This window comes from Streptomyces sp. NBC_01317, assembly GCF_035961655.1.
Taxonomy (GTDB): Bacteria; Actinomycetota; Actinomycetes; order Streptomycetales; family Streptomycetaceae; genus Streptomyces.
In genome coordinates this window covers 6,804,895-6,918,551 of record NZ_CP108393.1, presented here as the reverse complement: position 1 = coordinate 6,918,551, position 113,657 = coordinate 6,804,895, and the positions used below count along the sequence as shown (strand labels likewise).

The 113,657-nt window shown below is 71.7% G+C and carries 104 protein-coding genes, 3 tRNA genes and 1 riboswitch (1 of these 108 running past the window's edge); of the genes, 18 read left to right on the top strand and 89 right to left on the bottom strand.

From position 1 onward, the window contains the following. Nucleotides 1-108: 108 nt before the first annotated feature. From fxsA to OG349_RS30190, 4 genes are all read right to left on the bottom strand, one after another. The gene (gene fxsA, locus OG349_RS30205; RefSeq protein ID WP_327237593.1) at nt 109-714 is read right to left on the bottom strand and encodes an FxsA family membrane protein; all 606 of its coding nucleotides are present in this window, start codon (nt 712-714) and stop codon (nt 109-111) included. Nucleotides 715-828: 114 nt separating this feature from the next. Further along, nucleotides 829-1,596, bottom strand: a complete 768-nt coding sequence (locus OG349_RS30200; RefSeq protein WP_327237592.1) for a polyprenol monophosphomannose synthase — start codon at nt 1,594-1,596, stop codon at nt 829-831. Nucleotides 1,597-2,078: 482 nt separating this feature from the next. Continuing rightward, on the bottom strand, nt 2,079-3,704 hold the full coding sequence (locus tag OG349_RS30195) for an amidohydrolase (RefSeq protein ID WP_327237591.1): 1,626 nt from the start codon (nt 3,702-3,704) through the stop codon (nt 2,079-2,081). Between the two features lie 80 nt (nt 3,705-3,784). Further along, nucleotides 3,785-4,225 carry an Lrp/AsnC family transcriptional regulator gene (locus OG349_RS30190; protein WP_167034295.1) on the bottom strand — a complete coding sequence of 147 codons (441 nt, stop codon included), beginning with the start codon at nt 4,223-4,225 and terminating at the stop codon, nt 3,785-3,787. Between the two features lie 228 nt (nt 4,226-4,453). On the opposite strand from OG349_RS30190, the gene OG349_RS30185 reads away from it, so the two are divergent. Then, nucleotides 4,454-4,879, top strand: coding sequence for a hypothetical protein (locus tag OG349_RS30185; RefSeq protein ID WP_327237590.1), 426 nt, complete (start codon nt 4,454-4,456; stop codon nt 4,877-4,879). Nucleotides 4,880-4,969: 90 nt separating this feature from the next. Here the strand turns inward: OG349_RS30185 and OG349_RS30180 are convergent, their stop codons facing one another. Beyond that, entirely contained in the window at nt 4,970-6,142 is a 1,173-nt protein-coding gene (locus OG349_RS30180; protein ID WP_327237589.1) for an acyl-CoA dehydrogenase family protein, read from the bottom strand. A gap of 432 nt (nt 6,143-6,574) precedes the next feature. On the opposite strand from OG349_RS30180, the gene OG349_RS30175 reads away from it, so the two are divergent. Next, nucleotides 6,575-7,855 (top strand): glycoside hydrolase family 18 protein, encoded by a 1,281-nt coding sequence (locus tag OG349_RS30175; protein WP_327237588.1) that lies wholly within the window; start codon nt 6,575-6,577, stop codon nt 7,853-7,855. Between the two features lie 12 nt (nt 7,856-7,867). Here OG349_RS30175 and OG349_RS30170 read toward each other — a convergent pair whose 3' ends face one another. Next, on the bottom strand, nt 7,868-8,608 hold the full coding sequence (locus tag OG349_RS30170; RefSeq protein ID WP_327237587.1) for a TetR/AcrR family transcriptional regulator: 741 nt from the start codon (nt 8,606-8,608) through the stop codon (nt 7,868-7,870). Nucleotides 8,609-8,709: 101 nt separating this feature from the next. Next, entirely contained in the window at nt 8,710-10,059 is a 1,350-nt protein-coding gene (locus tag OG349_RS30165; RefSeq protein ID WP_327237586.1) for a peptidase C39 family protein, read from the bottom strand. Nucleotides 10,060-10,270: 211 nt separating this feature from the next. Between OG349_RS30165 and OG349_RS30160 the strand changes: the two genes are divergently transcribed. After that, nucleotides 10,271-10,879: a uridine kinase family protein gene (locus OG349_RS30160; RefSeq protein WP_327237585.1), complete on the top strand. Its 609-nt coding sequence runs from the start codon at nt 10,271-10,273 to the stop codon at nt 10,877-10,879. A gap of 382 nt (nt 10,880-11,261) precedes the next feature. Beyond that, nucleotides 11,262-13,166 (top strand): AAA family ATPase, encoded by a 1,905-nt coding sequence (locus OG349_RS30155; RefSeq protein WP_327237584.1) that lies wholly within the window; start codon nt 11,262-11,264, stop codon nt 13,164-13,166. A 73-nt stretch (nt 13,167-13,239) separates the two neighbouring features. Here the strand turns inward: OG349_RS30155 and OG349_RS30150 are convergent, their stop codons facing one another. The 11 genes from OG349_RS30150 to OG349_RS30100 form a co-directional block, all read right to left on the bottom strand. Then, nucleotides 13,240-14,295, bottom strand: coding sequence for a hemolysin family protein (locus OG349_RS30150; protein WP_327237583.1), 1,056 nt, complete (start codon nt 14,293-14,295; stop codon nt 13,240-13,242). Further along, the gene (locus OG349_RS30145; protein ID WP_327237582.1) at nt 14,292-15,860 is read right to left on the bottom strand and encodes a hemolysin family protein; all 1,569 of its coding nucleotides are present in this window, start codon (nt 15,858-15,860) and stop codon (nt 14,292-14,294) included. The genes OG349_RS30150 and OG349_RS30145 overlap by 4 nt, the downstream gene beginning before the upstream one ends. 185 nt (nt 15,861-16,045) lie before the next feature. Next, entirely contained in the window at nt 16,046-16,564 is a 519-nt protein-coding gene (locus OG349_RS30140) for a PH domain-containing protein (protein WP_327237581.1), read from the bottom strand. Between the two features lie 51 nt (nt 16,565-16,615). Next, entirely contained in the window at nt 16,616-17,464 is an 849-nt protein-coding gene (gene hisG, locus OG349_RS30135) for an ATP phosphoribosyltransferase (RefSeq protein WP_327237580.1), read from the bottom strand. An 88-nt stretch (nt 17,465-17,552) separates the two neighbouring features. Beyond that, nucleotides 17,553-17,825, bottom strand: coding sequence for a phosphoribosyl-ATP diphosphatase (locus OG349_RS30130; RefSeq protein WP_161310382.1), 273 nt, complete (start codon nt 17,823-17,825; stop codon nt 17,553-17,555). Between the two features lie 34 nt (nt 17,826-17,859). After that, nucleotides 17,860-18,345, bottom strand: coding sequence for a 6,7-dimethyl-8-ribityllumazine synthase (ribH, locus tag OG349_RS30125; RefSeq protein WP_327237579.1), 486 nt, complete (start codon nt 18,343-18,345; stop codon nt 17,860-17,862). A gap of 73 nt (nt 18,346-18,418) precedes the next feature. Further along, nucleotides 18,419-19,717 (bottom strand): bifunctional 3,4-dihydroxy-2-butanone-4-phosphate synthase/GTP cyclohydrolase II, encoded by a 1,299-nt coding sequence (locus OG349_RS30120; RefSeq protein ID WP_327237578.1) that lies wholly within the window; start codon nt 19,715-19,717, stop codon nt 18,419-18,421. Continuing rightward, nucleotides 19,714-20,373, bottom strand: a complete 660-nt coding sequence (locus OG349_RS30115; RefSeq protein ID WP_327237577.1) for a nicotinamide mononucleotide transporter family protein — start codon at nt 20,371-20,373, stop codon at nt 19,714-19,716. The genes OG349_RS30120 and OG349_RS30115 overlap by 4 nt, the downstream gene beginning before the upstream one ends. After that, a complete protein-coding gene (locus OG349_RS30110; RefSeq protein ID WP_327237576.1) occupies nt 20,370-20,978 on the bottom strand; it encodes a riboflavin synthase in 609 nt (202 codons plus the stop codon). Before OG349_RS30110 ends, OG349_RS30115 begins: the two co-directional genes overlap by 4 nt. After that, nucleotides 20,979-22,148, bottom strand: coding sequence for a bifunctional diaminohydroxyphosphoribosylaminopyrimidine deaminase/5-amino-6-(5-phosphoribosylamino)uracil reductase RibD (ribD, locus tag OG349_RS30105; RefSeq protein ID WP_327238783.1), 1,170 nt, complete (start codon nt 22,146-22,148; stop codon nt 20,979-20,981). A gap of 181 nt (nt 22,149-22,329) precedes the next feature. Next, nucleotides 22,330-22,460: riboswitch (FMN riboswitch) on the bottom strand. Between the two features lie 133 nt (nt 22,461-22,593). Then, on the bottom strand, nt 22,594-23,781 hold the full coding sequence (locus tag OG349_RS30100) for an ROK family transcriptional regulator (protein ID WP_327237575.1): 1,188 nt from the start codon (nt 23,779-23,781) through the stop codon (nt 22,594-22,596). Between the two features lie 139 nt (nt 23,782-23,920). Here OG349_RS30100 and OG349_RS30095 point away from each other — a divergent pair, with 139 nt between their 5' ends. Further along, on the top strand, nt 23,921-25,141 hold the full coding sequence (locus tag OG349_RS30095) for an MFS transporter (protein ID WP_327237574.1): 1,221 nt from the start codon (nt 23,921-23,923) through the stop codon (nt 25,139-25,141). Here the strand turns inward: OG349_RS30095 and OG349_RS30090 are convergent. From OG349_RS30090 to fmt, 11 genes are all read right to left on the bottom strand, one after another. Next, nucleotides 25,095-25,562: an acyl-CoA thioesterase gene (locus OG349_RS30090; protein ID WP_327237573.1), complete on the bottom strand. Its 468-nt coding sequence runs from the start codon at nt 25,560-25,562 to the stop codon at nt 25,095-25,097. The two genes, OG349_RS30095 and OG349_RS30090, sit on opposite strands and share 47 nt — an antisense overlap. A gap of 149 nt (nt 25,563-25,711) precedes the next feature. Then, nucleotides 25,712-26,983, bottom strand: a complete 1,272-nt coding sequence (locus tag OG349_RS30085; protein ID WP_327237572.1) for an alginate lyase family protein — start codon at nt 26,981-26,983, stop codon at nt 25,712-25,714. A 150-nt stretch (nt 26,984-27,133) separates the two neighbouring features. Further along, the gene (locus OG349_RS30080; RefSeq protein WP_327238782.1) at nt 27,134-28,783 is read right to left on the bottom strand and encodes a flavin monoamine oxidase family protein; all 1,650 of its coding nucleotides are present in this window, start codon (nt 28,781-28,783) and stop codon (nt 27,134-27,136) included. A gap of 112 nt (nt 28,784-28,895) precedes the next feature. Next, entirely contained in the window at nt 28,896-29,693 is a 798-nt protein-coding gene (locus OG349_RS30075; RefSeq protein ID WP_327237571.1) for a carbon-nitrogen hydrolase family protein, read from the bottom strand. Between the two features lie 175 nt (nt 29,694-29,868). Continuing rightward, complete coding sequence (locus OG349_RS30070) at nt 29,869-30,351, bottom strand: Lrp/AsnC family transcriptional regulator (protein ID WP_327237570.1); 483 nt, start codon at nt 30,349-30,351, stop codon at nt 29,869-29,871. Nucleotides 30,352-30,506: 155 nt separating this feature from the next. Beyond that, the gene (locus tag OG349_RS30065) at nt 30,507-31,382 is read right to left on the bottom strand and encodes a SigB/SigF/SigG family RNA polymerase sigma factor (protein ID WP_327237569.1); all 876 of its coding nucleotides are present in this window, start codon (nt 31,380-31,382) and stop codon (nt 30,507-30,509) included. 123 nt (nt 31,383-31,505) lie between these two features. After that, on the bottom strand, nt 31,506-32,948 hold the full coding sequence (locus tag OG349_RS30060) for a GuaB1 family IMP dehydrogenase-related protein (protein ID WP_327237568.1): 1,443 nt from the start codon (nt 32,946-32,948) through the stop codon (nt 31,506-31,508). Nucleotides 32,949-33,335: 387 nt separating this feature from the next. After that, nucleotides 33,336-34,352: a sugar-binding transcriptional regulator gene (locus OG349_RS30055; protein WP_442806434.1), complete on the bottom strand. Its 1,017-nt coding sequence runs from the start codon at nt 34,350-34,352 to the stop codon at nt 33,336-33,338. A gap of 221 nt (nt 34,353-34,573) precedes the next feature. Beyond that, the gene (gene rpe / locus OG349_RS30050; RefSeq protein WP_161307336.1) at nt 34,574-35,257 is read right to left on the bottom strand and encodes a ribulose-phosphate 3-epimerase; all 684 of its coding nucleotides are present in this window, start codon (nt 35,255-35,257) and stop codon (nt 34,574-34,576) included. A gap of 453 nt (nt 35,258-35,710) precedes the next feature. Further along, nucleotides 35,711-37,144 (bottom strand): RsmB/NOP family class I SAM-dependent RNA methyltransferase, encoded by a 1,434-nt coding sequence (locus OG349_RS30045; protein ID WP_327237565.1) that lies wholly within the window; start codon nt 37,142-37,144, stop codon nt 35,711-35,713. A 33-nt stretch (nt 37,145-37,177) separates the two neighbouring features. After that, nucleotides 37,178-38,122, bottom strand: a complete 945-nt coding sequence (gene fmt / locus OG349_RS30040) for a methionyl-tRNA formyltransferase (protein ID WP_327237564.1) — start codon at nt 38,120-38,122, stop codon at nt 37,178-37,180. Nucleotides 38,123-38,389: 267 nt separating this feature from the next. On the opposite strand from fmt, the gene OG349_RS30035 reads away from it, so the two are divergent. Continuing rightward, nucleotides 38,390-38,947, top strand: a complete 558-nt coding sequence (locus tag OG349_RS30035) for a hypothetical protein (RefSeq protein ID WP_327237563.1) — start codon at nt 38,390-38,392, stop codon at nt 38,945-38,947. A 220-nt stretch (nt 38,948-39,167) separates the two neighbouring features. Here OG349_RS30035 and OG349_RS30030 read toward each other — a convergent pair whose 3' ends face one another. The 14 genes from OG349_RS30030 to pyrR all read right to left on the bottom strand — a co-directional run bounded on the left by OG349_RS30030 (nt 39,168) and on the right by pyrR (nt 56,021). Next, nucleotides 39,168-41,321 (bottom strand): primosomal protein N', encoded by a 2,154-nt coding sequence (locus OG349_RS30030; RefSeq protein ID WP_327237562.1) that lies wholly within the window; start codon nt 41,319-41,321, stop codon nt 39,168-39,170. A gap of 146 nt (nt 41,322-41,467) precedes the next feature. After that, nucleotides 41,468-42,691, bottom strand: coding sequence for a methionine adenosyltransferase (gene metK / locus OG349_RS30025; RefSeq protein WP_327237561.1), 1,224 nt, complete (start codon nt 42,689-42,691; stop codon nt 41,468-41,470). Nucleotides 42,692-42,980: 289 nt separating this feature from the next. After that, nucleotides 42,981-44,219 carry a bifunctional phosphopantothenoylcysteine decarboxylase/phosphopantothenate--cysteine ligase CoaBC gene (gene coaBC, locus OG349_RS30020; RefSeq protein WP_327237560.1) on the bottom strand — a complete coding sequence of 413 codons (1,239 nt, stop codon included), beginning with the start codon at nt 44,217-44,219 and terminating at the stop codon, nt 42,981-42,983. Between the two features lie 99 nt (nt 44,220-44,318). Beyond that, nucleotides 44,319-44,591 (bottom strand): DNA-directed RNA polymerase subunit omega, encoded by a 273-nt coding sequence (gene rpoZ / locus OG349_RS30015; protein WP_023542989.1) that lies wholly within the window; start codon nt 44,589-44,591, stop codon nt 44,319-44,321. A gap of 65 nt (nt 44,592-44,656) precedes the next feature. Beyond that, entirely contained in the window at nt 44,657-45,220 is a 564-nt protein-coding gene (gmk, locus tag OG349_RS30010; RefSeq protein ID WP_327237559.1) for a guanylate kinase, read from the bottom strand. Nucleotides 45,221-45,258: 38 nt separating this feature from the next. Further along, nucleotides 45,259-45,582 carry an integration host factor gene (locus OG349_RS30005; RefSeq protein WP_161310959.1) on the bottom strand — a complete coding sequence of 108 codons (324 nt, stop codon included), beginning with the start codon at nt 45,580-45,582 and terminating at the stop codon, nt 45,259-45,261. 311 nt (nt 45,583-45,893) lie between these two features. Further along, a complete protein-coding gene (gene pyrF, locus OG349_RS30000) occupies nt 45,894-46,781 on the bottom strand; it encodes an orotidine-5'-phosphate decarboxylase (RefSeq protein ID WP_327237558.1) in 888 nt (295 codons plus the stop codon). Next, on the bottom strand, nt 46,778-47,887 hold the full coding sequence (locus tag OG349_RS29995; RefSeq protein WP_327237557.1) for a quinone-dependent dihydroorotate dehydrogenase: 1,110 nt from the start codon (nt 47,885-47,887) through the stop codon (nt 46,778-46,780). Before OG349_RS29995 ends, pyrF begins: the two co-directional genes overlap by 4 nt. Nucleotides 47,888-47,983: 96 nt before the next feature. Next, a complete protein-coding gene (gene carB / locus OG349_RS29990) occupies nt 47,984-51,298 on the bottom strand; it encodes a carbamoyl-phosphate synthase large subunit (RefSeq protein WP_327237556.1) in 3,315 nt (1,104 codons plus the stop codon). Further along, nucleotides 51,291-52,460 carry a carbamoyl phosphate synthase small subunit gene (locus OG349_RS29985; protein WP_327237555.1) on the bottom strand — a complete coding sequence of 390 codons (1,170 nt, stop codon included), beginning with the start codon at nt 52,458-52,460 and terminating at the stop codon, nt 51,291-51,293. Before OG349_RS29985 ends, carB begins: the two co-directional genes overlap by 8 nt. Further along, entirely contained in the window at nt 52,457-53,053 is a 597-nt protein-coding gene (locus OG349_RS29980) for a PH-like domain-containing protein (RefSeq protein ID WP_327237554.1), read from the bottom strand. Before OG349_RS29980 ends, OG349_RS29985 begins: the two co-directional genes overlap by 4 nt. Nucleotides 53,054-53,058: 5 nt before the next feature. After that, entirely contained in the window at nt 53,059-54,345 is a 1,287-nt protein-coding gene (locus OG349_RS29975; protein ID WP_327237553.1) for a dihydroorotase, read from the bottom strand. Nucleotides 54,346-54,347: 2 nt separating this feature from the next. Further along, on the bottom strand, nt 54,348-55,358 hold the full coding sequence (locus OG349_RS29970; RefSeq protein ID WP_327237552.1) for an aspartate carbamoyltransferase catalytic subunit: 1,011 nt from the start codon (nt 55,356-55,358) through the stop codon (nt 54,348-54,350). A gap of 84 nt (nt 55,359-55,442) precedes the next feature. Continuing rightward, complete coding sequence (pyrR, locus tag OG349_RS29965; RefSeq protein WP_327237551.1) at nt 55,443-56,021, bottom strand: bifunctional pyr operon transcriptional regulator/uracil phosphoribosyltransferase PyrR; 579 nt, start codon at nt 56,019-56,021, stop codon at nt 55,443-55,445. A 220-nt stretch (nt 56,022-56,241) separates the two neighbouring features. Here pyrR and bldD point away from each other — a divergent pair, with 220 nt between their 5' ends. Beyond that, nucleotides 56,242-56,742, top strand: a complete 501-nt coding sequence (bldD, locus tag OG349_RS29960) for a transcriptional regulator BldD (protein ID WP_161310967.1) — start codon at nt 56,242-56,244, stop codon at nt 56,740-56,742. Between the two features lie 366 nt (nt 56,743-57,108). Here bldD and nusB read toward each other — a convergent pair whose 3' ends face one another. The 15 genes from nusB to rpsD form a co-directional block, all read right to left on the bottom strand. Beyond that, entirely contained in the window at nt 57,109-57,549 is a 441-nt protein-coding gene (gene nusB, locus OG349_RS29955; protein ID WP_161310968.1) for a transcription antitermination factor NusB, read from the bottom strand. 2 nt (nt 57,550-57,551) lie between these two features. Next, nucleotides 57,552-58,118, bottom strand: coding sequence for an elongation factor P (efp, locus tag OG349_RS29950; RefSeq protein WP_161310969.1), 567 nt, complete (start codon nt 58,116-58,118; stop codon nt 57,552-57,554). A gap of 53 nt (nt 58,119-58,171) precedes the next feature. After that, the gene (locus tag OG349_RS29945) at nt 58,172-59,278 is read right to left on the bottom strand and encodes an aminopeptidase P family protein (RefSeq protein WP_327237549.1); all 1,107 of its coding nucleotides are present in this window, start codon (nt 59,276-59,278) and stop codon (nt 58,172-58,174) included. Nucleotides 59,279-60,086: 808 nt separating this feature from the next. Next, nucleotides 60,087-61,046, bottom strand: a complete 960-nt coding sequence (locus OG349_RS29940; RefSeq protein ID WP_327237548.1) for an AAA family ATPase — start codon at nt 61,044-61,046, stop codon at nt 60,087-60,089. A 187-nt stretch (nt 61,047-61,233) separates the two neighbouring features. Next, a complete protein-coding gene (aroQ, locus tag OG349_RS29935; RefSeq protein ID WP_327237547.1) occupies nt 61,234-61,674 on the bottom strand; it encodes a type II 3-dehydroquinate dehydratase in 441 nt (146 codons plus the stop codon). Continuing rightward, complete coding sequence (gene aroB / locus OG349_RS29930) at nt 61,671-62,765, bottom strand: 3-dehydroquinate synthase (RefSeq protein ID WP_327237546.1); 1,095 nt, start codon at nt 62,763-62,765, stop codon at nt 61,671-61,673. The genes aroQ and aroB overlap by 4 nt, the downstream gene beginning before the upstream one ends. Continuing rightward, nucleotides 62,762-63,319, bottom strand: a complete 558-nt coding sequence (locus OG349_RS29925) for a shikimate kinase (protein ID WP_327237545.1) — start codon at nt 63,317-63,319, stop codon at nt 62,762-62,764. Before OG349_RS29925 ends, aroB begins: the two co-directional genes overlap by 4 nt. Next, entirely contained in the window at nt 63,316-64,500 is a 1,185-nt protein-coding gene (gene aroC, locus OG349_RS29920) for a chorismate synthase (protein WP_327237544.1), read from the bottom strand. Before aroC ends, OG349_RS29925 begins: the two co-directional genes overlap by 4 nt. A gap of 173 nt (nt 64,501-64,673) precedes the next feature. Further along, a complete protein-coding gene (locus OG349_RS29915; protein ID WP_327237543.1) occupies nt 64,674-65,519 on the bottom strand; it encodes a shikimate dehydrogenase in 846 nt (281 codons plus the stop codon). Further along, on the bottom strand, nt 65,500-67,491 hold the full coding sequence (mltG, locus tag OG349_RS29910; RefSeq protein ID WP_327237542.1) for an endolytic transglycosylase MltG: 1,992 nt from the start codon (nt 67,489-67,491) through the stop codon (nt 65,500-65,502). Before mltG ends, OG349_RS29915 begins: the two co-directional genes overlap by 20 nt. 121 nt (nt 67,492-67,612) lie before the next feature. Further along, nucleotides 67,613-68,077 (bottom strand): Holliday junction resolvase RuvX, encoded by a 465-nt coding sequence (ruvX, locus tag OG349_RS29905; protein ID WP_327237541.1) that lies wholly within the window; start codon nt 68,075-68,077, stop codon nt 67,613-67,615. Between the two features lie 41 nt (nt 68,078-68,118). Then, the gene (gene alaS / locus OG349_RS29900) at nt 68,119-70,788 is read right to left on the bottom strand and encodes an alanine--tRNA ligase (protein ID WP_327237540.1); all 2,670 of its coding nucleotides are present in this window, start codon (nt 70,786-70,788) and stop codon (nt 68,119-68,121) included. Then, complete coding sequence (locus OG349_RS29895) at nt 70,788-71,144, bottom strand: DUF6167 family protein (RefSeq protein ID WP_327237539.1); 357 nt, start codon at nt 71,142-71,144, stop codon at nt 70,788-70,790. The genes alaS and OG349_RS29895 overlap by 1 nt, the downstream gene beginning before the upstream one ends. Before the next feature lie 7 nt (nt 71,145-71,151). Then, nucleotides 71,152-71,595, bottom strand: a complete 444-nt coding sequence (locus OG349_RS29890) for a DUF948 domain-containing protein (RefSeq protein ID WP_327237538.1) — start codon at nt 71,593-71,595, stop codon at nt 71,152-71,154. 226 nt (nt 71,596-71,821) lie between these two features. Further along, nucleotides 71,822-72,436 carry a 30S ribosomal protein S4 gene (gene rpsD / locus OG349_RS29885; RefSeq protein WP_161311511.1) on the bottom strand — a complete coding sequence of 205 codons (615 nt, stop codon included), beginning with the start codon at nt 72,434-72,436 and terminating at the stop codon, nt 71,822-71,824. 182 nt (nt 72,437-72,618) lie between these two features. Between rpsD and OG349_RS29880 the strand changes: the two genes are divergently transcribed. Next, on the top strand, nt 72,619-73,329 hold the full coding sequence (locus tag OG349_RS29880) for a DUF2470 domain-containing protein (RefSeq protein ID WP_327237537.1): 711 nt from the start codon (nt 72,619-72,621) through the stop codon (nt 73,327-73,329). Nucleotides 73,330-73,347: 18 nt separating this feature from the next. Here the strand turns inward: OG349_RS29880 and OG349_RS29875 are convergent, their stop codons facing one another. The 4 genes from OG349_RS29875 to OG349_RS29860 all read right to left on the bottom strand — a co-directional run bounded on the left by OG349_RS29875 (nt 73,348) and on the right by OG349_RS29860 (nt 77,542). Continuing rightward, nucleotides 73,348-74,703, bottom strand: a complete 1,356-nt coding sequence (locus tag OG349_RS29875; protein WP_327237536.1) for a replication-associated recombination protein A — start codon at nt 74,701-74,703, stop codon at nt 73,348-73,350. A 90-nt stretch (nt 74,704-74,793) separates the two neighbouring features. Continuing rightward, complete coding sequence (locus OG349_RS29870) at nt 74,794-75,432, bottom strand: vitamin K epoxide reductase family protein (RefSeq protein WP_327237535.1); 639 nt, start codon at nt 75,430-75,432, stop codon at nt 74,794-74,796. A gap of 111 nt (nt 75,433-75,543) precedes the next feature. Next, complete coding sequence (gene hisS, locus OG349_RS29865) at nt 75,544-76,806, bottom strand: histidine--tRNA ligase (protein ID WP_327237534.1); 1,263 nt, start codon at nt 76,804-76,806, stop codon at nt 75,544-75,546. Nucleotides 76,807-76,819: 13 nt separating this feature from the next. Continuing rightward, on the bottom strand, nt 76,820-77,542 hold the full coding sequence (locus OG349_RS29860; RefSeq protein WP_327237533.1) for an MBL fold metallo-hydrolase: 723 nt from the start codon (nt 77,540-77,542) through the stop codon (nt 76,820-76,822). 220 nt (nt 77,543-77,762) lie between these two features. On the opposite strand from OG349_RS29860, the gene OG349_RS29855 reads away from it, so the two are divergent. Next, on the top strand, nt 77,763-78,560 hold the full coding sequence (locus tag OG349_RS29855; protein WP_327237532.1) for a peptidylprolyl isomerase: 798 nt from the start codon (nt 77,763-77,765) through the stop codon (nt 78,558-78,560). Between the two features lie 150 nt (nt 78,561-78,710). After that, on the top strand, nt 78,711-79,940 hold the full coding sequence (locus tag OG349_RS29850; protein ID WP_327237531.1) for a DUF349 domain-containing protein: 1,230 nt from the start codon (nt 78,711-78,713) through the stop codon (nt 79,938-79,940). Nucleotides 79,941-80,022: 82 nt separating this feature from the next. On the opposite strand, the gene OG349_RS29845 is transcribed toward OG349_RS29850, so the two are convergent. The 15 genes from OG349_RS29845 to pgsA form a co-directional block, all read right to left on the bottom strand. Next, nucleotides 80,023-82,593, bottom strand: coding sequence for a RelA/SpoT family protein (locus OG349_RS29845; protein WP_327237530.1), 2,571 nt, complete (start codon nt 82,591-82,593; stop codon nt 80,023-80,025). 268 nt (nt 82,594-82,861) lie between these two features. After that, complete coding sequence (locus tag OG349_RS29840) at nt 82,862-83,407, bottom strand: adenine phosphoribosyltransferase (RefSeq protein WP_327237529.1); 546 nt, start codon at nt 83,405-83,407, stop codon at nt 82,862-82,864. After that, the gene (secF, locus tag OG349_RS29835; RefSeq protein ID WP_327237528.1) at nt 83,404-84,528 is read right to left on the bottom strand and encodes a protein translocase subunit SecF; all 1,125 of its coding nucleotides are present in this window, start codon (nt 84,526-84,528) and stop codon (nt 83,404-83,406) included. The genes OG349_RS29840 and secF overlap by 4 nt, the downstream gene beginning before the upstream one ends. Before the next feature lies 1 nt (nt 84,529). Further along, nucleotides 84,530-86,350: a protein translocase subunit SecD gene (gene secD, locus OG349_RS29830; RefSeq protein WP_327237527.1), complete on the bottom strand. Its 1,821-nt coding sequence runs from the start codon at nt 86,348-86,350 to the stop codon at nt 84,530-84,532. Nucleotides 86,351-86,493: 143 nt separating this feature from the next. Beyond that, a complete protein-coding gene (gene yajC, locus OG349_RS29825; protein ID WP_327237526.1) occupies nt 86,494-87,018 on the bottom strand; it encodes a preprotein translocase subunit YajC in 525 nt (174 codons plus the stop codon). Nucleotides 87,019-87,183: 165 nt separating this feature from the next. After that, complete coding sequence (gene ruvB, locus OG349_RS29820) at nt 87,184-88,269, bottom strand: Holliday junction branch migration DNA helicase RuvB (RefSeq protein WP_327237525.1); 1,086 nt, start codon at nt 88,267-88,269, stop codon at nt 87,184-87,186. Nucleotides 88,270-88,363: 94 nt separating this feature from the next. Further along, nucleotides 88,364-88,987 carry a Holliday junction branch migration protein RuvA gene (gene ruvA, locus OG349_RS29815; protein ID WP_327237524.1) on the bottom strand — a complete coding sequence of 208 codons (624 nt, stop codon included), beginning with the start codon at nt 88,985-88,987 and terminating at the stop codon, nt 88,364-88,366. Then, the gene (gene ruvC / locus OG349_RS29810; protein WP_327237523.1) at nt 88,984-89,553 is read right to left on the bottom strand and encodes a crossover junction endodeoxyribonuclease RuvC; all 570 of its coding nucleotides are present in this window, start codon (nt 89,551-89,553) and stop codon (nt 88,984-88,986) included. The genes ruvA and ruvC overlap by 4 nt, the downstream gene beginning before the upstream one ends. A 151-nt stretch (nt 89,554-89,704) precedes the next feature. After that, complete coding sequence (locus OG349_RS29805; protein ID WP_327237522.1) at nt 89,705-90,457, bottom strand: YebC/PmpR family DNA-binding transcriptional regulator; 753 nt, start codon at nt 90,455-90,457, stop codon at nt 89,705-89,707. A 62-nt stretch (nt 90,458-90,519) separates the two neighbouring features. Then, nucleotides 90,520-91,149: a pyridoxal 5'-phosphate synthase glutaminase subunit PdxT gene (gene pdxT, locus OG349_RS29800; protein ID WP_327237521.1), complete on the bottom strand. Its 630-nt coding sequence runs from the start codon at nt 91,147-91,149 to the stop codon at nt 90,520-90,522. Nucleotides 91,150-91,155: 6 nt separating this feature from the next. Beyond that, on the bottom strand, nt 91,156-92,067 hold the full coding sequence (gene pdxS / locus OG349_RS29795; RefSeq protein ID WP_327237520.1) for a pyridoxal 5'-phosphate synthase lyase subunit PdxS: 912 nt from the start codon (nt 92,065-92,067) through the stop codon (nt 91,156-91,158). 177 nt (nt 92,068-92,244) lie between these two features. Continuing rightward, nucleotides 92,245-92,793 carry a hypothetical protein gene (locus OG349_RS29790; RefSeq protein WP_327237519.1) on the bottom strand — a complete coding sequence of 183 codons (549 nt, stop codon included), beginning with the start codon at nt 92,791-92,793 and terminating at the stop codon, nt 92,245-92,247. Between the two features lie 218 nt (nt 92,794-93,011). Further along, on the bottom strand, nt 93,012-94,181 hold the full coding sequence (locus OG349_RS29785) for a glycosyltransferase family 4 protein (RefSeq protein ID WP_327237518.1): 1,170 nt from the start codon (nt 94,179-94,181) through the stop codon (nt 93,012-93,014). Then, nucleotides 94,178-95,098 carry a phosphatidylinositol mannoside acyltransferase gene (locus tag OG349_RS29780; RefSeq protein WP_327237517.1) on the bottom strand — a complete coding sequence of 307 codons (921 nt, stop codon included), beginning with the start codon at nt 95,096-95,098 and terminating at the stop codon, nt 94,178-94,180. The genes OG349_RS29785 and OG349_RS29780 overlap by 4 nt, the downstream gene beginning before the upstream one ends. Next, nucleotides 95,095-95,805 carry a phosphatidylinositol phosphate synthase gene (gene pgsA / locus OG349_RS29775; protein ID WP_327237516.1) on the bottom strand — a complete coding sequence of 237 codons (711 nt, stop codon included), beginning with the start codon at nt 95,803-95,805 and terminating at the stop codon, nt 95,095-95,097. Before pgsA ends, OG349_RS29780 begins: the two co-directional genes overlap by 4 nt. Nucleotides 95,806-96,065: 260 nt before the next feature. On the opposite strand from pgsA, the gene OG349_RS29770 reads away from it, so the two are divergent. Continuing rightward, the gene (locus OG349_RS29770) at nt 96,066-97,721 is read left to right on the top strand and encodes a hypothetical protein (protein WP_327237515.1); all 1,656 of its coding nucleotides are present in this window, start codon (nt 96,066-96,068) and stop codon (nt 97,719-97,721) included. Between the two features lie 71 nt (nt 97,722-97,792). Here OG349_RS29770 and OG349_RS29765 read toward each other — a convergent pair whose 3' ends face one another. Continuing rightward, complete coding sequence (locus OG349_RS29765; protein ID WP_327237514.1) at nt 97,793-98,356, bottom strand: HIT family protein; 564 nt, start codon at nt 98,354-98,356, stop codon at nt 97,793-97,795. Between the two features lie 66 nt (nt 98,357-98,422). Here OG349_RS29765 and OG349_RS29760 point away from each other — a divergent pair, with 66 nt between their 5' ends. Then, nucleotides 98,423-99,088, top strand: coding sequence for a potassium channel family protein (locus OG349_RS29760; protein WP_327237513.1), 666 nt, complete (start codon nt 98,423-98,425; stop codon nt 99,086-99,088). 45 nt (nt 99,089-99,133) lie between these two features. On the opposite strand, the gene thrS is transcribed toward OG349_RS29760, so the two are convergent. From thrS to OG349_RS29745, 3 genes are all read right to left on the bottom strand, one after another. Further along, nucleotides 99,134-101,110, bottom strand: a complete 1,977-nt coding sequence (gene thrS, locus OG349_RS29755; RefSeq protein ID WP_327237512.1) for a threonine--tRNA ligase — start codon at nt 101,108-101,110, stop codon at nt 99,134-99,136. An 82-nt stretch (nt 101,111-101,192) separates the two neighbouring features. Then, a complete protein-coding gene (locus OG349_RS29750; protein WP_327237511.1) occupies nt 101,193-102,479 on the bottom strand; it encodes a hypothetical protein in 1,287 nt (428 codons plus the stop codon). Further along, on the bottom strand, nt 102,479-103,045 hold the full coding sequence (locus tag OG349_RS29745; protein ID WP_327237510.1) for a DUF4365 domain-containing protein: 567 nt from the start codon (nt 103,043-103,045) through the stop codon (nt 102,479-102,481). Before OG349_RS29745 ends, OG349_RS29750 begins: the two co-directional genes overlap by 1 nt. 188 nt (nt 103,046-103,233) lie before the next feature. Here OG349_RS29745 and OG349_RS29740 point away from each other — a divergent pair, with 188 nt between their 5' ends. Next, nucleotides 103,234-103,962: a 3'-5' exonuclease gene (locus OG349_RS29740; RefSeq protein WP_327237509.1), complete on the top strand. Its 729-nt coding sequence runs from the start codon at nt 103,234-103,236 to the stop codon at nt 103,960-103,962. Nucleotides 103,963-104,045: 83 nt separating this feature from the next. Here the strand turns inward: OG349_RS29740 and OG349_RS29735 are convergent. Continuing rightward, nucleotides 104,046-104,117, bottom strand: a tRNA-Val gene (locus tag OG349_RS29735). Nucleotides 104,118-104,240: 123 nt separating this feature from the next. Here OG349_RS29735 and OG349_RS29730 point away from each other — a divergent pair. After that, the gene (locus tag OG349_RS29730) at nt 104,241-106,805 is read left to right on the top strand and encodes an SCO7613 C-terminal domain-containing membrane protein (protein WP_327237508.1); all 2,565 of its coding nucleotides are present in this window, start codon (nt 104,241-104,243) and stop codon (nt 106,803-106,805) included. A 78-nt stretch (nt 106,806-106,883) separates the two neighbouring features. Here the strand turns inward: OG349_RS29730 and OG349_RS29725 are convergent. After that, nucleotides 106,884-106,955, bottom strand: a tRNA-Val gene (locus OG349_RS29725). Nucleotides 106,956-107,033: 78 nt separating this feature from the next. Next, nucleotides 107,034-107,555 (bottom strand): TIGR02611 family protein, encoded by a 522-nt coding sequence (locus OG349_RS29720; protein WP_327237507.1) that lies wholly within the window; start codon nt 107,553-107,555, stop codon nt 107,034-107,036. 190 nt (nt 107,556-107,745) lie between these two features. Here OG349_RS29720 and OG349_RS29715 point away from each other — a divergent pair, with 190 nt between their 5' ends. Beyond that, on the top strand, nt 107,746-108,159 hold the full coding sequence (locus OG349_RS29715) for an SsgA family sporulation/cell division regulator (protein ID WP_003959770.1): 414 nt from the start codon (nt 107,746-107,748) through the stop codon (nt 108,157-108,159). A 258-nt stretch (nt 108,160-108,417) separates the two neighbouring features. Continuing rightward, nucleotides 108,418-108,987, top strand: a complete 570-nt coding sequence (locus tag OG349_RS29710; RefSeq protein WP_327237506.1) for a CGNR zinc finger domain-containing protein — start codon at nt 108,418-108,420, stop codon at nt 108,985-108,987. Nucleotides 108,988-109,014: 27 nt separating this feature from the next. Here OG349_RS29710 and OG349_RS29705 read toward each other — a convergent pair whose 3' ends face one another. After that, on the bottom strand, nt 109,015-109,167 hold the full coding sequence (locus tag OG349_RS29705; RefSeq protein WP_167034211.1) for a hypothetical protein: 153 nt from the start codon (nt 109,165-109,167) through the stop codon (nt 109,015-109,017). 174 nt (nt 109,168-109,341) lie between these two features. Beyond that, nucleotides 109,342-109,791: a hypothetical protein gene (locus OG349_RS29700; RefSeq protein ID WP_327237505.1), complete on the bottom strand. Its 450-nt coding sequence runs from the start codon at nt 109,789-109,791 to the stop codon at nt 109,342-109,344. A 228-nt stretch (nt 109,792-110,019) separates the two neighbouring features. On the opposite strand from OG349_RS29700, the gene OG349_RS29695 reads away from it, so the two are divergent. Then, on the top strand, nt 110,020-110,538 hold the full coding sequence (locus OG349_RS29695) for a DsbA family protein (RefSeq protein WP_327237504.1): 519 nt from the start codon (nt 110,020-110,022) through the stop codon (nt 110,536-110,538). A 62-nt stretch (nt 110,539-110,600) separates the two neighbouring features. On the opposite strand, the gene OG349_RS29690 is transcribed toward OG349_RS29695, so the two are convergent. From OG349_RS29690 to OG349_RS29680, 3 genes are read right to left on the bottom strand one after another with little or no spacing between them, the layout of a single operon-like run. Beyond that, nucleotides 110,601-111,464 carry a GNAT family N-acetyltransferase gene (locus OG349_RS29690; RefSeq protein WP_327237503.1) on the bottom strand — a complete coding sequence of 288 codons (864 nt, stop codon included), beginning with the start codon at nt 111,462-111,464 and terminating at the stop codon, nt 110,601-110,603. A 59-nt stretch (nt 111,465-111,523) separates the two neighbouring features. Beyond that, nucleotides 111,524-112,345 carry an aminotransferase class IV gene (locus OG349_RS29685; protein WP_327237502.1) on the bottom strand — a complete coding sequence of 274 codons (822 nt, stop codon included), beginning with the start codon at nt 112,343-112,345 and terminating at the stop codon, nt 111,524-111,526. Then, the gene (locus OG349_RS29680; RefSeq protein ID WP_327237501.1) at nt 112,342-113,439 is read right to left on the bottom strand and encodes a chorismate-binding protein; all 1,098 of its coding nucleotides are present in this window, start codon (nt 113,437-113,439) and stop codon (nt 112,342-112,344) included. Before OG349_RS29680 ends, OG349_RS29685 begins: the two co-directional genes overlap by 4 nt. Nucleotides 113,440-113,629: 190 nt before the next feature. On the opposite strand from OG349_RS29680, the gene OG349_RS29675 reads away from it, so the two are divergent. Next, a tRNA-Cys gene (locus OG349_RS29675) sits at nt 113,630-113,657 on the top strand (it continues 46 nt past the right edge of the window).

Here is a 113,657-nt window from a genome sequence, read left to right as displayed (position 1 = left end):
GCGCATAACGCAGTAGAGCCACAGAACAGCCGATGGGCCCGACACACACCGTGTGCCGGGCCCATCGGCTGTTCTGTGGAGTCTGTCCTGTGGACCCTGTCGGCCTCGCTACTTCGAGAGCGGCGGCCGGGGGCCGTTGTCCTCCGGCGGGCGCGGCGGCTCGTCGTGCCGGATGACCTCGCCCTGGACGACCTTGCCGTCCGGCTGCCGCATCCGGGCCTGCTGGAAGGCGTCGCCCAGGCTGCCGGGCGCCGCCACGGCGCTCATCCGGCGCTCCAGCGACCGCTCCGCGTACCGGCCCAGGGCCTTCCGTACGAACGGGATGAGCAGGAGCAGGCCCAGGACGTCCGTGATCAGCCCGGGGATCATGATCAGCAGGCCGCCCAGCATCAGGAACCCGTTGCCGGTGGACCCGTGCCCCTCCGGCGGCGCCACGGCCTGCGGACCGGCGGCCTGCTGCGCCTGCTGCTGGCGCTGGAGGGTCGCGGTCAGGTTGGCGAAGGCCCGCCGGCCGGCGCTCTTGATGACCACCGCGCCGACCACGGCCCCGCCGATGAGCAGGGCGAGGATCGTGAGGCCGCCGGAGACCCCGGCGACGAAGATCAGCAGCCAGATCTCCAGCACCACCCACAGAGCGAGGCCCAGCGGGATCAGCGTGCGGGCACGGGAGCGCGTGGGCGGGGTCCGAGGAGGCCCAGGATGTCCGGTCGTCATGGTTCCAGTGTGCCTGGGCGGGGGTCGGTCCGGCGTATGGGAGCAATCAAAAGAGCCGGGAGGAAGGGCCGGGCGGGGCCGGGCGGAAGAGCCGGGCCGACGACCTCAGGCAGCTCAGGAGGGCTTGCGGCCGAGGAAGCGGTTCGCCCGGGACTCGACGCCCCAGGCGGTGACCTTCCAGAGCGCTTCCACGACGATGTCCTTGCTCATCTTGGAGTCGCCCACCTCACGCTCCACGAACGTGATCGGCACCTCCACGACCGTGAATCCGGCCTCGACCGCGCGCCGTGCGAGGTCGATCTGGAAGCAGTAGCCCTGGGAGGAGACGGCGGCGAGGCCGAGTCCTTCCAGGGTCTCGGCCCGGAAGGCGCGGAAGCCGCCGGTGACGTCCCGGATGGGGACACCGAGCAGGAGCCGCGAGTAGGTGCTGGCGCCCCGGGAGAGGAACTCCCGGTTCTTGGGCCAGTTGACGATGCGCCCGCCCGGCATCCAGCGGGAGCCGAGGACGAGGTCCGCGCTCTTGAGCGCGGTCAGCAGCCGGGGCAGTTCCTCGGGCTGGTGGGAGCCGTCGGCGTCCATCTCGACCAGGACGCCGTAGCCGTGCTCCATGCCCCATCGGAAGCCCGCCAGATAGGCCGCTCCCAGCCCTTCCTTGCCCTTGCGGTGCAGGACCCGGACCTGGCCGTCCTCGGCCGCGAGCTCGTCCGCGAGCTTGCCGGTGCCGTCCGGGCTGTTGTCGTCGGCGATCAGGATGTCGGCCTCGGGCACCGCCGCGCGGACCCGGGAGACGATCGGCTTGATGTTCTCGGCCTCGTTGTAGGTCGGGATGATCACCAAGGCTTTACCGAGCGGGCCGTACCGCCTCTGACCACCGTCGTTCACTGCTGCCCCTCAATCGCGCCGTACGCCGAGGCACCACCTTAGCGAGCACGTGAGGGTGGGTGGTCACCGCATCGCGGACCTACGGATCGGGACCCGGCGTCCTTCGGGCCGACCTGGGACCCGCTGGCTGCGGGTCGACCGAAAGCCGTTGTCTACTGAACGCCGGGACCCCGCCCGGGTCGCACCTGCCGGCCGGCCGAAACTTCCCTCGCCCCCGAGACGCGGGTGCTGGACCTGGCTCCCAGTGGAGGTGCGCCGGTGCGGCACACCGCCCCGTGGCCCAGCGGCGTTCGACGACTGCGCGGAGGTTGCCGGACGGACGTCCTGTGGTGGACTCGGCCGAACCTACCCGCCGGTGACTGCTTACTGTCAACAGTCGTTTGACCTGCGGTGTTGACCCAAATCAGCAGGTCAGTGGGGAAGATCCGCAGGTCGCGGCGGAGGCCGGGAAGCATCGGTCGGCGGTACGAAATGTCCGTACGTCACTCTTTCGGTCCCACAAACACCGTTTGTCCGGCGACAACGGTCCGCAGGCATTCCGGCAGCGGTCCGCCCGGCGTGAGATCGGGCAGTCCCGGGGTGCCCGAGCGGGGATCGGTGGACCAGCGGGACACCCGGTCGTCCGGGGCCTGGACGACCAGGGCGCCGGTGCGCCAGACGGCGTAGTCGGCGGGGGCACCCGGCACGAGCGTACCGGCGTCGTCGCGTCCGAGGACCCGCCAGCCGCCCCGGGTGTGGGCGGTGAAGGCGGCCCGGACGGAGATCCGGTGTGCGGGCGTGCGGTGGAAGGCCGCCGCGCGGACCGTGCCCCAGGGGTCGAGCGGGGTGACCGGGCTGTCGGACCCGAAGGCGAGCGGGACGCCGGCGCGCAGCAGGGCCGCGTACGGATTCAGTGTCCGGGCCCGCTCGATGCCCAGCCGTTCGGCGTACATGCCGTCCTCGCCGCCCCAGGCCGCGTCGAAGGCGGGCTGGACGGAGGCGGTGAGCCCCAGCTCGGCGAAGGCGGCGATCGTCTCGGGGATGAGCATCTCGGCGTGTTCGACGCGGTGCCTGGCGGCCCTGACGCGGGCCAGGCCCAGCCGCTCGGCGGCGGCGCGCACGCCGTCCACGACGGCACCGACGGCGGCGTCCCCGATGGCGTGGAAACCGGCCTGGAGACCGGCCTCGGTGCACGCCGTGACGTGGGCCGCGACGGCGGCCGCGTCGAGGTGGGCGGTGCCGGTGTGGGGGGCGTCGGCGTACGGCTCGCGCAGGTGGGCCGTGTGGGAGCCGAGGGAGCCGTCCACGAAGAGGTCACCGGCCGCGCCGGCGGCGCCCAGGTCGCGCACGCGCGCGGCGCCCTTCCCGTCCGTGATCGCCTCGGCCCAGTAGCCGTGGACCCGGGGTCCCGGTTCGCCGGCGGCCAGGGCCAGCAGCGCGGTGAAGTCGTCCTCGTCGGAGATGTCGGGTCCCGCGCATTCGTGCAGGGTCCCGATGCCGAGCGAGGCGGCGTGGTGCCGGGCCGCGCGCTGGGCCTCGGCGCGCTGGTGGGGCGAGACGGCGGCGTGGGCGGCCGCCCGGACGGCGTGGTGCGCCGCGGCCGTCAACGGGCCCTCCTGGTCGTAGCCGGTGAGGGAGGTGACGCCGGGGACCAGGTCGAGCAGGGCGGTGGTCGCGACGGCGGAGTGCACGTCGATACGGGTCAGGTAGAGGGGCCGCCCGCCCGTCGCCTCGTCCAGTTCGGCGCGGGACGGTGCACGCCGCTCGGGCCAGCGGGCGGAGTCCCAGCCGTGGCCGAGGAGGATCCGTACGCCGGGGTGCGCGGTGGCGTGGGCCCGTACGCGCCCGAGCGCGTCCCGCAGGCTCCGCGCGCCGGACAGGTCGAGGCCGGTGAGCGCGAGACCCGTCGCGGTGGTGTGGACGTGGGCGTCGGTGAAGGCGGGGGTGACCAGCGCGCCGTCGAGGTCGACGACCTCGTCCACCCCGGTGGCGAAGGCGTCGGCCGCCCCTTCCGAGCCCACCCAGGCGACATGGCCGCGTTCGACCACCATGGCGGTGGCGAAGGGGTCGGCGGGGCTGTGGACTTCTCCGCCGCGCAGGAGCACGGTGCGGGTTTCGCTCTCGGTCATGCCGACCAGTGTCCCTTTTCCGGCCGGGCGCCCCGCCGCCGGGGACCCGGTACGACATCCCTGTGAGACACGGCAGGCGCTCACATGCGCGGTGGGCGGGCCTCGTACGGCGTGGAGAGGACCACCGTCGTCCTGGTGGAGACGCCGGCCAGGCCGCGGATGCGGGTCAGCAGGTGCTCCAGCTCCAGCGGGGTGGCGACCCGGACCTTGAGGATGTAGTTCTCGTCCCCGGCGACGCTGTGGCACGCCTCGATCTCGGGGACCGAGGCCAGACGGTCCGCGATGTCGTCGGGGGCGCTGGGGTCGAAGGGTTTCACGGAGATGAAGGCGGTCAGCGGCAGGCCGACGGCCTCGGGGTCGACCACGGCCGCGTACCCGCGGATGACACCGCGCTGCTCCAGCCGGCGGACCCGCTGATGCACCGCCGAGGTGGACAGGCCGGTGGCCTTGCCCAGGTCGGTGTAGCTCATCCGGCCGTCCTTGACGAGCAACTCCACGATCTGACGATCCAGCTCCTCCATACGGATCAACCTATTGCCCCGGGCCCCCTCCGGCACAGTCGGCCGGAGGTCTCTTGTGGAAGGCCTCCCCGTGCCTCGCGGACACGTGCGGCGGGCATGTGACGAACGCCACAGATCTGTGGGGCGGTCCATCGGGACCTCACGGTTACCGGACGCGCACGGAGGGAATTGCTTGCTGTGGTCGAGACCACAAGTGCCTGGTCGGCCCACCCGAGGGGGAATGTCTCCATGCAGAGCCTGAAGCGCGCAGGACGCGGCGAACCGGAATCCGTCGAGCTTGTCGAGGCGGACGATTCCGATGAGTTCGACGAGTCCGATCTCTACGACACGTTCGAGATGTACCGGGTCGTCTGCCCGGACTGCGCCCGGCCGATCGCGCTCCTGGCGGACGAGGACGTCCTGCCCGAGCACGCGCTGTGCCCGTCTCCGTGGAACCCGTTCGTGCTCACGGTGTGCGCGGGTACGGGACGCCGGGCGTCGGAGGCCGGGGCCGCCGACGAGTCGCCTGAGGCCCAGGAGCAGCACACCGCGCTGCTCCTGACGCTTCCTCAGGGACTCGACTGGCGGACGCAACCCTTCTCGCACGTCGGCGGCCCGGGCTCGCGGCCGTTCAAGTCGTTCCCGGCGGCGCGTCAGGCCTCACGCGCCGCGTGAGCGCGGAGCCGTACCGTACGTGAGCCAACCCCCGCACCATGACGACGTGTTCGGCATGGTGCGGGTCCGCGCCCCGGCCCAGGGCGCGCCCTAGCGGCTTTCCGGGCCCAGCAGTTGACGGGCGATCACCATCCGCTGGATCTGGTTGGTGCCCTCCACGATCTGGAGCACCTTCGCCTCGCGCATATAGCGCTCGACGGGGAAGTCCGTCGTGTAGCCGTAGCCGCCGAGGACCTGTACGGCGTCGGTGGTGACGCGCATGGCCGCGTCCGTGCAGAACAGCTTCGCCATGGCGGCCTGCCGGGAGAACGGCAGGCCGGCGTCGCGCAGGCGCGCGGCGGCGAGGTAGAGCGCCCGGCCCGCCTCGATCTGTGTCGCCATGTCCGCGAGCAGGAAGCGCAGTCCCTGGAAGTCCGCGATGGGGCGGCCGAACTGCCGCCTGCCCGTCGCGTACGCCGCGGCCTCGTCCAGGGCCGCCTGCGCGAGGCCGACGGCGCACGCGGCGATCCCGAGGCGTCCCGAGTCGAGCGAGGCGAGCGCGATCGCGAAGCCCTGCCCCTCCTCCCCGATGCGCCGGTCGTCCGCCACCCGCACGCCGTCGAAGTGGAGTTGGGCGGTGGGCGAGCCCTTCATGCCCATCTTCTTCTCCGGGACGGCGGCGTGCAGGCCGGGGGCGTCGCCCGGCACGAGGAACGCGGTGATGCCCCGCGCGCCGTCGCCGCCCGTCCTCGCCAGGACCGTGCAGAAGTCCGCGATCCCGCCGTGGGTGATCCAGGCCTTGGTGCCGGTGATGACCCAGTCGTCGCCGTCCCTGACCGCGCGCGTCCGCAGCGAGGCGGCGTCGGAGCCCGAGGCGGGCTCGGAGAGGCAGTAGGCGCCCAGCAGACCGCCGCCCAGCATCGCGGGGAGGTGTTCCGCCTGCTGCTCCTTGCTGCCGAACCCGGCGAGCGCGTAGGAGGCCAGGGAGTGGACGCTGACGCCGAGGCCGACGGTGAGGCGGGCGGCGGCGAGTTCTTCGAGGACCTGGAGGTAGACCTCGTACGGCTGGTCCCCGCCGCCGAGGGCGGAGTCGTACGGCAGGCCGAGCAGGCCCGACTCGGAGAGCAGGGTGAAGAGCGGGCGCGGGAAGTGTCCCGCTTCCTCCTCCTCGGCCGCCGCGGGAACGATCTCCCGCTGGGCGATGTCGCGTACGAGCGCGAGAAGGTCCTCGGACTCTTCGGTGGGCAGGTGACGTTCCACCGGCTGCGGGGCGCGGTCGGGCATGGCGGCGCTCTCCTCCCTGTCGGGACACTGCGGCGGTCGCGCGCGGGGTGGGGCGGCGCCGCCGGCTGAGGTCCGGGGTGCCCCCGGACGCGTACTGCCCAACCGATGCTGCCTTCCCGGATCGCGGAAGGGGCTGACCAGCGGTTGTGGCGCGTTGAGTATGCCCGATCGGCGGCCCCCCGTCACCGGGGCGGATCCGCCCGCTCCGCGCGCCTCCGCGCGTGCCCGGGCGCCCGGCCCGTCCCGTTCGTCCCCTTACGGTGCGGCCGAGTTGGTCCGCACCATTGACCGCAGTGGTCTAGTCCTTCTAACGTCCACCCGGAACGGGTTCGGTGTTCATGTCACATCCGGACCGTGGCCGGCCGTCCTTCCACCGCTCCGTCCCGTCCGGCCATTCCCCCACCCGTACGTCCTCCCCCACGAGGAGACTTCGTGCTCACACTTCACCGTCCTCGCGCCCGGCTCCGGGCGCTCGTCGCCGCCGCGTGTACCGCCGCTCTCGGTGTCAGCCTCCTCGCCGGGGCCGGCAGCGCCTCCGCGGGTGCGCCGACGTCGCCGGCGGCCGCGCAGCAGGCGGCCCAGCGGGCCGCCGCGCCGGCAGCGGCCGCAGCCGGCAGCAAGGTGGTCGGCTACTTCACCAACTGGGGTGTGTACGACCGGAATTACCACGTCAAGAACATCGAGACGTCCGGTTCCGCCGCCAAGCTCACGCACATCAACTACGCCTTCGGCAACGTCACGGGCGGCAAGTGTGTGATCGGCGACTCGTACGCCGACTACGAGAAGGCGTACACCGCCGACCAGAGCGTGGACGGCAAGGCCGACGCCTGGGACGCGCCGCTGCGCGGCAACTTCAACCAGCTGCGCAAGCTCAAGGCGAAGCACCCCGGCCTGAAGGTCATCTGGTCGTTCGGCGGCTGGTCCTGGTCCGGTGGCTTCACCGAGGCCGCGCGGAACCCGGCCGCCTTCGCGAAGTCCTGCTACGACCTGGTGGAGGACCCGCGCTGGGCCGATGTCTTCGACGGCATCGACATCGACTGGGAGTACCCCAACTCCTGCGGTCTGAGCTGTGACACGAGCGGTCGCGCCGCCTTCAAGAACCTCGCCTCCGCGCTGCGGACGCAGTTCAAGGCCCCGAACCTGGTCACCGCCGCCATCACGGCCGACGGCACCCCCGGCGGCAAGATCGACGCCGCCGACTACGCGGGCGCCGCGCAGTACCTCGACTGGTACAACCCGATGACGTACGACTTCTTCGGTGCCTTCGCGGCGCAGGGCCCCACGGCCCCGCACTCCCCGCTCACGAACTACGCGGGCATCCCGACCCAGGGCTTCACCACCGACACCGCCATCGCCAAGCTCAAGAGCCTCGGCGTCCCGGCCTCGAAGCTGCTGCTCGGCATCGGCTTCTACGGGCGCGGCTGGACCGGTGTGACCCAGAAGGCGCCGGGCGGGTCCGCGACGGGCGCGGCGGCCGGCAAGTACGAGGCGGGCATCGAGGACTACAAGGTCCTCAAGACCAGCTGCCCGGCCAACGGTACGGTCGGTGGCACCGCGTACGCCTTCTGCGGCAACAACTGGTGGAGCTACGACACCCCCGCCACCATCGCCGGGAAGATGGCCTACAAGAACCAGCAGGGTCTTGGCGGCACGTTCTTCTGGGAGCTGAGCGGCGACACCACCAACGGTGAGCTGATCAAGGCGATCAACTAGGCAGGACGGTTCTCACTCCTCGCCGGGCGGGCGGGCATCCGGCCCGCCCGGCGCGGGACCGTCCGGCGAGTCGAGCAGGCTCTCCGCCTGCCGGTCGTCGAGGCCCGTGAACGGCCGCCACTCCAGGTCGGGTGGCGGCGCCGGGCATTCCGGCGCGAACTCCTCGATCGTGTTGAGGGTGTGACGCAGCATCCGCACCAGCAGGTCGCGCGGGATCTCCCGGGGCAGCGTGTCGCGGTGCGCCAGCCATTCGAGCGTGAGCCACTCGACACTGCTCAGCCAGCCCAGCAGCGCGAGCCGGGCGATCGGCGGGATGTCGTGGTGTCCGTAGGCGCCGTCGGCGACCGTGGAGACCAGTCCCGTACGCACGGCGTCCCGGATGGACTGCACCTGGGTGTCGAAGCCCACACCGCCGTTGATGACGGTGCGGTAGGCCGCCTCGTTGTACTGGGCGAAGCGCAGATAGGCCTCGACGGTCCGCTGCACGCGCTGGGTGCGCGGGAGTTCGGCGCCGCCCGCGGCGAGCGTGACGAGTTCGGTGACGGCGTCCTCGACGATCGCGAGGTAGTAGCCGCGCTTGTTCTCGAAGTAGTAGTAGATCAGCCCCTTGGCCACCCCGGCGTGCGAGGCGATGTCGTCCATCGACAGCGCGTCGTACGAGGTGTCGGCGAACAACTTCCTTCCGGTGGCGATGAGTTCGGAGCGTCGCACCTGTGATCGGGCGGACGCGCCCCGCTGCTGACTACGATTCACGTTCGCGTCCTGGTCTCCGGCTGCCTCAGAATGCCCGCAGTATTGCAGAGACACCGGTGGCGGCCGGAGACCGGTTCGATCAGAGCGGTCCGGGCTTCCGGTCAGAGCAGACCCACCGCGCGCAGGGCGTGCCGCTGGGCGGTGCTGGGGTCGGCGGGCCAGTAGACGTAACAGACGCCGCCGGTCCCCGAGGTGATGTTCCCCGCCGCGTTGTAGCGCTTGGTGCGCAGCCAGATGGTCTCCCACTCGGCCCGCCGGTACACCCGCCGTACCGCGTTGTTGTCGGGCGAGGCGGGGTCGTTGGCGATCACGTCCCCGGACTCGGTGAAGCCGATCACGGTCATCAGGTGCCCCGCCGTGCCGTAACCCGCCCCGGTCAGCTCCTTCTGGAGGAACGACTGCGACGTGATGACGGGGATGCCGGCGCGGACCAGGTTCTCCACGTCGGTCAGCGAACCGAGCCGGGTGACCGCCGAGTTCAGGTCCCGGTACGTGGCGGCGTACGCGGCGTTGAAGGGCCAGTTTCCGCACCCGTCGTACTGGTAGTCGAACGCGTACCGGGCCGCGTGGCAGACCTGCGGGTCCGCGTAGGACGGGTCGACCCAGGCGAGATCCTCGGTGGTGGGCCTACGCCCCCAGTACTCGATGATCATCTGCGAGGAGGTGGGGCTGCACCAGGCCTCGCCGCCGTTGTCGTACTCCGGGTACTGCCCGGCATGGGTGTTCTGCGAGTAGCGCGGCACGGTCAGCTCCCGCGCCAGGCCGGGCGCGGAGGCCGGCACGGTGAACCGGTCGGGGATGTCGGACGCCATCGCGCCGAGCCGGTGCACGGTCGGGGTGAGCCGGGTGCCCGGCTTGCGGTACAGGGTGAGCCGCAGCTGGTACGAGGCCAGGCGCAGCCCGCTCGCCGCGTCGTCCACGGCGAACGTGTCGGTCCAGATGCTGCTGCGCCCGTCCGTCTGGTCGTCGACGGAGGTACGCCGGATGTCGTCGGGGCCGTCACCGGAGGTCCAGCGGCCGAGGACGTACCACGGGGTCCGGGTCTTGTCGGAGTAGTCGCCCCGCAGCTCGATCTGGATCCAGGTACCGGCCGGCGTCGTGGCGTTCCAGGAGGCGACGAGTTCGGTGGCGGGGACGGCCGAACGGTGGACCGGCGAGGTCCACGTCCCGTACTCCCAGGCGGTGGTCAGCCCGGTGTGCGGATCGGCGTAGTCGGTGCGGCCCGTGGGGGAGCCGATCGCCAGGGAGGGCCGGGCGCCCGCCACGGCGCGGGTGCCCCGGGCCTCGCCCGCGCGCCAGTCGGAGTACGAGGTCCAGAAGGAGTTGTCCACCAGTGGCTCGGTTCGGGGGGCGGACAGGGCGGCCGCGGGGACGGCGGAGACCACGGCGGCGGACGCGGCGGACGCGAACACGGCGGCCAGTACGGTTCTGCGGGAGGTGGGACGGGTCACAGGGGGGACCTCCGGTCGAGGCAGAAAGGGGGGAAGGGCGAGAGGGGGGAAGGGGCGGCTGCCCGGCAGTCGTCAACTATCCAGGCTCCCGGCGGCCTCCTGCCAGCGATTCGGCCCGCGTGGCGCGAGCAATATTGGTCTCGACCAGTGGCATGACCTGCGGGACCACCGGGCGCCGGACCACCGCCCCCACCCCTCGTAGGCTGGGCGGATGGACGATCTGACGGATGTGGCCGCAGCCCTGCGCGCCCTGCCGCCCTCCTGCGGTCCCGTACGGCTGGTGGCGGTCGACGGCCACGCGGGCTCCGGGAAGAGCACCTTCGCCACCCGCCTGGCGGACGCGCTCGGCGGCGCGCCCGTCCTGCGTCTCGACGACCTGGCGACACACGAGGAGCTGTTCGCGTGGCTGCCCCGGCTGCTCGATCAGGTGATCGAACCCCTCGCGCGCGGGACGAGCGCGCGCTACGCGCCGTACGACTGGACCCTGCGCCGCTTCGGTACGCCCCTCCTCCTGGAGCCCGCCCCCGTCGTCCTGATCGAGGGGGTCGGGGCCGGACGGCGGGGCCTGCGGCCGTACCTCGCCCGGCTGCTGTGGATGGACCGGGGCGCCGAGGAGTCCTGGCGCCGGGGGCGCCGGCGCGACGGACCGGCGCAGACCGGGTTCTGGGACGGCTGGACGATGGCGGAGACCAGCCATTTCACAGCGGATCCCTCGTGGCCGTTCGCCGACGCGCTGGTACGGGAGGTGCGGGAGGGGTACGTGGTGTCTCCTGCGCCGCCCGCGACAGCGGGAACCGAACCGGCCCCTCACCCAACGTGATCAGTTCCGGTCTCCCTGCCGAGCAGTCGGCATCCGGCCCGGCGTGTCTCCAACTCCGCTTGACCGACGGGTGGGACAGGTCTTACGTTCTTAATGTGCGGCTTTTCGGAGCCGCCGCAGACGCGAAGCCCCCGGTTGTTCCCCCGTGATCGGGGGCTTCGTTCTGCCCCTTTCACCCCTTCCCGGCCCCCGCGCCGCACCCCGCGCTCACCGTCGGTCACCGCGCCCTCCCGACGCACGGCACCCTTAGTCCCGTACCCCCTGCGCAGGTACGATGCATCTCGGTGCGGTCAATTCCCGTCCGCGACAAGGTGGTTCGGCACGCTGCCGACGGGCTCCCGCCCGGCGGGACATCATGGGTGCACGGTTTGTGGGGGACCTGATGGATTTCGGCACGCAGGGCACGCACGCCCCGGCCGACCTCGCCTGGGTGCGTGGCGTGGACGCGTACACCATGGGCGCGTATCCGCAGGCGGAGGAGGAGTTCAGGACCGCCGTACGGCTGGATCCCGGGATGGCCGACGGCTGGCTGGGGCTGCACGCGCTGCGCGTCGACACCACGACGGCCCTGCTCCGGATGTACCGCCACCGCGACCGCTTCGGCGAGCAGCGCGCCCACCACCGCCGTACGCTCAACTCCTGGTACTGGCTGGGCTGGTGGGTGCAACCGGTGCTGGAGAGCGGCCGGGACCTGCTGCTCGCGCACGCCTCGCACTGGCTGGACGGCCGGCACGTACCGGAACTCGACCGGGCGCTCGCCGCGCTGCCGCCGGTGAACGCCGATACGCAGGTGCGGTTCCTGCACGCGTGCCGCGCGTACCTGGTCAAGGACTGGGACGAGCTGGTACGCCACACCGAACCGCTCGTCGACGACACCCTCCTGGGCATCGAGGCGGGCCTCTTCGGCGGCATGGCCCGGGTCAGGCTGGAGATGTTCACCCAGGCGGAGCCGCTGCTGGCCACGGCGCTGATGCGCTGCCGCAGCGAGCAGCCGCAGCGCAAGGAGCTGCGCTACTGGCTGGCGCGCGCCCACGAGGGCACCGGCCGCAGCGCCGCCGCCTTACCGCTCTACCGCGCCGTGCACCGGCTCGACCCGTCGTTCATGGACACGGCCGCCCGGCTCGCGGCGATCACGGACCTGGACGGGTACGAGGGCGCCGACGACCCGGGCGGGCTCGCCTCGGTGGCCCTGGCGGGCTTCGGCCAGGAGGCGGTGGACGCGCAGGGCGATCCGGAGGCCCCGCCCGCCCCCGACGCGCACCTCGGCGGCGAACCGCAGCCGCTGATGGGCAGCGGCCCGGCGGACCCGCCGCCCGACAATTTCGACGGGGTACGGGAGAAGGTCCCGCTGCCCGTGCAGCCCGCTCCCCCGCGCTTCCCGGCGGGCCCCACCGATCCGGTCCTGCTGGCGAGCGCCCTGGCCGAGCTGGAGCGGATGGTCGGCCTGGAACCGGTCAAGCGGCAGGTCAAGGCGCTCTCGGCGCAGCTCAACATGGCGCGGCTGCGGGCCGGTGAGGGACTGCCCGTCCAGCCGCCGAAACGTCACTTTGTCTTCTCGGGCCCCTCCGGCACCGGCAAGACCACCGTCGCCCGCATCCTGGGCCGGGTCTTCTACGCGCTCGGACTGCTCGGCGGGGATCATCTCGTGGAGGCCCAGCGGGCCGATCTGGTGGGTGAGTTCCTCGGCCAGACGGCGGTCAAGGCGAACGATCTGATCGACTCGGCGATCGGCGGGGTGCTGTTCGTGGACGAGGCGTACAGCCTCGCCAACACCGGCTACAGCAAGGGTGACGCCTACGGCGACGAGGCCCTCCAGGTGCTGCTCAAGCGCGCCGAGGACAGCCGCGACCATCTGGTGGTGATCCTGGCGGGCTACCCGGAGGGCATGGACCGGCTGCTCGCCACCAATCCCGGCCTCTCCTCGCGCTTCACCAGCCGGGTCGACTTCCCCAGCTACCGGCCACTGGAGCTGACCGCCATCGGCCAGGTCCTGGCCGCGGAGAACGGCGACGCCTGGGACGAGGAGTCGGTGGACGAGCTGCGCTCGATCAGCGCGCACGTCGTCGCCCAGGGCTGGATCGACGAGCTGGGCAACGGGCGCTTCCTCAGGACGCTGTACGAGAAGAGCTGCGCGTACCGCGATCTGCGGCTGTCCGGGTACAGCGGCACCCCGGGACGCGACGACCTGGCGACACTGCGGCTGCCCGACCTGATGCAGGCGTACGGAGAGGTGCTATCGGGCCGGGGTCCGGTGAACCGGGGCCAGCAGGAGCCGCCGGGGCCCTGAGCAGGGCGCGAAGCCGAACGACAGAGGGCCGGCCCCGCGGGGGTCGGCCCTCTGTCACGTCACAGCTCGCGCGTCAGAGTGCCAACGCCTGGTTGTTCTCCCGGTGGGACGGGTCCCGTACCTCACCGACCAGCATCTCCAGCACGTCCTCCAGCGCCACCAGCCCGAGCACCCGCCCGGACGCGTCCGCGACCTGGGCGAGGTGCGTGGCCGCACGGCGCATCACGGTGAGCGCGTCGTCCAGCGGCAGTTCCGCCCGCAGGGTCGCCATCGGCCGCCACACGTGCTGCGGTACGGCCCGTTCGTCCGCCTCCAGGTCGAGGACGTCCTTGACGTGGAGGTAGCCCATGAAGGCCGCGTTGCCCTCCGCGCACACCGGGAAGCGCGAGAAGCCGGTCCGTACGGTCAGCTCCTCGATCTCGCGCGGGGTGACGGCGGGCGTCACCGTCACCAGCGACGCGCGCGCGAGCAGGACGTCGGTGACCGGGCGGCTGCCCAGCTCCAGCGCGTCCTCCAGGCGCTCCTGCGCCTCCGCGTCGAGCAGCCCGGCCTGGCCCGAGTCCTCGACGAGGCGGTTGAGCTGCTCACTGGTGAAGACCGCCTCCACCTCGTCCTTGGGCTCGACCCGGAACGCCCGCAGGACCAGCCGGGCGCAGGCGCCCAGCGCGGCCGTGACCGGGCGGCAGAGCCGGGCGAAGCCGACCAGGCCGGGGCTGAGCCAGAGCGCGGTCTTCTCCGGGGCCGCCATGGCGAGGTTCTTCGGGAGCATCTCCCCGATGACCAGGTGCAGGAAGACCACCAGCGCCAGGGCGATGACGAAGCCCAGCGGATGGATCAGCCCCTCGGGCACCCGGACCGCGTGGAACAGCGGCTCCAGCAGACGCGCCACCGTCGGCTCGGCCACCGCGCCGAGCGTCAGGGAGCAGACGGTGATGCCGAACTGCGCGGCCGCCATCATCTGCGGCAGATTCTCCAGGCCGTGCAGCACCTGCCGGGCCCGGGCGGAGCCGAGGGCGGCGTGCGGCTCGATCTGGCTGCGGCGTACGGAGACGAGGGCGAACTCGGCGCCGACGAAGAACCCGTTGGCCAGGACGAGAAGCACGGCGAGGCCGAGTTGCAGCACGCTCATCGGGAGCCCTCCGCCATCGCGGGGGCGTCCGTGGAGGCGTCCTGGGCGGCACGGCCGGCGTCCTGGTGGGCCACGCGGCCCGCGTCCTGGGCGGCCAGGCCCGGCAGGTCGTCGTGCGCGCCGCCGGACGGACCGTCACCGGCCACGCCCACCGGGACCTTCGCGGGACCTCCGGCGCGGGATCCGGCGGGACGGGAGGCGGGAGCGTCGGCGGCGAGGTCCTCTGAGCTGTCCTGGTACGCCTCCGCCGGTACGTCGCCGGTACGGACCAGCCGTACCCGCTCCGCCCGGTAGCGGTCCACCCGCCGGACGGAGAGCCGCCAGCCGGGCAGCTCCGCCCGGTCCCCGGGAGCGGGGATACGGCCCAGCAGATCGGCGACGAGGCCCGCCAGCGTCTCGTACGGGCCGTCGGGCACGTCCAGGCCGATGCGCCGCAGGGTGAGGACGCGGGCGCTGCCGTCGGCCTCCCAGGCGGGCCTGCCGTCCTCGGCGGCGACAGGGGCCAGTTCCGGCCGCCCGTCGCCCTCGGCGTCGTGCTCGTCCCGGACCTCGCCGACAAGCTCCTCGATGATGTCCTCCAGGGTGACGACCCCGGCCGTACCGCCGTACTCGTCGACCACGACGGCTATGGGCTGTTCGCTGCGCAGCCGCTCCAGCAGCTGCTGGACGGGCAGGGTCTCGGGGACCAGCAGCGCCGGGACGGCGATGCGCCCGGCCTCCGTACGCGTCCGCTCGTCGCGGGGCACGGCCAGCGCGTCCTTGAGATGCACCATGCCGACGATCTCGTCGATGCGCTCCCGGTAGACGGGGAAGCGCGACAGACCGGTGGCCCGGGTCAGGTTGAGGACGTCCGCGGCGGTCGCGTCCGACTGGAGGGCGCTGACCTTCACGCGGGGTGTCATCACGTGCTGCGCGGTGAGCCGGCCGAGGGACAGGGTCCGTACGAACAGGTCGGCGGTGTCCTGTTCGAGCGTGCCCGCCTGGGCCGAGTGCCGGGCCAGGGAGACCAGCTCGCCGGGGGTACGGGCCGAGGCGAGCTCGTCCGTCGGTTCCACGCCCAGCATCCGGACGAGGCGGTTGGCGACGGTGTTGAGCAGGGTGATCACCGGCCGGAACGCGGTGGAGAAGAGATGCTGCGGTCCGGCGACGAACCGGGCCACCTGGAGCGGCCGGGACACCGCCCAGTTCTTGGGGACGAGTTCGCCGATCACCATCTGGACGGCGGAGGCGAGCAGCATGCCCACCACCACCGAGATCCCGGAGACGGCGCCGTCGGGCAGCCCGGTCGCGGTCAGCGGCCCGTCGAGCAGGTGGGCGAGGGCCGGTTCGGCGAGCATGCCGACGACCAGCGAGGTGATGGTGATGCCCAGCTGGGTGCCGGAGAGCTGGAACGACAGCTCGCCGAGTGCCTTGACGACGGTACGGGCCCGCCGGTCGCCCGCGGCGGCGGCGCGCTCGGCGTCCGGCCGGTCCACGGTGACGAGGCCGAACTCGGCCGCCACGAAGAAGCCGTTGGCGAGGATGAGAAGGAATGCCGCGGCGAGCAGCAGAAGGGAGAGGGTCATGCCGCCGCCTCGTCGAAGGGGGCGGCGCAGGTACTACCGGATGATCCGTCCATTGCTGGAGGGAGTCACTCCTCGGGTCGCAGGATGCCCCACGGGCCGGACACGGCCGTCGGACGCGGGGCGCGGCGCACTTCGGCGCCGCCACCCACCAGAGTAATCAAGACAGGGGCGTGGAGGGCAGGGGCTCAGCCGTTGTGGCTTCCGGCGTCACCGGAACCGGCGCCCCGGGGATCGGTCCCGGGGCCCCGCGGTGCGGTGTCCCGGGAGTCGGTGCCGGTGCCGTGGGACTCCGCGAGGGCCCGCAGGGCGCGCGCGTCACGGATGGCGTGTTCCTTGGCGACACCGGGCTGGATGGCCAGGACGGGCAGGCTGCTGCCGTCGCTGAGGTCGAGGAAGACCCAGGGGTCGCCGGTGCGCAGATTGACCCGCAGGATCTCCGCCCAGGCCAGCCGGCGGGTCCGGGTGAGATTGACCACGGTCACCCCGTCGGCGTCGGCGACGACCTTCGGGCGGCTCAGGAGCGCGAGCACCCCGAAGAACAGCGCGGCGGTGACGATGAAGCTCAGCCGCTCCCCCGGGTTCAGCTGCTCCAGCGTCATACCGATGACGGAGATGACCGCGAACATCACCGCGCCGACAGTGAGGAGCACGATCCGGGTACGGGTGGCCCGGAAGGTGACGGGGAGCACGGGCAGCACTGACATGGCGTTTTGGTCTTCCAGAGGTGGCGTCGGGGCCGGGGGAACGGGCCGGTCTCAGAGGCGGCAGGCGTGGATGGCGGTGGTGAGGATCGCGCGGGCGCCCAGCTCGTACAGATCGTCCATGATCCGCTGCGCCTCCTTGGCGGGGACCATGGCGCGGACCGCGACCCAGCCCTCGTTGTGCAGCGGGGAGATGGTGGGCGACTCCAGGCCGGGCGTGAGAGCGACGGCGCGCTCCAGGTGCTCGGCGCGGCAGTCGTAGTCCATCATCACGTAGCTGCGGGCCACCAGGACGCCCTGGAGGCGGCGCAGGAACTGCTGCACCTTGGGCGTCTCGGAGTCCGCGCCGGTGCGGCGGATGACAATCGCCTCGGAGGTCATGATCGGCTCGCCGATGACCTCCAGGCCCGCGTTGCGCAGGGACGTACCGGTCTCGACCACGTCCGCGATGATCTGGGCGACGCCCAGTTCGATCGCGGTCTCGACCGCGCCGTCCAGGTGGACGACGGAGGCGTCGACGCCGTTGTCCGCGAGGTGCTTGGCGACGATGCCCTCGTAGGAGGTGGCGACGGTCATGCCGCCGAACTCCGCGACCCCGTTGGCCGTACCGGGCTTGGTGGCGTAGCGGAACGTGGAGCGGGCGAAGCCGAGCGGCAGGATCTCCTCCGCGCTGGCGCCGGAGTCCAGCAGCAGGTCACGGCCGGTGATGCCGATGTCGAGCCGGCCCGAGCTGACGTAGATCGCGATGTCGCGGGGGCGGAGGTAGAAGAACTCGACGGCGTTCTCGGGGTCGACCAGGACCAGTTCCTTGGACTCCTTGCGCTGCTGGTAGCCGGCCTCATGGAGCATCGCCGACGCAGGTCCGGAGAGGGAGCCTTTGTTCGGGATGGCGATGCGCAGCATGGGGTCCGATTCCTTTGTGCGGAGGGGCGGGTGGTACAGGACCCGACCGGGGCCTGGCGGGCCGGCCGGGGGCGTGCGGCGGTACGGCTCAGAGATGGGCGTACACGTCGTCGAGGGAGATGCCGCGCGCCACCATCATCACCTGGACGTGGTAGAGGAGTTGGGAGATCTCCTCGGCGGCGGCTTCCTTGCCCTCGTACTCCGCGGCCATCCACACCTCGGCCGCCTCTTCGACGACCTTCTTCCCGATGGCGTGCACGCCTTTTTCCACCAGCTCGGCGGTGCGTGAGGTGGCGGGGTCGCCGTTGGCGGCCTTCTGCTGGAGCTCGGTGAACAGCTCCTCGAACGTCTTCTTCGACATGGTGGCGCCCACTTTACGCGGCCCGTCCCGTCTCTCAACGCCAGGGTTCGGCCACCGTACGGAGGACGGTCGCGGTGGCGACGGCGGCTGTCACCGCCTCGTGGCCCTTGTCCTCGTTCGACTCCGGCAGGCCCGCGCGGTCCAGGGCCTGGTCCTCGGTGTCGCAGGTCAGCACCCCGAAACCGATGGGGACGCCGGTGTCGATGGAGACCTGGGTGAGGCCCTGCGTGACGCCCTGGCACACGTACTCGAAGTGGGGGGTGCCGCCCCGGATGACGACGCCGAGCGCGACCACGGCGTCGTAGCCGCGGCCGGCCAGGACCTTGGCCACGACGGGCAGTTCGAAGCTGCCGGGCACGCGCAGCAGGGTCGGCTCGTCGATGCCCAGTTCCCGCAGGGCGCGCAGGGCGCCGTCGACCAGACCGTCCATGACCTTCTGGTGCCACTGCGCCGCGATCACGGCGACCCTGAGGTCACCGCAGTTCTTCACACTCAGTTCGGGTGCGCCCTTGCCGCTCACGTCTCTCCTCGAAGCTCGTTCTGTGCGTTGTCACGGGTGTGTGTACGGGTGTGCGTGTACGGGTCTACGCGTCCTACTGGTTGCCGCAGGCGGACACGGCGACGGCCGGATCCAGCCACGGCAGGTCGTGCCCCATCCGGTCCCGCTTGGTGCGCAGGTAGCGGAGGTTGTGCTCGCCGGCCTGGACGGGCATCGGCTCGCGGCCGGTGACGGTGAGTCCGTGCCGTACCAGCGCGGACGTCTTGTCGGGGTTGTTGGTCATCAGCCGCAGGCTGTGCACGCCGAGGTCGTCCAGGATGCGCGCGCCGGCCGCGTAGTCCCGCGCGTCGGCGGGCAGGCCCAGTTCCAGGTTGGCGTCGAGGGTGTCCCGGCCGCGCTCCTGGAGTTCGTACGCGCGCAGCTTGGAGAGCAGGCCGATCCCCCGGCCCTCGTGGCCGCGCAGGTAGACGACAACTCCGCGCCCCGCCTCGGTGATCCGGTCCATGGAGGCCTGGAGCTGGGGGCCGCAGTCGCAGCGCAGCGAGCCGAAGATGTCGCCGGTGAGGCATTCGGAGTGGACGCGCACGAGCACGTCCTCGCCGTCGCCGATCTCGCCGTGGACGAGGGCGAGGTGCTCGACGCCGTCGGCGACCGAGCGGTAGCCGTACGCCGTGAAGTCGCCGGAGGCGGTGGGCAGATGGACCTTCGCCTCGCGGCGGACGGTCGGCTCGGTCGTCCGGCGGTACGCGATCAGGTCCTCGATGGAGATGATCGTCAGGCCGTGCTTGCGGGCGAACGGCACGAGGTCGGGCAGGCGCAGCATCACGCCGTCCTCGCCCGCGATCTCCACGATGGCCCCGGCGGGGCGCAGTCCGGCCAGCCGGGCCAGGTCGACGGCGGCCTCGGTGTGACCGTTGCGTACCAGCACCCCGCCTTCCTTGGCGCGCAGCGGGAAGACGTGTCCGGGCCGTACGAAGTCGGCGGGGCCCGCCGTGCCGCCCGCGAGCAGCTGGAGCGTGGTGGCCCGGTCGGCGGCGGAGATGCCGGTGGTGACGCCGTGGGCGGGGCCCGCGTCCACGGAGACGGTGAACGCGGTGCCCATCATCTCGGTGTTGTGGTCGACCATCTGCGGCAGCGCGAGGCGGTCCAGTTCGTCCCCCTCCATGGGGGCGCAGATCAGGCCGCGGCACTCGCTCATCATGAAGGCGATGATCTCCGGGGTGGCCTTCTCGGCCGCGATGACGAGGTCGCCCTCGTTCTCCCGGTCCTCGTCGTCCACGACGACGACGGGCCGTCCGGCGGCGATGTCGCGGATGGCCTGTTCGACCGGGTCGAGGGCAAAGTCCTCGACGTTGTCGGTCGAGTACCAGGTGGGCAGTGCGGTGGTAGTCATGCTGCTGCTCCTTCCAGAGAGACGGCGCCGGCCCTGGAGCGCAGCCACCAGTCGCGCATCCCCCACAGGACGAGGGCGAGGTAGATCACGTACACGAGACCGGAGAAGGCGAGCCCGCTGCTGAACGCGAGGGGGACGCCGACGAGGTCGACCAGGAGCCAGGCGAACCAGAACTCCACCAGGCCGCGCGCCTGCGCGACCATCGCGGCGAGCGTGCCGACGAAGATGTACGCGTCGGGCCAGGGGTTCCAAGAGAGGTCGGGGAAGGCGGTGAAGAGGCCGCCGACGGCGAGCGTGCCCACGGCGGTGCCGCCCACCAGCGCGGCGCGCTCGCGCCAGGTGGCGAAGCGGACGGCGATGGTGCCGTCGGGGTTGTCGCCGCTCCGCTGCGTTCCGCGCTGCCAGAGCCGCCAGCCCCACAACGCCACGCCGATGACGAGGAGTTGTTTGCCCACTCCGCCGCTGAGGTCGGCGGAGGCGTAGGCGCCGACCAGGACGACGCCCGAGAGGAACTGGGCGGGCCAGGTCCAGATCGAGCGCCGCCAGCCGAGCGCGAGGGCGCCCAGGCCGATGATGTTGCCGATCATGTCGGACCACAGGATGTGCTGCCCGACGGCGGTGAAGGCCTCGCCGTTCAGCCAGGTCAGGGCGCTCACTGGACGGGCTCCCCGGATCCGGCGCCGAGCAGGCGCTCCACGTACTTCGCGATGACGTCGACCTCCAGGTTGACCGGGTCGCCGGGTCCCTTGTGGCCGAGGGTGGTCAGCGCGAGGGTGGTGGGGATGAGGCTGATGGTGAAGTAGTCGGGTCCCGCGTCCACGACGGTGAGGCTGACGCCGTCCACGGTGATGGAGCCCTTCTCGACCACGTACTTGGTGAGATGGGCGGGCAGCGCGACCTTGACGATCTCCCAGTGCTCGGAGACCTCGCGTTCGACGACCGTGCCGGTGCCGTCCACATGGCCCTGGACGATGTGCCCGCCGAGCCGGCCGCCCACGGCCATGGGGCGTTCCAGGTTCACCGGGGAGCCGACGGCGAGCGCGCCGAGGCTGGAGCGGTCGAGGGTCTCGGCCATCACGTCGGCGGTGAACGCGCCCCCGTCCAGGTCGACCACGGTCAGACAGACACCGTTCACGGCGATGGAGTCGCCGTGCTTGGCCCCGTCGGTGACGACGGGGCCGCGCAGCGTGAAGCGGGAGGCGTCGCCGAGATTCTCGACGGCGGTGACCTCACCCAGTTCTTCGACGATTCCGGTGAACACTCAGTGCTCCTTCGTGGCGGTGCCCGGGGTGGCGGGCACGGAGGTGTCGGCGACGGCGCTGTCGTGGACGGCTGTTGGGGGTGCGTCGGTGTCGCGGCCCGCGGTGTCGGGGTCGTCCCTGTCGGGGACGGCGGTGACGCGCAGGTCCGCGCCGATCCGGGTGCTCTCCGTCATGCGGAGTCGCAACGCCCCGGCGAGCGTGGTGATTCCGGCGTCCCCGAGGGCCGTGGGGCCGGCGCCCAGGAGGACCGGGGCGAGATAGCCGACGACCTGGTCGACGGCGCCCGCGGCGACGAACGAACCGGCCAGCGCCGGGCCGCCTTCGAGGAGGACGGAACGGACCCCGCGCTCGTACAGCGCGGCGAGCAGGGCGGGGATGTCCAGGCCGCGGGCGGCGCGGGGCAGCCGTACGACGTCCTTGAGATGCCCCCGCCCGCCCAGGTCGGCGTCCTCGGCGACGGCGATCAGGGTGGGCGCGGCGGAGTCCAGGACCCGCGCGCCCGGCCGTACGGCGGTGGCTTCGGTGTCGACCACGACCCGCAGCGGCTGTACGGCGCCCTCGATGCCCCGCACCGCGAGGTGCGGGTCGTCGGTGCGGGCGGTGCCCGAGCCGACCACGACGGCGTCGGCCTCGGCGCGCAGCCGGTGGACGTCGGCGCGGGCCTCGGGGGAGGTGATCCAGCGGCTGGTGGAGTCGGCGGCGGCGATCCGGCCGTCGAGGGTGGCCGCGTACTTCCACAGGACGTGGGGGCGACCGAGGCGTACGGAGGTCAGCCAGGCGGTGTTGCCCGCCTCGGCCTCCTCTTCGAGCGGCCCCCGCTCGACCGTGACACCGGCCGCGCGCAGGGTGTCGGCGCCGCCCCCGGCCCGGGGGTCGGGGTCGGCGACCGCGTAGAGGACCCGGGCGACGCCCGCGTCGACGAGCGCCTGGGAGCAGGGCCCCGTACGGCCGGTGTGGTCGCACGGTTCGAGGGTGACGTAGGCCGTGCCTCCCCGGGCGCGCCCGCCGGCCGCGCGCAGGGCGTGGATCTCGGCGTGCGGGCCGCCGGCCCGCCGGTGGAACCCCTCGCCCGCGAGCTGTCCCGAGGCGTCGAGGATGACGCATCCGACGACCGGGTTCGGGCTGGTGGAGCCGAGTCCGAGGGCGGCGAGCGTGAGGGCACGACGCATCGCGTCCGCGTCGGTCACCGCTTCGGCTTCCGTTGCCACCGGGTCCTCCTGCCTCTGGGGCACGGACTCCGGGGCCTGTCGATGACGACAGAGAAACGGGACATATTCGGGGGCGCCCGGTCCGGCGAACCGGCTCGTCCGAGGACGAACCGCCGACGGCGGCATACCCGATCATGGCCCGCCGCGCACTGCCTCCCATCCGGACTTTCACCGTCGGTCCAGGAATCTCACCTGGTCAACCGGCCGCTGGCTGCGGACGGGTCGCGGACTATAACCGCCGGTTCGGAATTACACCGACCCCGGAGTGCGCTGCTTCTGGTACAGAAACAGTGTGCCACGCCTGATCGTCGGCCAACCGGGTGACCCCTGTGGGCTGACTCACAGACGGTCAGTGCATGGTCACCGTGCCGGTCGGGGCAGAGTCATCGGATCGGTCGGCGCACGGTCACCGGATCTCCGCCCCCGGCGCGAACAACGCGTCCTGCGCGGCGTCCCGTGCGGTCAGCAGCGCCCCGCGCAGGACCGCCGCACCGCCCAGGGTCCCGGCCCTGACCTCCGTACGCAGCGGGGTCATGGCCGCGAGCCGTTCCTCGACCCGGGCGGCCAGGGCGGCGCCGCCCGCGTGCCCGACCTCGCCCGCCAGGACCACCCGGCCGGGGTCGAGGACCGCGCTGACCGCCGCCGCCCCGATGGCCAGCCGCTCGGCGAGCGTGGCGAGGAACGGTTCGCCCTTCTCCCCCGCCGCCAAGGCGGCGCGCACATAGGCCGCGGCGGGCACTTCCTGGGGCCCGGGGTCGGGTGTCAGGCCGTGCTGCTCGCCCAGTTCGCAGACGGCCGCCGAGCCCGCCAGGGTGTGGAAGCCGCCGTCGCAGGCGAGCGCGGAAGGCAGCTGCGAGGTGCCGGGCACGGGCAGGAAGCCGATCTCCCCCGCGCCGCCGGAGGCGCCTCTGCGGAGTCTGCCGTCGAGCATGACGGCCGCGCCCACGCCGTGGCCGAGCCAGAGCAGGACGAAGGTGTCCTGCCCCTGGGCCGCGCCGAGGCGCTGTTCGGCGAGGGCGGCGAGGTTGGTCTCGTTCTCCACCAGGACGGTGGCGGGGAGCCGTTCGTGCAGAGCCGTGACGAGCAGCCGGTGCCAGGCGGGCAGCCCGCTGGTCTCGCGCAGTTCGCCGCTGACCGGGTCGACCAGTCCTGGCGCGCCGATGCCGACGCTGTGCAGGCGTACGGCCCCGGCCTCACGGGCGGTGCGTTCCAGCAGGGCGGCGGCCTGCTCGACGGCCGGTTCGCTGGCGGTGTCGCTGCCGATGGGCAGGGTGGCCTCGGCGAGGGTGACGCCCAGCAGGTCGGCGACGACGACGGAGACGCTGTGGGTCCGTACGTCGAGCGCGGCGAGATGGGCGCGGTCGGCGACGATCCCGTACACCCGCGCGTTGGGCCCGCGCCGGCGGTCGCCGGTCTCCCCGACGACGTGGACGAGCCCGGATCCCTGGAGCCGTTCGACCAGATCGGCGACGGAGGGGCGGGAGAGCCCGGTCATCGTCTTCAGCTGTCCGGCGGTCAACGGGCCTTCCTGCTGGAGGAGTCGGAGCGCGAGCCGGTCGTTGATGGCACGGGCGGTGCTGGGGGATGCGGCCATGCGGGGATCCTTCCAGATCGCCGGCGGGTGTTTTCGCTCGGTGGTCCGCTATCTATCAGGCAGGGTTCCTGATAATTTACTCCCCGCATCGACGGCACGGGTAGCCATACACACGACCGGCAGGGGAGGACTGGACGCGATGACGACCGAAGCGGTCTACGACGGGGCGAGGTTGCGGCAGGCGCGGAGGGCCGTGATGGCGGTCTTCTGCGTGCACGGCGCCGTGACCGGCAGCTTCGCCACCCGAATCCCCTGGATCCAGGACCACGCGGGGATCAGCGCGGGCCAGCTCGGCCTGGCGCTCGCCTTCCCCGCGATCGGCGCGTCGCTCGCGATGCCGCTGGCCGGCGCGATCAGCCACCGGCTCGGCGCGCGGCAGGCACTGCGCATGTTGCTCGCGCTGTGGACGCTCTCCCTCATCCTGCCGTCCCTGATGCCCAATCTGTACGTGCTGTGCCTGGCGCTGTTCGTGTACGGCGCGACGTCGGGCATGGCGGACGTCGCGATGAACGCGCTCGGCGTGGAGGTGGAGAACCGCCTCGACAAGTCGATCATGTCCGGCCTGCACGGCATGTGGTCCCTGGGGGCGCTGATCGGCTCCGCCGCCGGCACCGTGGCCGCGCACCTGGGCACGGACGCGCGGCTGCACCACCTCATCGCGGCCCTGGTACTGACAGCGCTCGGCCTGCTGGCCTGCCAACGGGTCCTGGACCTGCGCAGCGCGCCCGACGAGGAGCCGCCGCCGCACTTCGCGCTGCCCCCGAGGTCGGCGCTGCTGATCGGGGCGGTCGGGTTCTGCGCGGTCTTCGCGGAGGGCGCGAGTCTCGACTGGTCCGCCGTCTACCTCCGGGACGTGCTGGACACCTCGGCCGGGGTCGCCGCCGCGTCGACCACGGCTTTCGCCCTCACCATGACGGTGGCACGGCTCGCGGGCGACCGGGTGGTGGACCGGTTCGGGGCCGTACGGACGGTCAGGACGGGCGGGACACTCGCCCTGGCGGGCGGGCTCCTGGTGGTCGTGGCGCCTCATCCGCTGATCGCGATGGCCGGTTTCGGCCTGCTGGGGCTGGGCGTGGCGGTGGTCGTACCGCTCGCCTTCGCGGCGGCCGGACGCAGCGGGCCCAACCCGAGCCAGGCCATCGCGGGCGTCGCGACGATCACGTACACCTCGGGGCTGATCGCCCCCTCGGCGATCGGCGCGGTCGCCGACGCGACCTCGCTGGTGGTCTCCTTCGGGGTGGTGACCGTGCTGGCCTTCGGCCTGATCGTCGGCGCCGGGGTGCTGCGGACGGGCGACCGGCGGCCGGCCGGGGTCAGCGGTCCGGCTCCGGACGGAGCATCGACGAAGACAGCGACCTGACGTGGTCGCTCCAGGCGACGGGCCGCAGGGTCCCGGGGTCGAGGCGGACCACCGTACGGGTGCCGTGGGCGTACGTCACCGAGGCGTCGGCGGAGCAGACGCGGAAGCCGGCGGTGGCCGACGTACGGCCGAGGGGTTCGAGCCACAGGTGTACGGCGTACTCCCCCGCCCGGTCCAGGGCCAGGTCGAAGACGATGTGCAGATCCTTGACGACGTTGAACTCGTCGCCCTCGGCGGCGGCGAACTTCCGGCCGCCGAATCCCTGGCTCTCCCAATAGGCGATCCAGGCGCGCTCGACCAGCACCGCGTAGCGGCTGTTGTGGAGCAGGCCCATCGGGTCGAAGTCGTCGAAGTACACGGTCAGCGGGACCAGGACGCCGAAGTCGACGTGGCGGGTGGTGGGCTGGATGCCAGCGGTCACGAGGGGACTCCCGGGCGGTGCGAGACGGCCGAGACGGCCGGTATGGGCGGTTTTATCCTATCCGCCCCTCGCATCCGCGCAGGAGTCCCGCCGCGGCGGCTCGGGGCAGGGCCTGGGCCGCCCAGCCCCGCCTGGCCCGTCTAGCCCGTCTAGCCGGCGATGGAGTCGAGCTGCTCCGCCGCGGGCCGCAGCGCCCAGACGTCGCCGTTGGGCGGCGCCTGGAGCAGCGGGACGGCCGCGCGCGCCTTGCTGTCACCGGCGTCGGCCGCCGCGTGGACGATGTCGCTCGCCGCGTACCGGTAGAACTCCAGCTCCGGATGCGGCCAGGCGGCCGCCCCGGTCGCGGCGGGCAGCAGATAGTCGACGGCCTTGAACAGGCTCTGCCCCTGCGGGCCTTGGTAGGCCCAGAGGTCCACCCCCACCTGCTTGCCGATGGCGGCGAGGCGGGTGTACGCGACCAGGTCGAAGGTGGAGTAGTGCCAGCTGCGGGTACGGGTGAGCTCCTGCGGCTGGCGGCCGTCGGCCGCGATCTGCGGATCGATCCGCTTGGCCCGCGCGTCGAGGACGATCTTGCGCGCGAGCGCCTTGTCGCCGGTGGCCAGCGCGAGGGAGGCCACCTGGAGGTCCATGAAGGTGCCGTGGTTGTTCTTGGCCGCCGACTCCTCCTTGCCGAAGGGCGAGTTGACCAGCCAGCCGAGGAAGTCCTTGTTCCAGGCGCGCATTCCGTCCCGGTCGCTCTTCGTCCAGCCGGGCGCGCCGGTGTCGAGGATCGCGAGGGCGTCCAACACGCTGCTGTACTGCTGGCTGAAATCGATGATCCCGATCGCCCTCCCATCCGTCTTGCAGGGGATGAACTGCCCGTGGTTCAGGTTGGGGTTCATCCGGGTCGCGGGGTCGACGAACCAGGTGCGCAGGACCTTCGCCGCCTGCTCCGCGTACTTCTTCTGGCCCGTGTGGTACCAGGCCAGGCTGAGCGTGGTGGTCGAGTTGAAGACCTTGCCGATGTCGGGGCGGTCGGTGCCCGTGTCGACCTCGGGATTGCGCTCGCCGTCGCGCTGCACGTACGGGCAACCCCAAGGATTCTCCGGGGTCTTGGGCTGCGACGCCCAGTAGTACGGGGCCTGGCTGAGGTAGTCGTGGGGATCGCCGCTGGGCGCCGGCTTGGGCTTGTCGACCACGGTCCAGGGCCCCTTGCCGAGCCATGAATCGGCCTGCGCGATCAGGGACGTGAGGGCCTTCTTGAGGGCGGGGTCGCCCTTGTCCAGGGCGACACGGGCCTGCTGGAGCCGCTTGCCGTCGATCACCGGGGTCGCGGGGACGGCCGGGGCCGCGGCGGAGGAGGCGGCGGGGACCAGGACGGCCGCGGCGGTGAACGCGGCGGCGATCAGGGTCCTCAGGCGCCTTCGGGGGGTTCCGCTCATCGAGCGCTCCCATCATGTATGTGAATGACATTCACGAACGAGACCGTTGGAGCGTAGAGGCGCCCACTCGCAACTGACAATGGTGCGCACACGATTCACGGATGGGACCGTCTGTAGATATACGTGTCCGACGGGAGCGCCCGCCCCCGCTCAGTCCTCCGGCAGCTCGACCGGCGCGATCTCGTCGAACACGTCCCCGGGCCCCGGGTTCGACGGGTCCGTACCACCGCCGAAGTGGGTCATCACTCCCCACACCGCGTTCAGCGCGGTCTGGACGGCGCCCTCGGCCCACCCCGCCGTCCACGAGATGTCGTCCCCGGCCAGGAAGATCCCCCGCTTGTCGGCGGGCAGCCGGTCCTGCATGAAATGCGTGAACAGCCGCCGCTGGTAGCGGTAGTGACCGGGCAGGTTCGCCTTGAACGCGCCCATGAAATACGGCTCGTTCTCCCAGGACACCGTCACCGGACTGCCGATGATGTGCCGCCGTATGTCGACCCGCGGATAGATCTCGCGCAGCGAGGTGAGCATGACCTCCATGCGCTCCTCGGCCGACAACGGCAGCCACTTGAGGCTGTCGTCGCACCAGGTGTACGAGAGACAGATGACGGCCGGCTCGTCAGGACCGTTCTCCAGCAGGTACGTCCCCCGCGTCATCCGGTCCGTGAGCGTCATCGACATGACGTCCCGCCCGGTCGGCCGCCCCTGGTCGTCGCGTGCCTCGTCCCGCCAGAACGGCCGGTCGACCGGCACGAACAGCTTGGACGACTCCATGTAGTGGGTCCGCTCCATCGCCGTCCAGTGGTCGATCGGGAAGAGCGAGTCGTCACAGGCGATCTTGGAGAGCAGCAGCCAGGACTGGGCGGTGAAGATCGCGGCACGGTACGTACGGATCCGGCCCGACGCGTCCGTGACCGTGACCCGGTTGCCCGCGGTCCGGTGCAGCCGGGTCACGGCGGGGCGCGGCTCGCCGTCGTGCAGCGACTTGAGCGAGGTCCCGGCCGGCCAGTACGTCATCTTCTCCGGCGCGCGCGACCACAGCCGTAGCGGCAGCTGCTCGCTGCCGCCGACGATGCCGTGGTGGTGGTCGTCCGCCTCGGTGTAGACGACCCGCAGGATCTCCAGGATCGAGTTGGGGAAGTCGGTGTCCCAGCCGCCGGTGCCGAAGCCCACCTGGCCGAAGATCTCCCGGTGGCGGAAGGACTTGAAGGCGGGCGAGTCGCACAGGAAGCCGTAGAAGGTCTGGTTGTCGAGCTTCTCCACCAGCCGGGCCCAGATCTCCCGGATCCGTGGCACGTCACGCTCCCGCAGGGCCCGGTTCATGCCGGAGAAGTCCGCGCCCTCCTCCAGGCAGGTGTTCCAGGCGGCCATCACGTCGCGGTAGACCTGCGGGAGGTCGTCGATGGTCCTGGCGTAGTGGGACTCGCCCTTGAGGTCGACGACGGTCGAAGGGGTGCCCGCGGCCAGCGGGTTGGGGAAGGGCCGCGTCTCCAGGCCCACCAGGTCGATGTAGTGCTGGAGCGCGGTGGACGACGGCGGGAAGCGCATCGCGCCCATCTCGGCGGTCAGCCCGGGGTCGCAGCCCTCGAAGCCGACGGTACGGAGCCGGCCGCCGAGGCGGTCGGCCTCGTACACCACCGGTCTGAGCCCCATCCTCATCAGTTCGTACGCGGCGACGAGGCCGGAGACCCCGCCGCCGATGACGGCGACCTCCGCGCCGTGCGCGGTCGCCGGTATCTGGCCGAGGCCGACCGGGTCCCGGAGGAAATCGTCGTACGCGAAGGGGAAATCGGGTCCGAACATGGTGATCGGCGGCAGCGCCGGCTCGATGTGCTCGACAGCGGTGGGCACCGTCACGGGGTACGGACTCCTTGCGGGTACGACTGGCGCGGGGGTGGGAAGGGCGGGCCGGGTCTCAGTTGAGTGACGTGTACAGCCCGGGGCGGCGGTCCAGCAGATACGGATTGGCCTCACGGGAGTCGCTCAGCAACCCGGGGTCGACCTCACCGAGGACCAGCTCCTCCCCGCGCCCGGCACGCGCCCGGGTCGCGCCGTCGGGTCCCGCCAGGCAGCTCAGTCCGACGAACTCGAACTCCCCTTCCTGGCCGGCCCTGTTCACGTACGCCACGTACATCTGGTTCTCGAAGGCCCTGACCGGTACGACGGATTCGGCGACGAACTCGAAGGGGTGCATCACCGCCGTGGGCACGAGCAGCAGGTCGGTCCCGGCGAGGGCGTGGGCCCGGACGTTCTCCGGGAACTCGACGTCGTAGCAGATCAGCAGTCCGAGCCGCAGGCCGCCCAGCTCGGCCTGGACCACGGGCCGGTCACCGGGGCTGAAGTGCGCACGCTCGAACGGACCGAAGAGATGGGTCTTGCGATAGTTCGCGAGCCGCGCCCCGTCGGGGCCGATGACCTGGGCGGCGTTGAAAACCCGCTCGCCGTCGCGCTCGGGGTAGCCGTACACCACCGCGACCCCGTGCCGGGCGGCGATCGCGGCCACGTCCTGCGCGCCGGCGCCGCCGGCGGGTTCGGCCAGCCGGGCCACGTCGTCGCCGATCGCGTACCCGGTCAGGAACATCTCGGGGCACACCAGCAGCCCGGCCCCGGCCCCGGCGGCGCGGCCCGCCGCCGCGTCGAGCACCGCGAGATTGTCCGGCACGGAACCGGGTCGGCCGGAGCTCTGGAGCAGGGCGGTGCGGAGCGACGGCATGGCGGCACCTCGGACGGTACGAAAGGGGTTCTGGGGGACGTCCCGACCGTACGGGCCGCCGCCCGGCCGGGACAAGACATGTCCGTTGCGCGCCGACCACCGATCTGTTGCGCGGGGGCGGGTGGACGCGGCGATTTGTTGCGCGGGGTGCGTCGCCGCGTGCGCGAGGGGGGTCTCAGCCCTGCCGGGCGGGTGAACCCGGGGCGCCGGGCGACCCCGACGAATAGCGCCTGAGCAGGGGCGACAGCACCAGCACCGATTTCGTCCGCTCGACGTAGGGCTCGCCCGCGATGCGTTCGAGCACCTGCTCGAAGTGACGCATGTCGGCGGCGAAGACCTGGACGATCGCGTCGGCGTCCCCGGTGACGGTCGAGGCGGACGCGATCTCCGGGTAGCGCTCCAGGCCCCGGTGGATGGCCTCGGGCGAGGTGTTGCGGCTGCAATAGATCTCGATGAACCCCTCGGTCTGCCAGCCGAGCGCGGCGGGGTCCACCCGTACGGTGAACCCGGTGATCGCCCCCTCGGCCCGCAACCGGTCGACCCGCCGCTTGACGGCCGGCGCGGACAGCCCGACGAGCGCCCCGATGTCCGCGAAGGAACGGCGGGCGTCCTCGGCGAGGGCGTGGACGATGCGTTCGTCGAGATCGTTGAGTCGCACTGCTGGTGGTTCACTTCTCTGCGGTGGCGGGTCGGCGGAGGCCGTCACCGAAGTAGAACACGACGCCCCGTACGACGGAGGAGAGGCACCCACACACGTGGGATGCCTCTCCTCCGTGAGATCCACCGGAACCGGTCCGGTGCGACGCCCGCCGTCTACTCCACCACGAGCAGTCCGTCCCGCAGCCGTCCGGTGATCCGGGACAGCAGCCGGGACACGTGCATCTGGGTGACGCCCAGTTCGGCGCCGATCTCCGCCTGCGTCATCTCGTCGCCGAAGCGCATCTGGAGGATCTGGCGCTCCCGGTCGTCCAGCTCCTGGAGGAGCGGCTTGAGCGCCTGGACGTTCTCCGCCGTCTCCAGGCCCGCGTCGGGGGCGCCGAGGCGGTCGGAGAGCGGGGCGGAGGAGTCCGAGGAGTCGTCGGAAGGGAAGTCGATCGATCCGGCCGTGTAGCCGTTGCCGGCGACGACGCCCTCGATGACCTCCTCCTCGTCCAGCCCGAGGTGTTCGGCCAGCTCGGCCGTCGTCGGCGCGCGGTCCAGCCGCTGGGACAGCTCGTCGGACGCCCGCGCGAGGTCGATGCGCAGCTCCTGGAGGCGGCGCGGCACGTGCACCGCCCAACTGGTGTCCCGGAAGAACCGCTTGATCTCGCCGACGATGTACGGGACGGCGAAGGTCGCGAACTCCACCTCGCGGGTGAGCTCGAAGCGGTCGATCGCCTTGATCAGGCCGATGGTGCCGACCTGGACGATGTCCTCCATCTGGTCCGCGCGGTTACGGAACCGGCCCGCGGCGTACCGCACCAGCGAAAGGTTCAGCTCGATGAGGGTGTTGCGCGCGTACTGGTACTCGCGCGTGCCCTCTTCCAGCTCCGTGAGCCGGGCGAAGAAGAGCTTCGAGATCTCCCGTGCGTCCTTGGGTGCCACGTCCGCCGGGCGCTCCAGATACGGAAGGGCGTGCTCCGTGGACGCGGCGTCCTGCCGCGTCCCGTAGCGGATGCTCGTCACCGGCACCGCGTTCGCCGTGGACACATCGGCCTCCCTTGCTCCGTGGACAGTGCGGGGAGGCGCTTACCCGGTCCTCACACATCCATGTCCACAAACTTCAGAAATTTTTCGCGGACTTCAGGAGACCGCCCCGCAGCCCGCGCCGGCTCAGCCCCAACTGGCGTGCAGCGGCTTGCCCTCGGCGTATCCGGCGGCACTCTGGACCCCGACGACGGCCTTGTCCGTGAACTCCGCCAGCGAGCCCGCCCCCGCGTAGGTGCACGCCGAGCGCACGCCCGCGACGATCGAGTCGATCAGGTCCTCGACGCCGGGCCTGGCCGGGTCGAGGAACATCCGGGAGGTCGAGATGCCCTCCTCGAACACCGCCTTGCGCGCCCGGTCGTACGCCGACTCCTCGCTCGTACGGTTGCGTACGGCGCGGGCGGACGCCATCCCGAAGGACTCCTTGTACAGCCGCCCGTCGGACGCCTCCTGGAGGTCGCCGGGCGACTCGTACGTCCCCGCGAACCACGAGCCGATCATCACGTTCGAGGCACCGGCGGCGAGCGCCATGGCGACGTCGCGCGGGTGCCGTACGCCACCGTCGGCCCAGACGTGCTTGCCGTGCTTCCTGGCCTCGGCGGCGCACTCCAGGACGGCCGAGAACTGCGGCCTGCCCACGCCGGTCATCATGCGGGTGGTGCACATGGCGCCGGGTCCGACCCCGACCTTGACGATGTCCGCGCCCGCCTCGACCAGGTCCCGTACCCCGTCGGCGGAGACGACGTTGCCCGCGACGACCGGCACATCGGGGCGGAGCGCGCGGACGGCCCTGACGGCGGCGAGCATCGACTCCTGGTGGCCGTGCGCGGTGTCGACCACCAGCGTGTCGACCCCGGCGTCGAGCAACTGCCCGGCCTTGCCCGCCACATCCCCGTTGATCCCGACGGCGGCGGCGATCCGCAGCCGGCCCCGGCCGTCGACGGCGGGGGTGTAGAGGGTGGCGCGCAGGGCGCCCTTGCGGGTGAGGATCCCGGCGAGCCGTCCGTCCGCGTCCACGGCCGGGGCGAGCTTGCGGTTGGCGCCGTCGAGCGCGTTGAACGCCTCGCGCGGGTCCCTGTCCGCGGCGATCGCCAGCACGTCCTTGGACATGACCTCGGAGAGCTGGGTGAAGCGGTCCACGCCGGTGAGGTCGTGCTCGGTGACGATCCCGACGGGACGGCGGTCGGCGTCGACCACCACCCCCGCGCCGTGGGCCCGCTTGGGCAGCAGGGACAGGGCGTCGCCGACGGTCTGGGAGGGCGACAGCACGATCGGGGTGTCCAGCACGAGGTGCCGTGACTTGACCCAGCCGACGACGTCGGCGACGACCTCGATGGGGATGTCCTGGGGGATGACGACGAGCCCGCCGCGCCGGGCGACCGTCTCGGCCATCCGGCGGCCGGCGATCGCGGTCATGTTCGCGACGACGAGCGGGATGGTGGTGCCGGTGCCGTCGGGGGCGGAGAGGTCGACGTCCTGACGGGAGGCGACGGCCGACCGGCCGGGGACCATGAACACATCGTCGTACGTCAGGTCGTAGGACGGTGTCTGGCCGTTGAGGAAACGCATGCTGACCCTGTCACCTGGAGTTCTACGGAAGGGGTGGGCGGGGAGTCAGCACCGGGCCGGGGCGGACCGGGGCGACGGCTCCTCCGTCATCATCGCCGATCACCCGGTCCCGGGGCGAACACCGGGACCCGGTTCTGTGGCTTCCTCCGGACCCCGGGCGCCGATCTTGGGCGTTCGTCCGTCGCGCGCGCGTGACGGGGAACACACCGATCCGTCGGGGCGCCCAGGGCCTGTCCGGCGGGTCTTCGTGGATCGGTCTGCGGCGTCCGGCGCCGCGCATCGCAAGGCGGAGGGAGACCCGAGTACTGGATGTACTCGGGTCTCCCGACAACGCGGCGAGGTGCGGTGCCGGACGCCGCAGGCCCACGAAGATCCGCCGGACAGGCCCTAGTCGCCGTCCGGGTCCGACCGCTCCAGCGCGGGGCGCGGCGCCGGGGTGAACTCCGTCAGCAGGAAGTCCGCCGCCGCCGTGTCCGTGACCAGGCTCGTGACCAGACCCGAGCGCAGCACCGCCCCGATCGCCTCGGCCTTGCGCAGCCCGCCGGCGATCGCCACGACCTCCGGGATACGCCGCAGCCGGTCGGCCTCGACCGTGATGCACCGCTCCCCCAGGTCACGGCCGACCCGGCGGCCCTCCGCGTCGAAGAGGTGCGCGGACATCTCGGCGGCCACGCCGAGCGAGGCGTAGTGGGACCGTTCCTCGTCGCTCAGCATGTCGTGGACCGTGGAGATCCCGGCCTCCCACGAGCCGATGGAGACGGCCGCGACCGTCACCTTGTCGAAGTACTCGAAGGCGCGGGCGATGCCCGGCTGGCTGCGCAGCGCGGCGGCCGTCGCCGGGTCGGGGAGCAGCATGGGCGCGTAGATGGGGTGCGCCTCGCCGCCGGAGACCTGGGCGGCGCGCCGTACGGCCTCGACCGAGCCGCGCTCGGCCGTGCCCGCGTCGTACACCCCGGTCAGCTGGACGACCGTGCAGGGCGGCAGCCGGTCGAGCGCGGCGGCCATGTGGATCGTCGAGCGGCCCCAGGCCAGCCCCAGCACGTCACCCTCCGCGACCAGTTCGCCGAGCAGGTCGGCGGCCACCTCGCCGAGGTTCTCCGGGTCGGGCGACTCGTCGGCGGCCTCCGCGGGGGATTCCACGACCACGGCGTGCCGCAGGCCGTAGCGGGCCCGCAGGGCGTCGGAGCGCTCCGCGTCCAGCTCGGCGGGTACGCGGATCTCGATCCGTACGAGATCGCGCTCCAGGGCGGTCTCCAAAACCCGGGCCACCTTGAAGCGGCTGACGCCGAACTCCTCCGCGATCTGGATCTTGGACTTGCCCTCGAGGTAGAAACGGCGTGCCATGGCCGCCGCCTGCACCAGCTCCGCGGGTCCCATCCGCAGGGCCGGCCGACCCGCCGACATACCAGACACCGCGATCTCCTCACTGCTCTTCACACTCTGGGCTCTTCGCACTCCGGATCCGCTCTTCATCCTGTCAGATCCAGCCGTTCTTGATCAGCCCTGTTGGGCCCCGTTCACTTACGTGTGGCTCAGTGGTCGATTCGGTGCGCACCCCGGTCAGTGGGTGCGCTCCCGAGACTCCCGGTGCCGCCGATGCTCCCGGCGCGTGAGCCCACGCCGGGTCAGTGCGCGCACGCCCAGGACGCTGCCGCGGTCGCCTCGGTCGCCTGGTTGCGGAGCATCCGTACGGCGGCGGCCGGATCGTCCGTCCCGTACACCGCGGAACCGGCGACGAAGACGTCCGCGCCGGCCTCCGCGCAGCGCTCGATGGTGGTGGCGGAGACCCCGCCGTCGACCTGGAGCCACAGCTCCAGGCCGTGCTTGGAGATCAGCTGCCGGGTGCGGCGGATCTTCGGCAGCATGATGTCCAGGAACGCCTGGCCGCCGAAGCCCGGCTCGACCGTCATGATCAGCAGCATGTCGAGTTCGGGGAGGAGGTCCTCGTACGGCTCGATCGGCGTCGCCGGCTTGAGCGCCATGGACGCCCTGGCCCCCTTGGCGCGGATCTCACGGGCCAGCCGTACGGGCGCGGCGGCGGCCTCCACGTGGAAGGTCACCGAGCCCGCCCCCGCCTCGACGTACTGCGGGGCCCAGCGGTCCGGGTCCGCGATCATCAGGTGGCAGTCCAGCGGGGTGTCCGTCGCCCGTCCGAGCGCCTCGACCACCGGCACGCCGAGGGTCAGGTTCGGTACGAAGTGGTTGTCCATGACGTCGACATGGAGCCAGTCGGCGCCCTCGACGGCCTTCGCCTCCTCGGCGAGCCGCGAGAAGTCGGCGGACAGGATGCTGGGGTTGATCTGAGCCATGTGCCAAGCCTGCCATGCTCCGGGCCGCTTCCCGACCGTCCGGGGGACGCCGGATCGACCCGATGTCCGCCACGGACAGTCACACTCCGCGCAATCCTCGCGTATCGCGCGGACGGGTGACGCGGCGGGCGCGGGCACATCAAGCCCGTCCGGCGACCGGTCATGCCGGGACGCGCTCACGGGTGGGCGTTCCGGAACGCCGGACCGGCCGGCATCGGTTCGTCCGGCGTCGCGGGCACTACAGCCCGTCCGGCGATTGAGGCAGTCACACCCCGCGAGCCGACCGGTCATGCCGTACGCGCCCACGGGTGGGCGCTCCGGAACGCCGCACCGGCCGGCATCCGTTCGTCCGGCGTCGGGGGCACATCAAGCCCGTCCGGCGATTGAGGACACCGCCGCGTCAGCGGCGTTCACACCCCGCGAGCCGACCGGTCGTGCCGTACGCGCCGAAGGTCACGCGGTACGGCGCAGCAGGGCCAGGTACATCGCGTCCGTGCCGTGCAGATGCGGCCAGAGCTGGACGTCCGGGCCGTCCCCCAGCGCGGGCACGCCCGGCATCAGCGGCCTGGCGTCGACCCATTCCGCGGCAAGGGCCGGGCCCCCGGGTCCGCCGAGGACGTCCTCGACCACGATCCGGGTCTCGGCGAGGTGCGGCGAGCACGTCGCGTATCCGACGATCCCACCGATCCGTACGGCGCCCAGCGCCTCGCGCAGCAGGCCGCGCTGGAGCGGGGCGAAGCCCTCCAGGTCCTCCGGGCGGCGCCGCCAGCGCGACTCGGGGCGGCGGCGCAGCGCGCCGAGACCCGAGCACGGTACGTCGACCAGCACCCGGTCGAAGGAACCGGGGACCCACGGCGGGCGGGTGCCGTCGGCGGTGATCACCTGGTACGGGCCCGGGTTCCCGGCGAGCGCGCGGGCCACGAGGCGGGCGCGGTGGGGCTGTTTCTCGGCGGCCAGCAGGAAGGCACCGCGTCCGGCGGCGAGGGCCGCCATCAGGGCCGCCTTCCCGCCGGGGCCCGCGCAGCCGTCGAGCCAGCGGGCGTCCGGGCCGTCGATCGGGGCGTTGGCCACCGCCGCCGCGACCAACTGGCTGCCCTCGTCCTGGACCCCGGCCCGCCCGTCCCGTACCACGTCCAGCGCACCGGGCTCGCCGCCCTCGGCCAGCCGTACCGCGTAGGGCGACCAGCGGCCCGGCAGCGCGGAGTCCTCGCCGACCGCTTCGAGCAGTTCGGCGGTGGTGGAGCGGCCGGGGCGGGCGACGAGCGTCACCTCGGGGCGTTCGTTGTCCGCTTCGAGCAGGTCCTCGATGCCGGCGCGGCCACCGCCCAGCGCGTCCCACAGCGCGGACACCACCCAGCGCGGGTGGGAGTGGACCACCGCGAGATGGTCCTCGGGGTCCTGGTCGTACGACGGGGCGACCTGCTGGAGCCAGGAGTCCAGGTCGTGCTGCGAGATCTTCCGTAGGACGGCGTTGACGAACCGCGCGCGACCGTCGCCGAGCACCACCCTGGCCAGCTCGACACTGGCCGAGACGGCGGCGTGCGTGGGGATGCGGGTGCCGAGAAGCTGGTGGGCACCGAGCGCCAGCACGTCCAGGACGGGCGGGTCGACCTCGCGCAGCGGCCGGTCGATGCACGCGGAGATGATCGCGTCGTACGTGCCCTGGCGGCGCAGCGTCCCGTACACCAGCTCGGTGGCGAGGGCCGCGTCGCGGGTCTCGAACTCCTTGTTCTCCCTGGCCTTCTTGAGAAGGGGCGGCAGGACGAGGTTCGCGTACGCGTCCCGTTCGTCCACCGCCCGCAGCGCCTCGAAGGCGAGCATCCGCACGGGATCCTTCTTGGGGCGGCGGTACGGGGTGGCGGGACGGCGACGGGCCTGCTCGTTCAAAGGTGCTCCGCGGTGAGAAAGAGTCGATCCCTCTCAGCGTACGTCGGCGGCGCCCAGCCGTTCGCCCGGGGCGATCCGTACCCCGCGGGCCCAGTCGGCGGCGCGCATCGGCTTCTTGCCCTGCGGCTGGACCCAGAGCAGCTCGACGTCGTGCGAACCGGTCCCCGCGTGCACGGTGTTCTTGCCCACGGCCAGTTCGCCGGGGGCCAGTTCCGTACGGCCCGGGAACAGCCCCAGCTGGATCAGCTTGAGCCGCTCGCCCCGGAAGACCGTCCAGGCGCCGGGGGCGGGGGTGCAGGCGCGGACGACCCGGTCGACGCGCAGCGCGGGCGCCCCCCAGTCGACGCGCGCGTCCTCGACGGTCAGCTTCGGGGCGAGCGTGATGCCTTCGGCGGGCTGCGCGCGGGGCTTGAGGGTGCCGTCCTCGATGCCGTCCATGGTCGCGGCGAGCAGTCCCGAGCCCGCGAAGGCGAGGCGCGTCAGCAGGTCGCCGCTGGTGTCGGTGGGCCGTACCGCCTCGGTGATCACCCCGTAGACCGGCCCCGAGTCCAGCCCCTCCTCGATCTGGAAGGTGGCCGCGCCGGTCATCTCGTCACCGGCCATGACCGCGTGCTGTACGGGCGCCGCGCCACGCCACGCGGGCAGCAGCGAGAAGTGGAGGTTCACCCACCCGTGGGCGGGGATGTCGAGGGCGACGCGGGGCAGCAGCGCGCCGTAGGCGACCACCGGGCAGCAGTCGGGGGCGATCTCCCGCAGCCGGGCGAGGAAGTCCTCGTCACGGGGTCTCGCGGGCTTGAGCACCTCGATGCCGGCCTCCTCCGCGCGCTCGGCGACCGGGCTGGCGACCAGCCTGCGCCCGCGTCCCGCCGGGGCGTCGGGCCGGGTCACGACGGCGGCGACCTCGTGCCTGCCCGAGGCGAGGAGTGCGTCCAGGGCGGGTACGGCGACCTCGGGGGTGCCGGCGAAGACGAGCTTCATCGGTGGCTGACTGCCTCTCGGACGGGTGCGGTGGGTCGCTCTCGCGGCGACAGCTGGTACGGGGCGCGAGCGACGCACCAGTCTATGCGGCGGCGGGGGCGGGGACCTGAGGGGGCGTACGTCGTGGCGCGCGCCCCGCGCGTATGCGGATACGCCCCCGCAGCGTGACCACAACGGCTGGTTACGCGTTGTCAAGGGAGATTGACCTACACGGGCCGCACCGGTGCGGCCCGGATCCTTTTCAACGCCGGTTCGAGAGGCTTGTTCATGGCCGACCACACAACCCACGACGCACAAGCCCGGGCAAGTCTGCACCTCCTGGTGCGGGACATCGAGCGGGTCAGGCGTCAGGTGGACGCGCTGCGCACCCTCACCGCCCAGCTGGGGAACGTCTACCGCCCGCGCCGCTCCGGCCCGTCGACGGGCTTCGTCGTCTACGGCAGAGCCCCCGCGCCGACCGTCCGCCTCGCGCAGGAGCTGCGCGACAGCGTCGAGACCCTGGTGACGGCGGCCGTGGACTTCGACCGCTCGCTGGGTTTCTCCTGGGACGCGGTGGGGTCGGCGCTGGGGGTCACCAAGCAGGCGGTGCACCGCCGTTACGGCGCACGTCGGGCGACGCCGCAGCCGGGCGCGGCGGAGGCGGACCACGCCGCCGCCCAGGACCCCGCCGCGCCACCTGCGTCCCGTCCGTCCCTGCCGGCTGTCCCGGGCCCGCTGCCGGCGGTCCCGGCGGCGCGCTCGATGCCACCGCAGCCGACGGCGAGCACGCAGTCGCTCCGCGAGGAGACCCGCCCGACGGCGTTCCCGGGCCCTCGGGGCGGCTGAGGGGTGTCCTCAATCGCCGGACGGGCTTGAAAACGCCCGTCCGGCACCCTTCACAGCCGCCGCGCGCGTACTCATCCGGCCCGGGCAACCAACCAAGCCCGTCCGGCGATTGAGGACACAGCGCGGCCGAAGGCAGCGCAACGCCCCAGCGCACCCGCAACCGCAACCGCAACGCCCCCGTCGCCCCCCTCACCGACACCGTGGCGCCCGCCGCCACCCCTCACCCGATGTCGGGCGGATCGATCCTGACGCGCACCGGGGGCTCCGCCCCGCCCCGTGCCAACCGCCCCGCCTGCGCCGCCTTGAGCGCCCCCGCCAACGCCGCCCCACTCCCCGGCGGCACCCGCAGCAGCGCCCGCTCCCAGACCTCCCCCGGCGGCGGATCGCCGGGCCTGCGCGGCCGGCCCGGTTCCGCCACCGGCAGCGGTACGGGCCCCAGGACCTCCACGTCGGGCGGCAGCGCGGCGGAGCCCAGGAACGCGCCGACCGTCTCCGCCCGCCCCGTCACCGCCGCCATCCGGGACACCGGCGGGAATCCCAGCTCGGCCCGCTCCGCCAGCTCGCGCTGCGCGTGCCCCACCGGGTCCCAGCGGACCAGCGCCTGCACCGGCCGCTGGGTCGGCTCGGCGACGATCACGACCGTGCCGCCCTCCCCCTGCCCGCGCACCAGCGACGCCGCCTGTATCCAGCGCCGCAACGCCTCCTCGCCCGCCCGCAGATCGGGCCGCCCGAGCATCGCCCAGCCGTCCAGCAGCAGCGCGGCCGCGTACCCGCCGCCCTCCGCGACCGGCTCGGCCCCCGGCGTACTGACCACAAGGGCGGGACGCCCCGGTACGGAGTCGAGGACATGGTCCCGGCCCGACGTACGGACCGGGACGGCCGGGAAGGCCCGTCCCAGCTCCTCAGCCGTCCGCCGCGCCCCCACGATCCGCGCGCGCAGCCGCGTACTGCCGCACTCCACGCAGCGCCAGTCCGGCTCGCCCCTTCCGCACCACGTGCAGTGCAACTCCCGCTGCTCCGGTGCCTCCAGCGGCCCCGCGCAGTGCCGGCAGCGGGCGGGCGTACGGCACCGTTCGCAGGCCAGCCGGGGCACATAACCGCGCCGGGGCACCTGCACCAGCACCGGGCCCGTCCTGAGCCCCTCCCTGACGGCCTGCCAGGCCAGACTGGGCAGCCGGGCCACCCGCGCGGCCTCGTCCCTGGCCAGCTCGCCGTCCCCGACGGTACGGACCAGCGGAGCCGCCTTCCGTACCTGCTCGCGGTCGGCGGCCAGGGGCAGCGCCCAGCCGGTCCCGACCAGCTGGGCCGCCTCCACCGTGCAACTCGTACTGCCGAGCAGGAAGCCGCACTTGTCGTGGGCCGCGCGCAGCAGCAGGACCTCACGCGCGTGCGGCTGCGGCGCGTGCTGCTCGCTGTGGCTGCCGTCGCCGTCGTCCCAGAGGGCCACCAGGCCCAGGTTCCGTACGGGCGCGAACATCGCCGCGCGGGTCCCGACCACCGCGCGCACCGCACCGCGCCGCACGGCCAGCCACTCCCGGTACCGCTTCTCGGGACCGGCCTCGGCCGTCAGCAGCGCGTGGTGCCCGGCCCCCAGCAGCTCCGTGAGCGCCGCGTCGACCCGGCCCGCGACCCGCCCGTCCGGTACGACGACGAGGGCGCCCCGGTCGGAGGCCAGCGTGGCCGCCACGGCCCGCGCCAGCTCGTCCGCCCAGTGCGGCCCCGGGAGCGCGGTCCACACGGCACGCGGCGCCCCGCCCCCGGCGAGCGCGTCCAGGAACGCCGCGCCCTTCCCGTACCGCTCCCAGGTCCCCGGCCCCGGCGCGGCGGGCGCCGGCAGCGGATCGGGCGACGGCCTGCTCTCCGCGCGCGCGTTCCTGGGCGGGACGGCCAGCTGCAACACGTCCGCCAGGCTCCCCGCATACCGGTCGGCGACCGCCCGCGCGAGCCCCAGCAGCTCCGCACCGAGCACGGGCTCGGGCGACACCACCCCGGCCAGCGCGGCCAGCGGCCCGGCGTAGTCGGACTCGGCCCGGCGCTCCACGACGAACCCGTCGATCAGCCGCCCGCCCTCACGCCGCCCGCCCCGCACCTGACGCGCCCCTGCCCCGAACCGCACCCGCACCCGCACCCCCGGCTGCGCGTCCCGGTCCAGCTCCTCGGGCACCGCGTAGTCGAAGAACTGATCAAGGTGCAGCACCCCCTTGTTCACCACCACCCGCGCCACCGGCAACTCCCCCGCCAACGCGGCCCCCCGCCACGTCCGAGGCTTCGCCCGCGGCACCTTGGCCTTCCGCACGGTCTCCCGAATGAACGCAAGCTGCTCAGGCCCGCCCCCCTCACCGGACCCCTCAGACCGCTCGTCGTCGCTGCTCACAGCTTCATACCTACCAGACACCACCGACACCGGCGGACCTGCCGCCGACCGGGGGGACAGCGCGGGGCCGAGCGGGCCGGGACGCAGCGGACCCCGGTCACCACCAAAGGTGGTGACCGGGGTCCGTCGTGCGGTGCTGGGGGGTGCTACAGGCCCGCCGCCTCGCGGAGGGCGTCCACGCGGTCCGTGCGCTCCCAGGTGAATTCGGGGAGCTCGCGGCCGAAGTGGCCGTAGGCCGCCGTCTGGGCGTAGATCGGGCGGAGCAGGTCCAGGTCGCGGATGATCGCGGCCGGGCGGAGGTCGAAGACGTGGGCGATGGCCTGCTCGATCTTCTCCGGGTCGACCGTGTGCGTGCCGAAGGTCTCCACGAAGAGGCCGACCGGCTCCGCCTTGCCGATCGCGTACGCGACCTGGACCTCGCAGCGGGAGGCCAGGCCGGCCGCGACGACGTTCTTCGCGACCCAGCGCATCGCGTACGCCGCCGAGCGGTCGACCTTCGACGGGTCCTTGCCCGAGAAGGCGCCGCCGCCGTGGCGGGCCATGCCGCCGTACGTGTCGATGATGATCTTGCGGCCGGTCAGGCCGGCGTCGCCCATCGGGCCGCCGATCTCGAAGCGGCCGGTCGGGTTGACCAGCAGGCGGTAGCCCTCGGTGTCGAGCTTGATGCCGTCCTCGACCAGCTGGTTCAGGACGTGCTCCACGACGAACTCGCGGACGTCGGGCGCCAGCAGCGAGTCCAGGTCGATGTCCGAGGCGTGCTGGGAGGAGACGACGACCGTGTCGAGGCGGACGGCCTTGTCGCCGTCGTACTCGATGGTGACCTGCGTCTTGCCGTCCGGGCGCAGGTAAGGGATCGTCCCGTTCTTGCGGACCTCGGACAGGCGCCGGGAGAGCCGGTGCGCCAGGTGGATCGGGAGGGGCATCAGCTCGGGCGTCTCGTCGCACGCGTAGCCGAACATCAGGCCCTGGTCGCCCGCGCCCTGCTTGTCGAGCTCGTCACCCTCGTCACCGGCGGCGGACCCCTCGACACGCTTCTCGTACGCGGTGTCGACACCCTGCGCGATGTCGGGCGACTGGGCGCCGATGGACACCGACACGCCGCAGGAGGCGCCGTCGAAGCCCTTCTTCGAGGAGTCGTAACCGATGTCCAGGATCTTGTCGCGGACCAGCTGGGCGATCGGCGCGTACGCCTTCGTGGTCACCTCGCCGGCCACATGGACCTGGCCCGTGGTGATCAAGGTCTCCACGGCGACCCGGGAGGTCGGGTCCTCCCGCAGGAGCGCGTCGAGAATGGTGTCGCTGATCTGGTCAGCGATCTTGTCGGGGTGACCTTCGGTCACTGACTCCGAGGTGAAGAGACGACGGGACACAACGCTCCCTGGGGTTGCAGCGGCTGCTGGCTCAAACATGGGTGGTTCCGGAACGGCGGGGGGCTGCGCCCCGCGACACTCCTCGACCACTTTATCGGTCAGATGCGGACACCGGGCCACGTTTCTCGATCCATGAAGGTTTCATGGTGCGCATCGGCGTGGCGCCGGATCCGCCGACCGGGCCCCGTCCGGGGGCAATATGCGGCCTATCCTGCTGTTTTCCCGGGTTCTCGGCTGCGGGAGGAGCGGGCTCCGGCGAAACGCCGTCCGACACTCCGCCACAGAGAATTCATGCGTTTCTGGATCGGGGGTCGAGTCCGGCCGGGCCCAGGCGCGGGACGACCAGGTCCCAGACGACGTCCGCGAGCGCTTCCTTGGGACCGTACGGCACCGGTGTCTCGCCCCCGTCGGCCGCGAGCACCACCGCCTCGTTCTCCTCCGCGCCGAAGGTCCTGCGCTCCCCCACCTCGTTGACGACCAGCAGGTCGCAGCCCTTGCGGAGCAGCTTGCGGCGGCCGTTGGCGAGGACGTCGTCCGTCTCCGCCGCGAAGCCGACGACCACCTGTTCGGGCCGGGCGCGCTCGCCCGCGATCTCGGCGAGGATGTCCGGGTTGCGGACCAGTGTGACGGGAGCGGGCTCCTCGCCGTCCTTCTTCTTGATCTTCCCCGGCGCGTAGGCGGCGGGCCGGAAGTCGGCGACGGCCGCCGCCATCACCACCGCGTCCGCGTCCGCCGCGGCTTTCAGCACGGCCTCGCGCAGCTGCACCGCCGTCCCCACATGGACGACGTCGACGCCCGCCGGGTCGGTCATCCCCGTGTTGGCCTCGATCAGCGTCACGCGGGCGCCCCGGGCCGCCGCCGTACGGGCCAGGGCGTATCCCTGCTTCCCCGACGAGCGGTTCCCCAGGTAGCGGACGGGGTCCAGCGGTTCGCGCGTCCCGCCCGCGCTGACCACCACATGGCGCCCGGCCAGGTCGGGCGCGGTCACCCCACGGGCCAGCACCCGGCGGCAGACCTCGAAGATCTCGCCCGGGTCCGGCAGCCGCCCCTTGCCGGTGTCGGCGCCGGTGAGCCGCCCCACCGCCGGTTCGACGACAATCGCGCCCCGCCGGCGGAGCGTCGCCACGTTCTCCTGGGTCGCGGGGTGTTCCCACATCTCGGTGTGCATGGCGGGGGCGAAGACGACGGGACAGCGGGCGGTGAGGAGCGTGTTGGTGAGCAGGTCGTCGGCGAGGCCGTGGGCCGCCTTCGCGAGGAGGTCGGCGGTGGCGGGTGCCACCACGACCAGGTCGGCGCTCTGCCCGATGCGTACGTGCGGCACCTCGTGCACGTCGTTCCAGACCTCGGTGGAGACCGGGTTCCCGGAGAGCGCGGACCAGGTGGCCGCCCCCACGAAGTGCAGCGCGGCCTCGGTCGGCACGACCCGTACGTCATGGCCCGACTCGGTCAGCCGCCGCAGCAGCTCGCACGCCTTGTACGCGGCGATCCCGCCCGCGACTCCCAGAACAACCTTCGGCCTGCCGTCCACCGTGCCTCCTCCTAGGAAATGACACACCACAGGCCCGGCAGTCGTACTGCCGGGCCTGGGTGAAAGTGCGTGTACGCGACTGGGCGAGCGTGTACGTGCCTACTGGGCCGGGCCGTCGATGGCCTCGGAGGTCAGCAGACCGGCGTTGATCTCGCGCAGGGCGATCGAGAGCGGCTTCTCGTGGACGTGGGTGTCCACCAGCGGGCCGACGTACTCCAGCAGGCCCTCGCCGAGCTGCGAGTAGTACGCGTTGATCTGGCGCGCGCGCTTGGCCGCGTAGATCACGAGGCTGTACTTCGAGTCCGTGGCCTCAAGCAACTCGTCGATCGGCGGGTTGATGATGCCCTCGGGCGTGGAAATGGAAGAGGACACTCTCTGGCCTTCCGAAGAAAATTCAGGGAACCGCAAAGGACACTAGGAAAAACGAACACTAAAGATCATGCAACTGCCATCAAGGCTAGCAGCTCACGCGCGACGTCCTCGACGGACGTGTTGACAAGGGTCGTGTCGAACTCCGGCTCGGCGGCCAGCTCGATCGTGGCGGCCGCGAGCCGTCGCTCGATGACAGGCGCGGATTCGGTGCCCCGGCCGGTGAGCCGGCGCACCAGCTCGTCCCAGCTCGGCGGAGCCAGGAAGACCAGCTGGGAGTCGGGCATCGACTCCTTGACCTGCCGTGCGCCCTGGAGGTCGATCTCCAGCAGTACGGGATCGCCCGACTCCAGGCGGTCGAGGACCGCACGGCGCGGGGTGCCGTAGCGGTTGCCCGCGAACTCGGCCCATTCCAGCAGCTCGCCGTTGGCGACCAGCTTGTCGAACTCCTCGTCCGAGACGAAGAAGTACTGGACGCCGTGGCGCTCGCCGGGGCGCGGCTTTCTTGTGGTGGCCGACACCGAGAGCCATACCTCGGGGTGGACCTTGCGCATATGCGCGACGACCGTGCTCTTGCCGACCCCGGAGGGGCCGGAGAGCACGGTCAGCCGCGGTCGTACCTCTGCTGCCATGCAGCGATTATCCAGGTTCCCGGGAGTGCCCGGGAACGTCAGGAAGCCGCGCCGCCGAACTCGCGTTCCAGGGACGCGATCTGGTTGGAGCCAAGACCGCGCACGCGGCGGCTCTCGGAGATCCCGAGCCGCTCCATGATCTGCTTGGCGCGGACCTTGCCCACGCCGGGCAGGGACTCAAGGAGGGCGGAGACCTTCATCTTCCCGATGACGTCGTTCTCCTGGCCCTGCTTGATGACGTCATGGAGGGAAGCACCGGAGTGCTTGAGTCGATTCTTGACCTCGGCCCGCTCCCGGCGAGCCGCGGCGGCCTTTTCGAGCGCGGCTGCGCGCTGTTCAGGGGTAAGGGGCGGAAGAGCCACGCCTACGTCACCTCGGATGTCGAACTGTCGGATACGGACCGGCGCGGGACCTGATCGCCCCGCACCAGGGCGAGCAACGGGCAACGCACTGCACGTTGGCTCTCGACGGAGACTAGCGGCCAAGGCCGCCGGAGTCAGCGAGAACAGACGAAAAGTCCTGGTCAGCATTGATCGGGGGCGACATTCCGGTCATTTTGCCCCACATTTTGGTCAAGAGAGCTTCCGTCGCGTCGCCGCCAGGTCCCCGCGCGGTCTCCGGAAGGTCCCCGCAACGTCCCCGCGAAGCCGTCGTCCGGCCGGCCGTCCGGTCATCAGGGGGTCTCCCGGGGCGCCGCGACGGCCTTCCTGACCTCCGCCGTGACGCGCTCGGCCGCCTCGCGCAGGGCCGCGACGCCAGGACCGTGCCGCAGGACGCCCCGGCTGACGCTCGGGACGACGTTCCCGACCGACGCGCCGAAGACGCCCGGGAGATCCGCCGGGGTCGCGCCCTGCGCCCCGATGCCGGGAGCGAGCAGCGGTCCGTTGACGGCGAGATCGACCCCCGCGTCGCCGAGCGTGGCGCCGACGACCGCGCCCACCGAGCCGAGGACGGGGGCGCCCCGGTTCTCGGCGGCGATGTGGTCGAGCACGACCTGCGCCAGCGCCCGGCCGTCGGCGGCGGTGGCCCGCTGGACCTCCGCGCCCTCCGGGTTGGAGGTGAGCGCCAGGACGAAGACACCGGCCCCGGAGACGGCGGCGGCGTCGAGGGCGGGGCGCAGCGAGCCGAAGCCGAGGTACGGGGAGAGGGTCACCGCGTCCGAGAACAGCGGCGAGTCCTGGTCCAGGTAGGTCTGCGCGTACGCCTCCATCGTCGAGCCGATGTCGCCGCGCTTGGCGTCCATCAGGACCAGGGCGCCGGCCGCCCGCGCCTCCTCGACGGCCTTTTCCAGTACGGCGATGCCTCGGGAGCCGAAGCGCTCGAAGAACGCGGACTGCGGCTTGAGGACGGCGACCCGGTCGGCCAGCGCCTCCACCGTCGTCCGGGTGAAGCGCTCCAGACCCGCGAGGTCGTCGCCCAGGCCCCAGGCCGTGAGCAGCGATCCGTGCGGGTCGATGCCGACGCAGAGCGGGCCCCGGGTGTCCATGGCCCGGCGCAGCCTGACGCCGAAGGGCTCGCCCGGCGGGCGGCCGGGCGCCGGGTTCTCCTGTCGCGCGGTCATGCGGTCACCTTCCGGGTCTCGGCGCCGACGGCGTCGGCGAGGGTGGCGTACGGGCTCGTGCGCAGCCGCGCCGCGAGCCCCTTGTGGACCGCGCGGCTCCAGAACGGCCCCCGGTAGACGAACGCGCTGTAGCCCTGGACGAGCGTCGCGCCCGCCAGGATCCGCTGCCAGGCGTCCTCGGCGTCCTCGACGCCCCCGACGCCGACCAGGGTGATCCGGTCGCCCACGCGGGCGTACAACCGGCTCAGGACGGCCAGGGAGCGGGCCTTGAGGGGCGCGCCGGACAGCCCGCCGGTCTCCGCGACCAGGCCGGCGGGCGAGCGGAGGCCCAGGCTGTCCCTGGCGATGGTGGTGTTCGTCGCGATGATGCCGTCCAGGCCCAGCTCGACGGCCAGGTCGGCGACGGCGTCGACGTCCTCGTCCGCGAGGTCGGGGGCGATCTTGACGAGGAGCGGGACGCGGCGGTCGGTGACCGTACGGTCGGCGGCCTCCCGCACGGCGGTGAGCAGCGGCCGGAGCTGGTCGACGGCCTGGAGGCTGCGCAGTCCCGGGGTGTTGGGCGAGCTGACATTGACCACCAGGTAGTCGGCGTGGACGGCCAGCCGCTCCGTCGACAGGACGTAGTCGGCGGTCGCCTCACCCTCAGGGACGACCTTGGTCTTGCCGATGTTGACGCCGACGGTGGTACGGAAGACCTCGCGCCGCGCGCCGAGGCGGGCGGCCACGGCCTCGGAACCCTCGTTGTTGAAGCCCATCCGGTTGATCAGCGCGCGGTCGGCGACGAGCCGGAAGAGCCGCTTCCTCGGGTTGCCCGGCTGGGGCTGCCCGGTAACGGTCCCGATCTCGATGTGGTCGAAGCCGAGCATCGCCAGGCCGTCCACGGCGACGGCGTTCTTGTCGAAGCCGGCGGCCAGCCCGAAGGGGCCGTGCATCCGCAGGCCGAGGGCTTCGGTGCGCAGCTCCGGGTGGCGGGGGGCGAGGACGGCCGCGGCGAAGGTGCGCAGGACGGGGACGCGGGCGGCGAGGCGGATCCACCGGAAGGCCAGGTGATGGGCGCGTTCGGCGTCCATCCGGCGGAAGACCAGCTGGAAGAAGAGTCGGTACATGGGTGGGTGCTTTCCTCAGGAGGTCGTACGACAGGTCGCGCGAGAGGTCATGCACGAGGGGGGACACCGGGTCCGGTGTCCCCCCTCGTGTGCGGGCTACTGGTCCTCGCGGGCCGCGATCAGGTGTCGCGCGTGTTCCTGGAGGGAACGGACGCCGATGTCGCCGTGGGTGAGCGCGTCGATGCCCTGGACGGCGGCGGCCAGCGCCTGGACCGTCGTCAGGCACGGGACTCCGCGCGCCACGGCGGCCGTACGGATGTCGTAGCCGTCGAGCCGCCCGCCGGTGCCGTACGGGGTGTTGACGATGAGGTCGACCTCGCCCGCGTGGATGAGCTGGACGATGGTCTGCTCGCCGTTGGGGCCCTCGCCCTCGAACTGCTTGCGTACGACCCTGGCCTTGATGCCGTTGCGCTTGAGGACCTCGGCCGTCCCGGAGGTGGCGAGCAGCTCGAAGCCGTGGGCCACCAGCTCGCGCGCCGGGAAGATCATCGAACGCTTGTCGCGGTTGGCGACGGAGATAAAGGCGCGGCCCTTGGTCGGCAGCGGCCCGTACGCGCCCGCCTGGGACTTCGCGTACGCCGTGCCGAAGGCGGAGTCGATGCCCATGACCTCGCCGGTGGAGCGCATCTCCGGGCCGAGGACGGTGTCGACACCGCGTCCGTGGACGTCGCGGAAACGCGACCACGGCATCACGGCCTCCTTGACGGAGATCGGCCCGTCCAGCGGCAGCGTGCCGCCGTCGCCGTGCGCCGGGAGCAGGCCCTCCGCGCGCAGTCCCGCGACGGTGGCGCCGAGCGAGATGCGGGCGGCCGCCTTGGCGAGCGGTACGGCGGTCGCCTTGGAGGTGAAGGGGACCGTACGGGAGGCGCGCGGGTTGGCCTCCAGGACGTACAGGATGTCCCCCGCGAGGGCGAACTGGATGTTGATCAGACCGCGCACCCCGACGCCCTTGGCGATGGCCTCCGTGGATGTGCGCAGCCGCTTGATGTCGTAGCCGCCGAGCGTGATGGGCGGCAGGGCGCACGCCGAGTCGCCGGAGTGGATCCCGGCCTCCTCGATGTGCTCCATGACGCCGCCCAGGTACAGCTCGGTGCCGTCGTAGAGCGCGTCCACGTCGATCTCGATGGCGTCGTCGAGGAAGCGGTCGACGAGGACCGGGCGGGTGGGGCTGATCTCCGTGGACTCGGCGATGTACGAGGACAGGCGCGTCTCGTCGTACACGATCTCCATGCCACGCCCGCCGAGCACGTACGACGGGCGGACGAGCACCGGGTAGCCGATCTCGTCGGCGATGGCCTTGGCGCCGGCGAAGGTGGTCGCGGTGCCGTGCTTGGGCGCGGGCAGGCCGGCCTCGGCGAGGACCCGGCCGAACGCGCCGCGGTCCTCGGCGGCGTGGATCGCCTCGGGAGGTGTGCCGACGACCGGGACGCCGTTGTCCTTGAGGGCCTGGGCGAGGCCCAGCGGGGTCTGGCCGCCGAGCTGGACGATGACGCCCGCGATCGGCCCGGCGAGCGACTCGACGTGCACGATCTCCAGTACGTCCTCCAGGGTGAGCGGCTCGAAGTAGAGCCGGTCGGAGGTGTCGTAGTCGGTGGAGACGGTCTCGGGGTTGCAGTTGACCATCACGGTCTCGTAGCCCGCGTCGCTGAGCGCGAAGGACGCGTGCACGCACGAGTAGTCGAACTCGATGCCCTGGCCGATCCGGTTGGGCCCCGAGCCGAGGATGATCACGGCGGGCTTCTCGCGGGGCGCGACCTCGTTCTCCTCGTCGTACGAGGAGTAGAAGTACGGGGTCTTCGCGGCGAACTCGGCCGCGCAGGTGTCGACCGTCTTGTAGACCGGGCGGACTCCCAGCGAGTGCCTGACCTCCCGGACGACGTCCTCGCGCAGCCCGCGGATCTCGCCGATCTGGGCGTCGGAGAAGCCGTGCCGCTTGACCTCGGCGAGCAGCTCGGGGAAGAGCCGTTCGGCGGCGGTCAGTTCGTCCGCGTACTCCTTGATCAGGAACAGCTGGTCCACGAACCACGGGTCGATCTTCGTCGCGTCGAAGACCTCCTCCTGGGTGGCCCCGGCCCTGATGGCCTGCATGACGGTGTTGATCCGGCCGTCGGTGGGGACCTTGGCGGTCTCCAGCAGCGCGTCCTTGTCGCCGGGCGGGCCGGTGAAGCGGAACTGGCTGCCGGCCTTCTCCAGGGAGCGCAGGGCCTTCTGGAGCGCCTCGGTGAAGTTACGGCCGATGGCCATCGCCTCGCCCACCGACTTCATGGTGGTGGTCAGCGTGGCGTCGGCGAGCGGGAACTTCTCGAAGGCGAAGCGCGGAACCTTCACGACGACGTAGTCGAGGGTGGGCTCGAAGGACGCCGGGGTCTTCTCGGTGATGTCGTTCGGGATCTCGTCCAGCGTGTAGCCGACGGCGAGCCGGGCGGCGATCTTGGCGATCGGGAAGCCGGTGGCCTTGGAGGCGAGCGCGGAGGACCGGGACACCCGGGGGTTCATCTCGATGACGATGATGCGGCCGTCGTCGGGGTTGACGGCGAACTGGATGTTGCAGCCGCCGGTGTCCACCCCGACCTCGCGGATGATCGCGATGCCGACGTCCCGGAGGGTCTGGTACTCACGGTCGGTCAGCGTCATCGCGGGCGCGACGGTGATCGAGTCACCGGTGTGCACGCCCATCGGGTCGAAGTTCTCGATGGAACAGACGACGACGACGTTGTCCTTCTTGTCGCGCATCAGCTCCAGTTCGTACTCCTTCCAGCCAAGGATGGACTCCTCCAGGAGCACCTCGGTGGTCGGCGAGAGCATGAGCCCCTGGCCGGCGATCCGGCGCAGCTCCTCCTCGTCGTGGGCGAAGCCGGAGCCGGCGCCGCCCATGGTGAAGGAGGGGCGGACGACGACGGGGTAGCCGCCGAGCGTCTCCACGCCGGCGAGGATGTCGTCCATCGTGTGGCAGATCACCGAGCGGGCGGACTCGCCGTGGCCGATCTTGGCGCGGACGGCCTCGACCACGCCCTTGAACAGCTCGCGGTCCTCGCCCTTGTTGATCGCCTCGACGTTGGCGCCGATCAGCTCGACGCCGTACTTCTCCAGGACACCCTGTTCGTGCATGGAGATGGCGGTGTTGAGCGCCGTCTGGCCGCCGAGGGTGGGCAGCAGCGCGTCGGGGCGCTCCTTGGCGATGATCTTCTCGACGAACTCGGGGGTGATCGGCTCGACGTACGTGGCGTCGGCGATCTCCGGGTCCGTCATGATCGTGGCGGGGTTGGAGTTGACCAGGATGACGCGCAGGCCCTCGGACTTGAGGACCCGGCAGGCCTGGGTGCCGGAGTAGTCGAACTCAGCGGCCTGGCCGATGACGATCGGTCCCGATCCGATGACCAGGACGGACTGGATATCGGTGCGCTTAGGCACGCTGGTCCTCCATCAGGGATGTGAAGCGGTCGAAGAGGTACGCGGCGTCGTGCGGGCCCGCGGCCGCCTCCGGGTGGTACTGGACGCTGAACACCGGCCGGTCGAGCAGCCGCAGCCCCTCCACCACGTTGTCGTTGAGGCAGACATGGCTGACCTCGGCGCGGCCGTAGGGGGTCTCGGAGACCTGGTCGAGCGGGGCGTCGACGGCGAACCCGTGGTTGTGCGCCGTGACCTCGACCTTCCCGGTCGTCCTGTCCTGCACGGGCTGGTTGATGCCCCGGTGCCCGTACTTGAGCTTGTACGTGCCGAAGCCCAGCGCCCGGCCGAGGAGCTGGTTGCCGAAGCAGATGCCGAAGAGCGGGGTGCCGCGCTCCAGGACGCCCTTGACGACGGTGAGGTCGGCGGTGGCGGGGTCGCCGGGGCCGTTGGAGAGGAAGACCCCGTCGGGGGCGGTCGCGTAGACGTCGTCCAGGGTGGCGGTGGCGGGCAGGACGTGGACCTCTATGCCGCGTTCGGCCAGCCGGTGCGGGGTCATGCCCTTGATGCCGAGGTCGAGGGCGGCGACGGTGAACCGCTTGGTGCCGATCGCGGGCACGACGTACGGCTCGGCGGTGGTGACCTCCGAGGACAGCTCGGCGCCGCTCATCTCGGGGGCCCGCAGGACGCGGGCGAGAAGCGCCGCGCCGTCCGCGACGCCCTTGCCCGAGGCGCTGTTGAGCGCGTCCCCGGAGAAGATGCCGACGCGCATCGCGCCCCGCTCGCGCAGGTGGCGGGTGAGCGCGCGGGTGTCGATCCCGCTGATGCCGACGACGCCCTGCGCGGTCAGTTCGTCGTCCAGCGAGCGCCGTGAGCGCCAGTTGGACGGGACGCGCGCGGGGTCCCGTACGACATAGCCGGACACCCAGATGCGGCGCGACTCCTGGTCCTCGTCGTTGATCCCGGTGTTGCCGACGTGCGGGGCGGTCATCACGACGACCTGGCGGTGGTACGAGGGGTCGGTGAGGGTCTCCTGGTAGCCGGTCATGCCGGTGGAGAACACCGCCTCGCCGAACGTCTCCCCCACGGCCCCGTAGGCGCGGCCGCGGAAACTGCGGCCGTCCTCCAGGACGAGCACGGCGGGAGACGCCTTGTCACGGGCGGATCCCCGGGGGGAGGTGGTCATGATGCGCCTTCCGTCGTGGTGAGGGATGTGTTCGCGGTGGTCGTGCCGGTGATCGCGCCGATCGCGCCGACCCATTCCGCCTGCTCGGCCGACCGGTCGGACCGGAAGCCGGAGTCGATCAGCCGGTCGCCGTGCTGCCAGGTGACGATCAGCAGGCCGCCCTCGGCGAGGACCTTCCCGGCGATGCCCTTGTCGAGCCGGGCCTCCCGCAGTTGGGCGGCCGGGACGAAGAAGTCGGTGGCGCCGGGGCGTACCACGTCGAGGCCCGCGTCGGTCAGGGTCAGTTCGACGCGGCTGCGGGTACCGAGCCCGTGGGCCACGATCCGGTCGAGCCACTGCCCGGCGGTGGTGGAGCCGTGGTAGCGGCCGGTCAGGGTCAGCCGGGGCTCGCCCGGGGTCTCCGGCGCCGTGGGCAGGTCCGGTACGTCGGACTGGAGGCTGCCGCGCCATTTCCAGCCCTGCCGCATCAGCCAGTAGACGAGCACGACGAAGAGCAGCAGGCCGGCCACCCAGCCGATCCTGGCGGCCCAGTCGGTCACCTCCGCCGACTTCTGCTCGGCGGCCAGGGGGATGAAGAGGTTCGCAGTTGTCACGCTTGTCACGCCAGATTCCCGTCGACGACCGTGGCGCGGCCCCGCAGGAAGGTGTGGGTCACGCGTCCCGGCAGTTCATGCCCCTCGTAGGGGGTGTTGCGGCTGCGGGAGGCGAAACCCGCGGGGTCCACGACACCACGGTAAGCCGGATCGACCAGGGTGAGGTTGGCGGGCTCGCCTGCCGAGACGGGGCGGCCGTGTCCCTCCAGCCGGCCGATCCTGGCCGGGCGGAACGACATGCGGTCCGCGACCCCGGCCCAGTCGAGCAGCCCGGTGTCGACCATCGTCTGCTGGACGACGGAGAGCGCCGTCTCCAGGCCGACCATGCCCATGGCCGCCGCGGCCCACTCGCAGTCCTTGTCCTCGTGCGGGTGCGGGGCGTGGTCGGTGGCGACGCAGTCGATCGTGCCGTCGGCGAGGGCCTCGCGCAGGGCCAGCACGTCGGCCTCCGTACGAAGGGGCGGGTTCACCTTGTAGACCGGGTTGTATGACCGTACGAGCTCGTCCGTGAGGAGCAGGTGGTGCGGGGTGACCTCGGCGGTGACGTTCCAGCCCTTGGACTTGGCCCAGCGGACCAGCTCGACGGAACCGGCCGTGGAGAGGTGGCAGATGTGCACCCGCGAGCCGACGTGCGCGGCGAGCAGGACGTCGCGGGCGATGATCGACTCCTCGGCGACGGCGGGCCAGCCGCCGAGACCCAGTTCGGCGGAGACGACGCCCTCGTTCATCTGCGCGCCCTCGGTGAGCCGGGGCTCCTGGGCGTGCTGGGCGATGACGCCGTCGAAGGCCTTCACGTACTCCAGCGCGCGGCGCATGATCACGGCGTCGTCCACGCACTTGCCGTCGTCGGAGAAGACCCGGACGCCGGCCGCCGAGTCGTGCATGGCGCCCAGCTCGGCGAGCTGCTTGCCCGCCAGGCCGACGGTGACCGCGCCGATGGGCTGCACGTCGCAGTAGCCGGACTCGCGGCCCAGGCGCCAGACCTGCTCGACCACTCCGGCGGTGTCGGCGACGGGGAAGGTGTTGGCCATGGCGTGGACGGCCGTGAAGCCGCCGACCGCCGCCGCCTTCGTACCGGTGAGGACCGTCTCGGAGTCCTCGCGGCCCGGCTCGCGCAGGTGGGTGTGGAGGTCGACCAGACCGGGCAGCAGGACCAGCCCGTCCGCCTCGATCACGGTGGCGTCACCGGCGTCGAGGCCGGCGCCGACCTCCGCGACCGTCTCGCCGTCGATCAGGACGTCCCGCACCGCGCCACCGAGCACCCGTGCGCCCCGGACAAGGATCTTGGTCATGGTTACTTGTTCTCCTCGGTACGGGCGTGGCTGACGGCGGGCTCGTTGCCGCCCAGCAGCAGGTAGAGCACGGCCATGCGGATGGACACACCGTTGGCGACCTGCTCGACGGCGGTGCAGCGGCCGGAGTCGGCGACCTCGGCGGTGATCTCCATGCCGCGGTTCATCGGGCCCGGGTGCATCACGACGGAGTGCCCGGGCATCCGGGCCATCCGGTCGCCGTTCAGGCCGTAACGGCGGGAGTACTCCCGCTCGGTGGGGAAGAAGGCGGCGTTCATCCGCTCGCGCTGCACGCGCAGCATCATGACAGCGTCGGAGGCGGGCAGCACCTGGTCCAGGTCGTAGCTGACCTCGCAGGGCCACTGCTCGACGCCGATGGGCACGAGGGTGGGCGGGGCGACCACGGTGACCTGGGCGCCCAGGGTGTGGAGCAGCAGGATGTTGGAGCGGGCGACCCGGCTGTGCAGGACGTCGCCGACGATCGTGACCCGGCGCCCTTCCAGGTCGCGGCCGACGCCCTGGTCGGCGCCGACGAGGCGGCGGCGCAGGGTGAACGCGTCGAGGAGGGCCTGGGTGGGGTGTTCGTGGGTGCCGTCGCCCGCGTTGACGACGACCCCTTCGATCCAGCCCGAGGTGGCGAGCCGGTAGGGGGCGCCGGAGGCGCCGTGCCGGATGACGACGGCGTCCGCGCCCATCGCCTCCAGGGTCAGCGCGGTGTCCTTGAGCGACTCGCCCTTGGAGACGGACGAGCCCTTCGCGGAGAAGTTGATGACGTCCGCGGAGAGGCGCTTGGCGGCGGCCTCGAAGGAGATCCGGGTCCTGGTCGAGTCCTCGAAGAAGAGGTTGACGACGGTACGGCCGCGGAGGGTGGGCAGTTTTTTGATGGGCCGGTCGGCGACCCTGGCCATCTCCTCGGCGGTGTCGAGGATGTGGACGGCTTCGTCGCGGGTGAGATCGCCGGCGGAGATGAGGTGGCCGGGCGTGCGGGGGCTTGTCCCTGGGAGACGCAGCATCGGGTGTCTGCTCCGGAGGTGGTGGCGGTGTGCGGGCGCGCGAGCGCTGCCGTACGGGTGGGTCGGAGGCGTACGGGGCTTCGGCTAGGGCGTGTCCGGCCCGCGCAGGCCGAGCAGGACCGTGTCGCGCCCGTCCTCCTCGGCGAGCTGGACCTTGACCGTCTCCCGCAGCGACGTGGGGAGGTTCTTGCCGACGTAGTCGGCGCGGATCGGCAGTTCGCGGTGGCCGCGGTCGACGAGGACCGCGAGCTGGACGGCCCTGGGGCGGCCGATGTCGCCGAGCGCGTCGAGCGCCGCGCGGATCGTACGGCCGGAGAAGAGCACGTCGTCCACGAGGACCACGAGGCGTCCGTCGACCCCGTCGGCGGGGATGTCGGTACGGCCCAGCGCGCGGGCGGGCCGCATGCGCAGGTCGTCGCGGTACATGGTGATGTCCAGGGAGCCGACCGGGATCACGCGGCCGGTGATCTCCGCGAGCCGGTCCGCGAGCCGGCGGGCGAGGTAGACACCGCGGGTCGGGATGCCGAGCAGCACCACGTCGTCGGCGCCCCTGGCGCGTTCGACGATCTCGTGGGCGATGCGGGTGAGGACCCGGGCGATGTCGGGGGCCTCCAGCACGGGGCGGGCGGCCTCGGAGCTGTGGGCAGGGCTGTGCGAGTCCATTGGAAACGGACCTCCTTCTCCGCCTCACGGGACGGATCTTAAAGGACGTCGAAATTGCGCCACCCACGTTAGCAGGGCACGGTGGAGTGCCTGGTGGCGCCCCTGCGGGGGACGAGCCGCGAGGCTGTGCGGAAGGGCGGTACGGACCATTCGGCTTGACGCATCCAAGTAACGCTGCGTAACCTCACAGTGAGTTACCAGACTTCGTCCGGGGAGCTATATGTCCAGCGAATACGCAAAGCAGCTCGGGGCCAAACTCCGCGCCATCCGCACCCAGCAGGGCCTCTCGCTCCATGGCGTGGAGGAGAAGTCCCAGGGCCGCTGGAAGGCCGTCGTGGTCGGTTCGTACGAGCGCGGCGACCGTGCCGTCACGGTGCAGCGCCTCGCCGAGCTGGCGGATTTCTACGGGGTCCCGGTGCAGGAGCTCCTGCCCGGTACGACGCCCGGCGGCGCCGCCGAGCCGCCGCCGAAGCTGGTCCTCCAGCTGGAGCGCCTGGCCCATGTCCCGCAGGAGAAGGCAGGCCCTCTCCAGCGTTACGCGGCGACGATCCAGAGCCAGCGCGGGGATTACAACGGCAAGGTGCTGTCGATCCGCCAGGACGACCTGCGCACCCTCGCGGTCATCTACGACCAGTCGCCGTCGGTCCTGACCGAGCAGCTGATCAGCTGGGGAGTCCTGGACGCGGACGCCCGCCGTGCCGTCGCGCACGACGAGGGCTGATCTCCCGCCTCACGCATAACAGCAGAAACGTCACCTCGGGAGGACGGACCCGCGCACGCCGGATCCGTCCTTCCGGCGTGCCTGGACGTGCGGCGGTGTACTCCCGGAGCGTGGGAGGGCGGCGTGAAACCGCCCCACGGCACCGCCACCGGCCTTTGGGCGGGTGGCCGGGCATCCGGGCGCGGGAGTGTCCCAGGGGGGCGCACACGGGCGCCAAGGGGCTCGGAGCCGGTTTCTCCGCACGCCCCCGGTTCTCGCCGCGCCCAGGAGCACACGCGCTCCCGCAACGGACGTCGCCGGGAAGGCTGTCGATCAGCCTGCCCGGCGACGGGAAGCACGGGAGCACCGGCGCGCCCGCGGACACGCTCAGGGCGTGTCAGCGGGGCGGCGCAGGCTCGGCTTCAGCTCCTTGAAACGGCCCAGGAGGCCGTTCACGAAGGACGGGGAGTCGTCGGTCGAGAACTCCTTGGCGAGCTGGACCGCCTCGTCGATCACCACGGCGTCCGGGGTGTCGTCCACCCAGACCAGCTCGTACGCCGCGAGCCGCACGATGTTCCGGTCGACGACCGGCATGCGGTCGAGCGTCCAGCCGACCGCGTAGGTGGAGATGAGGTCGTCGATCCGGTCCGCGTACACCGCGTACCCCTCGACCAGCTCCATGGTGTACTCACCGACCGGCGGCTGGCGCTCGTCGGTCCTGGCGTGCCGTATCCAGTCCGCGAGGACCGTCTGCACGGGCGCCCCGCGCTGGTCGGCCTCGAAGAGGATCTGGAAGGCCCGCTTGCGGGCCTTGTTCCGGGCAGCCACGGTTAGCTGTTCACCCGGCCGAGGTAGTCGCCGGTGCGGGTGTCGACCTTGATCTTCTCACCGGTCGTGATGAAGAGCGGGACGCCGATCTCGTAGCCCGTCTCCAGCGTGGCCGGCTTGGTGCCGCCGGTGGAGCGGTCGCCCTGGAGGCCCGGGTCGGTGTGCTGGATGACCAGCTCGACGGCGGCGGGCAGCTCCACGTAGAGCACCTCGCCCTCGTGCTGGGCGACGCTGGCGGTGAAGCCCTCGATCAGGTAGTTCGCGGCGTTGCCGACGGACTTGCGGTCGACCATGAGCTGGTCGTACGTGTCCATGTCCATGAAGACGTAGTACTCGCCGTCCATGTACGAGAACTGCATGTCGCGGCGGTCAACGGTGGCCGTCTCGACCTTCACGCCGGCGTTGAAGGTCTTGTCGACCACCTTGCCGGAGAGCACGTTCTTCAGCTTGGTGCGCACGAAGGCCGGGCCCTTGCCGGGCTTGACGTGCTGGAACTCGACGACGGACCAGAGCTGGCCCCCGTCGAGCTTGAGGACCAGGCCGTTCTTGAGGTCGTTCGTGGAAGCCACGGTTGCGGAATCTCCTGGACTGAAAGCTGGCGGACGACCAGGGGTACGCCGCGCTAGAGCGCGAGCAGCTCCTTGGTCGTAATGGTGAGTAGCTCGGGTCCGCCGTCCGCCTCGGGGCGGACGACGAGCGTGTCATCGATCCGGACACCGCCCCGGCCCGGAAGGTGGACCCCCGGTCCGACGGTGACCGGCACACAAGCGTCCAGTTTACCCATGGCGGCGGGGGCGATCTGCGGGTCCTCGTCGATTTCGAGCCCGACGCCGTGCCCCGTACGGGGAGCGAGCCCCTCCGAGTGGCCCGCGGCCTCCAGCGGCTGCCGGGCCGCGCGGTCCACGTCGCGGTATCCCGTGCCGGGCACAAGGACCTCCCGACCTGCCCGTTGTGCCCCGAAGACCAGCTCGTACAACTCGATCTGCCAGTCGGCCGGGGACGTCCCGATGACAAACGTACGGCCGATCAGACAGCGGTAGCCGCGGTAGTCGGCCCCAAGGGTGACGGACAGGAAATCACCCTCCTCGACCCGCCGGTCCGTCGGCCGGTGCCGCGGGCGGCCCGAGTGGGGGCCGGTGGCGATCGCGGTGGGGAAGGCGGGTCCGTCGGCGCCGTGGTCGACCAGCCTGCGCTCCAGCTCCAGCGCGAGGTGGCGTTCGGTACGGCCGACGAGGATCGACTCCAGCAGTTCGCCCAGCGCCTGGTCGGCGATCTCGGCGGCGATCCGCAGGCAGGCGATCTCCTCCTCGTCCTTGACGATCCGCTGGTGCTCGACAGCGGCGCCCAGGTCGGTGAGGCACAGTCCCGGCACGACGGAGGCGATCGCCCGGTGCCGGGTGACGGTGAGGTGGTGCTCCTCGACGGCCAGCGAGTCCACGGCGGACCTCGCGAGCACCCCGGCCGCCGCGACCGCCGGGTCGCCGTCGGCGGTGGGCAGGACGGTGAGCCGCAGTTCCTCGTCCACGTGGCCCTCGGTGGACTCGGGCACGGGGGTACGGGGGCACAGGAGCAGGTCCTCGTCGGGGCCGACGAGCAGCACCGCGCCCGGTGGGGCGCCGCCGGCGAGATAGCGGACGTTGGCGGGCCGCGAGACCAGAGCCGCGGTGTCGCCTGCGGCGGAGCAGCGGTCGCGGAGCCGCGCGCGGCGGGCCGCGTGCACCTGTGACATGGTCTGAGCGTAGGAGCGGTGCGGTGGTTCTGCTGGTTCTGGGCGGCCGACTGGGGGGATGGGGGGGCCTCGTCACGGCGACCGCGTTGCGGTTCCTGTTGTCCTCAATCGCCGGACGGGCTTGTTTGTGCGTCTGCCCGGTGCGGGCGGGTGCGGCTTACTGATTGTCCTCAATCGCCGGACGGGCTTGGTTGTGCCCGCTGCGGGCCGGTGGTTTGGGTGCGGGTCGGTTGCCGGGGGCCGGGCAGGGGTCGTGTCCTGCACTGCATGTTTTACGTCGCGTTCGGGGACTTCGGACATTCACGGTAGTCACGCGACACAAAACACGCTCTACGTTCCGGACACGACCCCTGCCCGTCCCCCTCCCAGGCCCGCGCCAAAACAAAACCGGGTCCGTCCGGCGTTGGAGGGCCCGGGGGCACCATCCAGCCCGTCCGGCGCTTGAGGACATCAGTAAGCCGCGCCCGAGCACCGGGCAGGGCCACACTCCAGCCCGTCCGGCGATTGAGGACATCAGTAAGCGGCACCGTCCACCGGGCAGGGGCCAGACGCCCCCGGGCCGGCGGGGTCGTTCAGCTCACCCCCGGCGTGAGGGGGGTGGGGTCGGAGGAGGTGCGTGTGTCCGGACGTAAAGCGTGTTTTGTGGCGCATGGCTACCGGTGAACTGGACGAGTTCCTGAGGCGCCGTAAAACATGCAGTCCGGACATACGTACCTCCGCAGGCCCCACCCCCCGTCACCACGACAAACCCAGCCCGTCCGGCGATTGAGGACAAGCAGTAAGCGCAACCGGTCACCGGGCGAAACGGCTACCAGCTCGGCGGACTCGCAAGCGCGCGGGCCAGGACCTCGTCCAAGACCCTCGCCGTCGTCTCCACGTCGTACTTCGAATTGTCGATGATCGGCAGGCCCGAGCCGTACCACCCCGCCATCCGCCCATGGATCCCCGCCACCTCCTCGTCCGCCAGGCGGCGATTCCCGCTGCGCTCCGCGTTGCGCTCCAGGACGATCTCCAGCCCGGGCAGCAGGACCACCGGCAGCAGGCCGGGGCCGACGTGGCGCTTCCAGCCGCCGAGGCCGACGACCGGGCGGTCGGGGAAGACCGCGTCGTCCAGGATGCAGGAGATCCCGTTGGCGAGGAAGTTGCGGGCGGCGAAGCCGCAGGTGCGGCGCGCCAGGCGGTACTGGGCCTCGGAGTGGTCGTTCCAGCCCGACTGCGGGTCGGCGAAGCCGGAGCAGACCCACTCGCGGACGTCGTCCAGGCTGATGTGCGCGGTGGGCACACGGCGGCTCTGCGCCCAGTGGCGCGCCACCGTCGTCTTGCCCGCGCCGGCCGGGCCGATGAGCAGCACGGCGAGCGTCGCCACGCCCGTACCGCTGTCGCCGTGAAGCGGCGCGGGGATGGGCACGGGGCCGCCGGGCGGCAGCTGGACGTGCCCGGTGACATCGGAGGGCGGCGGGCCCGAGGGCCGGCCGGGGGGTGGTACCGGGGCCTGCCGGGGCGCGTGGGCGGGCGGCGGTACGGCCCCGGGGGGCGGCGGGCGGTACTGCGGGTGGTGCGGCGGCGGGCCCTGCGGCGGCTGCGGCGGGCCTTGGGGCGGCGGCCCCTGCGGGGGCCCCGGCGGCCGGGGCGGCCCCTGCGGCGGGTGCCAGCCCGGCGCGGGCGGCTGCCCCTGCGCGCCGGGGGGAGGTGCCTGGTGCGCCCAACCGCCGGGTCCGTGCGCCGACCCCTGGTGAGGCGGCAGCGGAGCCCCCACTGCGTGCTGCATCCGGTGCCACTCCGTCTCGTGCGACTGACTCAACTCGTCCGGCCGACTCGTTCGACCGGCCGGTTCGTACGCCTGGCTGGTGCGTCTGACGCCGGGCCCCGGTCGCATGGTTCCCGCGCTGCGACACGGTACCGCCCCCGGCCGTCCCTCTGGGAACGGCCGGGGGCGCCCGTGAGTGCCCGGTCTGTCAGCCGGTCAGTTCGTCCGCGAGCGCCCGCAGTGCCAGCCGGTACGAGCCGATCCCGAAGCCCGCGACCGTACCGCTGGCGACGGCCGCGACGACCGACGTGTGGCGGAACTCCTCGCGTGCGTACGGATTCGAGAGGTGCACCTCGATGAGCGGCGCGGTGCGCTGCGCCGCCGCGTCCCGCATGGCGTACGAGTAGTGCGTGAACGCCCCGGGGTTGAGGACGACCGGGACCGAACCGTCGGCGGCCTCGTGGAGCCAGCGGATCAGCTCGCCCTCGTCGTTCGTCTCGCGGACGTCCACCTCGAAGCCCAGCTCCTTGCCGAGCGCCTGGCAGACCTCCACCAGACCTGCGTAGGACGTCGACCCGTACACGTCGGGCTCCCGTGAGCCCAGCCGCCCCAGGTTCGGGCCGTTGAGGACGAGCACGGGCCGGCTCATGCCGACACCTCGCCGTACGCGGCGAGCAGGACGGCCGGGTCGGGACCCTCCAGCACGGTCGGCTTGGCGAGCCCGTCGAGCACGATGAACCGCAGCAGGTTCCCCCGCGACTTCTTGTCGATCTTCATGTTCTCCAGCAGCTTGGGCCACTGGTCGGCGCGGTACGTGAGCGGCAGGCCGACGGACTCCAGGACGGCGCGGTGCCGGTCGGCGGTCGCGTCGTCCAACCGCCCGGCCAGGCGGCCCAGTTCGGCGGCGAAGACCATGCCGACGGAGACGGCCGCGCCGTGCCGCCACTTGTACCGCTCGTTCTTCTCGATGGCGTGCGCCAGCGTGTGGCCGTAGTTGAGGATCTCCCGCAGCCCGGACTCCTTGAGGTCGTTGGAGACGACCTCGGCCTTGACGCGGATCGAGCGCTCGATCAGCTCGGCGGTGTGCGGTCCCGCGGGCGTACGGGCGCCCTGCGGGTCGGCCTCCACCAGGTCGAGGATCGCGGGGTCGGCGATGAAGCCGGCCTTGATGATCTCGGCCATGCCGCTGACGTAGTCGTGCACGCCCAGCGAGTCCAGCGCGGCGAGGTCGCAGAGCACCCCGGCGGGCGGGTGGAAGGCCCCGACCAGGTTCTTGCCCTCGGCGGTGTTGATGCCGGTCTTGCCGCCGACGGCCGCGTCGACCATGGCCAGCACGGTCGTCGGCAGGGCGATCCAGCGCACCCCGCGCAGCCAGGTGGCGGCGACGAAGCCGGCGAGGTCGGTCGTGGCGCCGCCGCCGACCCCGATGATCACGTCGGTACGGGTGAAGCCGGTCTGCCCGAGCGCCTTCCAGCAGTACGCCGCGACCTCGATGGTCTTGGCCTCCTCGGCGTTCGGCACCTGCACGGCGACGACGTCGTACCCCTGGTCCGTGAGGTCCTGGCGCAGCGTCTCGCCGGTCTCGGCCAGCGCCTCGGGGTGGATGACGGCGACGCGCCGGGCCTGGGGGCCGATGAGCGCGGGCAGTTCACCGAGCAGCCGCCGGCCGACCAGCACCTCGTACGGCGCGTGGCCCGCGGTGCCGCCGACCTGGATGCGGGTGGACTCCTGGTCTGTCATACGAGCTTCTCCTTGCCGGGAGTCCGGGGGGCCGTACCGGGGGGCTGCTTGAGCTCCAGCGCGTCGAGGACGGCTTCCGCGACCTCGTCCGGGGTGCGGTCGTCGGTCCCGACCACCACCCGCGCGACGTCCGTGTAGTGGTGCCTGCGGGCTTCCATCAACTGCTTCCACTGCTGGCGCGGGTTGATGGCGAGCAGCGGGCGGGCGGTGTTCAGCCCGACGCGCTTGATGGCCTCGCCGACCTCCATCGTCAGGTAGACGACGGGCAGTCCGGCGAGCAGGTCGCGGGTGGCCGCGTCGAGGACCGCCCCGCCGCCGAGCGCCAGGACGCCGTCGTGCTCGGCGACCGCGAGCCGTACGGCCTCGCGCTCCAGCTCACGGAAGCGCGGCTCGCCGTCGTCCACGAAGATGTCCGCGACCGTCCTGCCCTCGGCGGCGACGATGTCGGCGTCCGTGTCGCGGTAGTGGGTGCCCAGGCGCTCGGCGAGCAACTCGCCGACGGTCGACTTGCCGACCCCCATGGGCCCGACGAGTACGACAACGGGGCCGGTCATCGGACCACCAGGTTCTTCAGGTACGACTCCACGTTGCGGCGGGTCTCCGGCACGCTGTCGCCGCCGAACTTCTCCGCGACGGCGTCCGCGAGCGTGAGCGCGACCATGGCCTCCGCGACGATCCCGGCGGCCGGCACGGCGCACACGTCGGAGCGCTGGTGGTGGGCCTTCGCCGTCTCACCCGTCACGACGTCGACGGTGGCGAGCGCGCGCGGCACGGTCGCGATGGGCTTCATCGCGGCGCGTACGCGCAGCAGTTCGCCGGTCGTCAGGCCGCCTTCCGTACCGCCGGACCGGCCCGAGGTGCGCCGGATGCCGTCGTCGGTGGCCACGATCTCGTCGTGCGCCTGCGAGCCGGGGACCCGGGCAAGCCCGAAGCCGTCGCCGACCTCGACGCCCTTGATCGCCTGGATGCCCATCAGCGCTGCGGCCAGCCGGGCGTCGAGCCTGCGGTCCCAGTGGACGTGCGAGCCGAGCCCGACGGGCACGCCGTACGCCAGCACCTCGACCACGCCGCCGAGGGTGTCGCCGTCCTTGTGGGCCTGGTCGATCTCCGCGACCATCGCCTTGCTCGCGTCCGCGTCGAGGCAGCGCACCGGGTCGGCGTCGAGCCGCTCGACGTCGGAGGGCTTCGGGTAGACGCCGTACGGCGCCTTGGCCGCGGCCAGCTCCACGACGTGCGAGACGATCTCGATGCCGGCCGTCTCCTTGAGGTAGGAGCGGGCGACGGCACCGAGCGCGACCCTGGCCGCCGTCTCCCGGGCGCTGGCGCGCTCCAGGATGGGCCGGGCGTCCGCCACGCCGTACTTCTGCATGCCCGCGAGGTCGGCGTGACCGGGCCGGGGCCGGGTCAGGGGTTCGTTGCGGGCCAGCCCGGCCAGCACCTCCGGATCGACCGGATCGGCCGACATGACCTGTTCCCACTTGGGCCACTCGGTGTTCCCGACCATGATCGCGACCGGCGACCCCATGGTCAGGCCGTGCCGTACACCACCGAGGAAGGTGATCTCGTCACGCTCGAACTTCATCCGCGCGCCACGACCGTAGCCGAGGCGCCGCCGGGCGAGGTGGTCCGCCACCATCTCCGTGGTGATGGGCACACCGGCGGGAAGACCCTCCAGCGTCGCCACCAGGGCGGGGCCGTGCGACTCCCCCGCGGTCAGCCAGCGCAACCTGCTCAACGGTGCTCCTCTTACTCGCGCCCGGAACTGCATCGGCGCCACCGGGTGCGCGGCCCTGGCCCGCCGTCTCCGATCCTCCCACGATCGCGGGCGCGGACCGCCCGCCGGTCCGGAAAACGGACAGAGGCGGCTTGATCCGGCCGGATCCGTGGCCGGGGCCGGCCGGACACCCGTCAGCGGGCGGCGAGGGCCTGTTCGCCCGCCTTACGCATCTCCGGCAGGGGCGCCGGGGTGCGGCCCGTCATCATCTCGACCTGGAGGACGGCCTGGTGGACGAGCAGGTCGAGCCCGCCGACCACCTGGCCGCCCCGCGCGGACCAGGCGGCGGCGAGGGCGGTGGGCCAGGGGTCGTAGAGGACGTCGAAAAGCGTGCCGGGGCGCTCGGGGACCCGTCCGGCGAGCGCGTCGGAGGCGCCGGCCGGGGTGGTGGCGACGACCAGCGGGGCGTCGAGCGCCCCGGCCGCGTCCGCCCAGTCCGCCGTACGGACCTCGACGCCGAGGCGGGCTCCCCAGCCGCGCATCTCGGCGGCGCGCGTCTCCCCTCGTACGTACGCGGTGACCGGACCCGTACAGACGCGGGCGAGGGCGGCGAGCGCGGACGACGCGGTGGCGCCCGCGCCGAGGATCGCGGCGGACTCCACCGTGGTCACGCCCCGCTCGCGCAGGGCGGCGATCATCCCCGGGATGTCGGTGTTGTCGCCCGTACGCCGGCCGTCGGCGCCGATGATCACCGTGTTGACCGCCTCTACGGAGGCCGCGGTGTCGGTGATCTCGTCCAGGAGCGGGATGACCGCGCGTTTGAGCGGCATGGTCAGTGACAGCCCGGCCCAGGACGGGTCGAGCCCCCCTAGGAAGTCGGCGAGGCCCGTCTCGGTGACCTCGAACCGGTCGTACGACCACGTGGTCAGGCCGAGTTCGCCGTAGGCCGCGCGGTGCAGTACGGGCGACAGGGAGTGCGCGATGGGCGACCCCAAAACGGCCGCCCGGCGGATCCCCGGACTAGTTGCCCTGCTTGGCATTGAATTTGTCCTTGAGTTTCTGGAACTCCTCGTACGTCTTGGCGAATTCGGTCTTGTGCACACCGTCGGTCGCCACGAAGTACAGCCAGCCGTCCGAGGTCGGATCGAGCGCCGCTGCCAGCGCCTCGCCGCCCGGGTTGCTGATGGGTCCCGGCGGGAGACCCCGCTGCGTGTAGGTGTTGTACGGGTCCTGATTGCTGTTGATCTCGGACTCGCTGATATTGATGTTGCTCTCGCCCCTGAGGTAATTGAAGGACGAGTCGAACTGAAGCTTCTGGTTGGTCTGCGTGTTGGTGGGCTTGAGGCGGTTGTAGACCACCTCGGCCATCTTCCGGAAGTCGTCGTGCGTCTTGCCCTCGACCTGGACGAGGCTGGCGACGGTGATCATCTCCCACGGGCCGTCGACCTTGAACTTCTTGGCGTTGGCCTCCAGGTCGAGTTTGCCGTATTCGGCGTTGGCCCGGGACACCATCTTCTTGAGGACGGATTCCGGTTTCATGCCCTCGGCGACCGGATAGCTCGCCGGATAGAGGAAACCTTCCAGCGGGTCCTTGAGGTCCTTGTGACCCTTCGCCCAGTCGGGCAGACCGAGGCTGTTGAGCTGCTTCTTCGCGACAGCGGCGGTGGTTCCCTTGTCGAGCTTGAGCCTGTCGTCGATCATCTTGTAGATCTCGGCATTACGCTTGCCCTCGGGAATGACCAACGAGTTGTGGCTGGCCGGGTCGAGCATCGCCTTGACGGCGTTCTCCCCCGACATTCCCTTGCGCAGCGTGAAGACGCCCGCCTGGACAAGATTGCCCTTCGGGTTCTTCTTCTGCGCCTCGACAAACGCGCCCTCGCTCTTGATCACGCCTTTCTTCACCAGGATCGCCGCGATCGCGTACCCCCCGGAGTCCGGCGGGATCTCCACCTGGACCTCGGTGGAACCGGCGCCCGTGAAGTCCGGCGGGGGGCCGAACCGGTCCTGGTAGAAGGTGTAGCCGACGTAGCCGATACCGCCGACGCCGCCCACGAGCACCACGGCGAGGACGAGGCAGGCGCGGCCGTTGCCGCCCTTCTTCTTCTTTTTGGCCGACTTGCCACGACGGTCACGGCCGTCCCGGTCATCCCGGTCGTCCCGGTCGTCGTCCTCGTCGTCGTGCCCGTCGTCGTCCTCGTCGTCGTTCCGCGGGTTCCGGTTGTCGGACTCGTCGTCGTCACCCGTGAAGAAGGGGTGGGTCTCCGGGGGCTGCTGGGCGTCCCACTCGTTCTCCGGAGCCGCCGGAGCCGCCGGGGCGGCGGGGACCGGGACCTGGGGCTGCTGCGGCTGAGGCTGCCGGGGTTGCTGCGGCTGCTGGTGTTGCTGCTGCATGGGCTGCTGCGGCTGCTGCTGGAACTGCTGCTGTCCCTGCTGGGGATCCGCCTCCCCAGGCCGGCGACCCGGCGGCTGGGGCGGCGGGTACGCGTCCTGGGCGGCGTAGTAGTCCTGGCCCTCCGGGTAGCCGCCCTGGTGCTGAGCCGCGTAAGGGTCGGCCGGATTACCGCCGTACGCCATCGCGGCCTGCTGCTGATGCGGGTCCCAGGCTCCCGTACCGGCGTTGTACTGCTGCTGGTGCGGCACGTGCTGCTCGCCGTATCCCTGCGGCTGCTGCTGGTACTGCTGCTGCCCCTGGTACTGCTGAGGGTCCTGGTACTGCTGCGGATTCTGCTGGTACTGCTGGGGATCCGCGTACTGCTGCTGCGCGTCGTACTGCTGCCCGCCGTCGTACGGCTGCTGCTGGTACTGCTGCTGTTGCTGTTGCTGCTGGTACGGATCCTGACCGGCCTGACCGGCGTCGTACCCCTGCTGCGGATACTGCTGCTGCTGAGGCTGCTCGCCGTAGGGAACGCCCTGGCCGTCCGCCGCCTGCCGCTCTCCCCACCCCTGATCCCCGTACAAGGGATCTTCGGGGTGCCACGGTTCGGAGCCGGGGCCCCGGCCATAGTCAGTCATCGATCCCCTAGAGCCGCGAGGCGGCGGCCGTAGCACCAGCGGTACGGCGTCCGTTTCGCCTCTTGCTGTGCGGCAGCTGTTCGAACACCGCCGCATCGCGCGGAACGTTACCGTACCGCGATCAGATGACCACTTCGACGCCCTCGCCCGGGGCTTCGCCGGAGCCTCGTTCGGCCTCCAGGGCACTCTGAAGGATGACAACCGCCGCCACCTGGTCGATGACGGAGCGGCCCTTCTTTGACTTCACGCCGGAAGCACGCAACCCCTGGCTGGCGGTCACGGTGCTCATGCGCTCGTCCACCAGTCGTACCGGCAGGGGTGCGACACCCCGCGCGACCTCCTGTGCGAACGTACGTACCTTCGCCGCGGCGGGCCCCTCGCCGCCGTTGAGGGACCGGGGCAGCCCGATCACGACCTCGATCGGCTCGTACTCCTCGACGAGCTGCCGCAGCCGCCGGTGGGCGGCCGGGACGTCACGTCCCGGCACGGTCTCCACCGGCGTGGCGATGATCCCGTCGGGGTCGCACGAGGCGACCCCGATCCGGGCGTCCCCGACGTCGATCGCGAGCCTGCGTCCGCGTCTCATGTGAGCCGTTCCACAGCCGGCACGGGGGCCTCCACGGGGCGTCAGGCCGTCTCGGCGACAAGGCGCTCGACGGCGGCCACGGCGTCCCCGACGGCCTCCGGGTTCTGCCCGCCGCCCTGGGCGACGTCCGGCTTGCCGCCGCCTCCGCCCCCGAGGGTCTTGGCGGCGGCACGCACCAGCTCACCGGCCTTGAGGCCGCGCTCACGGGCCGCCTCGTTGGTGGCGATGACGGTCACGGGACGGCCGCCGGACGTGGTGAACAGGGCGACGACCGTCGGCCGGTCCCCGGGCATCCGGCCGCGCACGTCGAGGACCAGCTTGCGCAGGTCGTCGGCCGAGGTGCCGTCGGGGACCTGGCCGGTCACCAGGGCCGTACCGCGGACGTCCTTGGCGCTGCCGGCGAGGCCGGCGGCGGCGGCCAGCACCTTCTCGGCGCGGAACTTCTCGATCTCCTTCTCGGCGTCCCGCAGCTTGGAGAGCATGCCGGAGATCTTCTCGGGCAGCTCCTCGGAGCGGCCCTTGACCAGCTCCTGGAGCTGGGCGACGACGGTGTGCTCCTTGGCGAGGAAGTTGTACGCGTCGACGCCGACCAGGGCCTCGATCCGCCGTACGCCGGAGCCGATGGACGACTCGCCGAGCAGCTTCACCAGCCCGAGCTGGGCCGTGTTCCTGACGTGCGTACCGCCGCACAGCTCCTTGGAGAAGTCGCCGATCGTCACCACGCGGACGCGCTCGCCGTACTTCTCGCCGAACTCGGCGATGGCGCCCTGCTTCTTGGCCTCGTCGATGGACATGACCTCGGCCTGCACGTCCAGTTCACGGGCGAGCACTTCGTTGATCTTCTGCTCGACGTCGGTGAGGACCGTGCCGGGTACGGCGGCGGGCGAGCCGAAGTCGAAGCGGAAGCGGCCCGGGGAGTTCTCGGAGCCGGCCTGGGCGGCCGTGGGGCCGAGGGCGTCGCGCAGCGCCTGGTGCGTGAGGTGGGTGGCGCTGTGGGCGCGGGCGATGGCCCGGCGGCGGTTGAGGTCGATGGCGGCCTGTACGGGGGCGCCGACCGTCACCTCGCCGACCTGGACGACACCCTTGTGCACGGAGACCCCGGGCACGGGCTGCTGGACGTCGCGGACCTGGATGACGGCGCCGGTGTCGAGCCGGATCCGGCCCTGGTCGGCGAGCTGGCCGCCGCCCTCGGCGTAGAACGGTGTGCGGTCGAGGACCACCTCGACCTCGTCACCCTCCGTGGCGGCCGGTGACGACACCCCGTCCACGAGCAGGCCGACGATCGTCGACTCGTTCTCCGTGGAGGTGTAGCCGGTGAACTCGGTGGAACCGCTGTTGTCGGCCACGGCGCGGTAGGCGGAGAGGTCGGCGTGGCCGGACTTCTTGGCCTTGGCGTCGGCCTTGGCGCGCTCGCGCTGCTCCTTCATGAGCCGGCGGAAGCCGTCCTCGTCCACGGAGAGGCCCTGTTCGGCGGCCATCTCCAGGGTGAGGTCGATGGGGAAGCCCCAGGTGTCGTGGAGCAGGAAGGCCCGGTCCCCGGAGAGCACCTGGCCGCCGGCGGCCTTGGTCTCCGTGACGGCCGTGTCGAGGATGTTCGTCCCGCCCTTGAGGGCCTTGAGGAAGGCGGCCTCCTCGGCGAGGGCGACGGTCTCGATGCGCTTGCGGTCGGTCTCCAGCTCCGGGTACTGCTCGCCCATGGTCCTGATGACCACGTCGATCAGCTCGGCGACGACCGGCTGGGTGGCGCCGAGGAGGCGCATGTTGCGGATGGCGCGGCGCATGATGCGGCGCAGCACGTAACCGCGGCCCTCGTTGCCGGGGGTGACGCCGTCGCCGATGAGCATGGCGGAGGTACGCATGTGGTCGGCGACCACGCGCAGCGAGACGTCCGAGCCGTGCTCGGCGCCGTACCGCACGCCGGTCAGCTCGGTGGCCTTGTCCATGACGACGCGCAGGGTGTCGGTCTCGTACATGTTGTGTACGCCCTGGAGGATCATGGCGAGGCGTTCGAGTCCGAGACCCGTGTCGATGTTCTGCGACGGCAGGTCGCCGAGGATCTCGAAGTCCTCCTTGCCGGTGCCCTCGCCGCGCTCGTACTGCATGAAGACCAGGTTCCAGATCTCCACGTAGCGCTCGTCGTTGACGGCGGGGCCGCCCTCGGCGCCGAAGTCGGGGCCCCGGTCGTACATGATCTCCGAGCAGGGGCCGCAGGGGCCCGGCACGCCCATCGACCAGTAGTTCTCCTTCTTGCCGAGGCGCTGGATGCGCTCGGCGGGGAACCCGACGACGTCACGCCAGATGCGCTCGGCCTCGTCGTCGTCCTCGTACACCGTGACCCAGAGCCTGTCCGGGTCCAGGCCGTAGCCGCCGTCGGCGAGGGAGCTGGTGAGCAGCTCCCAGGCGAGCTTGACGGCGCCTTCCTTGAAGTAGTCGCCGAAGGAGAAGTTGCCGCACATCTGGAAGAAGGTGCCGTGGCGGGTGGTCTTGCCGACCTCTTCGATGTCCGGGGTGCGGACGCACTTCTGCACGCTGGTGGCGCGCGGGAACGGCGGCTTGACCTCGCCCAGGAAGTACGGCTTGAAGGGCACCATGCCCGCCGGGACCAGCAGGAGAGTCGGGTCGTCCGCGATGAGCGACGCCGAAGGGACAACGGTGTGACCGCGCTCCTCGAAGAAGCTCAGCCAGCGACGGCGGATTTCGGCCGACTCCATCAGTGGTCCTCATTCCGGTTGTGCGGGTTGTAGGGGTTCGTGCCGGCGCGCGGGGCGCGGGGGTTCTCCGTGTGCTCGGTGTACTCGATCGCCGTGACGCGCCGGGGCGCGGGGAGCGCCGGGTCAGCCGGTGCCTCCAGGCCCAGTGCCTCGCCCAGCTCGGCCTCGCGGCGGACCATTCCGGTCCGCACGTCGAGGGCGAAGTCCTTGAGTCTGTGACCGGCGTCGATCGCCTTGTTCGCGGCCTGCGCGGCGAGGGATTCGGGGGTCAGCTGCCGGAGCTTGCGGTTGACCTTGGTGGTCGCCCACACACCGGCCGCCGCGCCCGCGGTGAACCAGAACGTACGGCGGAACATCGCTGCCTCAGCCCTTCTTGTTCCTGCGCCTGGCGGCCGGCACCGTACGGCCCACGACCGTGCGGCGCGCTCCGCGCTCGGGGGCGGCGCTCCCGGCGGCCGGGGCGCCCTTGCGGCTCAACGCCTGCCGTACGCCGTAGCCGAAGGCCGCGACCTTGACGAGGGGGCCGCCGAAGGTCGAGGCGACCGTCGAGGACAGCGCGGAGGCGTTGGAGGTGACTTCCTGGACGTCGGTCGCGATGGCGTCGACGCGGTCGAGCTGGGTCTGCGCGGAGCGTACGGTCGCCGACGCATCGGCGAGCAGCGGTACGGCCTGCTCGGTCACGTCCGCGACGAGTCTGGTGGCCGCCTTGAGCGTCTGGGCCAGCCTCACCAGCACCACGGCGAGGAAGGAGACCAGAATCGCCCAGAACACGGCCACGAGGATCCCGGCAACTTCTCCACCGGTCACGCTGCACCGCTCCCCTGCTTGCTCGGTCGAACTGCTCGGTCGAATTGCTTGGTTGCCTGCTCGGGCGAAGGCGCCTTCGCCGCTCCGCCGACGAGGTACGACCCTATCGCGCCGAGGGTCGGGGCCCGTACCGCATTACGGCCCGGCGCAAACGCGGAAACCCGCCTCTTCCGCACCGGTGACGGCGGGGAAGAGACGGGCCGGAACGCTGTGGAGGTACGCCTGATCAGCGGGCGTAGTACTCGACGACCAGCTGCTCGTCGCAGATGACCGGGATCTCCTTGCGCTGCGGGTCACGGTCCAGGCGGAACGCCAGGGCCTTCAGGTTGACCTGGAGGTAGCGCGGGGTCTCGCCGTCGGTGTCGTAGCCACCTTCGCGCGCGACCTGGAAGGGGACCTTCTCGCGGCTGCGCTCGCGGACCATCACGACGTCGTCGGGACGGACGCGGAAGGACGGCTTGTCGACCTTGCCGCCGTTGACCTCGATGTGGCCGTGGACGACCATCTGACGGGCCTGGTAGATGGTGCGGGCGATGCCCGAACGCAGGACCAGGGCGTCGAGGCGGCGCTCCAGCTCGACCACGAGCGCTTCGCCCGTCTTGCCTTCGGCCTTCTTGGCGCGGTCGTAGGCGCGGGCCATCTGGCGCTCGCTGATGTCGTACTGGGCGCGCAGGCGCTGCTTCTCCAGCAGACGAACCTTGTAGTCCGAGTTCTGCTTGCGTCCGCGGCCGTGCTCGCCCGGCGGGTAGGGGCGGGCCTCGAAGTACTTGACTGCCTTCGGCGTCAGCGCGATACCGAGCGCGCGTGACTTCTTGACCTTGGGACGCGACTGGTTAGGCACGTTCTCCAGACCTCCATGTAGGTTAGGTTAGGCTCACCTTACTCAAAGGAGATCGCATGTCTCGCCCTGGGAACACCACGCGCATCACAGACAGCCTCGACAGCCCGCAGGAGGGGGTCGATTCGACGGAGGTCCGATCAGCTCATGGTCAGCCGCGTCCCAGCGGGCTTGAAATCGATCGGATGCCGTCAGCAGCCGAACGCACACGAACTCTCGTACAGAGTACATGCTCGGCGGTACTGGTCATTCCCGGTCTGGACGGGGCCGGGCCGTACCAGCTGATGCCCGACGCGCGCACCGTCGGGAGCGACGGCGAGGTGCTCATGGTCTTCTCCGCGGAGTCCCCCGCGGCGCGGGCGGCCACCCACGCGCAGGACGACGAGCTGACCGCGGTGCTGGAGATCACCGACGTGGCGCCGGTGTCCGTGCCCCACCGGATCCGTGGCCGGGCCTGGCTCTCCGGCTGGCTGACGCGCGTACCGGACCGGGAGGCGGAGCCGGGGCGGGTGATCCTGCGGCTGGAGGTCGGGGAGGCGTGCGTGGACGACCTCTGGGGTGCGGAGACCGTCGAGGCCGAGGATTTCGTGGCGGCCGTCGCCGATCCGCTGGTGGAGCACGAGGCGGAGCTACTCCAGCACCTGCACGCGGCGCACGGCGCGGAGGTCCAGGGGCTGCGCGGGCTGCTCGGCGTGCGGGCCGAGGGTCCTTCGGGCGCGGGGACGGCCGCCGTACCGGTCGCGCTCGACCGCTTCGGGCTGCGGGTGCGCTTCACCGGGGTCCGGTGCTTCGACGCCCGCTTCGACTTCCCCGAGCCGGTGAAGGACGTCGGCGGGCTGCGGCGGGCCATGCACACGCTCTTCGACGCGGTGTCCTCCGCGCCGTCCGGCGACTGAAAAGGGGGCCGGGGCGGCTCAGGAGCCGTCCCCCCGCAGCCGCTCGCGGACCTTGTCGACCACGTCCGCGTAGCGCGCCTCCGCGCCGTACCGCGTCGGTTCGTAGTACCGCCGGCCCGCGACGGACTCCGGCGCGTACTGCTGGGCGGCGATCCCGCCCGGTACGTCGTGCGGATAGACGTACCCCTGGGCATGACCGAGCTTGGCCGCGCCCTTGTAGTGGCCGTCCCGCAGGTGGGGCGGGATCTGGCCGGTCAGTCCCTTCCGTACGTCTTCGAGGGCGCCCCCGATCGCCAGCGTCGCCGCGTTCGACTTCGGGGCCAGGGCCAGGGCGATCGTGGCGTGGCTGAGGGTGAGCGCGGCCTCCGGGAAGCCGATCATGGCGACGGCCTGGGCGGCGGCGACCGCCAGCGGCAGGGCGGCGGGGTCCGCGAGGCCGATGTCCTCGCTCGCCGAGATCATGAGGCGGCGGGCGATGAACCGGGGGTCCTCCCCCGCGTCGATCATCCGGGCCAGATAGTGCAGCGCCGCGTCCACGTCCGACCCCCGGATCGACTTGATCAGCGCGCTCGCCACGTCGTAGTGCTGGTCGCCGTCCCGGTCGTACATCACCGCCGCCCGGTCGACCGTCTCCTCGACCGTCTGGAGCGAGATCTCCTTCTCGCCCTTGGCGAGCGCCGCCCCGGCTGCCGCCTCCAGCGCCGTCAGCGCGCGCCGCGCGTCCCCGCCCGCGATCCGCAGCAGGTGGGCCTCGGCGTCGTCGGGCAGGGTGACCGCGCCCCCGAGGCCCCGCTCCTCGGTCAGGGCCCGGCGCAGCAGGCTGGTCAGGTCGTCGTCGGTGAGCGGCTCCAGCGTCAGCAGGAGGGAGCGGGAGAGCAGCGGGGAGATGATCGAGAAGTACGGATTCTCGGTGGTCGCGGCGATGAGCGTCACCCAGCGGTTCTCCACCGCGGGCAGGAGGGAGTCCTGCTGGGCCTTGCTGAACCGGTGGATCTCGTCGAGGAAGAGGACGGTGTCCTTGCCGAACCCTCCGGAGGCGCGGCGGGCGCCGTCGATGACCGCCCGTACCTCTTTCACTCCCGCCGTGATCGCGGAGAGCTCCACGAAGCGTTTGTTGGTCGCCTTGGAGACCACGTACGCCAGGGTCGTCTTGCCCGTGCCCGGAGGTCCCCAGAGGATCACGGACGAGGGGCCCGCGGGGCCGCCGCTGCCCTCACCGACCAGCCGGCGCAGCGGGGACCCGGGCTTGAGCAGATGCCGCTGGCCCACCACCTCGTCCACGACACGCGGGCGCATCCGGACGGCCAGGGGACTGCTGGACGGGTCCTTCTCCTGGCGCTCTTCGGCGGCTGCGGTAAAGAGGTCTGGCTCCACATGTGAAGCCTATGCCAGCCCACTGACAGTCCGGCCGGTGCGAAGCCGCCGGACCTGCGACGGGCGGGTCGGCCAGAGGCCAGCCGGAGGTCAGCCGGTCCAGAAGTCCCACCAGCGGATCAGGATGAGCACCCCGATGAGTCCGATGTGCAGGGCGGGCAGGACCCAGGTGAACTCGCTCAGCAGGCTCCGCAGCCCGGCGGGCGCGGGGATGATCCCGTGGCGGAGGTTGTGGGAGGTCACGTACCAGAACATGACGATCGTGCCGACCCACGCGAGGCAGCACCACAGGCACAGGGAGTTGATGTTGTAGAGGGACTGGTACTGAAGCCAGGTGCAGAATCCGACACCGAACAACGTGCCCGCGTTCAGCCCCAGCCAGAACCACCGCCGGTAGCGCGCCCCGGCCAGCAGCGCCAGACCGATCCCCATCACCACCGGGTAGGTCGCCAGCCCCAGCATCGGATTCGGGAACCCGAACGCCGACGCCTGCGCGCTCTTCATGATGTTCCCGCAGGACACCACCGGATTCAGACTGCATCCCGGGGTGAAGTTCGGGTCCTCCAGCAGCTTGAACTTGTCCAGCGTGATCACCCACGCCGCCAGCAGCCCCATCGCACCGGTGATCACCAGCATCAGCGCGAACGCCCGGCCGGCACCGACCGCGCCGGGGGCGCCGCCGCCTTCCTCGTGGTCCGAGGAGACGTCGTCGAGCGTTGCACTGGTCATATCTGTGATCCGTCGCTGTGTGGCCTGGGCCTGTGGGGTGGGCAGGCCCATTGTGCCGTACGCGTCCCCATCTCCACCGTTCGGTGGAGATAAGGACCCGGGTACGGAGGCTCAGCCGAGCCTGCTCCCGATCTCCGCCACCAGGGCGTCGACGGCGACCGGAACCTGCTCGCCGGACTCCATGTCCTTGAGCTGGGCGACACCCTCGGCGAGATCGCGCTCCCCGGCGACGATCGTGAACCGCGCGCCGGACCGGTTGGCGTTCTTCATGTGGCCCTTGAGGCCCCGCTCGCCGTACGAGAAGTCCGCGGCGATCCCGGCCTTGCGCAGGTCGGTGACCACGGCGAAGAGCAGGCGCCGCGCCTCGTCGCCGAGGGCGACCGCGTACACGGTCACCGGGGCGGGCAGGGCGAGCGTGATGCCCTCCGCCTCCAGCGCCAGCACCGTGCGGTCCACCCCGAGCGCCCAGCCCACGGAGGGCAGCGCGGGCCCGCCGATCATCTCGGACAGCCCGTCGTACCGGCCGCCGCCGCCCACCGCGGACTGCGCGCCGAGCCCGTCGTGGACGAACTCGAAGGTCGTACGGGTGTAGTAGTCGAGCCCCCGGACGAGCCGGTCGTCGTCCTCGTACCCGACGCCCGCCGAGGCCAGCAGCGCACGGACCTCGTCGTGGTACGCCCGGCAGGCGTCGCACAGGTAGTCCCGCAGCAGCGGCGCGCCGACGAGCTGTTTCCGTACCTCGGCGCGCTTGTCGTCGAGGACGCGCAGCGGGTTGATGTCGATGCGGCGGCGCGTCTCCTCGTCCAGGTCGAGCCCACGCAGGAAGCCCTGGAGGGCTTCGCGGTAGACCGGCCTGCACTCCTTGTCGCCCAGGGAGTTGAGGAGGATACGGAAGTCCCGCAGGCCCAGCGAGCGGTACGCCTGGTCGGCCAGGATGATCAGCTCCGCGTCCAGCGCGGGGTCCTCGGAGCCGATGGCCTCGGCCCCGACCTGGGAGAAGTGGCGGTAACGGCCCTTCTGGGGACGCTCGTAGCGGTAGTACGAGCCGGAGTACCAGAGCTTGACGGGCAGGTTCCCGGCCTTGTGGAGGTTGGCCTCCAGCGCGGCGCGCAGCACCGAGGCGGTGCCTTCGGGGCGCAGCGCCAGCTCGGAACCACCTTTGGTGGTGAGGGTGTACATCTCCTTCGTGACGATGTCGGTGGACTCACCGACACCGCGCGCGAAGAGCTCGACGTCCTCGAAGCCCGGCGTCTCGACATAGCCGTAGCCCGAGGTGCGCAACGGCGCGGAGATCGCGTCCCGGACGGCGAGGTGGACCGCGGAGGCCGGGGGGAGAAGGTCGTAGGTCCCCTTGGGGGCCTGGAAGGTGCTCATGGGGTTCGCTGTTTCACATTCCTCGTCGCGGAGCGGCGTCCTGGCCGCGTCCGAGGCCGGCGGCCACGTCCCGCAAATACGGGTTGGTGGCGCGCTCCCGGCCGATGGTCGTCTGGGGGCCGTGGCCCGAGAGCACCACGGTCGAGTCGTCGAGCGGCAGGCACACGCGGGCCAGCGATTCGAGCATCTCGGCGTGGTCGCCGCCGGGCAGGTCGGTGCGTCCGACGGAGCCGGCGAACAGCAGATCACCCGAGAACAGCACCGGGGGGATGTCGTCCCCACCGGCGGCCTCGGGCAGTCCGAAGGTCACCGACCCCTTGGTATGGCCGGGCGCGTGCGCGACGGTGAAGTCCAGGCCCGCCAGGCGCAGCGTGGCGCCGTCGGTCAGCACCCGCAGGTCGGACGGCTCGCCCACCGTGATCCCGTCCATCAGCGGCGTCCCGATCGAGCGGCCGAGGCCCTTCTCCGGGTCGCTCATCATGTACCGGTCGGCGGGGTGGATCCACGCGGGCACGTCGTGCGCGCCGCAGACGGGGACGACCGAGGCGACGTGGTCGAGGTGACCGTGGCTGAGGATGACGGCGACGGGCTTGAGCCCGTGCTTGCGTACGGTGTCCGCGACGCCCTCGGTGGCCTGGTGGCCGGGGTCGATGATCACGCACTCCTCACCCGCGGCGGGGGCGACCAGATAGCAGTTGGTCCCCCAGGCCCCGGCGGGGAACCCGGCAATGAGCACGATCGTCCTTAGATGTCGAGGTGGCGAGATGTCACCGATGTCCCCGAATCCCCGATGTGGACCCCGGGAAAGGGCGCTGCGGCGGTTTCAGGTACGACGATGCGGTGGACCAGAGCCTACCGGCGCTGCTCATTCCACAGCTAACCCATATACCGTACGGGGCCAGGCCCCAGTGCCTGGCCCCGTAACCCAGCATCACGACGAACGAGGAGAAGACCCGGTGGCAGGGACCGATCAGCGGCGGCGGCAGCTCGCCCGGGAGAAGTTCGAGCGGCAGCAGCAGCGCAGGGTGGAGGCCCGTCAGAAGGCCAAGCGGCGCAATGTCATCATCGCGTCCGTGCTGGCCGTCGTGGTGGCCGCCGGCGGCGCCGCGTACGCCGTGGGCGGTCTGACCGACAGCGACAAGGACGGCAAGAGCGACGCCGCGGCCCCGGCGACCTCTCCCCCGGCGTCGCCCGAGCCGACCGAGGCAGCCTCCCCCGAGCCGAAGATCACGATCGACAAGACGGCCGAGTACACGATGTCGCTCAAGACGAACGTGGGGGACATCGCCATCGCGATGGACGCCGCGAAGACGCCGAGCACCGTGAACTCGTTCAAGTCCCTGGCGGACAAGAAGTACTTCGACAACACGAAGTGCCACCGTCTGACCACCCAGGGTATCTACGTGCTCCAGTGCGGCGACCCCAAGGGCGACGGTACGGGCGGCCCCGGCTACACGATCCCGGACGAGAACCTCAAGTCCCTGGGCAAGCCGGCCGCCGACGGCGCGGTGACGTACAAGGCAGGGACGGTCGCGATGGCCAATACCGGCCAGCCGCACACCGGTGGCAGCCAGTTCTTCCTCGTGTACAAGGACACCAAACTGCCCCCCACGTACACCCCGTTCGGCACGATGGACGCGGACAGCCTGAAGGTCGTGGATGCCGTGGCCAAGGCCGGTGTGGACGGTGCCACGGGCGACGGCGCCCCCAAGAAGGCCGTCACCATCGAGAAGGGCACGGTCGACAAGGCGTGACCCTCTGAATTCGGCCGTGCGGAGTGCGGACAGCCGGCCCGCCGGTCGCCTAGATTGGCGGGGTGGAGGACGGGCGCGAGCCCGTCCCAGGAAACTGTGGACGATGCCCGGGGGCGAACTCCCCCGCAGGCATCAGGTGGAGGAGGCGCTGTGAGCAGCGACCCGTGGGGCCGTGTCGACGAGACGGGCACCGTGTACGTGCGTACGGCCGACGGCGAACAGGTCGTCGGATCCTGGCAGGCAGGCTCTCCGGATGAGGCTCTGGCCTATTTCGAGCGCAAGTACGAGGGCCTGGTTGTCGAGATCGGCCTCCTCGAACGGCGGGTGAAGACCACCGACCTGTCCGCGAAGGACGCGACGGCGGCCATCGACCATCTGCGCGGCCAGGTGGACGAGCACCATTCCGTGGGCGACCTGGACGCGCTGCGCAAGCGGCTCGACGCCCTGGTCGCGACGGTCGACGCGCGCCGCGAGGAGCGCAAGGTGCAGCGGGCGAAGCAGACCGACGAGGCCAAGGTGGCCAAGGGGGCGCTCGTCACCGAGGCCGAGGAGCTGGCGCAGAGCGACCAGTGGCGGTCGGCCGGCGAGCGGCTGCGGGCGCTCGTGGACATCTGGAAGGGCCTGCCCAGGCTCGACCGGAAGTCCGACGACGAGCTGTGGCACCGCTTCTCGCACGCGCGCTCGGCCTTCTCCAAGCGCCGCAAGGCGCACTTCGCCGCCCTCGACGCGCAGCGTGAGGACGCCCGTAAGGCGAAGGAGAAGCTGGTCGCCGAGGCGGAGACGCTCTCCAAGTCCACCGACTGGGGCGACACGGCCGCGCGTTACCGCGAGCTGATGACGGACTGGAAGGCGGCGGGCCGCGCCCAGCGCGAGGCCGAGGACGATCTGTGGAACCGTTTCCGCGGCGCGCAGGACGTCTTCTTCGCGGCGCGCGGTGAGGTCTTCGCCGAGCGGGACGCGGAGCAGACCGAGAACCTGAAGGTCAAGGAGGATCTCGCCACCGAGGCCGAACGGCTGGTCCCGGTGAAGGACCTCAAGGCCGCCAGGGCCGCCTTCCGCGCCCTCAACGAGCGCTGGGAGGCCGTGGGGCATGTGCCGCGCGACGCCCGGCCGCGGGTCGAGGGCCGGATGCAGGCGGTGGAGCGGGCTCTCCAGGAGTCCGAGGAGAACGAGTGGCGCCGTACGAACCCGGAGGCACGCGCGCGTGCCGCGGGTCTGACGGGTCAGCTCCAGGCCGCCGTCGACAAGCTGCGCGGGCAGATCGACACGGCGCGGGCGGCGGGCAACAACGCCAGGGCGGACAAGCTCGCCAAGGAGCTGGAGGGCCGGCAGGCACTGCTGGACCAGGCGCTCAAGGGTCTCCAGGAGTTCGGCGGCTGACACCGCGCCGGACCCTCCGGGGTCGTACGAAGAGGCTCCCCGTACAGGACGTACGGGGAGCCTCTTCGTACGCCAGGACTTCTTACGGCCTGCGCGCCGACGTCACCCGGTAGACGTCGTACACGCCCTCCACGCCCCGTACCGCCTTCAGGACGTGCCCGAGGTGCTTGGGGTCGCCCATCTCGAAGGTGAAGCGTGAGGTGGCCACCCGGTCGCGTGACGTCTGGACCGCCGCCGACAGGATGTTGACGTGCTGGTCGGAGAGGACGCGCGTGACGTCCGACAGCAGCCGCGACCGGTCCAGCGCCTCGACCTGGATGGCGACCAGGAACACCGACGACTGGGTCGGCGCCCACTCGACTTCGAGCATGCGTTCGGGCTGTTGCGAGAGCGAGTCCACGTTGACGCAGTCCGCGCGGTGCACGGAAACGCCCGCGCCCCGCGTGACAAACCCGATGATCGGATCGCCCGGCACCGGCGTACAGCAGCGGGCGAGCTTCACCCACACGTCGTCCACGCCCTTGACGACCACGCCGGGGTCCGCGCTGGAGCGGCGCTTGCTGCGGCCGTGCGACGGCGGGGCCGTCTCGGCGATGTCCTCGTTGGCCGCCTCCTCGCCGCCGAGGGCCTGCACCAGCTTCTGGACGACGCTCTGCGCCGTCACATGGCCCTCGCCGATCGCCGCGTACAAGGACGAGATGTCCGGGTAGCGCATCTCGTGCGCGAGGGTGACCAGGGAGTCGCCGGTGAGGATCCGCTGGATCGGCAGGTTCTGCTTGCGCATCGCCTTGGCGATGGCGTCCTTGCCCTGCTCGATGGCCTCGTCGCGGCGCTCCTTGGAGAACCACCCACGGATCTTGTTCCTGGCACGCGGCGACTTGACGAAACCCAGCCAGTCGCGGGACGGGCCCGCCCCGGACGCCTTGGAGGTGAAGACCTCCACCAGATCACCGTTGTCGAGCGTCGATTCGAGCGGGACGAGCCGCCCGTTGACCCGTGCCCCTATGGTCCGGTGGCCGACCTCCGTGTGGACGGCGTAGGCGAAGTCGACGGGGGTGGCCCCGGCCGGCAGCGCTATGACGTCGCCCTTCGGCGTGAAGACGAAGACCTCGTTGCGCGACAGGTCGAAGCGCAGGGACTCCAGGAACTCGCTGGGGTCCTCGGTCTCCTTCTGCCAGTCGAGGAGCTGGCGCAGCCACGCCATGTCGTTGACGGTGTCCTGGCCGCCGACCCTGCTGGTGGACCGGGGCACGTCGGTGCGGACCTTGGAGGTGCCGGCGACGGCCTCCTGCTTGTACTTCCAGTGCGCGGCGATGCCGTACTCGGCGCGGCGGTGCATGTCGAACGTACGGATCTGGAGCTCGACGGGCTTGCCGTTGGGGCCGATGACCGTCGTGTGCAGCGACTGGTACATGTTGAACTTGGGCATCGCGATGTAGTCCTTGAACCGCCCCGGGACCGGGTTCCACCGGGCGTGGACGGTGCCGAGCGCCGCGTAGCAGTCACGGACGGTGTCGACCAGGACACGGATGCCCACCAGGTCGTAGATCTCCGCGAAGTCACGGCCGCGGACGATCATCTTCTGGTAGACGCTGTAGTAGTGCTTCGGCCGGCCGGTGACGGTGGCCTTGATCCGGGCCGCGCGCAGGTCGGACTGCACCTCGTCGGTCACTATGGCGAGGTATTCGTCCCGCTTGGGGGCGCGCTCGGCGACGAGCCGCACGATCTCGTCGTACATCTTGGGGTAGAGGATCGCGAAGGCGAGGTCCTCCAGCTCCCACTTGATGGTGTTCATGCCCAGGCGGTGGGCCAGCGGCGCGTAGATCTCCAGCGTCTCGCGGGCCTTCTTCTCCTGCTTCTCCCGCTTGAGGTACCGCATCGTGCGCATGTTGTGCAGCCGGTCGGCGAGCTTGATGACCAGGACACGCGGGTCCTTGGCCATGGCCACGACCATCTTGCGTACGGTCTCGGCCTGCGCGGCCTCGCCGAACTTGACGCGGTCCAGCTTGGTCACGCCGTCGACCAGCAGCGCGACCTGGTCGCCGAAGTCACGGCGCAGGGTGTCCAGGCCGTACTCGGTGTCCTCGACCGTGTCGTGCAGCAGGCCCGCCATCAGGGTGGCGGGGTCCATGCCCAGCTCGGCGAGGATCGTCGTCACGGCGAGGGGGTGCGTGATGTACGGGTCGCCGCTCTTGCGCTTCTGGCCGCGGTGCCAGCGCTCGGCGACCTGGTACGCGTTCTCGATCTGGCGCAGCGTGGCGGTCTCGATCTTCGGGTCGTTGCCGCGCACGGTCCGCAGGAGCGGCTCCAGGACCGGGTTGTACGTGGACGAGCGCTGCACGCCGAGCCGCGCGAGCCTGGCCCGTACCCGGTTGGAGGACCCGCCGGTACGGGGCGGGGTCGCGGGCGCCGGCTTGGGGGCGGTGACCGGGGTCGAGGGCAGCTCGGGCGCGGGCTTCGCGGCCTGCGGCTCCACGGGCGCGGGGGTGCCCGGCGCCGGCCGGCCGTTCTCCGCCGCCTTCGGCGCGGACGTGTCCGCGGCGGCCGCCTTGTCCGCGGCCGCCTTGTCCTGGGGCGCGGCCGGCCGCGCCGCGGCCTGGGCTGCGTGCTGCTCGGGCGTCGCGGCGGCCAGTGGCTGTGCCTCGTCTGGCAAGAGCGCTCCTCGTGCGGTTCCGGGACCCCCGGACAGGGCCGGAAGCTCCATGGTATCGACCTCGGGCGCCCCTCTCGCCCCGGGACCGAAGGGTTTACGAAACGCGGGACGGGCACCCGCTTGTTCCCGGGTGCCCGTCCCTGCGCGTTTCGTGCGTGTTCCCTGTGACGCGTGTGTATCTTTCGCGTGCCGCCCGACGGGCGCTCCGCCGGTACTCCGTACGGGTGCCGTCAGGCGTCCGTACGTTTCCGTACGGCCCGGTCGGCGCTCAGAACGTGAGCAGCGCCTCCAGCGGGGCGCCGCGCAGCGACGGCTCCAGACGGGCCCGGCCGCCCAGGAAGGCCAGCTCCAGAAGGACCGCCACCCCCACGACCTCGGCCCCGGCCCGCCGGACCAGCTCCACGGAGGCCTCCGCCGTGCCCCCGGTGGCGAGGACGTCGTCGATGACGATGACGCGGTCCCCCTCCCCCAGGTCCTCGGCGTGGACCTCCATCTCGGCGGTGCCGTACTCCAGCTCGTAGGACTGCGACAGGGTCGCGCCCGGGAGCTTGCCCGCCTTGCGTACGGGGATGAAGCCCAGGCCCGCCCGGACCGCGACCGGCGCGGCCAGGATGAAGCCGCGGGCCTCCAGGCCGACGACCTTCGTCGCCCCGTACGCGACGCACAGCGCGGCGAGCGCGTCCGTCAGCGCCGAGAACGCCTTCGGGTCCGCCAGCAGCGGGGTGATGTCCTTGAAGACGATCCCGGGCTTCGGGTGGTCCGCGACATCACGGATACGGCTGAGGAGCAGGTCCCTGGTGCTGGCGTCGGTCACCGCCGCCGTCCCGAGGGACGGCCCCGGCCGCCTCGGCTGCTGCGCGGTCCGGCGACGGCGGCGGCGGTCGCGACCCCGTGGGGGGCGTCCTCCGGCTCGTCGTCGTACCGCACGTCCGTCTCCTCGGACCCCTCGGCCGGCTCACCCTTGGCCGCGGCCGCCGCGCGCTTGGCGAGCACCCGCTTCTTCAGGGCCTTCATCTGCGGGTCGCGTTCCTTGAGGTCGGCGACGAGCGGAGTGGCGATGAAGATCGAGGAGTACGCGCCGGCGGCGAGACCGACGAAGAGCGACAGCGAGATGTCGTTCAGCATGCCGGCGCCCAGGACGCCGCCACCGATGAAGAGCAGGCCGGCGACGGGGAGCAGCGCGACCACGGTGGTGTTGATGGAGCGGACCAGGGTCCCGTTGATGGACCGGTTGGCCACCTCGCTGTAGTACCACCGGGTCTGCTTGGTGATGCCCTTCGACCCCTCCTTGAGGCTGTCGAAGACGACCACGGTGTCGTACAAGGAGTAACCGAGAATCGTCAGCAGACCGATCACGGTGCCCGGCGTCACCTCGAAGCCCACCAGGGCGTACACCCCGACGGTGATGGTGAGGTCGTGGATCAGGGCGATGAGGGCGGCGACGGCCATCCGCCACTCGAAGGCGATGGCGAGATAGATCACCACCAGGACCATGAAGACCGCCAGGCCCGTCCAGGCCTTGTTGGCGATCGTCTCGCCCCAGCTGGGACCGACGATGTCGGCGGCGATCTTGTTCTCGTCGACGCTCAGGTCCTTCGCCAGCTGCGTCTTGACCTTGTCGGCCTGCGCCTGGCTCAGCTCGGTGACCTGGATCCTGAGGGTCCCGTTGCCGAGCTTCTGGACGATGGCGTCGTGGCCGGCCGCCTCCTGGGCGTCCGTCTGGGCCTGCGAGACGGAGATGCTCGTCTTCGGGGTGGTGAAGACGGCACCGCCCTTGAACTCGATGCCCATGTTGAGGCCCTGCACCGCCAGGCCGAGGATGGCCGTGATGGTGATCAGGATCGAGAGCCCGTACCAGACCTTCCGCTTGCCGATGAAGTCGTAGCCGACCTCACCGCGGTACAGCCGGGCGCCGAGTGCGCCGAGTCGCGACATCTCACGCCTCCTTCGAGTCGGTCGGGGCGGCGCTGACGCGGGAGCGGCGCCGCGGTGGCTCGGGCGGGTCTTCTTCCAGGAGGTTGGGGCGCGAACGGCGCAGCGGCGGCTTGGCGCCGAGCCGCTTCGGGTCCAGGCCGGACCAGCCGTGTCCCTCGGAGAAGAACTTCTTGCGGGCCATGAGCGTCATCACGGGCTTGGTGAAGAAGAACACCACGACCACGTCGAGGACGGTGGTCAGACCGAGGGTGAACGCGAAGCCCTGGACCTTGCCGACCGTGACGACGAACAGCACGGCGGCGGCGAGGAACGACACGAAGTCGGAGACCAGGATCGTGCGCCGGGCGCGCGGCCAGGCGCGCTCGACGGCGGGGCGCAGCGTGCGGCCCTCGCGGATCTCGTCACGGACTCTCTCGAAGTACACGATGAACGAGTCCGCGGTGATACCGATCGCAACGATCGCACCACACACCGCGGGCAGGTTCAGGGCGAAGCCGATGCCCGGGCCGAGGAGCGACATGATCGTGTACGTCATGATCGCCGAGGCGCCGAGGCTGAGGATCGCGATCAGCGACAGGCCGCGGTAGTACGCCACCAGGTAGATGATGACCAGCGCCAGGCCGATCGCACCGGCGATGAGGCCGGCGTGCAGCTGCTCACCGCCGAGCGCGGCGGTGACCGTGGTGGTGCTCGCCACGTCGAAGGAGAGCGGGAGCGCGCCGAAGGACAGGATGTTGCCCAGGTTCTGCGCCGACTCCTGGTCGAAGCTGCCGGAGATCTCGGCGCTGGCGCCGAGGGTCTGGGCCACCGAGGGCGCCGAGACGACGTTGCCGTCGAGCACGATCGCGAACTGGTTCATCGGGGGCTGCTGCTGCGAGAGCTTGCCGGTGATCGACTGGAACTTCTTCGTACCGCCGCCGGTGAAGTCCATCTGGACGATCCACATGCCGCGCTGCTGGTCGAGCACGCCCTTCGCCTTGGCGACGTCGGTGCCGTCCAGCTCGGCCGGGCCGAGGATGTACTTGTCCCAGTTCTTGCCGGTGGTGTCCTGGCCGCAGGCGACGATCGTGTCCTTGGGACCGCTGCTCTGGTTGACCGTCGTACGGGACGCCTCGTCGCGGCAGTCGAGCGCCGTGAACTTCTTCTCCAGGGCGGCGGTGGCCGGGTCCGGAGGCGTCGTGGCCGCCGGGTCCGGAGGCGTCGTGGCGGCGGGGGGCGCGTCACTGGCACCGGGGGTGGGGGTGGGCGTCGGCGCCTTCTTGAGCGCGTCCGTGACCGCCCGGCCCTGGGTGGTGCTCGACGGGCTCGGCGTCGACGACTTCGAGCTGTCCGCCTGGGGCTTGCCGCTCGCCGAGGGCTTCGCGGAGCCGCTCGGGGAGGTGCTGGGCGCCGGCTCCGGTGCCGTGGGCGTACCGGGCGCGTAGGTCAGCACCGGCCGGAAGAAGAGCTGGGCCGTCGTACCGACCTGGTCCTGGGCCTGCTTGCTGTTCGTTCCCTTGGGGATGTTGACAATGATGTTCTTGTCACCCTGGGTCTGAACCTCGGCCTCGGAGACACCCAGACCATTGACGCGGCGGTCGATGATGTTGACCGCGGTGTCCATGTTGGTCTTGTTGATCGCGTTCGGCTTGCCCGGCGTGTTCTTCGCCTGGAGCGTGATGCTCGTGCCGCCCGCGAGGTCGATCCCCAGGCGTGGCGTGACATGACCGGACCAGAACATGCCGCCGGTGAGGGCGACCATGGCAATCAGGAACAGGACCAGGGTGCGCCCCGGCCTGCCTGGGGACCCTGCCTGCCTTCGGCCCTTATTAGGTGCTGCCACCTTCTCGTTTCTCCCTGTCCAACCGCCCCGCGCCGGGTGTGCGCCGGAGCGGCCACGAAGTGATGTGGGGACCTGCCCCCGCAGAAAACAGCACGGAACGCACGCCGACGAGGACCGCGGAGCGGCCCTCGGTCACGGACCGACTACTTCGCGTCCGCTTCGCCCTCGGCCTTGGCGTCCTTGGTCTCGGCCGCCTTGACCTCGGCCTTGACCTCGGCCGCCGCGGGCTCCTCCTTGTCGGCCTTGGCCTCGTCCGCCTCGTCGGCCTCGGGGCGCTTGCCCAGGTCGATCTTGGCAACGCCGTGGGTGGCATCCGCGTCGGTGGCGTCGGCGTCGATGAGCGACGAGGCGTCGTCGGGGACGACGGTGTCGTCGGACGTCAGGTCGTCGCCGTGCACGATGCGGTTGTACTCGTCGTCGTCCAGCACCGCGCCGATGGAGTTCTTGGCGTAGACGGCGTGTACGCCGGGAGCGACCTCAAGAATGACCATGTCCTCGTGCACCTCCTTCACCGTGGCGTACATGCCGCCGATCGTCCGGACGCCGGTGCCGGGCTGCATGTCGCTGCGCATCTGCGCGGCGGCCTGCTGCTTCTTCTTGGCGGACCGGGTCATCAGGAACATGGCCCCGATGAGCACGATGAAGGGGAGAAGGGTCACTGGACTCACGGGAGGGAACTTCCTTCGCACGACCGCGCTGGAGAACGGCCTCATATACGGGGGTGGGCATGCCGACCCGGAAGGGCGGCATCGGCGGAGTCTAAGCGAGTCCGCGTCGTTGGAACAACGCCCAGCATCGCACCCTGGTTCCGCCCCGGTCGAGCGTGCTGCGCCTCACGTCCCGAACAGACCCTGTTGTCCCGCTGCGCCCGGGGCCTGCCGCGGGGGCACGAGCCCCAGGTGCGCCCAGGCCGCGGGGGTGGCGACCCGGCCGCGGGGGGTGCGGGCCAGCAGGCCCTCCCGTACGAGGAACGGCTCGGCGACCTCCTCCACCGTCTCACGCTCCTCCCCCACGGCCACGGCCAGGGTCGACAGGCCCACGGGACCGCCGCCGAAGAGCTTGAGGAGGGCCCTGAGCACGGCCCGGTCGAGGCGGTCGAGACCCCGCGCGTCGACCTCGTACACCGCGAGGGCGACCTGGGCGATCTCGCGGTTGATCACGCCGTCGGCCTTGACCTGGGCGTAGTCCCGTACCCGCCGCAGCAGGCGGTTGGCGATACGGGGCGTGCCGCGCGAGCGCCCGGCGATCTCGGCGGCGCCCTCCGTGTCGATCTCCAGGTCGAGGAGCTGGGCCGAACGGTGGATGACGCGCTCCAGCTCGGCGCTCTCGTAGAACTCCATGTGACCGGTGAAGCCGAACCGGTCACGCAGCGGGGGCGGCAGCAGACCGGCCCGCGTGGTGGCGCCGACCAGGGTGAAGGGCGGCAGCTCCAGCGGGATGGCGGTGGCGCCGGGGCCCTTGCCGACGATGACGTCGACCCGGAAGTCCTCCATCGCCATGTAGAGCATCTCCTCGGCGGGCCGGGACATGCGGTGGATCTCGTCGAGGAAGAGGACCTCACCCTCCTGGAGGGAGGAGAGGATCGCCGCGAGGTCGCCGGCGTGCTGGATGGCGGGGCCCGAGGTGATGCGGATCGGGGCGTTCATCTCGGCCGCGATGATCATGGAGAGGGTGGTCTTGCCGAGTCCCGGCGCGCCGGAGAGCAGCACGTGGTCGGCGGTGGCGCCGCGGGCGAGCGCCGCCTTGAGGACCAGGTCGAGCTGCTCGCGGACCCGCTCCTGGCCCACGAACTCGTCCAGCGACTTGGGGCGCAGGGCCGCTTCGACGGCCTGGTCCTCCCCGTCCGCGGACGGGGCGACGAGCCGGTCGTCCCTGTCGTCGGGTGCCTGTGTGTCGGCGCCGGTGTCGTCCCAGTTCACTCTGTCCCGCCGATGTTCACTCTGTCTCACCGTCAGTTCGCTCGGTCCCGGCGTTCACTCTGTCCCGCCGTGCTGTCCCACCGTGCTGTCTCGCTCAGCGCGTTCTGTTCAGGCTCTGGAGCGCGGCCCGCAGCAGCTGCGGCACAGGTGGCTGGAGCCCCTCCGCGACGGCGGCCTCGGCCTGCGGGGTGACCAGCGTGACCGCCTCGTCGGCCTCGCGGGTGGCGTACCCGAGACCGATCAGCGCGGCGTGCAGCTGGTCGCTCCAGGAGGCGGGGAGCGCTGTGCCGATGCCCTGCGCGCGGGCCGGTCCCACGGGTGCGCCGAGCCGGTCCTTGAGCTCCAGCAGCAGCTTCTGGGCGCCCCGCTTGCCGATGCCGGGGACGGCCGTCAGCGTCTTCTCGTCGCCGTTGGCCACCGCGATCCGCAGGGTGTCGGGGCTGTGCACGGCGAGCATGGCCTGGGCGAGGCGCGGGCCGACGCCGCTGGCGGTCTGGAGCAGCTCGAACACCTGGCGCTCGTCGTCGTCCGCGAAGCCGTACAGCGTGAGCGAGTCCTCGCGGACGACGAGGGAGGTGGCGAGCTTGGCGTCCTGGCCGATCCGGAGTCCGGCGAGGGTCCCGGGGGTGCACTGGACGGCCATGCCGACGCCGCCGACCTCGATGACGGCCGTGGTCGGGGCGAGCGCGGCGACCGGGCCGCTGACGAAGGCGATCATCGGGGGACCTTCCGTACGGATGCGGTGGTGGGGGCCTTGGCGGGGATACGGGAGGCGTGGGCCGCGGCATGGGCCTGCTGGAGGCGGTTCATGGCGGGGGCACGCCAGATGTGGCAGATGGCGAGCGCGAGGGCGTCGGCCGCGTCGGCCGGTTTCGGCGGGGCGGCCAGCCGCAGCAGCCGCGTGACCATCGCGCCGACCTGCGCCTTGTCCGCCCGGCCGCTGCCGGTGACGGCGGCCTTGACCTCGCTGGGGGTGTGCAGCGCCACGGGGATGCCCCGGCGGGAGGCGCAGAGCATGGCGACCGCGCTGGCCTGGGCCGTACCCATGACCGTACGGACGTTGTGCTGGGCGAACACCCGCTCCACCGCGACCAGTTCGGGGCGGTGTTCGTCGAGCCAGGCTTCGATGCCCTGCTCGATGGCGACCAGCCGCATCCCGATCTCGGCGTCCGCCGGTGTCCGTACGACCCCGACGCCCAGCATCGTCAGCGGGCGGCCCGCGACACCCTCGACCACGCCGACCCCGCACCGGGTCAGCCCCGGGTCGACCCCCAGCACCCGCATCGCGCCCCCTCCCGCTCTCCGTGCCCACGTTCCCGCTGCTCGCGTTCGACTTCGCTGATCAGCACAGTATCGGTCGCCACTGACAACAGGACGGACCGACGGAGCCCTGCCCCGTCGGTCCGTCAGGTGAAGCGGTGTCAGCGGTGGACGCTCAGGCGTCGACCTTCTCCATCACTTCGTCCGAGACGTCGAAGTTGGCGAAGACGTTCTGCACGTCGTCGCTCTCCTCCAGCGCGTCGATGAGCTTGAAGATCTTGCGCGCGCCCTCCTCGTCCAGGTCGACCTGCATGGTCGGGACGAAGCTGGCGTCGGCGGAGTCGTAGTCGATGCCCGCGTCCTGGAGGGACGTACGGACCGCGACCAGGTCGGTGGCCTCGCTGAGCACCTCGAAGGACTCGCCCAGGTCGTTGACCTCCTCGGCGCCCGCGTCGAGCACGGCACCCAGGACGTCGTCCTCGCCCAGCTCGCCCTTGGGGACGATCACGACGCCCTTGCGGTGGAAGAGGTACGAGACGGAACCGGGATCGGCCATCGAACCGCCGTTACGGGTCATGGCGACCCGGACGTCGGAGGCCGCGCGGTTGCGGTTGTCCGTGAGGCACTCGATGAGCACCGCGACCCCGTTCGGGCCGTAACCCTCGTACATGATCGTCTCGTAGTCGGCGCCACCGGCCTCCAGGCCGGCCCCGCGCTTGACCGCCGAGTCGATGTTCTTGTTCGGCACCGAGCTCTTCTTCGCCTTCTGGATGGCGTCGAACAGCGTCGGGTTGCCCTCGATGTCGGCGCCACCGCTGCGGGCCGCGACCTCGATGTTCTTGATCAGCTTCGCGAAGAGCTTGCCGCGCTTGGCATCGATCACGGCCTTCTTGTGCTTCGTCGTAGCCCATTTAGAGTGGCCGGACATCTGCCTGTCTCCTTCGCGTAACCGATCCTGCTCCGTTCGGCAGCGATCCTACCGGCCCACCGTCACCGTGCGGAGCGCACCATGTCGGAGAAGAAGCGGTGCAGGCGGTGGTCGCCGGTCAGTTCGGGGTGGAACGACGTCGCGAGGGCCGTGCCCTGCCGTACGGCGACCACATGGCCCCCGTACTCCGCCAGCACCTCCACCTCGGCGCCGACCGACTCGACCCAGGGTGCCCGGATGAACACACCCTCCACGGGGCCGCCTTCGACGCCGGTGACGTCCACGGACGCCTCGAAGGACTCGTTCTGCCGCCCGAAGGCGTTCCGGCGCACGATCATGTCGATCCCGCCGAGCGTCTCCTGCCCGGACCGGGGGTCGAGGATCTTGCCGGCCAGCAGGATCATCCCGGCGCAGGTGCCGTAGACGGGCATCCCGGCCGCGATCCGCTCGCGGAGCGGCTCCAGCATCCCGAAGAGCACGGCCAGCTTCGACATGGTGGTGGACTCACCGCCGGGGATCACCAGGCCCTCGACCGCGGCCAGTTCCTCCGGGCGCCGTACCGTCCTGGCCACGGCGCCCGCCGCGGCCAGGGCGGCCAGATGCTCCCGGACGTCGCCCTGGAGGGCGAGTACCCCGACCACCGGGGCCGCCGGGGTCCCGGGGCCCGTCCCAGGGATCACAGGAGTGCTCATAGGTGCTTACCAGCCACGCTTTGCGTAGTGCTCGGACTCGGGGAGGGTGTCGATGTTGATCCCGACCATGGCCTCGCCCAGGTTCCTGGACGCGTCCGCGATGATCTTCGGGTCGTCGTAGAAGGTGGTCGCCTTCACGATCGCGGCGGCCCGCTTGGCCGGGTCGCCCGACTTGAAGATGCCCGAACCGACGAACACACCCTCGGCGCCGAGCTGGCGCATCAGCGCCGCGTCCGCCGGGGTGGCCACGCCGCCGGCCGAGAAGAGCACCACCGGCAGCTTGCCGAGCGCGGCGACCTCCTTGACGATCTCGTACGGCGCGCGCAGCTCCTTCGCGGCGGCGTACAGCTCGTTGGAGTCGAAGCCGCGCAGCTTGGCGATCTCGTTCTTGATCTGGCGCAGGTGGCGGACCGCCTCCACGACGTTGCCCGTGCCGGCCTCGCCCTTGGAGCGGATCATCGCCGCGCCTTCGGCGATACGGCGCAGGGCCTCGCCCAGGTTGGTGGCGCCGCAGACGAACGGGGTGGTGAAGGCCCACTTGTCGGAGTGGTTGACCTCGTCGGCCGGGGTCAGGACCTCGGACTCGTCGATGTAGTCGACACCGAGGGACTGGAGGACCTGCGCCTCCACTATGTGGCCGATACGGGATTTGGCCATGACCGGGATCGAGACGGCCTCGATGATGCCCTCGATCATGTCCGGGTCGGACATGCGCGCCACGCCGCCGTCCTTGCGGATGTCGGCGGGCACCCGCTCCAGCGCCATCACGGCCACCGCGCCGGCGTCCTCGGCGATCTTGGCCTGCTCGGGCGTGACCACATCCATGATCACGCCGCCCTTGAGCTGCTCGGCCATACCGCGCTTGACGCGAGCGGTACCGGTCTCGGGGGACTGGGGGGAAGCGGATGAAGGGGACACTGAAGCGACCTCACTGGCTGAAAATGATGGACGGGAACGACGTCATCGTCATCCTTGAGGAAACGCCTGGTGGGCGGTCCACAGCAAGAGCCAATGTGGTGCCGGTGGATCGTTCTCGGCCGCGGGGCCGGGTGAGTGGATCGCTCTCGGCCGCGAGTCGGCGTGTGTGGATCGCTCTCAGCCGCTGCCCGGGCGGTCGGCCAGTGCCACCGGCGGCTCGTCGTCCATCTCGAAGGCGAGCGGGAACGGCGCGTGCCCGGCCAGCCGGAACCAGCGGACCTTGCGGTGGCGGCGCAGGGCGCGGGCGGCCCGTACGGCGTCGTTGTGGAACCGCCGCGCCATCGGTACGCGCCGCACGGCGGCCGCCAGCTCGCCGGCGGCGTCCTCGCCGCCGGGGGCGGCCCGTACCGCCTCCACCTGCTCGGTCTCCCCGAACACCGCGCGCAGCGCCTGGCTCAGCTCGCTCTCCGCGACCTCACGCTGCTCCTCCTCGGCCTGCCGGGCCGCGTGCGCGGCCTGGTACAGCACGATGGACGCGGCGGGGTCGAGGACGCCGGAGGTGGCCAGCTCCTGGGTGACCGAGGCGCGGCGCAGCAGCTGGGCGTCGAGGGCGGCGCGGGCGGCGTCGATGCGGGCGTGGAGGCGGTCGAGGCGGCCGGCGGTCCAGCTGAGGTAGAGGCCGATCGCTACGACGGCGACGACGATCCATACGAGGGTTGGGGTCACGGGCCGCAAGGTTACCGGCGGGCGGTGCGGTGGGGTGCGGTGGTGGGGGCCGGTGCCTTGGTGGGCGGTGCCGTGGTGGGGTGTGCGCCGTGGTGGGCGGTGCCTGCGGCGCTTTCCCCTACCCGCCCCTTCCCGAGACCGGGGCTCCGCCCCGGGCCCCGGTGTCCTCAATCGCCGGACGGGCTTGGGGTGGCCGGACGGGGTTGATATCTGCGGGATCAGTCCCTCGTCGCGCCCAGGCCGAATCTGGCCCTCAGGCCCGTCGTCCGTTCGTCCGTCGCCACCGACGTCGCGCCGTCCGTCACCGTCTCGTACACCGCCAGGATGTCCGCGCCCACCGTCGACCAGTCGAAGCGCCGCACGTGCGCGCTCCCCCGCTCGCGCAGTTGTGCGCGGCGGGCCGGGTCGCCCAGGAGGCGGACCGCCGACGCCGCCAGGGCGTCCGCGTCCTCGTTGCGGAACAGTTCGCCCGCCGATCCCTGGTCCAGGACCTGCGCGAACGCGTCCAGGTCGCTCGCCAGCACCGCCGCCCCCGCCGACAGCGCCTCGACCAGGATGATGCCGAAGCTCTCGCCGCCCGTGTTGGGCGCGACGTACAGGTCGACACTGCGCAGCAATCGCGCCTTGTCCTCGTCGCTGACCATCCCGAGGAACTCCACCCGCGACCGCATCGCCTTGGGCAGGGATTCGACCGCTTCCTTCTCGTCACCCCGGCCGGCGACCAGCAGCCGTGTCTCCGGGTACGCGCCCAGGATCTTCGGCAGCGCCCGCATCAGGACGGGGAGTCCCTTGCGCGGCTCGTCGATGCGCCCGATGAAGCCGATCGTGCCGCCCTGCCACGCCGGATTGGCCTCGGCCTTCGCGAAGAAGTCGACATCGACGCCGTTCGGGATCACCACGGCGTCCCCGCCCAGGTGCTCCACCAGCGTCCGGCGCGCGTACTCGCTCACCGCGATCCGCGCGCTGATCTTCTCCAGCGCGGACTGGAGGATCGAGTACGCCGCCAGCATGGCCCGCGACCGGGGGTTCGACGTGTGGAACGTGGCGACGATCGGTCCCTGCGCCGCCCAGCACGCGATCAGGCCCAGCGACGGCGAGGTCGGCTCGTGGATGTGGATCACGTCGAAGTGCCCGTCGTGCAGCCAGCGCCGTACCCGCGCGGCCGACAGCAGCCCGAAGTTCAGCCGGGCCACCGAGCCGTTGTACGGAACGGGCACCGCGCGCCCCGCCGACACCACGTACGGCGGCAGCGGCGTCTCGTCGTCGGCGGGCGCCAGGACGGACACCTCGTGCCCGAGCCGGATCAGGTGCTCCGCCAGGTCCCTGATGTGGAACTGGACCCCACCGGGCACGTCCCACGAGTAGGGGCAGACGATCCCGATCCTCACGCCGGCCCCCCGGGCGCACCGGACGGTTCGAGGTCCGCGACCCACAGTCTCTGCAACATGTGCCAGTCCTCCGGATGCTCGGCGATCCCGCCGGCGAAGGCGTCCGCCACCGCCTGTGCCATGACAGACGTCTTCTCGGCGCGCGTACCTGACTCCGGTACCGCGACCGGCGGATGGACCCGCCCCCGCATCACCGGGGAGTCGTCGTACCAGAGCGTCACCGGCAGCAGCAGCGCCCCCGTCTGCTGCGCCAGCAGCGAAGGCCCCGGCGGCATCCGGGCCGTGTCCCCGAAGAAGTCGACCTCGACGCCCGACGCCGACAGGTCGCGGTCGGCGACGAGGCAGACCAGGCCGCCGTCCCGCAGCCGCCGCGCCAGCGTGCCGAAGGCGGAGCCGCCGGTGTGCGGCAGCACCTCCATCCCGAGGCTCTCGCGGTACGCCACAAAACGGTCGTACAACGTCTCGGGCTTGAGCCGCTCGGCGACCGTCGTGAACGGCACTCCCAGCGCGCGCGTCACCCAGACGCCCGCCAGGTCCCAGTTGGCCAGGTGCGGCAGCGCCAGTATCACGCCCCGCCCCGACGCCAGCGCGTCCGTCAGATGGTGCACGTCCTTGGGGTCGAAGCCGGCGCTCACCCGCTCCGCGCTCCAGGTGGGAAGCCGGAACGACTCCATCCAGTAGCGCATGTACGAACGCATCCCGGCCTTCGACAGGGCGGCGAGCCGCTCGGGATCCGCCCCGGGCACGACCCGCGCCAGATTCGACTCCAGCCGCAGCACGCTCTTGCCGCGCCGCTTCCACGCCGTGTCGGCGATCGTCCGGCCGAGGGCCGCCGCCGCCGGTTCCGGCAGCGTCTTGACCGTGCTCCAGCCCAGCCCGTACAGCCCGTCCGTGACCCGGTCGCGCACCCCGCTCATGACCCGGCCTCACGCCCCTGCGAGCCGGACCCGGGACCCGCGCCCGAGGCGGCCTCCGCCGCCGCCGCCGCGGCCGCGTCCGCCTCCGCGGACTCCCGCCGTACGGTCACCACCCGCTGGGCCAGCGTCACCGCGGAGCCCACCGCGACGATCCACAGCGCGATCGGCAGCAGGATCTCGATCCCGGGGACCCCGAAGGTCCGGTGGAATCCGGCCAGGCCCGCCGCGACCAGCGAGATGACCAGCCGCTCCGCCCGCTCCACCAGTCCGTTGACGGCGACCGGCAGGCCGATCGACTCCCCCCGGGCCTTGGTGTACGAGACGACCTGGCCGCTGGCCAGGCAGAAGATCGAGACGGCGCACAGCACGTTGTTGTCGCCGCCGCCCGCGTACCAGAGGGCGAAGCCCCCGAAGATCGCGCCGTCGGCCACCCGGTCGAGCGTCGAGTCCAGGAAGGCGCCCCAGCGGCTGGAGACGCCGGCCTGCCGCGCCATGTTGCCGTCGACGAGATCGGAGAAGACGAAGATCGTGATGACGATCGTGCCCCAGAAGAACTCCCCGCGAGGGAAGAAGACCAGCGCGCCCGCCATCACTCCGGCCGTACCGATGAGCGTGACCGCGTCCGGACTGACTCCACGCCGGAGCAGAAACGCGGCGAACGGCGTGAGGACACGCGTGAAAAATGCACGCGCGTACTTGTTCAGCATGGCCTTCCCGACGGTCGTTGTACCGCGCGGCCCCGACGGCCACCGGCTGGCCCATCGTAGCCACGCCCGCGGCGCGCCACCGCCGCCCCACCCGCACCGGGCGCCGGACGACATCGGGCGCCCGGTGGCGAAAGAGCGCCAACTCCCCTGACGTGGACCGCATACCGCAGTTACGCTGAGGTGCCCAGCTCCGCAGGTGAGCCGGGCGCTCTGACCAGGAACAGGCCGCGGCAGCGGATCCTTGCGGCGAGGGGGCGGCAGTGGCGAGTGACGGATTCGACTTCAGCCCGGGGGCACAGGTCCCGCTCATGGGATCGGACGGACAGACCGCGGCGACGCACGCCCTCGCCTCGGCGGCCTACCGGGACAGCCCGGTCGAGGAGATCCTCAAGGCCGACAACGAATGGCACAAGTCCAGCGTCTCCAAGGGCAGATTCTCGCTGATGGAGCCGAATCTGGGCGAGGCGTTCGCACGCGCCGTCCAGCTCAGGACCCTCGGCGGCGGCCGCGGCGCCCTCATCCAGTCCTTCGGCACCGAGTCCCGGACCATCGTCGAGCACTGCCTCGCCGCGAACGGGATCCGGAAGGAGCGGGACAAGAAGCTCACCGCCGTGACCGCCGTGTTCGGCCTGCTGTTCCTGCCCGGCGCCCTGCTCTGGCTGGGCGTCTTCCAGCTGCGCCGTACGCTCGCCGGGGCGAAGGACCGGCGTGTCGGCGCCATGGGCTCGGCCCTCCTGATCGCCGTCGGCGTCCTCGCCGTCATCTTCCTGATCGCGCTCCCCTTCGTCGGCGTCCTCGGCTGGTACCTGCGCGGCATGATCGTCGCCCCGGTCGTCGGCTGGTGGCTGGCCAAACGCATCTGCGAGTCCACCGCCAAGGACCTGCGCTCCCGCTGGAGCGCCCTCCTCGCCGGCGGCGGCATCGGCGCCAAGATCCCCGAGGCCGTGCCGGGCAACCCGGGCGACGCGAGCCGCGAGGAGCTGCGCCAGGGTCTGGAGAAGCTCACCGCCGAGCAGCGGTCCAACGTCGTCTTCTACGCGGGCCCCAAGGGAATACTGGGCATGGGCACCCGCTGGGGCAGCTGGCAGCTCGCCGAGGACCTCGTCTCCAAGGACCCCGCCAAGGAGATCCACCAGTTCCGCAGTTACGACGTCATAAGGGCGATCCACGACCAGTTGAAGCTGCTGGAGCGCGGCCCCCTCAACTCCGGTGGTTTCCCGCCGCCTTCGGTCAAGCACTGGATCGTCGCGGCGGTCGGCGAGGGCGCCGGTTCCGTGAGCCGACCCGACGGCCAGGACGTGGAGGCCTACCAGGTCAAGAGCCACGAGATACAGCGGATCTGCAACCACCAGCAGTTCGGCAGCGGCAACCGTCACTACCTCGGGGTCCAGTTCAACCTGTGGGACGGCCAGTTGGTCATCACCATGATGATCAGCGTCACCGTCCTCTACCAGACGCTGCGCATCGAGGTCACGGGGCACGCGCTCGGCCCGGTGCACTCCCTCTTCACCAGCGGGCCCTCCCCCAAGAGCCGTACGGTCGCCAAGCCGGTCCGTTTCTGGGAGACCGTCGACCGGCCGCTGCCGCTGGTCGAGCCGAAGGAAGCGGTCCGCCTCGCGGTCCGCGCGCCGTTCACCTGGTACCCGCCGCTGCTCGACCACCTCGGCGGCAAGCTCGGCCTCCCCGAGCCCTTCGGCCTGCGGCACGCCTGGGCCGACCAGCCCTGGCGCCACCGCTTCATGGCCGACGACGCGATGCGCGCCGCGACACCGGTCCTGCGGGTGGCCCACGCCGCCGCGATGAAGGTCCTGGACGAACACGGCGTGGACACCGCGAGCTTCGGCAGCAGGGCGTCCTCGCTCGGCGGAGCCGTACAGGACCCGAGTCCGCGGAAGGCGGACGCCTACGACGCGTGAGCGGGCGCCCTTGGCCCGACCCGCTACGGCGGTGGACGGGCCAGGGGTCGGCCACGGCTGTACGGGACTCGCTACGGCTGTACGGGCCAGGCCGCGGCCAGCATCGCCCGCGTGTCCGCCAGGAGCTGCGGCAGCACCTTCGTGTGCCCGACGACCGGCATGAAGTTGGTGTCGCCGCCCCAGCGCGGCACGACGTGCTGATGCAGATGCGCGGCGATCCCGGCCCCCGCCACCGAGCCCTGGTTCATCCCGATGTTGAAGCCGTGCGCGCCGGACGCCGTACGGAGCGCGGTCATCGCCCGCTTGGTGAACTGCCCCAATTCGGCCGTCTCCGCGTCGTCCAGCTCGGTGTAGTCGGCGACGTGACGGAACGGCACCACCATCAGATGGCCGCCGTTGTACGGATACAGGTTCAGCACCGCGTAGACCCGCTCCCCGCGCGCGATGACAAGCCCGTCCTCGTCGGACTTCGACGGGATCGCGCAGAAAGGACAGCCGTCGCCGGCCTCCGGTCCGGTGGGCTTGTTCTCGCCCTGGATGTACGCCATCCGATGGGGCGTCCACAGACGCTGGAACGCGTCCGGGGTCCCCACACCGATCTGCTGCTCCGGCTCACTCGTCATGCTGTGCAGCATATGACTTAGGACCGGGGAAGCGTGTCGCCGGGCCTCCGCCGGACCACCCCCCGCGATGCTGGGGCGATGCACGTCAGGAACGGCCCCGAACGCCGGCTCCGCTGGGAGCGCCGCATGGAGCTGCCGCTGTTCATGGGCTCGGCGGTCTTCCTCGGCTGCTACGCGGTCCTCGTCCTGGCCCCGCACACCAGCCCGGTGTGGCGTGACCTCGCCCTGACGGGTGTCCTGCTGACCTGGGCCGTCTTCCTGACGGACTACGTCGTACGGCTGGTCCTCAGCGGCCTGGGCCGGCACTTCCCGCGCAAGCACTGGCTGGACACGGTGGTGCTGGTCCTGCCCCTGCTGCGCCCGCTGCGCATCGTGAACACGTACAGCGCCGTCCAGCGCCGCCGGGACCGGCCCCGTCTCAGTCTGTACGGCAGGGTCATGTCGTACGCGGGACTCAGCGCCCTCCTCCTGGGCTTCGCCACCGCGCTCGCGGTCTACCAGCAGGAGCGGGGCGCGCCGGGCGCGACGATCCGTACGTTCGGCGACTCGGTGTGGTGGGCGGCCTCGGCGATCACGACGGTGGGGTACGGGGACGTGACGCCGGTGACGCCGTGGGGCCGGGTCTTCGCGGTGGTCCTGATGGCGTGCGGGCTGGCGCTGCTGGGGGCGGTGACGGGGTCGTTCTCGTCGTGGCTCATCCAGACGTTCGGCCGGGAGGACAGGGAGAGGCCCCCGACGAGCTGAACGCTCGGCGGGGGCCGTCGTACCTGTGCGGTCAAGCCTCAGGAGTCACACCTGGACGCGGCGCTCCACCACGTCGAGCAGCTTCGCCAGCGCCTCGTCGCGCGGGATGCCGTTCTCCTGCGAACCGTCGCGGTAGCGGAAGGACACCGTGCCCGCGTTCATGTCCTCGTCGCCGACCAGGATCATGAACGGGACCTTGAGCTTCTGGTGGTTGCGGATCTTCTTCTGCATCCGGTCCGAGGACGCGTCCACCTCGACCCGCAGGCCCTTCTTCTTCGCCTCGGCGGCGAACTCCCGCAAGTACTCGACGTGGGCGTCCCCGATCGGGATGCCCACCGCCTGCACCGGCGCCAGCCACGCCGGGAACGCGCCCGCGTAGTGCTCCAGCAGCACCGCGAAGAACCGCTCGATCGACCCGAACAGCGCCCGGTGGATCATGACGGGCCGCTGCTTGGAGCCGTCCGGCGCGGTGTACTCCAGGTCGAAGCGCTCCGGGAGGTTGAAGTCGAGCTGCACGGTCGACATCTGCCACGTACGGCCGATGGCGTCCCGCGCCTGCACCGAGATCTTCGGGCCGTAGAAGGCCGCGCCGCCCGGGTCGGGGACCAGCGGCAGCCCCTGCTTCTCGGCCACCTTGCGCAGCGTCTCGGTCGCTTCCTCCCACGCCTCGTCGGTCCCGACGTACTTCTCGGGGTCCTTGGTCGACAGCTCCAGGTAGAAGTCGGTCAGACCGTAGTCACGCAGCAGGTTCAGCACGAAGGTCAGCGTCGAGTCCAGCTCGTCCGCCATCTGCTCCTTGGAGCAGTAGATGTGCGCGTCGTCCTGGGTGAAGCCGCGGGCGCGGGTCAGCCCGTGCACGACGCCCGACTTCTCGTACCGGTACACCGTCCCGAACTCGAAGAGCCGCAGCGGCAGTTCGCGGTACGACCGGCCCCGCGCGTCGAAGATCAGGTTGTGCATCGGGCAGTTCATGGGCTTGAGGTAGTAGTCCACGCCCTCGTCGAGCTGCATGGGCGGGTACATGCCGTCCGCGTACCAGTCGAGGTGCCCCGACGTCTCGAAGAGCTTTCCCTTGGTGGCGTGCGGGGTGTAGACGAACTCGTACCCCTCCTCCTCGTGCCTGCGGCGCGAGTAGTCCTCCATGGTCCGGCGGATGATGCCGCCCTTGGGGTGGAAGACCGCGAGGCCGGAGCCGACCTGGTCGGGGAAGGAGAACAGGTCCAGCTCGTTGCCCAGCTTGCGGTGGTCCCGCTTCTCGGCCTCGACGAGGAAGTCCAGGTGCGCCTTCAGCTCTTCCTTCGTCGGCCACGCGGTGCCGTAGATGCGCTGGAGCATGGGGTTCTTCTCGCTGCCGCGCCAGTACGCGGCGGCGTTCCGCATCAGCTTGAACGCCGGGATGTACCGGGTGGTCGGCAGGTGCGGGCCGCGGCACAGGTCGCGCCAGGCCAGGTCGCCGGTCTTCGGGTCCAGGTTGTCGTAGATGGTCAGCTCGCCGCCGCCCACCTCGACGTCCGCGCCGTCGTCGGTCGACGCCGAGCCCTTGATGCCGATGAGCTCCAGCTTGTACGGCTCGTCGGCCAGCTCCTCGCGGGCCGCCTCGTCCGTGACGACACGGCGCGAAAAGCGCTGGCCGCGCTTCTGGATCTCCTGCATCTTCTTCTCGATGACCTTGAGGTCCTCGGGGGTGAAGGGCCTCTCGACGTCGAAGTCGTAGTAGAAGCCGTCCTTGACCGGCGGGCCGATGCCCAGCTTGGCCTCGGGGAAGATCTCCTGCACGGCCTGCGCCATCACGTGCGCGGTGGAGTGGCGGAGGATGTCGAGGCCGTCCTCGGAGGAGATCAGGACGGGCTCGACGGTCTCGCCGTCGGCGATCTCGTACGCGAGGTCCTTCAGCTCGCCGCCCACGCGCGCGGCGACGACGGTGCGCTCGCCGGGGAACAGTTCGGCCGCCGTAGTGCCCGTCGTCACCACGCGCTCTTCCCGCTCGGAATCGCGTTGGATGATCACACGGACGTCTGACACCGGACTCTCCTGACTGCACGGGGCGCGCACGTCCTGTTTTCCGTACGCATCAGGAATCGTACCGAGCCCGGGCCGTCACCCACTAAACGGTTTCCGCATCGGCTTCCTGATCGCCGCCCCCGCCGCACGCCTCTTCAAAGAAGTCCAGGTTCTCCTGGAGGGATTTCATCAGCCGGTCGCGCTCCGCCTCGTCCACCTGGACGGGCACCACCCCGCTGGCGTCGGTGAGCCTGCGGAAGCCGCCCCGGCTCTCCAGCCGGCCGACGACCCGGATGGGCAGGCCGACCAGGTGCGCGTGTCCCGCGATGCGGTACGCCTCCTCGTCGAGCGCCACCCGTACGTGCGGGATCTCCGCCCCGGCGAGGACCCGCAGCCGTACGGACCCGGCGCCGCGCGGTCCCGCCCGGCGCATCCGGATGACGGCGCCGGTGATCCGTACGGGCATGGAGGGCTCGTCGCGCAGATAGCGGCGGCCCGCCTCGCGGAGCGCGGGCAGGTCGCCGGGGGAGAACTCCACCGGTTCTGGGCGTGGCACGCAGCCGTCGGGGACGCCCGCGCCGGGGGCCCAGGCCAGGGTGACGCGGGCGCCTTCCGTGCCGCGTACGAGGGCGATCACGGCGTCGGTCAGCTCGCGGCTCACCCCTGCCTGGACGGCCGTGTCGAACGCCTCCATGCCGCCGGTGGCGCGCTGGTAGTCGACGGCCTCGCGGGTAGCGTAGAGGGCGTGGTGGAGGCGGACGGCGACGGCGCGGCCGTCCGTGACCGGCACGAAGGCGGTGAGTTCGCGTCCGCCGGGGGCCGGTCCGACCAGGATTCCTTCCAGGGAGGCCTGGGCCCGGCTGCGGTGGCGGGCTCCGTGGTAGCCGGCCCTGCTCCGCACGGCGAGCGCGCCGGCCAGCAGCAACTGCCGCGCTGCCGTGCGCAGTTGTTCCTGTACGGTCCAGGCCGCCGCCCCCGAGGGGCCCTGCGGCACGTCGCGCCACCAGCGGATCTCGTCGCTGGGGACGGTGAGGCCGACCAGGACCTCGCGGGCGGAGGGGGCCGCGCTGCGGGCGAGGGCGGTGAAGGCCTCGGCGAGCAGGTCGTCGCAGTCGGGGAAGGCGCGGCTCTCCGGCACCAGGAGGCTGGTGCCGTCGCCGGCGGGCGCCGGGGGTGTCCAGCGGGTGTAGCGGCCGGGCGCGCCGCCCCGGCGGCGCCAGCCGTGCCGGGCGAGGAGCGCGCCGAGGACGGCGGGGTCGGTCCGCGCGGGGTCGGGGGCCAGGCCGCCCGTCCAGGGGCCCGGCGGTTCCGCGGCGGGGTCGTGCGCGGGGCGGGGGCGGGCCGCCCAGGGGGTCACCTCGTCGGCGGGCTCGTCGGACGGCCGGTGCATCACGGTCTCCCTCCCGACCCGACGCGGGTCATGATCTCGCAGAGCGCCCGGTCGTCGAAGATGCGCGCGGTGGGCACCCGCACGGTCGTCCGGTGGCGGCCGGTCACGGGGTGGCCCGCCAGGTTGATCCAGTAGCAGCAGTGTCTGAGGTCGAGGCGGTCGTGCCCGGCGCGCAGCCATTCGTCCTGGGTGCGGGGCACGATCATCACGACCAGGATCTTGTGCACCGAGACGGGGGTGCGGGCCAGTTTCACCAGGTGGGCGTTGTCGAGGGCGAAGGAGAAGGCCGGGCCCGCCGGGTGCGGGGCGAGTTGGTAGGTGCTCTTGAGCTGGACCTTGATGGTCACCTCGTCGTCCACGGCGTGGCCGGGTGAGCTGTGGCTGACGTGCCAGTCGATGCCGGTGTCGGGGAAGGGCTGGCTGAGTGAGCAGCCGGCCGCGGCGGCGACCGCGTGGAGGTAGCCCACCTGGAGTGTCTCCATGCAGGCGGTGGTGGCGAGTGCTCCGCGCAGCGGTGCGATCCGCTCGGGCAGCAGCCCGCCCGGTTCGGGCTGCGCGAGAGCCATGGCTCTGGGTGCCTTCCGGGCCGTACGGATAGATGGGGTTGACGGGACGTCACCATCCGTGTCCGTCCCTTGTGTTGTCACCGTCCGGCGTCCTCCGTAAACAGTGCGTACCACATGTCCTGTCCGGGTATCACCGATTCGGGCAGAGGATGGACGCCATCTGCCGGATATGCGCGAGGAGTTCGGGGATGACGCGTTGGTACGAGGGCCCGCTGGCCGCATTCGACACGGAGACGACGGGAGTGGACGTCGAGGGGGACCGGATCGTTTCGGCCGCCCTGGTCGTCCAGGACGTGGCGGGGGCGAGGCCCCGCGTGACACGGTGGCTGATAGACCCGGGGGTGCCGGTGCCTCCCGCCGCCACCGAGATACACGGTCTGACGGACGACTTCCTGCACCGCAACGGGCGGTGGCCGGCGCCGGCGGTGGAGGAGATGGCGCGGGCGCTGGCCGAGCAGTGCGCGGCGGGCCGGCCGCTGGTGGTGATGAACGCGCCGTTCGATCTGACTCTGCTGGACCGGGAGTTGAGGCGCCACCGGGCGTCGTCGCTGGGGCGGCATCTGGAGAACGTGCCGCTGTGCGTGCTGGATCCGCGGGTGCTGGACAAGCACTTGGACCGCTATCGCAAGGGCCGCCGTACGCTCACGGATCTCTGCGTCCAGTACGGCGTGGAGCTGGAGGGCGCCCATGACGCGGCGGCCGACGCGCTGGCGTCGCTGGAGCTGGTACGGGCGGTGGGGCGGCGGTTCGCCTCGCGGATGGAGCGGCTGTCGGCGGCGGAGCTGCACGCGCTCCAGGCGGTGTGGCACGCGGCGCAGGCGCGGGGGTTGCAGGCGTGGTTCTCGCGCAACGGCACGGAGGAGTCGGTGGACCCCGCGTGGCCCCTGCGACCCGAGGTGCCCGCGGCGGCGGCCTGAGGGGCGGGGGCCCTGGCACGGTTCCTGGCACGGTTCCTGGCACAAAAAAGCCGGTCCGTCGGGGACGGACCGGCTTTTCCCGGTGGGCGATACTGGTTTCGAACCAGTGACCTCTTCGGTGTGAACGAAGCGCTCTCCCGCTGAGCTAATCGCCCGGGAACGCCTTGAACCATACAGGCCCGGACGGCTCCCCTTCAAACCGGATGGGACGTACTCACCCGGGGATCTGAGTAGGCGCGCCGATGGCACGGGCTGTGGCGCGCAGCACACTCGCTGCCATGACACAGGTGCTACGGCCCGACCAGGAGCTGGTGATCCTCGACCAGGAGCTGGCCCGACTCGACGCGCGCAAGGGGCAGTTGCTGCTGCGCAGGTCCTACTTGGTGAGCCTGCTGGCGGCGGCCGGGCCGTCAGCGGGGTGGGGATCGGGGTGGGCGTCGCCCGGTGGGCAGGGCGCCGCCCCCGGCGCGCGGCGGGCCGGGACGTCCCAGCCGGGGGCGCAGCACGTGCTGCTGACGCTGGGCGGGGTACTGCTGGCGATCGCGGCCGTCGCCTTCACGCTGGTCAGCTGGGGCGAGATGGGGATCACCGGCCGCTCGGCGGTGCTGGGTGCGGTGACGGTCCTGGCGCTCTCGGTGCCCGCGCTGCTGGTCCGCAGGGGGCTGGGCGCGACGGCGGAGGCGGTGGCCGCGCTCGCGCTGGTGCTGACGGTCCTGGACGCGTACGGCCTGTACGCGACGGCGCTGTCCGGCACGCCGCCCCTGGGGTACGTTGCGGGGGCGGCGGCCGTACTGGCCGCGCTGTGGGCGGGGTACGGGCTGGCTGTCGGCGGGCTCCGCGTTCCGCTGCCCGCGGCTGTGGTGGCCGCCCAACTCCCGCTGCCGCTGGGGGTGTCGGCGGCGGGAGCGCCGGTGACGGCGACGGCCTGGGCGTTGTGGGTGACGGCCGCGCTGGACGTGGCGGTGGTGGTGTGGGCGAAGCCGGCGCCGGTACGGGGCTTCGCGGCGGCGGGCGCGGGGGTGGTCGGGGCGCCGGCGCTGCTGACGGGCTGCGAGCTGTCGCTGACGGCGGGGTCGCCGGTGGCCGCGGCCGGGCCCGGTGTGCTGCTGCTCGCGGGGGCGGCCCTGGGCCTGTTCGCCGCGCTGCGCCTGCCGGGTGGGGCCGTCGGGTGCGCGGGGGTGGCGGGTCTCGCGGTGATCGCGGCGGTCGGCGGGGTGCTGCGCCCGGGGGTGCCGGACAGCTGGGCGGTCCCCGCGTACGTGCTGGGCGCGGTGGCACTGGCGGCGGCGACGGTCCTGGTGCCTGGTGTACGGATGCGGCTGCCGCGCCCGGTGGTGCGGGGACTGGTCGGCGTCGCCGGGGGTGTGGGGGCGTTCTCGGTGGTGTGGGCGCTGCCGCTGGTGGCGGTGGCCCTGGGCGGTGCGCTGCGGCTACTCGCCGACGTGTGGTCGGGCGCGCCGGAGCGGGCGCGGACGGTGGCCGGGACGGACTTCCCGTGGTCCGGCCTGACGACCGCTCCCCTGGTGCTGTTGATGGTGGCCGGGGCGCTGGGGGTGGCGTACGGGCGGATGCGGGGGTCGGTGCCGGCGACGGCCGGGGCCTCCGGGGCGGAGACGGCCACCGGTACGGCCAGCCGTACGGCGTCCGGCTCGGACCGGGTGCGGGCCGCCCTGCTGTCCGGAGTCGTGGCGCTGGTGTGGGCCGCTCTGCTCGTCCTGCCGCTGGCGCTGGACCTCGGGTTCGGCGCGGCGCTGGTGGTGCCGGTGGTCCTGACGGCCCTCGCGCTGACGCTCGTTCTTCTCCCCGGCCGTATCGGGGTCTCCCCGCAGGGTCCGGTGGCGGTCACCGCCCTGTGCTGCGCCCTGGCCGGCGGGGCCGGAGCCGCGCTGTTGTCCCTGGCGACCCGGCCCGCGACGGTGACGGTGCTCGCGGCCCTGGCCCTTCTTCACGCGGGCACGGCGGTGACTCTGGAGTACGCGGGGCGGCGGGAGGCGGCCACGCGGGCGGTTCCCGTCCCGCTCCGGGTGCTCGTCCAGGCGGTGCTCGGCTGTGTGGCCGTCGTGTACGCGACCGGGCTGGTCGTGGCGGCCGGCGCGGCGGCGGGGCTGTCGGCCGCGGGGGTGGCGGTGCTGGTGCTCGTCGTACCGGCCCTGGTGGCGCTGCTCGGCGCGTGGCTGCGGCTCCACCCGGTGGCGGCGCCCGTCGAGATCGCCGGTGCCTGCGTGGGCCCGCTCGCCCTGGTCCTGGCGCTCGGCCGGGCCCTGGTCCTGGCGCTGGTGCTCGCCCTGTGCGGGGTGATCGCGGCCGGCACGGCGGTGCGCGCGGAGCGGCGGGCCGTGGCGGGGTACGTCGCGGCCGGGCTGTTCGTCCTGGCCTCCTGGGTGCGGCTCGCCGCCTCCGGGGTGGGGGCGCCCGAGGCGTACACGCTGCCGGTGACCGTCCTCGCGCTCGCCGTGGGCCTGCTGCGCCGCCGCCGCGATCCGGAAGCCTCGTCATGGACGGCGTACGGTCCCGGCCTGGCCGCCACGCTGCTGCCGAGCCTGGTGGCGGTCTGGGGCGATCCGCACTGGGCGCGGCCCCTGCTGCTGGGGCTGGGCGCGCTCGCGGTCACGCTCGCCGGTGCCCGGCTCCGGCTCCAGGCGCCGCTGGTGCTGGGCGGCGCGGTCCTGGCCCTGGTCGGGCTGCACGAGCTGGCACCGTACGTCGTGCAGGTGGTGGGCGCGCTGCCGCGCTGGCTGCCGCCGGCCCTGGCCGGACTGCTGCTCCTCGCGGTGGGGGCGACGTACGAACACCGTCTGAGGGACGCGCGCCGGCTGCGGGACGGCCTGAGCCGCCTGCGCTGACGGGCCTCCCCGGCGAGAACGACCGCGGACACGACCGAGGCCCGCGAACCTGTCAGGTCCGCGGGCCTCGGTTCCGGGTGGGCGATACTGGGTTCGAACCAGTGACCTCTTCGGTGTGAACGAAGCGCTCTCCCACTGAGCTAATCGCCCGGGAACGCACCGGACACGTTACCCCATGTCAGCGGCGCTCCCCGCCGTGTACGGGGCCGCCGGTGGGCCGGTCCGGGGTCAGCGGTCGATGTTCCACGGCAGGACCCAGCCGAACTTCCAGAGGTAGACCGCGGCCAGCGCGGCGAGGATCGCGACCCCGATGCTGGTGAGCACGATGTTCCGCCGCCGGACCCTGGGGTCCATGGCCTTCTGGGCGGCTTCCGTGACCTTCCGCTTGGTCCAGCGGAGCACCAGCTGCGCCCACACGAATTCGGTGGCCCAGATCGCCATGCCGCCGAAGATGATCAGCCAGCCGGGGCCCGGGAGCGGTAGCAGCACGACACCCCCGCCGACCACCGCGAGCCCGACGATGAAGACCCCGACCTGCCAGCTCAGATGCAGCGGCCTCGACGCCTTGATGAAGCCGGGCGCCCGGGAGCCCAGCTCCGCCGTGCCGGTCCGTTCGTCCTCGGTCTTCCGGACCCGCACCAGATGCGCCCCGGACCGCGCCCCGGATTCAGCTTTCCCGTGGTCCGCGCCGCCGTCCGTCGTAGCCGTCGGTACGACGACGTCCCCCCGCTCGTCACTCTCCGCATGCATAACCCCCAACCTACCGGAATCGGCCACGTCACCGGAATGGCGGTATGGCCTGAAGTCACGCACCGCTGTACGAGCTATCCCAAGGATCACAAAACAGACAGAGGGGTTTACAACGACACCGTAGGTGGCATGTCGATTTCGCCGACGTGCGAATCCCCGAGCGCACACTGAGCGAAAGGCCCTGGCGCTTATGAACACCACGGTCAGCTGCGAGCTGCACCTGCGCCTCGTTGTATCGAGCGAGTCCTCACTGCCTGTACCCGCGGGCCTGCGGTATGACACGGCCGATCCCTACGCCGTGCACGCCACCTTCCACACCGGAGCCGAAGAGACGGTCGAGTGGGTCTTCGCCCGCGACCTTCTCGCCGAGGGGCTGCACCGGCCCACCGGCACCGGCGACGTCAGAGTCTGGCCGTCGCGCAGCCACGGTCAGGGCGTCGTCTGCATCGCTCTGAGCTCTCCGGAGGGCGAGGCCCTGCTCGAGGCCCCGGCGCGGGCCCTGGAGTCGTTCCTCAAGCGGACCGACGCCGCGGTGCCACCGGGCACCGAACACCGCCACTTCGATCTCGACACCGAACTCTCGCACATCCTGGCCGAGAGCTGAGCCAGGCCGAGGGCCGCTCGGCGCCGTCCGACTCGGGGAGACGGCGCCGCGCTGACAACCGCATACGGAGAACACCGGCGCCGTCGCCGCGGAACCCACCGCGGCGACGGCGCCGGTGCGTGTGCCGTTGCACGCCTGTGCGCCCGCGTACGCCCATGCGGGCAACGGTGTCCGAGCAACGCCACGCCCGCCCCGTACAGCGGCTAAAGTCGGCGGGATTCGGCGGGCACCGGCCCGCAGCAGGCCAGGGAGCGGATCGTGCTGATTCCCCACGACACCAGGATCGCCCTCGAAACCGTGGTCGATCTGGTGAACACCGCGCCGGACGGCGACGCGGCGGAGGTCACGCCCGACGGGCTCGCGGACGTAGCGGCGCTGCACACCTTCGTACGGGATCACAGCGTCAGCGGGGTGGAGGAACTGGGCGTCCGCGATCTGCGGGCGGTGCTGGACGTACGGAAGCGGTTCGCGGACGTGTTCGGGGCGCCGGACGCTCCGACGGCGGCCGCCCTGATCAACCAGCTGGTGGCGGGGGCGGGCACCACCCCCCAGCTGACCGACCACGACGGCTACGACTGGCACGTCCACTACTTCGCGCCGGGCGCCTCGGTCGCCGACCATCTCGCCGCCGACTGCGGCATGGCCCTGGCCTTCATCGTCGTGGCGGGCGAACAGGAACGGCTGCGGCGCTGCGAGGCCCCGGACTGCGGGCGCGCGTTCGTCGACCTGTCACGCAACCGCTCCCGGCGGTACTGCGACAGCCGCACCTGCGGCAACCGGCTGCATGTGGCCGCGTACCGGGCGCGCCGCAAGGAAGCGGCGGGCTGAGCCTCGCGGGCCCTCGCTCACCGTTCCTCACAGCAGGAACAGGTCATGGACAGCCGCCATCAGCAGCAGGGCGCCGATCACCGTGAGGAAGATCATCAGGGGCGGCTGGGAGAGCGCGAAGAGGCAACCGCGCTGCTCATCGGTGGGTGCCGGGGTCTGGTCCCGGGAGGTATCGAGCATCTCGGGGCGATGATGACGTACCCCGAAGGCGGCTGATGACCAACACGCGTCTTCTGCGCGGTAGTTCATCATATTCCGTGGAAACCCGTCCGGCATTCAAGACGGGGGCCGCTCAGAGGCCCTTTTCGGCGGTGTGAGCACGCGGAACGTGCTTCAGAGACCCTGCTTCTTGCTTCAGAGTCCGTGCTTCTTGAGGATCGCCTCGATGTCGCTGAAGTCGTCGCCGGACCCCTTGGCGCGCGGCGCCGGCTGCGGCTCGGGCCGTACCGCCGGGCTGCGGCCCGGGAGGGAGGGCGCGGACGCCGCCGGGGCGACCGCCTCGCGCCGCGCCGCCTTCGCGGCCGCCCTGCGCTCCTTGCGGGTGCCGCCCCCGCGCCGTTCCACCGCCCGGGTCGTCAGGAAGAGCAGCCAGGCGACACCCAGCACGACGAAGCCGAGCCAGGCCACCGGCGAGAAGGCCGTGTGCGCGACCCATTTGACGACACCGGTCATCACCAGACCCACCGGGACCAGGGAGTACGCCGCGATGCGCGTCGCCGACAGGAACCGCTTCCGGTACGCCGTCACGGCGGCGATCCCCAGACCGGCTGCGGACACCGCGGAGAAGATGGTCTCGGCAATCATCGGGTCCTCCAGGCAGGCCGGGTCGTCGTCGGAACGTGTTCTGCATCCACTGTGCACCTGGTGGGGCGGTCGGGGCCACGCAACGGGGTGACCTCAGGGAGATCTCGGGGGCATCCCGGGGGCTCCCTCCTCCCTGGGGCGGGGACGGGGTGGAGCCGGGGGTCGTCGGGGCCCCTCCTCGTTCCGGGTGGTTGGGCCGGGGGCGGCCGGGCTGGAAGACTGCCGTCCATGAACGATTCCGCCCCCGCCGACCCCGTCCTCCTCGACTTCTGGTGCGAGCTCCAGTGTCCCGACTGCCGCCACGCCCTGGAGGACCTGCGGGCGCTGCGCGAGCGGTACGGAAGCCGGCTGGAGCCCCGGCTGCGCCACTTCCCGCTGGAGAAGCACCGCCACGCGTTCGCCGCCGCGCAGGCCGCCGAGGAGGCCTTCGCGCAGGGGCGGGGCTGGGCGTACGTGGAAGCCGTGCTGGCCCGTACCGACGACCTCGCGGCCAAGGGCGAGCCGGTGCTCCTGGAGATCGCCGGGGAGCTGGGGCTGGACGCCGAGGAGTTCGACACCGCGCTGATCGACGGCCGGCACATCCTGATCGTGGACGCGGACCAGGCCGAGGGCAAGGCGATCGGGGTGACCGGCACGCCCACGTACGTCGTCGGCGGTGAGCGGCTCGACGGCGGCCAGAGCCAGGAGGGGCTTCGGGCGCGGATCGAGGCGATCGTGGACCGGGTGGTGGCGCGGGGGGACGCCTGACTCAGGCGGCGGGGGTCGTAGGACGCCAGGCGTCCGGCGTCAGGAGTCAGGGGTTTCAGGCGTCAGAGAAGCGCCTTGCGGAAGTTCCGGTGCGTCGTCACGTAACCGAGCGACTCGTACAGGCGGATCGCCGGGGTGTTGCCCGCGAAGACGTGCAGTCCCAGCCGGCTCGCCCCGAAGTCCAGGGCCACGCCCTCGGCCAGCAGCATCAGGGCGCGGCCGTACCCCTTGCCCCGCTGGTCCTCCCCCACCACGACGTCGTACACGTACGCGCCCGGCTCGTCGCGCGTCTCCTCGCGCCGGGAGACCCAGAGCGTGCCGACGACCTGTCCCCCGTGGACCAGCGCGCTCAGGGAGACGCCGGGGGTGGCCGGTCCTTCGGGCAGTGCCTCCGTCCTGGACGTCTCCGCCTTGGCCCTGGCCAGCTCGGGCGAGGCGCCCCGGTCGATCCAGGCCTGCGCGTAGCGCGTGGCCGCAGCGGCCCACCAGGCGTCGTACTCGCTGTCGTCGAGCGGCCGGCCCACGGTGCCGGCGGGCAGCCCGGGCGGCCGGGACGGCAGCGGCTTGACCATGTTGCTGCTGCGTTCGGTGTAGCCGAGGGCGGTGACGAGGCGGAGGGCGGGGGCGGCGTCCTCCGCCTGCGCGGCCTGCTCGGGGATCTCCACGGAGGCCAGCACTTCCCCGCATCCCCAGCCGCGCAGCACCTCTTCGGCGGCGAGGGCCGCGACCGTACCGCGCCCGCGCCGCCGGTCGGGCCCGTCGATCCGCAGCGCCTGGATCACGCCGACCGCGGGCCCGAAGCCGGGGTCCGTGCCGAGGGCGATCGTCCCGACGGGGCGGCTGTTCACACATACCTCGTACGTACGGGAGCGGGCGCCGTCGTCGGTCTGCTGGAGCGGCTCGGTCGGCCGCAGTGTGGTGGTCATCAGGGGAGTTGTACCCGTCCTCCGCCCCCGGAGCATCCGGTTTGACCCGGTGGCACGTCCTACGGGTCGAGGTCGGCGCCGGAACGTTCGTCGAACACCCGCATCGCCTTGGCGGTCACCGGCCCCGGGGCCGTGGGGAGTTGGCGTCCGTCGACGCGGTGGACGGCCTGGACGTCGCGGAGGGTGGAGGTCAGGAAGATCTCCTCCGCCCGCTCCAGGGCGTCGAACGGCAGATCGGTCTCGTGGGCGCCGGTCCAGTCGACGGTCAGGGCGCGGGTGATGCCGGCCAGGCAGCCGGACGCGACGGGCGGGGTGTGCAGTTCGCCGTCGAGGACGACGAAGACGTTGGAGCCCGTGCCCTCGCAGAGTTGGCCCACCGTGTTGGCGAAGAGGGCCTCGGACGCGCCCTGTTCGTGCGCGCGGGCGAGGGCGACGACGTTCTCCGCGTACGACGTGGTCTTGAGGCCGGTCAGGGCGCCGCGTTCGTTCCGCGTCCAGGGGACGGTGATCACGGCGGTAGTGTCCGGGCGGCGCGTCGTCTCGCCGGCGGCGACGACGAGGGTCGGTCCCGCGTCCCCCCGGTCGGAGCCGAGGGGGGAGAGCCCGCCGGTGTAGGTGATCCGGAGGCGGGCCAGGGCCGCCGGGTTGGCGTCGAGGACCGCCGTACAGGCGCGGCGCACCTCGTCCAGGTCGAGGTCCGGCAGTCCGAGGCCCCGGGCCGAGCGGGTGAGCCGGTCGAGGTGGCGGGTGAGGGCGAAGGGCTGTCCGTGGACGGCCTTGACGGTCTCGAAAATGCCGTCACCGACGGTCATTCCGTGGTCGAGCACGGATACGTGCGCGGATTCCGCGGGGTGCAGTGCGCCGTTGACCCAGATCTTCATGAGGCCGTCCTTCCGCTTTCTTCGTACGTGCCGTACTCGTCCGCCCCGTGCGCACCCGCCCCGTACACACCTGACGCGATGGCCAGGAGGCGGGCGGCTTTGAGTTCCGTCTCGCGCCACTCCCCCTCGGGGTCGGAACCCCAGGTGATGCCGGCGCCGGCGCCGAAGCGCAGGACGGGCCCGGCCGCCGTGGTGCGGTCGATCCAGAAGGTGCGTATGCCGACGGCGAGGGAGGCCGTGCCACGGTCGGCGTCGACCCAGCCGATGCCTCCGCAGTACGGTCCGCGCGGCTCCGCTTCCAGCTCCTCGATGATCGCCAGGGCGCTGGACTTGGGCGCGCCGCTGACCGAGCCGGGCGGGAAGGTGGCGGGCAGGAGGTCGGACCAGCCCGCCTTTTCGGTGAGTTCGCCCCGTACGGTCGACACGAGGTGAACCAGCCCGGGGTACGGCTCGACCCGCAGGAGCGCGGGGACGGTCACGGAACCGGGGGCGCAGACACGGCCCAGGTCGTTACGGACGAGGTCCACGATCATCACGTTCTCGGCGCGGTCCTTGTCCAGGAGTTCGGCGGCCGTACGGGCGGTGCCCTTGATCGGGCCGGACTCGACGGTGAGGTCGTCGCGGGACAGGTACAGCTCGGGCGAGGCGGTGGCGATCTCGACGCCGTGCCCGGGGAGCCGGATCGTACCGGCGTACGCGGCGGGGTGCTCGCGGGCGAGCAGGGCCGTCAGGGCGTCCACGTCGGCCGCGCCGGGGTCGGGCAGGGGGGCCGAGAGGACCCGGCAGAGGTTGACCTGGTAGACGTCACCGGCGGCGATGTGCTCGCGGATACGCCGTACGCCCGAGGTGTACGCGGCGCGGTCGAGCGACGACGTCCAGTCACCCGCGCCGGGTCCGCGCCACCGCCCGGGGACCGCCGCCGGCACCGGTTCCGTCCGTACGTCGTCGAAGCGGGCGCAGGTCAGGTGACCCTCGAAGTCCGCGGCCACCGCCCAGAACCCCGTGGAGTCGAGGGCTTCGGGATCATGGGTGACGTCCCGCAGCCCGGAGGCGACGAGGTTCCCGAAGCGGGCCAGAGGAGCGAGGTCGTGCACGGTTGCGAGTCTAGAACAAGCCCCACCGCGCCGCTCCGGCCGGAACGCACCGTGCACGCACCGCAGCACGCTGCGCAAACGCGTTTTTGTGCTGGCTCGGGAATCCGCTAGAGTTCAACTCGTCGCCGGGCCGTGCACACGGAACGGAAACGACAGGCCCACGTGGCGCAGTTGGAAAACGCGTCGCTCGGGTGGAGTGGCCGAGAGGCGAGGCAACG

What these genes read in the sequence shown, in the direction of transcription:
- OG349_RS29895 (WP_327237539.1), bottom strand. Translation starts at nt 71,144, where the DNA reads ATGTTCCGCCGTACGTTCTGGTTCACCGCGGGCGCGGCGGCCGGTGTG.
- fxsA (WP_327237593.1), bottom strand. Translation starts at nt 714, where the DNA reads ATGACGACCGGACATCCTGGGCCTCCTCGGACCCCGCCCACGCGCTCC.
- aroQ (WP_327237547.1), bottom strand. Translation starts at nt 61,674, where the DNA reads ATGAGCCGGCCCGTGCTCGTCCTCAACGGCCCGAACCTGGGGCGGCTG.
- OG349_RS29700 (WP_327237505.1), bottom strand. Translation starts at nt 109,791, where the DNA reads ATGATTGCCGAGACCATCTTCTCCGCGGTGTCCGCAGCCGGTCTGGGG.
- OG349_RS29870 (WP_327237535.1), bottom strand. Translation starts at nt 75,432, where the DNA reads ATGACCAGTGCAACGCTCGACGACGTCTCCTCGGACCACGAGGAAGGC.
- OG349_RS29750 (WP_327237511.1), bottom strand. Translation starts at nt 102,479, where the DNA reads ATGCACCGGCCGTCCGACGAGCCCGCCGACGAGGTGACCCCCTGGGCG.
- alaS (WP_327237540.1), bottom strand. Translation starts at nt 70,788, where the DNA reads ATGGAGTCGGCCGAAATCCGCCGTCGCTGGCTGAGCTTCTTCGAGGAG.
- pdxT (WP_327237521.1), bottom strand. Translation starts at nt 91,149, where the DNA reads ATGAGCACTCCTGTGATCCCTGGGACGGGCCCCGGGACCCCGGCGGCC.
- OG349_RS30095 (WP_327237574.1), top strand. Translation starts at nt 23,921, where the DNA reads ATGACGACCGAAGCGGTCTACGACGGGGCGAGGTTGCGGCAGGCGCGG.
- OG349_RS29780 (WP_327237517.1), bottom strand. Translation starts at nt 95,098, where the DNA reads ATGAGCGGGGTGCGCGACCGGGTCACGGACGGGCTGTACGGGCTGGGC.
- OG349_RS30120 (WP_327237578.1), bottom strand. Translation starts at nt 19,717, where the DNA reads ATGACTACCACCGCACTGCCCACCTGGTACTCGACCGACAACGTCGAG.
- rpe (WP_161307336.1), bottom strand. Translation starts at nt 35,257, where the DNA reads ATGGCTCAGATCAACCCCAGCATCCTGTCCGCCGACTTCTCGCGGCTC.
- OG349_RS29705 (WP_167034211.1), bottom strand. Translation starts at nt 109,167, where the DNA reads ATGCTCGATACCTCCCGGGACCAGACCCCGGCACCCACCGATGAGCAG.
- mltG (WP_327237542.1), bottom strand. Translation starts at nt 67,491, where the DNA reads ATGACTGACTATGGCCGGGGCCCCGGCTCCGAACCGTGGCACCCCGAA.
- OG349_RS30185 (WP_327237590.1), top strand. Translation starts at nt 4,454, where the DNA reads ATGCAGAGCCTGAAGCGCGCAGGACGCGGCGAACCGGAATCCGTCGAG.
- OG349_RS29880 (WP_327237537.1), top strand. Translation starts at nt 72,619, where the DNA reads ATGCCGTCAGCAGCCGAACGCACACGAACTCTCGTACAGAGTACATGC.
- OG349_RS30075 (WP_327237571.1), bottom strand. Translation starts at nt 29,693, where the DNA reads ATGCCGTCGCTCCGCACCGCCCTGCTCCAGAGCTCCGGCCGACCCGGT.
- OG349_RS29765 (WP_327237514.1), bottom strand. Translation starts at nt 98,356, where the DNA reads ATGCTGCACAGCATGACGAGTGAGCCGGAGCAGCAGATCGGTGTGGGG.
- OG349_RS29715 (WP_003959770.1), top strand. Translation starts at nt 107,746, where the DNA reads ATGAACACCACGGTCAGCTGCGAGCTGCACCTGCGCCTCGTTGTATCG.
- hisS (WP_327237534.1), bottom strand. Translation starts at nt 76,806, where the DNA reads ATGAGCACCTTCCAGGCCCCCAAGGGGACCTACGACCTTCTCCCCCCG.
- OG349_RS29970 (WP_327237552.1), bottom strand. Translation starts at nt 55,358, where the DNA reads ATGCTGCGTCTCCCAGGGACAAGCCCCCGCACGCCCGGCCACCTCATC.
- OG349_RS29695 (WP_327237504.1), top strand. Translation starts at nt 110,020, where the DNA reads ATGAACGATTCCGCCCCCGCCGACCCCGTCCTCCTCGACTTCTGGTGC.
- OG349_RS29745 (WP_327237510.1), bottom strand. Translation starts at nt 103,045, where the DNA reads ATGGCTCTCGCGCAGCCCGAACCGGGCGGGCTGCTGCCCGAGCGGATC.
- secF (WP_327237528.1), bottom strand. Translation starts at nt 84,528, where the DNA reads ATGTCGCGACTCGGCGCACTCGGCGCCCGGCTGTACCGCGGTGAGGTC.
- OG349_RS30060 (WP_327237568.1), bottom strand. Translation starts at nt 32,948, where the DNA reads ATGCGTTTCCTCAACGGCCAGACACCGTCCTACGACCTGACGTACGAC.
- OG349_RS30085 (WP_327237572.1), bottom strand. Translation starts at nt 26,983, where the DNA reads ATGAGCGGAACCCCCCGAAGGCGCCTGAGGACCCTGATCGCCGCCGCG.
- gmk (WP_327237559.1), bottom strand. Translation starts at nt 45,220, where the DNA reads ATGGCAGCAGAGGTACGACCGCGGCTGACCGTGCTCTCCGGCCCCTCC.
- pgsA (WP_327237516.1), bottom strand. Translation starts at nt 95,805, where the DNA reads ATGCTGAACAAGTACGCGCGTGCATTTTTCACGCGTGTCCTCACGCCG.
- aroB (WP_327237546.1), bottom strand. Translation starts at nt 62,765, where the DNA reads ATGACAGACCAGGAGTCCACCCGCATCCAGGTCGGCGGCACCGCGGGC.
- OG349_RS30055 (WP_442806434.1), bottom strand. Translation starts at nt 34,352, where the DNA reads ATGTCGGCGGGTCGGCCGGCCCTGCGGATGGGACCCGCGGAGCTGGTG.
- ruvA (WP_327237524.1), bottom strand. Translation starts at nt 88,987, where the DNA reads ATGATCGCCTTCGTCAGCGGCCCGGTCGCCGCGCTCGCCCCGACCACG.
- OG349_RS30035 (WP_327237563.1), top strand. Translation starts at nt 38,390, where the DNA reads ATGGCCGACCACACAACCCACGACGCACAAGCCCGGGCAAGTCTGCAC.
- ruvX (WP_327237541.1), bottom strand. Translation starts at nt 68,077, where the DNA reads ATGAGACGCGGACGCAGGCTCGCGATCGACGTCGGGGACGCCCGGATC.
- OG349_RS29760 (WP_327237513.1), top strand. Translation starts at nt 98,423, where the DNA reads ATGCACGTCAGGAACGGCCCCGAACGCCGGCTCCGCTGGGAGCGCCGC.
- OG349_RS29690 (WP_327237503.1), bottom strand. Translation starts at nt 111,464, where the DNA reads ATGACCACCACACTGCGGCCGACCGAGCCGCTCCAGCAGACCGACGAC.
- OG349_RS30195 (WP_327237591.1), bottom strand. Translation starts at nt 3,704, where the DNA reads ATGACCGAGAGCGAAACCCGCACCGTGCTCCTGCGCGGCGGAGAAGTC.
- OG349_RS29915 (WP_327237543.1), bottom strand. Translation starts at nt 65,519, where the DNA reads ATGCCAAGCAGGGCAACTAGTCCGGGGATCCGCCGGGCGGCCGTTTTG.
- OG349_RS29740 (WP_327237509.1), top strand. Translation starts at nt 103,234, where the DNA reads ATGACGCGTTGGTACGAGGGCCCGCTGGCCGCATTCGACACGGAGACG.
- OG349_RS30180 (WP_327237589.1), bottom strand. Translation starts at nt 6,142, where the DNA reads ATGCCCGACCGCGCCCCGCAGCCGGTGGAACGTCACCTGCCCACCGAA.
- OG349_RS29985 (WP_327237555.1), bottom strand. Translation starts at nt 52,460, where the DNA reads ATGACCACCTCCCCCCGGGGATCCGCCCGTGACAAGGCGTCTCCCGCC.
- OG349_RS29730 (WP_327237508.1), top strand. Translation starts at nt 104,241, where the DNA reads ATGACACAGGTGCTACGGCCCGACCAGGAGCTGGTGATCCTCGACCAG.
- OG349_RS29940 (WP_327237548.1), bottom strand. Translation starts at nt 61,046, where the DNA reads ATGCAGCACGCAGTGGGGGCTCCGCTGCCGCCTCACCAGGGGTCGGCG.
- OG349_RS30155 (WP_327237584.1), top strand. Translation starts at nt 11,262, where the DNA reads ATGGATTTCGGCACGCAGGGCACGCACGCCCCGGCCGACCTCGCCTGG.
- OG349_RS29945 (WP_327237549.1), bottom strand. Translation starts at nt 59,278, where the DNA reads ATGTCACAGGTGCACGCGGCCCGCCGCGCGCGGCTCCGCGACCGCTGC.
- OG349_RS29805 (WP_327237522.1), bottom strand. Translation starts at nt 90,457, where the DNA reads ATGTCCGGCCACTCTAAATGGGCTACGACGAAGCACAAGAAGGCCGTG.
- OG349_RS30130 (WP_161310382.1), bottom strand. Translation starts at nt 17,825, where the DNA reads ATGTCGAAGAAGACGTTCGAGGAGCTGTTCACCGAGCTCCAGCAGAAG.
- OG349_RS29720 (WP_327237507.1), bottom strand. Translation starts at nt 107,555, where the DNA reads ATGCATGCGGAGAGTGACGAGCGGGGGGACGTCGTCGTACCGACGGCT.
- OG349_RS30145 (WP_327237582.1), bottom strand. Translation starts at nt 15,860, where the DNA reads ATGACCCTCTCCCTTCTGCTGCTCGCCGCGGCATTCCTTCTCATCCTC.
- OG349_RS29685 (WP_327237502.1), bottom strand. Translation starts at nt 112,345, where the DNA reads ATGAAGATCTGGGTCAACGGCGCACTGCACCCCGCGGAATCCGCGCAC.
- OG349_RS29925 (WP_327237545.1), bottom strand. Translation starts at nt 63,319, where the DNA reads ATGACCGGCCCCGTTGTCGTACTCGTCGGGCCCATGGGGGTCGGCAAG.
- hisG (WP_327237580.1), bottom strand. Translation starts at nt 17,464, where the DNA reads ATGCTGCGCATCGCCATCCCGAACAAAGGCTCCCTCTCCGGACCTGCG.
- OG349_RS29975 (WP_327237553.1), bottom strand. Translation starts at nt 54,345, where the DNA reads ATGACCAAGATCCTTGTCCGGGGCGCACGGGTGCTCGGTGGCGCGGTG.
- OG349_RS29995 (WP_327237557.1), bottom strand. Translation starts at nt 47,887, where the DNA reads ATGTACCGACTCTTCTTCCAGCTGGTCTTCCGCCGGATGGACGCCGAA.
- OG349_RS30150 (WP_327237583.1), bottom strand. Translation starts at nt 14,295, where the DNA reads ATGAGCGTGCTGCAACTCGGCCTCGCCGTGCTTCTCGTCCTGGCCAAC.
- ruvC (WP_327237523.1), bottom strand. Translation starts at nt 89,553, where the DNA reads ATGCGGGTGCTGGGGGTCGACCCGGGGCTGACCCGGTGCGGGGTCGGC.
- pyrR (WP_327237551.1), bottom strand. Translation starts at nt 56,021, where the DNA reads ATGGACTCGCACAGCCCTGCCCACAGCTCCGAGGCCGCCCGCCCCGTG.
- ribD (WP_327238783.1), bottom strand. Translation starts at nt 22,148, where the DNA reads ATGCGTCGTGCCCTCACGCTCGCCGCCCTCGGACTCGGCTCCACCAGC.
- OG349_RS30160 (WP_327237585.1), top strand. Translation starts at nt 10,271, where the DNA reads ATGGACGATCTGACGGATGTGGCCGCAGCCCTGCGCGCCCTGCCGCCC.
- OG349_RS30190 (WP_167034295.1), bottom strand. Translation starts at nt 4,225, where the DNA reads ATGGAGGAGCTGGATCGTCAGATCGTGGAGTTGCTCGTCAAGGACGGC.
- bldD (WP_161310967.1), top strand. Translation starts at nt 56,242, where the DNA reads ATGTCCAGCGAATACGCAAAGCAGCTCGGGGCCAAACTCCGCGCCATC.
- fmt (WP_327237564.1), bottom strand. Translation starts at nt 38,122, where the DNA reads ATGAAGCTCGTCTTCGCCGGCACCCCCGAGGTCGCCGTACCCGCCCTG.
- OG349_RS30140 (WP_327237581.1), bottom strand. Translation starts at nt 16,564, where the DNA reads ATGTCAGTGCTGCCCGTGCTCCCCGTCACCTTCCGGGCCACCCGTACC.
- OG349_RS30080 (WP_327238782.1), bottom strand. Translation starts at nt 28,783, where the DNA reads ATGTTCGGACCCGATTTCCCCTTCGCGTACGACGATTTCCTCCGGGAC.
- OG349_RS30100 (WP_327237575.1), bottom strand. Translation starts at nt 23,781, where the DNA reads ATGGCCGCATCCCCCAGCACCGCCCGTGCCATCAACGACCGGCTCGCG.
- pyrF (WP_327237558.1), bottom strand. Translation starts at nt 46,781, where the DNA reads ATGACCGCGCGACAGGAGAACCCGGCGCCCGGCCGCCCGCCGGGCGAG.